Origin of the sequence: Klebsiella sp. D5A (assembly GCF_001620885.1) — a bacterium.
Classification (GTDB): domain Bacteria; phylum Pseudomonadota; class Gammaproteobacteria; order Enterobacterales; family Enterobacteriaceae; genus Klebsiella; species Klebsiella variicola.
The window spans coordinates 1-112779 of the sequence record NZ_LOAR01000015.1 but is presented as its reverse complement, the minus strand read 5'-3'; the positions used below and the strand labels follow the sequence as shown (position 1 = coordinate 112779).

Annotated in this window: 109 protein-coding genes, 2 pseudogenes and 1 other annotated feature; of the genes and pseudogenes, 60 read left to right on the top strand and 51 right to left on the bottom strand. The window is 58.0% G+C overall.

Going from position 1 to position 112779, the window contains the following annotated elements:
* The first annotated feature begins 137 nt into the window (after positions 1 to 137).
* The 8 genes from osmE to chbG all read left to right on the top strand — a co-directional run bounded on the left by osmE (position 138) and on the right by chbG (position 6062).
* Complete coding sequence (osmE, locus tag AS136_RS20730) at positions 138 to 476, top strand: osmotically-inducible lipoprotein OsmE (RefSeq protein ID WP_008807747.1); 339 nt, start codon at positions 138 to 140, stop codon at positions 474 to 476.
* 278 nt (positions 477 to 754) lie between these two features.
* Positions 755 to 1075 carry a PTS N,N'-diacetylchitobiose transporter subunit IIB gene (gene chbB, locus AS136_RS20725; protein WP_002901547.1) on the top strand — a complete coding sequence of 107 codons (321 nt, stop codon included), beginning with the start codon at positions 755 to 757 and terminating at the stop codon, positions 1073 to 1075.
* A 19-nt stretch (positions 1076 to 1094) separates the two neighbouring features.
* A complete protein-coding gene (locus tag AS136_RS28820) occupies positions 1095 to 1211 on the top strand; it encodes a hypothetical protein (protein ID WP_012542074.1) in 117 nt (38 codons plus the stop codon).
* Between the two features lie 11 nt (positions 1212 to 1222).
* Entirely contained in the window at positions 1223 to 2581 is a 1359-nt protein-coding gene (gene chbC, locus AS136_RS20720) for a PTS N,N'-diacetylchitobiose transporter subunit IIC (protein WP_008807749.1), read from the top strand.
* A gap of 53 nt (positions 2582 to 2634) precedes the next feature.
* On the top strand, positions 2635 to 2982 hold the full coding sequence (gene chbA / locus AS136_RS20715) for a PTS N,N'-diacetylchitobiose transporter subunit IIA (protein WP_004140356.1): 348 nt from the start codon (positions 2635 to 2637) through the stop codon (positions 2980 to 2982).
* Between the two features lie 27 nt (positions 2983 to 3009).
* Positions 3010 to 3834 carry a transcriptional regulator ChbR gene (gene chbR / locus AS136_RS20710; protein WP_012968458.1) on the top strand — a complete coding sequence of 275 codons (825 nt, stop codon included), beginning with the start codon at positions 3010 to 3012 and terminating at the stop codon, positions 3832 to 3834.
* 110 nt (positions 3835 to 3944) lie between these two features.
* A complete protein-coding gene (locus tag AS136_RS20705) occupies positions 3945 to 5291 on the top strand; it encodes a 6-phospho-beta-glucosidase (RefSeq protein ID WP_008807751.1) in 1347 nt (448 codons plus the stop codon).
* Between the two features lie 12 nt (positions 5292 to 5303).
* On the top strand, positions 5304 to 6062 hold the full coding sequence (chbG, locus tag AS136_RS20700; RefSeq protein ID WP_012542072.1) for a chitin disaccharide deacetylase: 759 nt from the start codon (positions 5304 to 5306) through the stop codon (positions 6060 to 6062).
* 57 nt (positions 6063 to 6119) lie between these two features.
* Here the strand turns inward: chbG and katE are convergent, their stop codons facing one another.
* The gene (katE, locus tag AS136_RS20695; RefSeq protein ID WP_023322420.1) at positions 6120 to 8378 is read right to left on the bottom strand and encodes a catalase HPII; all 2259 of its coding nucleotides are present in this window, start codon (positions 8376 to 8378) and stop codon (positions 6120 to 6122) included.
* A gap of 205 nt (positions 8379 to 8583) precedes the next feature.
* On the opposite strand from katE, the gene cedA reads away from it, so the two are divergent.
* Positions 8584 to 8823 (top strand): cell division activator CedA, encoded by a 240-nt coding sequence (gene cedA, locus AS136_RS20690; protein ID WP_004151919.1) that lies wholly within the window; start codon positions 8584 to 8586, stop codon positions 8821 to 8823.
* A 57-nt stretch (positions 8824 to 8880) separates the two neighbouring features.
* Here cedA and AS136_RS20685 read toward each other — a convergent pair whose 3' ends face one another.
* The 4 genes from AS136_RS20685 to hxpB all read right to left on the bottom strand — a co-directional run bounded on the left by AS136_RS20685 (position 8881) and on the right by hxpB (position 12669).
* The gene (locus AS136_RS20685) at positions 8881 to 10272 is read right to left on the bottom strand and encodes an L-cystine transporter (RefSeq protein ID WP_008807755.1); all 1392 of its coding nucleotides are present in this window, start codon (positions 10270 to 10272) and stop codon (positions 8881 to 8883) included.
* Between the two features lie 135 nt (positions 10273 to 10407).
* On the bottom strand, positions 10408 to 10998 hold the full coding sequence (locus AS136_RS20680) for a metal-dependent hydrolase (RefSeq protein ID WP_002901611.1): 591 nt from the start codon (positions 10996 to 10998) through the stop codon (positions 10408 to 10410).
* Positions 10999 to 11089: 91 nt separating this feature from the next.
* Positions 11090 to 11851 (bottom strand): 2-dehydro-3-deoxy-D-gluconate 5-dehydrogenase KduD, encoded by a 762-nt coding sequence (kduD, locus tag AS136_RS20675; RefSeq protein WP_023322422.1) that lies wholly within the window; start codon positions 11849 to 11851, stop codon positions 11090 to 11092.
* A 149-nt stretch (positions 11852 to 12000) separates the two neighbouring features.
* Positions 12001 to 12669 (bottom strand): hexitol phosphatase HxpB, encoded by a 669-nt coding sequence (gene hxpB, locus AS136_RS20670; RefSeq protein WP_012968454.1) that lies wholly within the window; start codon positions 12667 to 12669, stop codon positions 12001 to 12003.
* 188 nt (positions 12670 to 12857) lie between these two features.
* Here hxpB and AS136_RS20665 point away from each other — a divergent pair, with 188 nt between their 5' ends.
* Positions 12858 to 13394 (top strand): YniB family protein, encoded by a 537-nt coding sequence (locus tag AS136_RS20665; protein ID WP_008807758.1) that lies wholly within the window; start codon positions 12858 to 12860, stop codon positions 13392 to 13394.
* A gap of 29 nt (positions 13395 to 13423) precedes the next feature.
* On the opposite strand, the gene yciA is transcribed toward AS136_RS20665, so the two are convergent.
* From yciA to AS136_RS20645, 4 genes are all read right to left on the bottom strand, one after another.
* On the bottom strand, positions 13424 to 13822 hold the full coding sequence (gene yciA / locus AS136_RS20660) for an acyl-CoA thioester hydrolase YciA (protein WP_008807759.1): 399 nt from the start codon (positions 13820 to 13822) through the stop codon (positions 13424 to 13426).
* A gap of 107 nt (positions 13823 to 13929) precedes the next feature.
* Complete coding sequence (locus AS136_RS20655; protein WP_008807761.1) at positions 13930 to 14469, bottom strand: septation protein A; 540 nt, start codon at positions 14467 to 14469, stop codon at positions 13930 to 13932.
* A gap of 54 nt (positions 14470 to 14523) precedes the next feature.
* The gene (locus AS136_RS20650; RefSeq protein WP_008807762.1) at positions 14524 to 15267 is read right to left on the bottom strand and encodes a YciC family protein; all 744 of its coding nucleotides are present in this window, start codon (positions 15265 to 15267) and stop codon (positions 14524 to 14526) included.
* Positions 15268 to 15292: 25 nt separating this feature from the next.
* Positions 15293 to 15706: a YkgJ family cysteine cluster protein gene (locus AS136_RS20645; protein WP_008807763.1), complete on the bottom strand. Its 414-nt coding sequence runs from the start codon at positions 15704 to 15706 to the stop codon at positions 15293 to 15295.
* 268 nt (positions 15707 to 15974) lie between these two features.
* Between AS136_RS20645 and ompW the strand changes: the two genes are divergently transcribed.
* Positions 15975 to 16613, top strand: coding sequence for an outer membrane protein OmpW (gene ompW, locus AS136_RS20640; RefSeq protein ID WP_012542066.1), 639 nt, complete (start codon positions 15975 to 15977; stop codon positions 16611 to 16613).
* A gap of 84 nt (positions 16614 to 16697) precedes the next feature.
* Here ompW and ybiX read toward each other — a convergent pair whose 3' ends face one another.
* The 3 genes from ybiX to AS136_RS20625 form a co-directional block, all read right to left on the bottom strand.
* Entirely contained in the window at positions 16698 to 17375 is a 678-nt protein-coding gene (ybiX, locus tag AS136_RS20635) for a PKHD-type hydroxylase YbiX (protein WP_008807765.1), read from the bottom strand.
* Between the two features lie 48 nt (positions 17376 to 17423).
* Positions 17424 to 19709, bottom strand: a complete 2286-nt coding sequence (locus AS136_RS20630; protein ID WP_063266950.1) for a catecholate siderophore receptor Fiu — start codon at positions 19707 to 19709, stop codon at positions 17424 to 17426.
* 701 nt (positions 19710 to 20410) lie between these two features.
* Positions 20411 to 21358: a quinone oxidoreductase family protein gene (locus AS136_RS20625; RefSeq protein ID WP_023322424.1), complete on the bottom strand. Its 948-nt coding sequence runs from the start codon at positions 21356 to 21358 to the stop codon at positions 20411 to 20413.
* A 74-nt stretch (positions 21359 to 21432) separates the two neighbouring features.
* Here AS136_RS20625 and AS136_RS20620 point away from each other — a divergent pair, with 74 nt between their 5' ends.
* Positions 21433 to 21891 carry a MarR family winged helix-turn-helix transcriptional regulator gene (locus tag AS136_RS20620; protein WP_008807769.1) on the top strand — a complete coding sequence of 153 codons (459 nt, stop codon included), beginning with the start codon at positions 21433 to 21435 and terminating at the stop codon, positions 21889 to 21891.
* A gap of 43 nt (positions 21892 to 21934) precedes the next feature.
* Here the strand turns inward: AS136_RS20620 and AS136_RS20615 are convergent, their stop codons facing one another.
* Complete coding sequence (locus tag AS136_RS20615) at positions 21935 to 22843, bottom strand: LysR family transcriptional regulator (RefSeq protein WP_012542062.1); 909 nt, start codon at positions 22841 to 22843, stop codon at positions 21935 to 21937.
* A 128-nt stretch (positions 22844 to 22971) separates the two neighbouring features.
* On the opposite strand from AS136_RS20615, the gene AS136_RS20610 reads away from it, so the two are divergent.
* From AS136_RS20610 to AS136_RS20600, 3 genes and pseudogenes are all read left to right on the top strand, one after another.
* Positions 22972 to 24282, top strand: coding sequence for an MFS transporter (locus AS136_RS20610; protein ID WP_063266949.1), 1311 nt, complete (start codon positions 22972 to 22974; stop codon positions 24280 to 24282).
* Positions 24283 to 24296: 14 nt separating this feature from the next.
* Positions 24297 to 25385, top strand: coding sequence for a tartrate dehydrogenase (locus tag AS136_RS20605; protein ID WP_008807772.1), 1089 nt, complete (start codon positions 24297 to 24299; stop codon positions 25383 to 25385).
* Positions 25386 to 25387: 2 nt separating this feature from the next.
* Positions 25388 to 26647, top strand: a pseudogene (locus tag AS136_RS20600) (glycerate kinase type-2 family protein).
* Between the two features lie 218 nt (positions 26648 to 26865).
* Here the strand turns inward: AS136_RS20600 and trpA are convergent.
* The 5 genes from trpA to AS136_RS20575 are packed head-to-tail and all read right to left on the bottom strand — an operon-like array spanning position 26866 to position 33397.
* The gene (gene trpA / locus AS136_RS20595) at positions 26866 to 27675 is read right to left on the bottom strand and encodes a tryptophan synthase subunit alpha (protein WP_002901728.1); all 810 of its coding nucleotides are present in this window, start codon (positions 27673 to 27675) and stop codon (positions 26866 to 26868) included.
* Positions 27675 to 28868 (bottom strand): tryptophan synthase subunit beta, encoded by a 1194-nt coding sequence (gene trpB / locus AS136_RS20590; protein ID WP_023322428.1) that lies wholly within the window; start codon positions 28866 to 28868, stop codon positions 27675 to 27677. The genes trpA and trpB overlap by 1 nt, the downstream gene beginning before the upstream one ends.
* A 9-nt stretch (positions 28869 to 28877) precedes the next feature.
* Complete coding sequence (gene trpCF / locus AS136_RS20585; RefSeq protein ID WP_008807775.1) at positions 28878 to 30236, bottom strand: bifunctional indole-3-glycerol-phosphate synthase TrpC/phosphoribosylanthranilate isomerase TrpF; 1359 nt, start codon at positions 30234 to 30236, stop codon at positions 28878 to 28880.
* Positions 30237 to 30239: 3 nt separating this feature from the next.
* Positions 30240 to 31835 carry a bifunctional anthranilate synthase glutamate amidotransferase component TrpG/anthranilate phosphoribosyltransferase TrpD gene (gene trpD / locus AS136_RS20580; protein WP_004148109.1) on the bottom strand — a complete coding sequence of 532 codons (1596 nt, stop codon included), beginning with the start codon at positions 31833 to 31835 and terminating at the stop codon, positions 30240 to 30242.
* Entirely contained in the window at positions 31835 to 33397 is a 1563-nt protein-coding gene (locus AS136_RS20575) for an anthranilate synthase component 1 (protein ID WP_012542057.1), read from the bottom strand. The genes trpD and AS136_RS20575 overlap by 1 nt, the downstream gene beginning before the upstream one ends.
* 34 nt (positions 33398 to 33431) lie before the next feature.
* Positions 33432 to 33527: a sequence feature (Trp leader region), on the bottom strand.
* Between the two features lie 159 nt (positions 33528 to 33686).
* On the opposite strand from AS136_RS20575, the gene rnm reads away from it, so the two are divergent.
* A complete protein-coding gene (gene rnm, locus AS136_RS20570; RefSeq protein ID WP_012542055.1) occupies positions 33687 to 34550 on the top strand; it encodes an RNase RNM in 864 nt (287 codons plus the stop codon).
* A gap of 16 nt (positions 34551 to 34566) precedes the next feature.
* Positions 34567 to 35187, top strand: a complete 621-nt coding sequence (locus tag AS136_RS20565) for an L-threonylcarbamoyladenylate synthase (RefSeq protein ID WP_008807778.1) — start codon at positions 34567 to 34569, stop codon at positions 35185 to 35187.
* A gap of 21 nt (positions 35188 to 35208) precedes the next feature.
* Here the strand turns inward: AS136_RS20565 and AS136_RS20560 are convergent, their stop codons facing one another.
* Positions 35209 to 36117: a DMT family transporter gene (locus AS136_RS20560; RefSeq protein ID WP_063266948.1), complete on the bottom strand. Its 909-nt coding sequence runs from the start codon at positions 36115 to 36117 to the stop codon at positions 35209 to 35211.
* A gap of 111 nt (positions 36118 to 36228) precedes the next feature.
* Here AS136_RS20560 and gcvA point away from each other — a divergent pair, with 111 nt between their 5' ends.
* Positions 36229 to 37128, top strand: coding sequence for a transcriptional regulator GcvA (gene gcvA, locus AS136_RS20555; protein WP_032691360.1), 900 nt, complete (start codon positions 36229 to 36231; stop codon positions 37126 to 37128).
* A 280-nt stretch (positions 37129 to 37408) separates the two neighbouring features.
* Complete coding sequence (gene rluB / locus AS136_RS20550) at positions 37409 to 38311, top strand: 23S rRNA pseudouridine(2605) synthase RluB (protein ID WP_008807781.1); 903 nt, start codon at positions 37409 to 37411, stop codon at positions 38309 to 38311.
* Positions 38312 to 38371: 60 nt separating this feature from the next.
* On the opposite strand, the gene cobO is transcribed toward rluB, so the two are convergent.
* Positions 38372 to 38962, bottom strand: coding sequence for a cob(I)yrinic acid a,c-diamide adenosyltransferase (gene cobO / locus AS136_RS20545; protein WP_002901749.1), 591 nt, complete (start codon positions 38960 to 38962; stop codon positions 38372 to 38374).
* The gene (locus AS136_RS20540; protein ID WP_008807782.1) at positions 38959 to 39720 is read right to left on the bottom strand and encodes a YciK family oxidoreductase; all 762 of its coding nucleotides are present in this window, start codon (positions 39718 to 39720) and stop codon (positions 38959 to 38961) included. Before AS136_RS20540 ends, cobO begins: the two co-directional genes overlap by 4 nt.
* A gap of 255 nt (positions 39721 to 39975) precedes the next feature.
* On the opposite strand from AS136_RS20540, the gene sohB reads away from it, so the two are divergent.
* A complete protein-coding gene (gene sohB, locus AS136_RS20530; protein WP_008807783.1) occupies positions 39976 to 41022 on the top strand; it encodes a protease SohB in 1047 nt (348 codons plus the stop codon).
* Positions 41023 to 41069: 47 nt separating this feature from the next.
* Here sohB and AS136_RS20525 read toward each other — a convergent pair whose 3' ends face one another.
* Positions 41070 to 41321 (bottom strand): YciN family protein, encoded by a 252-nt coding sequence (locus AS136_RS20525; protein ID WP_002901761.1) that lies wholly within the window; start codon positions 41319 to 41321, stop codon positions 41070 to 41072.
* Positions 41322 to 41727: 406 nt separating this feature from the next.
* On the opposite strand from AS136_RS20525, the gene topA reads away from it, so the two are divergent.
* The 4 genes from topA to acnA all read left to right on the top strand — a co-directional run bounded on the left by topA (position 41728) and on the right by acnA (position 49117).
* Positions 41728 to 44325, top strand: a complete 2598-nt coding sequence (gene topA, locus AS136_RS20520) for a type I DNA topoisomerase (RefSeq protein ID WP_008807785.1) — start codon at positions 41728 to 41730, stop codon at positions 44323 to 44325.
* 341 nt (positions 44326 to 44666) lie between these two features.
* A complete protein-coding gene (gene cysB / locus AS136_RS20515; RefSeq protein ID WP_008807786.1) occupies positions 44667 to 45641 on the top strand; it encodes an HTH-type transcriptional regulator CysB in 975 nt (324 codons plus the stop codon).
* A 245-nt stretch (positions 45642 to 45886) separates the two neighbouring features.
* Positions 45887 to 46054 (top strand): YmiA family putative membrane protein, encoded by a 168-nt coding sequence (locus AS136_RS27200; protein WP_002901776.1) that lies wholly within the window; start codon positions 45887 to 45889, stop codon positions 46052 to 46054.
* A gap of 390 nt (positions 46055 to 46444) precedes the next feature.
* The gene (acnA, locus tag AS136_RS20510; RefSeq protein ID WP_023322430.1) at positions 46445 to 49117 is read left to right on the top strand and encodes an aconitate hydratase AcnA; all 2673 of its coding nucleotides are present in this window, start codon (positions 46445 to 46447) and stop codon (positions 49115 to 49117) included.
* Between the two features lie 46 nt (positions 49118 to 49163).
* Here acnA and ribA read toward each other — a convergent pair whose 3' ends face one another.
* On the bottom strand, positions 49164 to 49766 hold the full coding sequence (gene ribA, locus AS136_RS20505) for a GTP cyclohydrolase II (protein WP_008807788.1): 603 nt from the start codon (positions 49764 to 49766) through the stop codon (positions 49164 to 49166).
* Between the two features lie 163 nt (positions 49767 to 49929).
* On the opposite strand from ribA, the gene pgpB reads away from it, so the two are divergent.
* The 5 genes from pgpB (at position 49930) to yciH (ending at position 53573) form a co-directional block, all read left to right on the top strand.
* Positions 49930 to 50697 carry a phosphatidylglycerophosphatase B gene (gene pgpB, locus AS136_RS20500; RefSeq protein ID WP_008807789.1) on the top strand — a complete coding sequence of 256 codons (768 nt, stop codon included), beginning with the start codon at positions 49930 to 49932 and terminating at the stop codon, positions 50695 to 50697.
* 136 nt (positions 50698 to 50833) lie between these two features.
* Positions 50834 to 51142 (top strand): LapA family protein, encoded by a 309-nt coding sequence (locus tag AS136_RS20495; protein ID WP_012542047.1) that lies wholly within the window; start codon positions 50834 to 50836, stop codon positions 51140 to 51142.
* A gap of 6 nt (positions 51143 to 51148) precedes the next feature.
* Positions 51149 to 52318 carry a lipopolysaccharide assembly protein LapB gene (gene lapB / locus AS136_RS20490; protein ID WP_023322431.1) on the top strand — a complete coding sequence of 390 codons (1170 nt, stop codon included), beginning with the start codon at positions 51149 to 51151 and terminating at the stop codon, positions 52316 to 52318.
* 191 nt (positions 52319 to 52509) lie between these two features.
* Positions 52510 to 53247 (top strand): orotidine-5'-phosphate decarboxylase, encoded by a 738-nt coding sequence (pyrF, locus tag AS136_RS20485; RefSeq protein ID WP_023322432.1) that lies wholly within the window; start codon positions 52510 to 52512, stop codon positions 53245 to 53247.
* Positions 53247 to 53573, top strand: a complete 327-nt coding sequence (gene yciH / locus AS136_RS20480; RefSeq protein WP_008807792.1) for a stress response translation initiation inhibitor YciH — start codon at positions 53247 to 53249, stop codon at positions 53571 to 53573. The genes pyrF and yciH overlap by 1 nt, the downstream gene beginning before the upstream one ends.
* A gap of 129 nt (positions 53574 to 53702) precedes the next feature.
* Here yciH and osmB read toward each other — a convergent pair whose 3' ends face one another.
* The 7 genes from osmB to AS136_RS20445 all read right to left on the bottom strand — a co-directional run bounded on the left by osmB (position 53703) and on the right by AS136_RS20445 (position 60248).
* Positions 53703 to 53921, bottom strand: coding sequence for an osmotically-inducible lipoprotein OsmB (gene osmB, locus AS136_RS20475; protein WP_002901783.1), 219 nt, complete (start codon positions 53919 to 53921; stop codon positions 53703 to 53705).
* A gap of 273 nt (positions 53922 to 54194) precedes the next feature.
* Positions 54195 to 54944, bottom strand: coding sequence for a DNA-binding transcriptional regulator YciT (yciT, locus tag AS136_RS20470; RefSeq protein ID WP_008807793.1), 750 nt, complete (start codon positions 54942 to 54944; stop codon positions 54195 to 54197).
* 71 nt (positions 54945 to 55015) lie between these two features.
* Positions 55016 to 55195, bottom strand: coding sequence for a protein YciZ/DeoL (yciZ, locus tag AS136_RS20465; protein ID WP_012542045.1), 180 nt, complete (start codon positions 55193 to 55195; stop codon positions 55016 to 55018).
* Between the two features lie 158 nt (positions 55196 to 55353).
* The gene (locus AS136_RS20460; protein WP_023322433.1) at positions 55354 to 57288 is read right to left on the bottom strand and encodes an exoribonuclease II; all 1935 of its coding nucleotides are present in this window, start codon (positions 57286 to 57288) and stop codon (positions 55354 to 55356) included.
* Positions 57289 to 57369: 81 nt separating this feature from the next.
* Positions 57370 to 58527, bottom strand: a complete 1158-nt coding sequence (locus tag AS136_RS20455) for a carboxymuconolactone decarboxylase family protein (RefSeq protein WP_023322434.1) — start codon at positions 58525 to 58527, stop codon at positions 57370 to 57372.
* Between the two features lie 190 nt (positions 58528 to 58717).
* Entirely contained in the window at positions 58718 to 59506 is a 789-nt protein-coding gene (gene fabI / locus AS136_RS20450) for an enoyl-ACP reductase FabI (protein ID WP_008807797.1), read from the bottom strand.
* 199 nt (positions 59507 to 59705) lie between these two features.
* Entirely contained in the window at positions 59706 to 60248 is a 543-nt protein-coding gene (locus tag AS136_RS20445) for a HutD/Ves family protein (protein WP_008807798.1), read from the bottom strand.
* A gap of 210 nt (positions 60249 to 60458) precedes the next feature.
* Here AS136_RS20445 and AS136_RS20440 point away from each other — a divergent pair, with 210 nt between their 5' ends.
* Genes AS136_RS20440 through AS136_RS20420 form a run of 5 tightly spaced genes read left to right on the top strand, consistent with a single transcriptional unit; the run spans position 60459 to position 65068 of the window.
* A complete protein-coding gene (locus AS136_RS20440) occupies positions 60459 to 61304 on the top strand; it encodes a transporter substrate-binding domain-containing protein (RefSeq protein WP_023322435.1) in 846 nt (281 codons plus the stop codon).
* 11 nt (positions 61305 to 61315) lie between these two features.
* Positions 61316 to 62035, top strand: a complete 720-nt coding sequence (locus AS136_RS20435) for an ABC transporter permease (protein ID WP_008807800.1) — start codon at positions 61316 to 61318, stop codon at positions 62033 to 62035.
* A gap of 9 nt (positions 62036 to 62044) precedes the next feature.
* Positions 62045 to 62776 carry an ABC transporter permease gene (locus tag AS136_RS20430; protein WP_012968438.1) on the top strand — a complete coding sequence of 244 codons (732 nt, stop codon included), beginning with the start codon at positions 62045 to 62047 and terminating at the stop codon, positions 62774 to 62776.
* Between the two features lies 1 nt (position 62777).
* The gene (locus tag AS136_RS20425; protein ID WP_008807802.1) at positions 62778 to 63572 is read left to right on the top strand and encodes an ABC transporter ATP-binding protein; all 795 of its coding nucleotides are present in this window, start codon (positions 62778 to 62780) and stop codon (positions 63570 to 63572) included.
* The gene (locus AS136_RS20420) at positions 63569 to 65068 is read left to right on the top strand and encodes an HAL/PAL/TAL family ammonia-lyase (protein WP_022065867.1); all 1500 of its coding nucleotides are present in this window, start codon (positions 63569 to 63571) and stop codon (positions 65066 to 65068) included. The genes AS136_RS20425 and AS136_RS20420 overlap by 4 nt, the downstream gene beginning before the upstream one ends.
* A 28-nt stretch (positions 65069 to 65096) precedes the next feature.
* Here the strand turns inward: AS136_RS20420 and sapF are convergent, their stop codons facing one another.
* The 6 genes from sapF to AS136_RS20390 form a co-directional block, all read right to left on the bottom strand.
* Positions 65097 to 65906, bottom strand: a complete 810-nt coding sequence (gene sapF, locus AS136_RS20415) for a putrescine export ABC transporter ATP-binding protein SapF (RefSeq protein ID WP_004140269.1) — start codon at positions 65904 to 65906, stop codon at positions 65097 to 65099.
* 1 nt (position 65907) lies between these two features.
* The gene (gene sapD / locus AS136_RS20410) at positions 65908 to 66900 is read right to left on the bottom strand and encodes a putrescine export ABC transporter ATP-binding protein SapD (RefSeq protein WP_008807804.1); all 993 of its coding nucleotides are present in this window, start codon (positions 66898 to 66900) and stop codon (positions 65908 to 65910) included.
* Positions 66900 to 67790 (bottom strand): putrescine export ABC transporter permease SapC, encoded by an 891-nt coding sequence (gene sapC / locus AS136_RS20405; RefSeq protein ID WP_008807805.1) that lies wholly within the window; start codon positions 67788 to 67790, stop codon positions 66900 to 66902. The genes sapD and sapC overlap by 1 nt, the downstream gene beginning before the upstream one ends.
* Positions 67777 to 68742: a putrescine export ABC transporter permease SapB gene (gene sapB / locus AS136_RS20400; protein ID WP_008805241.1), complete on the bottom strand. Its 966-nt coding sequence runs from the start codon at positions 68740 to 68742 to the stop codon at positions 67777 to 67779. Before sapB ends, sapC begins: the two co-directional genes overlap by 14 nt.
* Complete coding sequence (gene sapA / locus AS136_RS20395) at positions 68739 to 70382, bottom strand: ABC transporter substrate-binding protein SapA (RefSeq protein ID WP_063266947.1); 1644 nt, start codon at positions 70380 to 70382, stop codon at positions 68739 to 68741. Before sapA ends, sapB begins: the two co-directional genes overlap by 4 nt.
* Positions 70383 to 70715: 333 nt before the next feature.
* Positions 70716 to 71624, bottom strand: coding sequence for an SDR family oxidoreductase (locus tag AS136_RS20390; protein ID WP_162823376.1), 909 nt, complete (start codon positions 71622 to 71624; stop codon positions 70716 to 70718).
* Positions 71625 to 71731: 107 nt separating this feature from the next.
* Here AS136_RS20390 and AS136_RS20385 point away from each other — a divergent pair, with 107 nt between their 5' ends.
* Positions 71732 to 72574: a helix-turn-helix transcriptional regulator gene (locus AS136_RS20385; protein WP_063266945.1), complete on the top strand. Its 843-nt coding sequence runs from the start codon at positions 71732 to 71734 to the stop codon at positions 72572 to 72574.
* Here AS136_RS20385 and AS136_RS20380 read toward each other — a convergent pair.
* Positions 72529 to 74862 carry a helix-turn-helix domain-containing protein gene (locus AS136_RS20380; RefSeq protein ID WP_063266944.1) on the bottom strand — a complete coding sequence of 778 codons (2334 nt, stop codon included), beginning with the start codon at positions 74860 to 74862 and terminating at the stop codon, positions 72529 to 72531. The two genes, AS136_RS20385 and AS136_RS20380, sit on opposite strands and share 46 nt — an antisense overlap.
* Positions 74863 to 75033: 171 nt before the next feature.
* Here AS136_RS20380 and AS136_RS20375 point away from each other — a divergent pair, with 171 nt between their 5' ends.
* Both AS136_RS20375 and AS136_RS20370 read left to right on the top strand, forming a co-directional pair.
* Complete coding sequence (locus AS136_RS20375; RefSeq protein WP_008805236.1) at positions 75034 to 76203, top strand: M20 aminoacylase family protein; 1170 nt, start codon at positions 75034 to 75036, stop codon at positions 76201 to 76203.
* A 25-nt stretch (positions 76204 to 76228) separates the two neighbouring features.
* Positions 76229 to 77620: an MFS transporter gene (locus AS136_RS20370; protein ID WP_008805235.1), complete on the top strand. Its 1392-nt coding sequence runs from the start codon at positions 76229 to 76231 to the stop codon at positions 77618 to 77620.
* Here AS136_RS20370 and pspF read toward each other — a convergent pair.
* Positions 77611 to 78600 carry a phage shock protein operon transcriptional activator gene (pspF, locus tag AS136_RS20365; protein ID WP_162494435.1) on the bottom strand — a complete coding sequence of 330 codons (990 nt, stop codon included), beginning with the start codon at positions 78598 to 78600 and terminating at the stop codon, positions 77611 to 77613. The genes AS136_RS20370 and pspF overlap by 10 nt on opposite strands.
* Positions 78601 to 78752: 152 nt before the next feature.
* Between pspF and pspA the strand changes: the two genes are divergently transcribed.
* The 8 genes from pspA to AS136_RS20325 all read left to right on the top strand — a co-directional run bounded on the left by pspA (position 78753) and on the right by AS136_RS20325 (position 85787).
* Positions 78753 to 79421, top strand: coding sequence for a phage shock protein PspA (gene pspA / locus AS136_RS20360; RefSeq protein ID WP_004203910.1), 669 nt, complete (start codon positions 78753 to 78755; stop codon positions 79419 to 79421).
* A gap of 55 nt (positions 79422 to 79476) precedes the next feature.
* Complete coding sequence (gene pspB, locus AS136_RS20355; RefSeq protein ID WP_002901911.1) at positions 79477 to 79701, top strand: envelope stress response membrane protein PspB; 225 nt, start codon at positions 79477 to 79479, stop codon at positions 79699 to 79701.
* Positions 79701 to 80060 (top strand): envelope stress response membrane protein PspC, encoded by a 360-nt coding sequence (gene pspC, locus AS136_RS20350; RefSeq protein WP_004203911.1) that lies wholly within the window; start codon positions 79701 to 79703, stop codon positions 80058 to 80060. Before pspB ends, pspC begins: the two co-directional genes overlap by 1 nt.
* Positions 80061 to 80088: 28 nt before the next feature.
* The gene (gene pspD / locus AS136_RS20345; RefSeq protein ID WP_002901915.1) at positions 80089 to 80307 is read left to right on the top strand and encodes a phage shock protein PspD; all 219 of its coding nucleotides are present in this window, start codon (positions 80089 to 80091) and stop codon (positions 80305 to 80307) included.
* 102 nt (positions 80308 to 80409) lie between these two features.
* Positions 80410 to 81807, top strand: a complete 1398-nt coding sequence (locus tag AS136_RS20340; RefSeq protein ID WP_063266943.1) for a YcjX family GTP-binding protein — start codon at positions 80410 to 80412, stop codon at positions 81805 to 81807.
* Complete coding sequence (locus AS136_RS20335) at positions 81804 to 82865, top strand: YcjF family protein (protein WP_008805232.1); 1062 nt, start codon at positions 81804 to 81806, stop codon at positions 82863 to 82865. Before AS136_RS20340 ends, AS136_RS20335 begins: the two co-directional genes overlap by 4 nt.
* Before the next feature lie 227 nt (positions 82866 to 83092).
* Positions 83093 to 84634 (top strand): transcriptional regulator TyrR, encoded by a 1542-nt coding sequence (tyrR, locus tag AS136_RS20330; protein ID WP_012542019.1) that lies wholly within the window; start codon positions 83093 to 83095, stop codon positions 84632 to 84634.
* A 100-nt stretch (positions 84635 to 84734) separates the two neighbouring features.
* Positions 84735 to 85787, top strand: a complete 1053-nt coding sequence (locus AS136_RS20325; protein ID WP_008805230.1) for an AbrB family transcriptional regulator — start codon at positions 84735 to 84737, stop codon at positions 85785 to 85787.
* A 71-nt stretch (positions 85788 to 85858) separates the two neighbouring features.
* Here the strand turns inward: AS136_RS20325 and tpx are convergent, their stop codons facing one another.
* Complete coding sequence (gene tpx / locus AS136_RS20320) at positions 85859 to 86365, bottom strand: thiol peroxidase (protein WP_008805229.1); 507 nt, start codon at positions 86363 to 86365, stop codon at positions 85859 to 85861.
* A gap of 102 nt (positions 86366 to 86467) precedes the next feature.
* Here tpx and ycjG point away from each other — a divergent pair, with 102 nt between their 5' ends.
* Positions 86468 to 87433, top strand: a complete 966-nt coding sequence (gene ycjG, locus AS136_RS20315) for an L-Ala-D/L-Glu epimerase (protein WP_016160847.1) — start codon at positions 86468 to 86470, stop codon at positions 87431 to 87433.
* On the opposite strand, the gene mpaA is transcribed toward ycjG, so the two are convergent.
* The gene (gene mpaA, locus AS136_RS20310) at positions 87430 to 88137 is read right to left on the bottom strand and encodes a murein tripeptide amidase MpaA (protein WP_008805227.1); all 708 of its coding nucleotides are present in this window, start codon (positions 88135 to 88137) and stop codon (positions 87430 to 87432) included. The genes ycjG and mpaA overlap by 4 nt on opposite strands.
* Before the next feature lie 72 nt (positions 88138 to 88209).
* Here mpaA and AS136_RS28815 point away from each other — a divergent pair, with 72 nt between their 5' ends.
* Positions 88210 to 88326, top strand: coding sequence for a hypothetical protein (locus AS136_RS28815; RefSeq protein ID WP_012542015.1), 117 nt, complete (start codon positions 88210 to 88212; stop codon positions 88324 to 88326).
* Positions 88323 to 89939 carry a peptide ABC transporter substrate-binding protein gene (locus AS136_RS20305; RefSeq protein ID WP_008805226.1) on the top strand — a complete coding sequence of 539 codons (1617 nt, stop codon included), beginning with the start codon at positions 88323 to 88325 and terminating at the stop codon, positions 89937 to 89939. Before AS136_RS28815 ends, AS136_RS20305 begins: the two co-directional genes overlap by 4 nt.
* Positions 89940 to 89976: 37 nt before the next feature.
* Here AS136_RS20305 and AS136_RS20300 read toward each other — a convergent pair whose 3' ends face one another.
* From AS136_RS20300 to AS136_RS20285, 4 genes are read right to left on the bottom strand one after another with little or no spacing between them, the layout of a single operon-like run.
* The gene (locus AS136_RS20300) at positions 89977 to 91383 is read right to left on the bottom strand and encodes an MmgE/PrpD family protein (protein ID WP_063266942.1); all 1407 of its coding nucleotides are present in this window, start codon (positions 91381 to 91383) and stop codon (positions 89977 to 89979) included.
* 6 nt (positions 91384 to 91389) lie between these two features.
* On the bottom strand, positions 91390 to 92064 hold the full coding sequence (locus AS136_RS20295; RefSeq protein WP_012542012.1) for an amino acid ABC transporter permease: 675 nt from the start codon (positions 92062 to 92064) through the stop codon (positions 91390 to 91392).
* Positions 92064 to 92855: an amino acid ABC transporter ATP-binding protein gene (locus AS136_RS20290; protein WP_063266941.1), complete on the bottom strand. Its 792-nt coding sequence runs from the start codon at positions 92853 to 92855 to the stop codon at positions 92064 to 92066. The genes AS136_RS20295 and AS136_RS20290 overlap by 1 nt, the downstream gene beginning before the upstream one ends.
* Before the next feature lie 5 nt (positions 92856 to 92860).
* Positions 92861 to 93649 (bottom strand): substrate-binding periplasmic protein, encoded by a 789-nt coding sequence (locus tag AS136_RS20285; RefSeq protein ID WP_016160850.1) that lies wholly within the window; start codon positions 93647 to 93649, stop codon positions 92861 to 92863.
* Positions 93650 to 93744: 95 nt separating this feature from the next.
* On the opposite strand from AS136_RS20285, the gene AS136_RS20280 reads away from it, so the two are divergent.
* Complete coding sequence (locus AS136_RS20280) at positions 93745 to 94632, top strand: LysR family transcriptional regulator (RefSeq protein WP_016160851.1); 888 nt, start codon at positions 93745 to 93747, stop codon at positions 94630 to 94632.
* Between the two features lie 171 nt (positions 94633 to 94803).
* Positions 94804 to 95748 (top strand): LysR family transcriptional regulator, encoded by a 945-nt coding sequence (locus AS136_RS20275; RefSeq protein WP_032730156.1) that lies wholly within the window; start codon positions 94804 to 94806, stop codon positions 95746 to 95748.
* On the opposite strand, the gene AS136_RS20270 is transcribed toward AS136_RS20275, so the two are convergent.
* Positions 95745 to 96812, bottom strand: coding sequence for an ABC transporter substrate-binding protein (locus tag AS136_RS20270; protein ID WP_023297462.1), 1068 nt, complete (start codon positions 96810 to 96812; stop codon positions 95745 to 95747). The genes AS136_RS20275 and AS136_RS20270 overlap by 4 nt on opposite strands.
* A 222-nt stretch (positions 96813 to 97034) precedes the next feature.
* On the opposite strand from AS136_RS20270, the gene AS136_RS20265 reads away from it, so the two are divergent.
* From AS136_RS20265 to AS136_RS20255, 3 genes are read left to right on the top strand one after another with little or no spacing between them, the layout of a single operon-like run.
* On the top strand, positions 97035 to 98603 hold the full coding sequence (locus AS136_RS20265) for an ABC transporter permease (protein ID WP_063266940.1): 1569 nt from the start codon (positions 97035 to 97037) through the stop codon (positions 98601 to 98603).
* Positions 98600 to 99343, top strand: coding sequence for an ABC transporter ATP-binding protein (locus tag AS136_RS20260; RefSeq protein WP_008805217.1), 744 nt, complete (start codon positions 98600 to 98602; stop codon positions 99341 to 99343). Before AS136_RS20265 ends, AS136_RS20260 begins: the two co-directional genes overlap by 4 nt.
* A gap of 23 nt (positions 99344 to 99366) precedes the next feature.
* Entirely contained in the window at positions 99367 to 101154 is a 1788-nt protein-coding gene (locus AS136_RS20255; protein ID WP_063266939.1) for an aryl-sulfate sulfotransferase, read from the top strand.
* Positions 101155 to 101306: 152 nt separating this feature from the next.
* On the opposite strand, the gene AS136_RS20250 is transcribed toward AS136_RS20255, so the two are convergent.
* A complete protein-coding gene (locus AS136_RS20250; RefSeq protein ID WP_012968423.1) occupies positions 101307 to 101693 on the bottom strand; it encodes a VOC family protein in 387 nt (128 codons plus the stop codon).
* 331 nt (positions 101694 to 102024) lie between these two features.
* Positions 102025 to 102909, bottom strand: coding sequence for a LysR family transcriptional regulator (locus AS136_RS20245; RefSeq protein WP_008805214.1), 885 nt, complete (start codon positions 102907 to 102909; stop codon positions 102025 to 102027).
* 172 nt (positions 102910 to 103081) lie between these two features.
* On the opposite strand from AS136_RS20245, the gene AS136_RS20240 reads away from it, so the two are divergent.
* From AS136_RS20240 to AS136_RS20230, 3 genes are all read left to right on the top strand, one after another.
* Entirely contained in the window at positions 103082 to 104218 is a 1137-nt protein-coding gene (locus AS136_RS20240) for an alpha/beta hydrolase (RefSeq protein ID WP_032739698.1), read from the top strand.
* Positions 104219 to 104283: 65 nt separating this feature from the next.
* Positions 104284 to 105486 (top strand): MFS transporter, encoded by a 1203-nt coding sequence (locus AS136_RS20235; RefSeq protein ID WP_023297466.1) that lies wholly within the window; start codon positions 104284 to 104286, stop codon positions 105484 to 105486.
* Between the two features lie 78 nt (positions 105487 to 105564).
* Positions 105565 to 106434 (top strand): aldo/keto reductase, encoded by an 870-nt coding sequence (locus AS136_RS20230; RefSeq protein ID WP_063266938.1) that lies wholly within the window; start codon positions 105565 to 105567, stop codon positions 106432 to 106434.
* A gap of 24 nt (positions 106435 to 106458) precedes the next feature.
* Here AS136_RS20230 and AS136_RS27195 read toward each other — a convergent pair whose 3' ends face one another.
* A complete protein-coding gene (locus AS136_RS27195; RefSeq protein WP_072025776.1) occupies positions 106459 to 106596 on the bottom strand; it encodes a glycosyl hydrolase family 2 in 138 nt (45 codons plus the stop codon).
* 50 nt (positions 106597 to 106646) lie between these two features.
* On the opposite strand from AS136_RS27195, the pseudogene AS136_RS20225 reads away from it, so the two are divergent.
* Positions 106647 to 106910, top strand: a pseudogene (locus tag AS136_RS20225) (ATP-binding protein); the annotation flags it as partial.
* Between the two features lie 70 nt (positions 106911 to 106980).
* Here AS136_RS20225 and ymcF read toward each other — a convergent pair.
* Positions 106981 to 107169: a cold shock small protein YmcF gene (gene ymcF, locus AS136_RS27190; RefSeq protein ID WP_072025777.1), complete on the bottom strand. Its 189-nt coding sequence runs from the start codon at positions 107167 to 107169 to the stop codon at positions 106981 to 106983.
* A 302-nt stretch (positions 107170 to 107471) separates the two neighbouring features.
* Complete coding sequence (locus AS136_RS20220) at positions 107472 to 108386, bottom strand: LysR family transcriptional regulator (RefSeq protein WP_032732863.1); 915 nt, start codon at positions 108384 to 108386, stop codon at positions 107472 to 107474.
* Positions 108387 to 108494: 108 nt separating this feature from the next.
* Here AS136_RS20220 and AS136_RS20215 point away from each other — a divergent pair, with 108 nt between their 5' ends.
* Together AS136_RS20215 and AS136_RS20210 are read left to right on the top strand one after the other, a co-directional pair.
* The gene (locus tag AS136_RS20215) at positions 108495 to 109256 is read left to right on the top strand and encodes an SDR family NAD(P)-dependent oxidoreductase (protein WP_044650265.1); all 762 of its coding nucleotides are present in this window, start codon (positions 108495 to 108497) and stop codon (positions 109254 to 109256) included.
* Between the two features lie 216 nt (positions 109257 to 109472).
* Entirely contained in the window at positions 109473 to 111005 is a 1533-nt protein-coding gene (locus AS136_RS20210; protein WP_063266937.1) for an HD domain-containing protein, read from the top strand.
* Positions 111006 to 111203: 198 nt separating this feature from the next.
* Here AS136_RS20210 and AS136_RS20205 read toward each other — a convergent pair whose 3' ends face one another.
* On the bottom strand, positions 111204 to 111770 hold the full coding sequence (locus AS136_RS20205) for a DJ-1/PfpI family protein (protein WP_008805196.1): 567 nt from the start codon (positions 111768 to 111770) through the stop codon (positions 111204 to 111206).
* Positions 111771 to 112400: 630 nt separating this feature from the next.
* Here AS136_RS20205 and tssB point away from each other — a divergent pair.
* On the top strand, positions 112401 to 112779 hold a 379-nt coding region (gene tssB, locus AS136_RS20200), incomplete at its 3' end, for a type VI secretion system contractile sheath small subunit (RefSeq protein ID WP_057193402.1).

Genomic DNA, 112779 nt, shown 5'->3' with positions numbered 1-112779 from the left:
GTGAAACCGCCGGTCGGCAGCGGCGCGTCAATCCTGTTTACGCAATAACACAATCAGACATGATTTCGCTGTTCGGCTTGAAAAATAACACTATTTATTCCAGGCTTATCGTTACACAGTAGAAAAGAGGAACCAAAATGAACAAAAGCTTAGCAGGAATACTGGGCGTCACCGTCGCGTTAACCTTACTGGCGGGCTGTACCGCTTACGATCGTACCAAAGACCAGTTTACCCAGCCGGTGGTGAAAGATGTGAAGAAAGGGATGTCGCGTCAGCAGGTGATGCAGATCGCTGGGAAACCTTCAACGGAAGTGACCATGGTTCATGCCCGCGGCACCTGCCAGACCTACATCCTCGGTCAACGGGATGGTAAAGTAGAGACCTACTTTGTGGCCCTCGACGACACCGGCCATGTGATTAACTCCGGCTACCAGACCTGCGCCGAGTATGATACTGACCCGCGCAACGCCAAGTAAGCTTCCTACTGTTTACTGAGCCCTACGTAAGCCCGACCACTGGTCGGGCTTTTTTGTGAGTACTGATGCTTATTTAATTGCGCGAATTATTTGGGTGAAAATGTGAGGGTAGTCAAAACCAGAGGTCAATGAGAGACAATTCTGTTCAACAGCGAATTATCCTGGCGGCTCAGCTTGCCGTATACTCAACCCATAAACAGAATTAACCGGATGTTACCAGTCTTACCGGCTCTCAGCGGTTGCTGAAGGCCCTGGTCTCACACATTGAGGAAGCGTTCATGGAAAAGAAACACATTTATCTCTTCTGCTCGGCAGGCATGTCTACATCACTGCTGGTCTCCAAAATGCGCGCGCAGGCAGAAAAATACGAAGTCCCGGTCATTATTGAAGCCTATCCCGAAACCCTGGCAGGTGAAAAGGGACCGGAAGCCGACGTGGTATTATTAGGACCACAAATTGCGTATATGTTACCGGAAATTCAGCGCCTGCTGCCGAATAAACCGGTAGAAGTCATCGATTCTCTTCTGTATGGCAAGGTGGATGGTTTAGGTGTATTGAAAGCCGCCGTCGCGGCCATTAAGAAAGCTGCAGCACAATAATTTTAACTTTTAAAACTCGATGTATTTTGACGCCTGGCGGCACCCTGTTGCCGGACGTCAAAAAATAAAGAGTTTATTTTCCCGTCAAAGAGTAATTTCATACATCATCGCCGTAATAGTTTATTGCGGCTTTTAAGGGTATTGACTATGAGTAAAGTGATCGACTCGCTTGAAAAGGTACTCCTTCCTTTTGCAGTGAAAATAGGAAAGCAGCCGCATATTAATGCGATTAAAAACGGATTTATTAAGTTAATGCCGTTGACCCTCGCCGGGGCCATGTTTGTATTAATTAACAACGTTTTTCTGAGCTTCGGCGAAGGCTCTTTCTTTTATTCTATGGGCATTCGACTGGATGCCTCCACCATTGAAACCTTAAACGGCTTTAAGGCTATCGGCGGGAACGTCTATAACGGTACCCTCGGCATTATGTCGCTGATGGCGCCGTTCTTTATCGGCTCCGCGCTGGCGGAAGAGCGCAAAGTCGACCCGATGGCCGCGGGCCTGCTGGCGGTGGCGGCCTTCATGACCGTGACCCCGTATAGCGTGGGCGAAGCCTATGCGGTGGGCGCCAACTGGCTGGGCGGGCAGAACATCATCTCCGGGATGATTATCGGTCTGGTTGTCGCGGAACTGTTTACCTTCGTGATCCGTCGTAACTGGGTGATCAGACTGCCGGACAGCGTGCCAGGGTCAGTATCGCGCTCTTTCTCCGCGCTGATCCCGGGCTTCTTGATCCTCTCTATCTTCGGCATTATCTCGTGGGCCCTGTCGAGCTACGGCAGCAACTTCCACCAGATCATCATGGACTCGATCTCCACGCCGCTGGCGGCGATGGGCAGCGTGGTCGGCTGGGCATACGTTATCTTTAACTCCCTGCTGTGGTTCTTCGGTGTGCACGGTTCCCTGGCGCTGACGGCGCTGGATAACGGCATCATGACCCCGTGGGCGCTGGAAAACATCGCGCTGTACAACCAGTACGGCTCGGTTGATGCGGCTATCGAAGCAGGCAAACAGTTCCACTTCTGGGCCAAGCCGATGCTCGACTCCTACATCCTGCTGGGTGGCTCCGGGGCAACGTTGGGTCTGATTATCGCCATCTTTATCGCTTCCCGTCGCGCTGACCATCGTCAGGTGGCGAAGCTGGCACTGCCGTCAGGCATCTTCCAGATTAACGAACCGATTCTGTTTGGTCTGCCGATCATTATGAACCCGGTGATGTTCATCCCCTTCGTGCTGGTCCAGCCGATTCTGGCGGCCATTACGCTGGCGGCCTACAGCCTGGGGATTATCCCACCGGTGACCAACCTGGCGCCGTGGACCATGCCGACCGGTCTGGGAGCGTTCTTTAACAGTAACGGCAGCGTGGCCGCCCTGCTGGTGGCCCTGTTCAACCTTGGCGTCGCGACTCTGGTCTACCTGCCGTTTGTGGTGCTGTCGAATAAAGCGCAGACCGTCATCGAGCAGGAAGAGAGCGAAGAAGACATCGCTAACGCACTGAAATTCTGATACCGCGCGGTACGGGCAGTGCCCCGTACCGCCTGATAAATGAGGGAAATATTATGTTTGATCTGGACAACATCGACGCGGTAGAAACCCCGGAAAATGACCTCGAAGAGGTGGTGATGGGGTTGATTATCAACTCCGGACAGGCCCGCAGCCTGGCCTATGGCGCGCTGAAGCAGGCGAAGCAGGGCGATTTTGCCGCGGCGAAAGCGATGATGGAGCAGTCGCGCCAGGCGCTGAGCGAGGCGCATCGCGTGCAGACCCAGCTTATCGAAAGCGACGAGGGCGAAGGCAAAATGAAGGTCAGCCTGGTGCTGGTGCATGCTCAGGACCATCTGATGACCTCGATGCTGGCCCGTGAGCTGGTCGCCGAATTGATTGAGCTGCACGAGAAGGTACAATAGGCCATCGCGACGATGAGGCAGCCCAGGATGATGACCACCGAGATCAGTACCGCCAGAGAACAACAGCTGTTCAACGGGAAGAACTTTCATGTGGTCATCTATAACAAAACGGAAAGCGTGAGCGGGCTTCACCAGCATGATTACTACGAATTTACCGTGGTATTAACCGGGCGCTATTACCAGGAGATCAATGGCAAACGGGTGCTGCTGGAGCGCGGGGATTTCGTCTTTATCCCGATGGGTTCGCACCACCAGAGCTTTTACGAATTTGGGGCGACGCGCATCCTTAACGTCGGCATCAGCAGACGCTTCTTTGAGAAACATTATCTGCCGCTGCTGCCGTTTGGCCTGGTGGCCTCGCAGGTTTACGCCGTGCAGAGCGCTTTTCTCGGCTACGTTGAGTCGGTCATCGCCTCACTCAATTTTCGCGAAACGGAATTTGACGAATTTATCGAGCTGGTTTCCTTTTATGTCATTAACCGTTTACGCCACTATCGCGAAGAGCCGGTTGCCGATGTTATTCCGCAATGGCTAAAAAATACCGTTGAGGCCATGCACGATAAGCTGAAATTCGGGGAGGGCGCGCTTGAGAATATGGTTCGTCTCTCGGGAAAAACGCAGGAATATTTAACCCGGGCGACCCAGCGCTATTATGGTAAAACGCCGATGCAGATAATTAATGATATCCGTATTAACTTTGCCAAAAAACAGCTGGAAATTACCAACTATTCGGTGACGGATATTGCGTATGAATCCGGCTACAGTAGCCCGAGCCTGTTTATTAAAACCTTTAAAAAACTGACGTCGTTTACGCCGAGCAGTTATCGCAAACATTTGACCAGTATTAATTAAACCCGCGCGGTTTTAGCCGCCCGGTTTATACCGAAAATCATTCAAGTTAACTGTCCGCATTGTTGCGGAGAGCGGCCTGCGTCCAGGCGTAGCGCCCAAGGGAGAAAAAGATGAGCCAGAAATTAAAAGTAGTCACTATTGGCGGCGGCAGCAGCTATACCCCGGAATTACTGGAAGGCTTTCTGAAACGTTACCATGAACTGCCGGTCACTGAACTGTGGCTGGTGGACGTGGAAGAGGGCCAGGAGAAGCTCGATATTATCCATGCGCTGTGCGAGCGGATGGTGGAAAAAGCCGGCGTGCCGATGAAGGTCTATAAAACGCTGGATCGCCGTGCGGCGCTGCAGGGCGCGGATTTTGTCACCACCCAGCTGCGCGTGGGCCAGCTGAAGGCGCGTGAAAAAGATGAGCGTATTCCGCTGAGCCACGGCTACCTGGGCCAGGAGACCAACGGGGCGGGTGGGCTGTTTAAAGGGCTGCGCACCATCCCGGTGATTTTCGATATCGTAAAAGATGTGCAGGAGATTTGCCCGGACGCGTGGATCATCAACTTCACCAACCCGGCGGGCATGGTCACCGAGGCGGTCTATCGCCACACCAGTTTCAAACGCTTTATCGGCGTGTGCAACATTCCTATCGGCATGAAGATGTTCATCACCGACGTGCTGCAGCTCAGCCCGAGCGATGAGCTGAATATCGACCTGTTCGGTCTGAATCATCTGGTGTTCGTCCGCGACGTGCTGGTTAACGGCGTCTCGCGCTTCGATGAACTGCTGGACGGCGTGGCCTCTGGCCGCCTGACCGCGAACTCTGTGAAAAATATTTTCGACCTGCCGTTTAGCGAGGGGCTGATCCGCTCCCTGCGCCTGATCCCATGCTCCTATCTGCTCTACTACTTTAAGCCAAAAGAGATGCTGGCGATTGAGATGGGCGAGTACTATAAGGGCGGCGCGCGCGCCCAGGTGGTGCAGAAGGTGGAGAAACAGCTGTTCGAGCTGTATAAAAATCCGGATCTCAAGGTCAAGCCGAAGGAGCTGGAGCAGCGCGGCGGCGCCTATTACTCCGATGCCGCTTGCGAAGTGATCAACGCTATCTATAACGACAAGCAGACTGAGCACTATGTGAATATCCCGCATCATGGCCACGTGGATAATATCCCGGCGGACTGGGCGGTCGAGATGAGCTGCACCTTAGGTCGCGACGGCGCGAAGCCGACGCCGCGCATCACCCATTTCGATGAGAAGGTACTGGGGCTTATCTACACCATCAAGGGGTTCGAAGTGGCGGCCAGCCAGGCGGCGATCAGCGGCGAGCTGAATGATGTGCTGCTGGCGCTGAACTTAAGCCCGCTGATCCATTCCGATCGTGACGCCGAGCAGCTGGCGCGGGAGATGATTCTGGCGCATGAAAAATGGCTGCCGAACTTTGCGGCGACTATCGAAAAACTGAAATCTTAACAGGAGCGGCCAATGGAACGCGTATTGATCGTCAATGCCGACGACTTCGGCCTCAGTAAAGGGCAGAACTACGGCATTATCGAGGCCTGCCGCAACGGCGTGGTGACATCGACCACGGCGCTGGTCAACGGCGCGGCCATTGACCACGCCGCCCAGCTAAGCCGCAGTACCCCGGAGCTGGCGGTCGGCATGCACTTTGTGCTGACGCTGGGCGAGCCGCTGTCGGCCATGCCGGGATTAACCCGCGAAGGCCGGCTGGGCAAATGGATCTGGCAGCAGGCAGAAGAAGGTCGCCTGCCGCTGGAGGAGATCGCCCACGAGCTGGCGTGTCAGTACCGTCGTTTTGTCGATCTCTTCGGTCATGAGCCGACGCATCTCGACAGCCACCACCATGTGCATATGATCGCCCCGATCTATCCCATCGTGGCGGCCTTTGCCCGCGAGAAGGGTATCGCGTTACGTATTGACCGCCAGGTGGCGGCGCAGAGTGGGCTCGATCAACAGGCGGCGCGCAGCAGCGCAGGCTTCAGCAGCGAGTTTTACGGCGAAGCTGTCTCTGAGGAACTGTTTCTGCAGACGCTGGATGCCTCAATCGCCCGCGGGGAGCGTTCCCTGGAGGTGATGTGTCATCCGGCTTTTGTCGATCAGACCATTATGGGCAGCGCCTACTGCTACCCGCGGCTGGGTGAGCTTGATGTGCTGACGTCTGCCGCGCTGAAAGCGGCGGTAGCCGACCGGGGTTATCGTCTGGGAACCTACCGCGACGTGTAAGCCCGATGGGGGAAAGGGAAAGTGAATCAAGCCCGGCACCGTGTGCCGGGCTTTTTACTACGCCGGAATAGCGGCGATTTTTGGACTTCTCGACCACACGCGATGCGCCGTCATCAGGGCGAGCAGTGTGTCCGCCGCTGGCGTGTCGAGAGCATCGGTGACGATGACCCCCTCTTCACCCTGGGCTGGGACCTGCAGAACGGACGTCAGCTGCCGCGCATCCCCTGCCAGCAGAATCGGCTTCAGATGCTTATAGGCTTCCAGCAGGTAATAGCGCGCGTCGCCGCTCTGGCTCAGGGCGCTGAGGTCGCCGCCAGGCACCACTACCGCATCCACCGTCAGCGATGGGGAACCGGCGAAGGTGCCGGCGATCGGCAGGGGAGAGCCATCGTCGGCGATGACTTCGCCCATCCGCGAGTAGAGCAGCTTGCTGTGCACGCCCTGGGCCTGCAGCGCCTGCAGGAGATGGACCAGATCCTGCGCCGAGGTGCGTTCGTTGAGCAGGACGGCCACTACACGGCCTTTCACATCCCCTTCGGCGTCGGCGTAGAGGCTGAGGCTGGGATCTTTCTCCACGCCGTTGACCGGGGAAGGCAGGGTAATGTTACGCTGATCGTCGCTCAGTTCGATACCTAAGTTCGCCCCGACCGCTTCCGCCAGCTTAGTATCAATGTGGGCCAGATGATCGACCACCCGCTCGCGGATCCAGGTGCGGACCACTTTGCTGAGTTCAAAGCTGAAACCATCGATAATATGCTGCTGCTCAATCGGCGTCTGGCTCAGCCAGAACAGACGCGGCTGGGCGTAATATTCGCCGAACGAAGGGCTGCGCTGGCGGATTTTTTCGCCGTCGACGCGCTCGGCGAGGGACTCAAAGCCGCCGCGTTTGGCCGCTGGCGGCGTCTCGCGCGGCCAGTTGTCGTTAATGGAGTTGGGCTCATAGTTGGCCGGATTGGTGTCAATGTCCATCCGGTGCATCCCGTCGCGCTGGAAATTGTGATACGGGCAGGTTGGACGGTTGATGGGGATTTCATGGAAGTTCGGCCCACCCAGGCGGCTAATTTGCGTGTCGGTGTAAGAGAAGAGGCGCCCCTGCAGCAGCGGATCGTTGCTGAAATCAATGCCCGGTACGATATGCCCGGGATGAAAGGCCGCCTGTTCGTTTTCGGCAAAGAAGTTGTCCGGATTGCGGTTGAGGACCATCTTGCCAACCCGTAAGACCGGCACCAGCGCCTCGGGGATCAGCTTGGTGGGATCGAGCAGATCGAAGTCAAAATCAAACTCGTTCTCCTCGGGGATGAGCTGCAGGCCAAGCTCAAATTCCGGGTAGTCCCCGGCTTCGATGGCCTCCCACAGGTCGCGGCGATGAAAATCGGGGTCGCGACCGGTCAGCTTCTGCGCTTCATCCCACACCAGCGACGCCTTGCCGGCCACCGGTTTCCAGTGGAAGCGAACGAAGGTGGCTTTGCCCTCGGCGTTGATCAGACGGAAAGTGTGGATCCCAAAGCCTTCCATGGTGCGATAGCTGCGCGGGATGCCGCGATCCGACATCGCCCACATCACATTGTGCAGCGTTTCCGGTTGCAGGGAGACATAGTCCCAGAAAGTATCGTGGGCGCTCTGTCCCTGCGGGATGGCCCAGTGGGGTTCAGGCTTCACGGCGTGGACAAAATCGGGGAACTTCATCGCGTCCTGGATGAAGAAGACCGGTGTGTTGTTGCCGACCAGGTCAAAAATCCCTTCGTCAGTGTAAAACTTGGTAGCGAAGCCGCGAATATCGCGGACGGTGTCCGCCGACCCCGCGCCGCCCTGCACGGTGGAGAAGCGCACAAAGACCGGGGTGATCTTATCGGCTGCCGAGAGAAAATCGGCTTTGGTCAACGCTGTCAGGCTTTTGTAGGGCTGGAAGTAACCGTGGGCGGCAGAGCCGCGGGCATGAACGATACGCTCCGGAATTCGCTCATGGTCAAAGTGGGTAATCTTCTCCCGCAGAATGAAATCTTCCAGCAGCGTTGGGCCGCGGGCGCCGGCGCGTAGCGAATTCTGATCGTCGGCAATACGTACGCCCTGGTTGGTGGTCAGCGGATAGTCTTCTCCGCCTTTACGCTGCGGCTCCAGGGCGTCAAGTTTGCTGCTGTGGGTTTCCGGTGCTTTCAGGCTGCCGGGGGCGGTCGGTTCGGCGCCTGGGGCGGTGGGTTTCGGCGTGGGGCGCCACTCCTGGTCATCCGGCGCCAGCGAGTCGAGCCCCGGTTTCGCTTCCTCGCTGTCGTGGACCGGTGCCTGCTGGTGGTGAGGGTTTGGGTGCTTATCAGACATTACTCGTCTCCTGCTTTCATTGCTAAAAGTGGTCGTTGATAAACCAAAACCCTTCTAACTATAGAACATTACGCTGCCTGCGCTCGGCGCAGGGGCAGGGAGTTATCCTAAAATGCGCATCGGCGGCAGGGGGGCGACGAACGGGCCCACAATCGGCTATGATAGAGGTTTCTGTTTCCCGCTCTGTTTAGTGAATCCATTTGTTATGAAACCATTGCGCCAACAAAATCGCCCTGTCATTAGCTACGTGCCGCGCGTGGAGCCTGCGCCTCCGGAACATGCCGTGAAAATGGACCATTTTCGCGATGTCTGGATTTTGCGCGGGAAGTATGTTGCCTTTCTGCTGATGGGGGAGCATTTTCGCCGCTCGCCAGCGTTCAGCGTGCCGGAGTCGGCCCAGCGCTGGGCTAACCAGGTGCGTCAGGAAGGTGAGATTGAAGCCTGAGTCTGCTGCAGAAATAAAAAAACCGCTGATAATCAGCGGTTTTTTTGTGCTTACCGTTTAGCGATGCGCCAGCTCGGCCTCTTCTTCGCTATCGAAAATCGACTTGTCGGTCTGGCGCAGCCACTGGCTGGTCAGGGTCCCGGCGGTCATTGAGCCGTTAACGTTCAGCGCGGTACGCCCCATGTCGATCAGCGGTTCGACGGAGATCAGCAGCGCTACCAGGGTCACCGGCAGGCCCATCGCCGGCAGAACGATTAGCGCGGCGAAGGTGGCCCCGCCGCCCACCCCGGCGACGCCCGCCGAGCTGACGGTGACGATGCCCACGAGGGTGGCAATCCACATCGGATCCAGCGGGTTAATGCCCACGGTCGGCGCGACCATGACTGCCAGCATGGCCGGGTAGATACCGGCGCAGCCGTTCTGGCCGATGGTGGCGCCAAAGGAGGCGGAGAAGCTGGCAATTGACTCCGGTACGCCCAGGCGTCGGGTCTGCGCTTCCACGTTCAGCGGAATCGACGCGGCGCTGGAGCGGCTGGTGAAGGCGAAGGTGATCACCGGCCAGACTTTACGGAAGTACTTCAGCGGGCTGATGCCGTTAATCGCCAGCAGCAGGCCGTGGACGACAAACATAATGCCCAGCGCAATGTACGAAGCTACCACGAAGCCGCCAAGTTTGATGATGTCCTGCAGATTCGACCCGGCAACCACTTTGGTCATCAGGGCCAGTACGCCGTAAGGGGTCAGCTGCATCACCAGACGAACCAGCTTCATCACCCAGCCCTGCAGGGTATCGATGGCCGTCAGCACGCGCTGGCCTTTTTCCACATCCTCTTTCAGCAGCTTAAGCGCTGCCACGCCGAGGAATGCCGAGAAAATGACGATACTGATGATGGAGGTCGGGTTAGCCCCGGTCAGGTCAGCAAACGGGTTCTTCGGCACAAAGGAAAGGATCAGCTGCGGTACGCTGAGATCGGCCACTTTTCCCACATAGTTGCTCTGGATGGCGTTCAGACGGGCTGTTTCTGCGCTGCCCTGAACCAGACCCTCGGCGGTGAGGCCGAACATATTGGTCACCAGCACGCCAACCAGCGCAGCGATAAGCGTGGTGAACAGCAGAGTGCCGATGCTCAGGAAGCTGATTTTTCCCAGCTGAGAGGCATTATGCAGCCTGGCCACCGCGCTCAGGATCGAGGCGAAGACCAGCGGCATCACAATCATTTGCAGCAGCTGGACATAGCCATTACCGACGATATTGAACCACTGGATGGAATCCTTCAGCACCTGGCTGTCCGAACCATAGATCAGCTGCAGCGCCAGACCAAAGACCACACCAATGGCCAGACCAACCAGCACTTTCCTGGCCAGGCTCCACTGTTTATGGCGAGTTTGCCCCAGCGCAAACAGTAATACGGCGAACACGACTACGTTCGCTATTAATGGAAAGTTCATCCCCGTTCTCCTGATATTTTTATAACCTGGGCTGGTGGATAACCAGCTCTTATGACGGCAAGGTTAGCAGAAGGCGTTATCAAGGACTTATATTCAAATGGAATGGGTTATAACCAAATGGCGTTTTCCGACGGTTTATCGGCCACTCTGGTGACTAATAAAGCGATTGAAGGTGATTTGCAGGGAATTGATCACTCCGGAAGACCAGCGTATTGCGCTGTTGTCCGCCAGCGTCTGCGGCATCCAGACGGCATAGACGAACAGCGCCATGCATAAAGCGCGCTCCAGTTGGTTACCCTTGCGCGGCGCGAGGATCGGCAGCCGGAAGCGCCAGCGGCAGGGCCACAGCAACGGCACCCCGGCGGGGGTGAGCATATCGGCGAGGATGTGGCTGAGATAGCCCAGCACCAGGCCCTGGAGGGCGTCCGCCGGGACAATCCAGCTGTCAGGCACTTTCAGATAGAACAGCGTCAGCGCGCCAAAGACGGCCAGCAGGCTGTGGGTAAAGCCGCGGTGGCCAAAGGCCCGCGCCACGGGCTTTGAGATCCAGCTCAGCCGCTGGCCGAGAAACGACTTAGGGTGATCGATATCCGGCAGCAGGCAGGTCAATACCGCAGAGGGCACAATATGCCACCAGTCGCCCTGCGCCAGCACCGGCGTTAACTCTGCGTTTTTGGCAAATACTGCGCAGGCGATTGAAAAGAAGAGATGGCCTTCCGCCGTCATGATAACACACCCTAAACTGTCGATTCATACAGTATAGGGTTTTTATACAGTGTACGGAAGAGGTGACGGTGTAACTCTTTGTCACAAATTCTCAGCGTGCCAGCCATCCTCCATCGACGGCCAGCGTATAGCCGTTAATATAGTCGGCGGCGGCCGAGGCGAGAAACACCACCGGCCCCTGCAGGTCTTTGGGTTCTCCCCAGCGACCGGCGGGAATGCGCTCGAGGATCGCCTGGTTACGTTCTTCATCTTCGCGCAGCGCCTGGGTGTTATTGGTGGCCATATATCCTGGCGCAATGGCGTTGACGTTGATGCGTTGGCCGGCCCATTCGTTGGCCAGCAGACGGGTCAAACCCAGCACGCCGCTTTTCGAGGCGGTGTAGGAGGGGACGCAGATCCCACCCTGAAACGAGAGCATCGAGGCGATGTTAATGATTTTTCCGCCATCGCCCTGGCGAATGAACTGCCTGGCGACCGCCTGGCTGAGAAAGAAAACCGCTTTGAGATTCAGATCGATCACCGCGTCCCAGTCGCTTTCCGTGAAGGTCAGGGCATCATGGCGGCGGATAATCCCGGCGTTATTGACCAGAATATCGACCCGACCCATCGCCGCGACCGCCAGGTCGACCAGCACGCTCATCTCATCCTGAAGGCTGAGATCCGCCTGAATGGCATGAAAGCGGCGACCCATCGCCTGAACCTGTGCTGCCGTGTCATGGGGAATTTTACGGTTGATGCCGACGATATCGCACCCGGCCTGCGCCAGGCCCAGCGTCATTCCCTGTCCCAGTCCGGTATCGCAACCGGTCACGATGGCGACCTTACCCGTCAGGTCTAAGGCGTTCAGTACCATATTCACCTCTGTCAGCTGATCTTCAGGCGTACGATGACGCCACCTGTGACCAGCATAGAGGCAGGAAAACAAAATTACAATAAAAATGAAACGTTGTTTTGAATTTATTGCCGGCGGCGTGACAGCGATCGCGTCACCCGCCAGCGGCCTTACCCGAGCAGGGCTTCCGCAGTCAGGGCCTGCAGTGACGGGAGCTTGACGTCCGCCAGCACAAAGCGCGGGTCGCGGCTGTTCTCCGCTTCCGGTACCACGATAGCGCGCATGCGCGCGGCTTTGCTGGCGATCATGCCGTTGACCGAATCCTCCAGCGCGACGCAGCGCTGCGGGTCGACTCCCAGGGCTGCGGCGCAGTTGAGGTATACCTGCGGGTGCGGTTTGCTCCAGGGCAGATGTTCCGCGGAGGCGAGCGCATCAAACTGGTCGCGCAGTTCGAACATGTTGAGCACTTTCTCCAGCATCACCAGCGGCGAGGCCGAGGCCAGGCCCACCTTCAAGCCCTGCGCTTTACACAGGGCCACCGCCTCGCGTACGCCCGGTAGCAGCGGGCGTGAGGCTTCCACCAGCTCGATGGCCCGGCGGATAATGCGCGCGGTGGCTTCTGCGCGATCGACGCCGTGCCACGGCTGCTGGGCATACCACAGATCCACCACAAGGTCGATTCGCAGACCAAGCAGGTCGGGCAGTTCATCGCGGCGGCGGGTATCCACCCCCAGGCTTTCCATGACCTCGACCTCCGCCTGATCCCAGAGCGGCTCAGAGTCAATCAGCAACCCGTCCATATCAAAAATCGCGGCCTCAATGCGGCGCTTCGCTGACATATGTCCTTCTCCTGTTGCGTAATCAGATAAACGAATCGGCATTCATGGTATATCATACCGCGCGTTATTGGGCGAAATTCGCCGCGGAAGATAGACTTATACCCGACTCATTCGGGTAAGCGAGGAGCGCCTGCACCACGCAACAGGCGGCAGGCGAATCACCAACGCGTCTTTAACAAGGGGAACTCATGACGTACCAACAAGCTGGACGCATAGCGGTTATCAAACGCATTTTGGGATGGGTTATCTTTATTCCCGCCGTGCTGTCGACGCTGATTTCTGTGCTCAAATTTATGTATGAGCACAGTGAAAAGAAACCCGGCATTGACGCGGTAATGATGGATTTTGCGCATGTCATGATTGAGATGATGCGCTTTAACACGCCATTCCTGAACTTTTTCTGGTACAACTCGCCGCTGCCGGATTTCCACCACAGCCTGAACATCGGCTTCTGGATCATCTTCATTCTGGTTTTTGTCGGCATGGCGCTGCAGGCCTCCGGCGCGCGGATGGCGAGGCAGGCGAAATTTCTTCGCGAGGGGATTGAGGATCAGCTGATCCTCGAGCAGGCCAAAGGCGCAGAAGGGTTATCCCGTGAGCAGCTCGCTGAGCGGATCGTGGTACCGCGCCATACCATCCTGGTGCAATATTTCCCGCTGTATGTGCTGCCGGTGATCGTGATTATTATCGGCTACTTCTTCTTCTCGCTGCTGGGCTTTCTGTAAGCCAGGTGCCCGGTTAGCCGGGCGCCATATTATTCTGCCGGCAGAGCCCGCGGTTTACCCTGATTATCGACGGCAACGTAGATAAACAGCGCTTCCGTCGCCTTATAGCGCTGGCCAATCGGTTCAGAAGAGACTTTTTTCACCCACACTTCGATGTTAATCGTCACCGAGGTGTTACCGCGCTTCACGCAGCGGGCGTAGCAGCACACCACGTCGCCGACGGCCACCGGGCGTAAAAAGGTCATCCCATCCACGCGCACGGTCACCACGCGACCCTGAGCGATCTCTTTGGCCATGATGGCGCCACCGATATCCATCTGCGACATCAGCCAGCCGCCAAAAATATCCCCGTTGGCATTGGTATCCGCCGGCATCGCCAGGGTGCGTAAAACCATTTCGCCCTTCGGGGCAAGATCTGTAGTTGTCATGCTCTACTCTGTTGTGGTCAAAGACGATCAGCGGGATGCTACTATGAAAACGGGGCGGAGAGAATAGGGGAAAGCGCCCGCAGAGGCGGGCGCAAGCTGCCGGGGAGTTAGTGGTGGTCGTCCTGCGGCATATGGCGGTAGATGTAGATCCCGCTCAGCAGGGTAAAGACCAGCGTGAGGGCGGTTAAGCCAAAGACCTTGAAGTTCACCCAGATATTCTGCGGCAGCCAGAAGGCGATATAGATATTGGCCAGCCCGCAAAGGATAAAGAACACCGCCCAGGCCAGGTTAAGCCGCGACCAGACCTGCTGCGGCAGGGCCAGCTCTTTGCCCAGCATGCGCTGAATCAACGGCTTTTTCATCACCCACTGGCTGAACAGCAGCGCGCCGGCGAACAGGGCATAGATCACCGTCACCTTCCATTTAATAAACTCATCATTGTGGAAGAAGAGAGTTAACCCGCCGAAGACGGCCACCAGCACAAAGGTGATCAGCGCCATTTTTTCGACTTTACGGTAGCGTACCCAGCTGTAGATCAGCACGATAGCGGTCGCGACGATCAGCGCGGTGGTGGCGGCGTAGATATCGTAAAGCTTATAGAAGGCAAAGAAGACCACCAGCGGTAAAAAATCCAGAAACTGCTTCATACATCGATCCCGTCTTTCAGGACGGACCGGGGAAGACCCCGATCCTGGTTAAGATTAGTTGCGGATAAGCATATACACGCGGAATAAATAGATCAGCAACAGGGCGGATATCAGGTTGCTGATGGTATTGATGACCACCGCGCCGACGTTTGGCGTCAGGACAGCAAAGCTGGAAGCGAACAGTAACAGCAGGGTTTTTGCCACCAGCCAGCCAATGATAGCCGGCGCCACCAGCCGCAGATTGGCCCACGCCAGACGCATGCTGCTGCGCATGGCGCTGAGGATACCCATTTTGTCCTGCACCAGCATGATCGGCGCAAAGGCCAGCACGATGGCCAGCAGCACGCCGGGCACCAGGACCAGCATCATCCCCATCTGCACCAGGAAGGTAGTGAAGAGGATCAACAGCAGCAGCTTCGGCAGCACCGGGGCTGAGGCGCCGATGGCACGCAGGGCGCTAACGCGATGACCGGCGGAGACCAGCTGGATCAGCAGCAGAACGCCGCCGGCGAGGATCGCATTGCCCACCAGACCCGAGAAGGTTGATGCCGCCGAGGCGCGCAGCAGAACCTGCTGCTGCTCCGGCGTCATGTTCTGCACCAGCTCAAACAGCCCGGCGCTACCGGCGAGGTTATCGCCTTCGCTGAGTATCGACAGCTGCTCGTCACTGGGTGAAAAGGCATGGCCAAGTACTACCGTAATAAACGCGCACAACAGCGCAATCAGCAAAATGGTAATGAACTGATTACGAAAAAAATTCCCGGTGTCACGGTAGACGGACTTCGCCGTGATAGACATGCATTCTCCTTGAGTGTCGCAGGTGTTAACTAGCCGGCGATTGTACCGCAAATCGTTCCCTCGTAGCACTCTCTGCACCATTCAGGGCAGGTATATCTTTGTAAAGAGGCCGCAATGGCGGTAGGCCATAGCGCGCCCGCGCCCGGTTGCAGGCGTCATTTTCCTCACCATTCTCACCGGACATGGCGAATTCGCGGCACGGTGAGGGACGGTTTTCATAAATAGTGCAGTGGACGGCGTCACCGATGTCGCCTGACAGCGCCGCGCAGCGGCTCTGGCGCTGGTTGGTGCCGCTCATGCAGCGCAGGAAAGGGGTCAGCGGCTCGGTCAGCGCGGAAGGCACCAGGCCACCCGCGTCGTCGGCTTCCGCCCAGTAGAAAGAGACACGAAAATACGCACAACAGGCACCGCACGTCATGCACGGGTTGATTTCACTCATAATTACACCTGAAAAAAACGCATCAACACAGATTGTCGGCAGTTAACTTATCCAGCCGCTTTTGCGGCGGCAAGAGGGGGAGAAATATTTTTTTCACGGAAAGTGAAAATTGATGTGAGAAGGATTCAGGGTATTGCGATCGGTAGCAAAAATTAATCTGGATCAATAAATGTTAAATCTAAGGTTTTAGTGTGATCTAAAACAGATCAAACGTAACTCGTTATAGGTATATTTGGCCGCGCTGAAAAACCATAATGAGGAAGTGGATATGAAGAAGTTAGCAGCGGCGGCATTAATTCTTAGCACGCTTTCCACCGGCAGCGTCTGGGCGCATGAAGCGGGTGAATTTTTCATTCGTGCCGGGACCGCCACCGTCCGACCGACGGAGGGCTCTGACAATGTGTTAGGCAGCCTTGGCAGTTTCAACGTCAGTAACAACACCCAACTGGGTTTAACCTTTACCTATATGGCCACCGATAACATCGGCGTGGAGCTGCTGGCGGCAACGCCGTTCCGCCATAAGGTCGGCACCGGGCCAACCGGGACTATCGCCACCGTCCATCAGTTGCCACCCACCCTGATGGCGCAGTGGTACTTTGGCGATGCGCAAAGCAAGGTGCGCCCGTACGTGGGGGCGGGTATTAACTACACCACCTTCTTTAATGAAGACTTTAACGATACCGGCAAGGCGGCCGGGCTTTCCGATCTGAGCCTGAAGGACTCCTGGGGCGCGGCGGGGCAGGTCGGCCTCGATTATCTGATTAACCGTGACTGGCTGCTGAATATGTCGGTGTGGTACATGGATATCGATACCGATGTGAAATTCAAAGCCGGCGGCGTGGACCAGAAAGTCAGCACCCGTCTGGATCCGTGGGTGTTTATGTTCTCCGCGGGTTATCGATTTTAAATCCTGCTGAAAACTGGCCAACGGATGGCCAGTTCATTGTCACGTCACACCTGTCTGCCGCAAGCCTTCGCCATCGATAGCGGATCACACTTCCGTCCACTGGCGCAGTAGGTTGTGATACATGTTGAGCAGGGAGAGGACCTCTTCTCCGTCGCCAAAGCGGGCCTTCAGAGACTGGATGGTGCGGTCCAGGTCGTAAAGCATCGCGCGCTGCTTATCGTCGCGGACCATCGACTGGATCCACAGGAAAGAGGCCTGACGTACGCCGCGGGTAACCGGGGTGACGCAGTGCAGGCTGCTGGCGGGATAGAGCACCAGATGCCCGGCCGGGAGCTTCACCCGGTGCTGGCCATAGGTGTCTTCAATCACCAGTTCACCGCCCTCATAGCTCTCCGGCTCGCAAAGAAACAGCGTCGCTGACAGGTCAGTGCGCATCCAGCCCGCCTCGCCGTTCTGGCGAACGGCGCCATCGACATGAAAACCGTAGGTCTCCCCTGGCCCATAGCGGTTAAACAACGGTGCGGAAATCGTCCGCGGCAGCGCGGCGGAAAAAAACTGCGGGTGGCCGCGCAGCGCGTCGAGCACGGCGGCTTGCAGGCGGGCATACAGCGGCGTACGGGTATCGATCTGCTGGTTCTGTTTGACGGCCGCCCCCTGGCTGCCCACCGTAACCCGTCCGTCGACCCACTCGGCCTGCGCCAGCTGCCGGGTAAATTCCGCCACCTGGTCTGCCGATAGCACGTCAGGAATGTGATACATCATCGCGGTGTTCTCTCTAAAAGGTGGGGCGCAACGGCCCCACGCACAGACTCAGAAGTGGACGTTCGCCGTCAGCATAAAGGTACGGGGTTCGCCCGGATGATAGCGATAGCCGCTCTTGTTGATGGAGGCCACGTAATCGGTATCAAACAGGTTGTACATATTGAGCTGCAGATCGAGGTTGCTGTTGACCCGATAGCCCAGTTTGGCGTCGGCGACCCAGTAGCCCTCGGTGTGATCCGGGGTACCGACCGCGCCATCGCTGCCCCGGCGCAGGCTTCCGACATAGCGCACACCGCCGCCGACGGACAGATCGCTGGTGGCCTGATACTGCGTCCACAGCGTAAAGGCATGTTTCGGGGTGTAGGCCAGGGCGGAAGATCCATCCTGCGCTACGTTCTGTCCCTCCGTCACTGTCGCATGCTGCTGCGTGTAGCCGGCGATGATCGTCCAGTCCGGGGTCAGGTTTCCGGTTGCGGAGAGTTCATACCCCTCCACGCGCTTTTTGCCGTACTGCGACCAGGTTCCGTCATCGTTGGCGGCCACTTCGTTTTCAATATCGGTACGGAATAACGCCGCGCTGAGCAGCAGACGGTTGTCGAAGATTTGCCACTTGGTGCCCAGCTCGCTGGATTTCGCCTTCTGTGGCTTAAAGTCGGTTCGGTTGGCGCTGTTGCCGCTACCGCTGGCGGCCAGGGCGAAACTGCTGCCCCCCGGCGGCTGCTGTGAGATGGCGTAGTTGACGTAGACATTGCCCTGCTCGGTTAAGCGGTACAGTGCCCCGGCTTTCCAGTTAACCAGATTGCCGGATTTGGCGGTATCCACGGTGGTGACCGGGCTGCCCGTCGACTGGCCGGGCGGGCAGGCGATAGCCCCGCGTCCGCTGCCGCCGCAGGCGGTGGCGCTGTCATATTTAGTATGATAATTGTCGAGACGTAGCCCGCCGTTGACCTCAATCCGTTCGGTCAGCGTCAGCGTATCGAAGGCATAAATCCCGAAGGTATCAGTCTGGCCGTTGGCATTCGCTCCGTTTCTGTCCAGCCCGCCAATCGACAGGTTGCTCACCGGATGGTAGAGATTCACCGCCGGCGCGGTCATGGCGTTAACGCCATAGTTGGTCTGGTTTTCCCGGGTAAACTCCACGCCGGCGCTGACGTCATGGCCTATCGAGCCGGTATTGAAGGTCGAGGTGATATTGGTCTGGTTGGTCAGAATGCGGTTGCTGACATCTTTGGTATTAACCAGACGCGACCAGCTCCAGGTGTTGACGTCATTGATATCGGGGGCGGTGATATTGCTCGCGCCGCCCATCACCGCGGTCAAAAGATACTCCTGTTTCACCCGCGACCAACGGGTGGTATTGCGCACGGTGGTATTGTCCGTCAGATCGTGTTCGAAGCGTAGGGTGCCGCTGTCGGTGGTGGATTTATCATAATCGGAGTCGGTGCCATAGAAATTGTTGGTATCCACCTTCCCGGCGGAATTGAGCGCGGCATATTTCGGCGAAGGTGCCGAATAGCCCGGCAGGCCGACGGTGGGGATCCCGCCATCCGGGGTGTTGTTCTGCCGGACATGCAGATAGTTCAGATACAGACGAGTTGGGGTATCGAGTCCGAAGGCCAGCGATGGCGCGATGCCATAGCGTTCGTTTTCAATGCGGTCCCGACCGGCGTCATGAGTTTTTTCCCCCATCAGGTTCAGACGGAACGCGGCGTTGTCGCTAAACGCCTGGTTCAGGTCGAGCGTTCCCCGACGCGACCAGGCGCTGCCGATGCTGGCCGAACCGTCGATCCCGGAGTCAAGGCGCGGCTGCTTGCTGATCATATTGATCGATCCGGAGGGCGCGCTGCGGCCATAGTCCGTGCCGGCGGGTCCTTTGATGACTTCCACCTGCTGGGTATTGAAGGTATCGCGCGTCACGCTGCCGATGTCGCGGATGCCGTCCACATAGATGCTGTTAGAGGTATCCACGCCGCGCATGTAGATGGCATCCCCGGTGGTTGAACTGCCATTCTCGCCGGCATAAAACGCCCCGACGCCGGGGACGTTTTTGAGGGCGTCAGTCAGGTTGGTGACGCCCTGATCTTTAATCACCTGTTCCGGGATCACGGTGATGGTGCGGGTGGTATCGACCAGCGGTTTATTGAACTTGGGATCGGCGGAGGCGCCGGGAGAGTAGAGTGAGGGCGGAGTGGCTTCCACCACCAGCGTCTCTTCACTATTTTTGACTGATTTTTCCGCTGCGATGCCCGTTGCCGGTGAGGCCCCCAGACACAGACCCGTAAACAATGCCAATGAGTTGAAACTGCCAAACGGCAGAGAAGCGTTTTTTTCCATGATAAATGCAGGCTTATTTTTTGTTATGAGCACATACCACACCGCGCAAAAGCGACGTTTTTCGTCGTCTGGCTTGCGCTGACCCGGTGTGATTCTATAAATGATAAAAAGAATAGTTATCATTCGCCTTAATATTTACATAGAAATGTTGACGTTTAAACATATTTCTTCATCGCGATTTACATAGTTCATAAATTTTGAACGAAAAGGGCGGGGATGAAGCAAAAGAGCGGCTGGAAGAGGCCGGTGACAGGCCGCGCCGCGAGGTGACAGGCGCCAGGGCTAACCCGGCGCTTCGTGGTTTTTGGCATAAAAGATGCCCTCCTTCTGCGCGAGGAGAACGCCGTTCTGGAAATTGGTGTAATGAAAAATAGCGGCCCACCGATCCCTCTGCAGGCACTGTTCCGCGACCGCGTTATTGGGGGGACGACCAGCGAGCGTTCTCCCGCCGCGTGACGGAGAACAATGCCGCGCCGTATGTCGTCTGGAGCAAGCGCCGGGCCACTGCTGGCTGCGGCAACTGGTGCGTGAGGTGTGTCGCCAGTAAAAAAAAGCCCGCACAAGTGCGGGCAAAAATACTGGAAGCAATGTGAGCAATGTCGTACTGAATACCTGAGTTGTTTACTCAACTATTCAGTAATGAGAAAGATAATATTTCTCATTTAAGATATCAACCCCATCTTTTGTGCGGAAGCGATTTTTTATCCGAGGGTGAAAACCGTGCGCTTCTGGCTGTCGTCCTGCGGCCAGGCCGCCGCGATCTCCTGCAGCGGCCGCGGGGTGGTGGCGATGGTGAATTTACCCGGCACCGCCGCCTGCAGCATTTCACCTGTCGCCGCCAGCAGCTGCGGCATCGACAGGCTACCGATACCGCTGCCCATCAGCACGAGCGGTGCGGAACGCAGAACTGCGCCATTTAACGCGATATCGGCGCCAGCCAGGGACCCCACCTGCACATAGCGCACCGGTCTGCCGGCTGGGGTATATTTCGCCAGGGCCGGCAATAACACTTCCGCGCTGTGTCCCCACAGGTAATCGATGACCACGTCAATCTGCGCGGCGCTGGTCGCTGAAAATTGCCCGCTCAAGGTTTTATCATCAGCGGTTAACTGAATACACTCATCGGCGTCCAGCGCCGCCAGCGTCTGCGCATTCCGTCCGGTTGCAATGATTTTTTTCGCCCCCAGATAGCGGGCAATCTGCACCGCCAGCTGACCGGCGCTGCCGGTGGCGCCGTTAATCAGCACCGTTTCACCGGCCTGGAGCTGGGCGCGAGTCACCAGAGACGCCCACGCGGACATGCCGGGATTGGCCATCGCCGCGGCGCTAACATCATCGATCGCATCCGGCACCGGCAGGCAACTCTGCAGGGCAACCGGCGCCTGCTGCGCCATACTGCCGAAGGGGGCGGTGGGGAAGGCGAAATAGACGCGCTGGCCCTGAGGTGTGGTGCCGACGCCATCGATACCGGGCACAAAGGGCAGATTGCCGTCGAAGCTGTAATGGCGTCCGGATGCGCGGGCCTTAACCACATGGCTCAGCGCGGCGGCGCGGACGTCAATGATCGTCTGGCCGGGCGCGGGCTGCGGGTCGATGAAATCGGCCCAAACCGGGCCTTCTGCGAGGTCAAAAACCACGGCTGCTTTCATAAATTATCTCCTGTCGGGAATTATGTGTAAAATACACATATTGTTTTGCAGCACTATACGCGGAAAATTAATATATGCAAGATGCACATAATGACTACGACATTACCGACTTTCACGGTGCGCTACTGGATATCATCAGCGTGATGAACCAGCCGCTGCGCGACGAGCAGATCCTCCAGGCGGCCGGCGTCCAGCTGGAACAGATGCTGTTTCCGCTGCTGGTGGCGGTAGGGCGCCATGGCCCGGTAGGGGTGGTTGAGCTGGCGGATCATTTAGGGCGCGATTACACCACCGTCAGCCGCCAGGTGAAAAAACTGGAAGCCCAGGGACTCGCCTGTAAGCAACCTAACCGTCATGACCGACGGATCAGTGAAGTGACGCTTAGCGCCAGCGGACAACAGATGATCGACAGTATTGCGGTAGCGCGGCGGCGGTTAATGAATCAGGTGCTGGCGCAGTGGCCGGAAGATGAAGTGCAGGCGCTGTTTCGCTTAACGCGCAAATACGCCGACAGTTTGCAGCAACCGAGCTAAATTCTCGCGTGCTGCCGCCCTGGCGCAACAATCATCTTGTTCGTCACAAATCACGGGTCAGCTCGTCGATGTTGTCGGAAAGTATCTCCAGCAGGGATCGTACATAGATATTGTTATTTCCCTGATGCCACATCGCGCTGAGGGGAAGGCCTTCGATATGTTTTTTGGGCGTGAGCGCAAGGTATTTCACGCCGTCCGCATTCATGTCTTTATAGGACGCAGGCACCAGAGCAATGCCGAGTCCTGCGGCAACAAAACTCAGGATAGTCTGCTTCTCTTCAGCATACTGCGCGATAACAGGCATGCTGCCACCTTCCTTGAAAATATTCATTGTCAGGTCATGGCTGTGACGCCGGGTGCGTCTTTCCGGCAAGATAACAGGCTCGTGCCGAAAGTCATCGATACTGACTTCATCATAACTGACCAGCCGGTGGTTAGTGGGCACGGCGAGCACGCAAGTTTCATTGGCGATAAATCGCGTTGTCAGCATGGCATCAATGTGTTCCGGCGGCCGCACAAAAACCACATCCAGCCACCCTGAAATGAGTCGGGGGATAAGTTTGTGAGATTTATCTTCTGTAAGATGAATATCTGCTTCAGGAAAACGCCTGACGAAAAGATTAAGCAATTCAGGAAGTAATCCTTTGGCTGCGCTGTCGATAGCCCCGATCCGCAACGTTCTTTTCTGCAACAGGCTATTTTTCCGGAATCGCTGCCGTAGCGCATCGAAATCAGCAATGACCGTTTTGGCCTCATTTAAAAAGGCGGCGCCTTCAGGTGTTAGCGACACGTTGCGGGTCGATCGATTCAGTAGCCTGATCCCCAAATCATCTTCCAGCAGTTTGATGAAGCGACTCAGTGACGCAGGCATCATTTCGAGTTTACGGGCAGCCCGGCCAAAGTGAAGCTCATCACCTAATACCACAAAGCAACGTAGCTGATTTATATCCATTTTTTCACCAAAACCTGATTATACAAATTATTTATATAAAGCTGTGCCGATGATAAAGCGGTTCAAAACTTCATACTGGGATTATTACAAAACGATAACAACCCTACATCACTATGGAGCATCCCGTCATGAATAACGACCTCGAAAAGAAGGTGATGCGCAAAGTTACCCTGCGCATTATTCCTTTCATCATGCTGCTGTACTTCATTGCCTTCCTTGACCGCGTCAATATTGGCTTTGCCGCCCTGACCATGAACCAGGACCTGGGGTTTTCACCCACCGTTTTTGGTCTGGGCGCTGGCATTTTCTTCCTGGGTTATTTTCTGTTTGAGGTACCGTCAAACTTAATTCTTCATAAAGTGGGCGCCCGCATCTGGATCGCCCGCGTCATGATCACCTGGGGGTTCGTCTCTGGCTGCATGGCTTTTGTGCAGGGCACGACGAGCTTCTACATTCTGCGTTTTCTGCTCGGCGTGGCGGAAGCCGGTTTCTTCCCGGGTATCATTCTCTATCTCAGCTACTGGTTTCCTGCCGCCAGGCGTGCGCAGGTCACTGCCATCTTTATGGCCGCAGCTCCCCTGTCGACAGCACTGGGATCGCCGGTTTCGGCCGCTTTGCTCGAGATGCATGGCTTCCTCGGCTACGCCGGCTGGCAGTGGATGTTTGTACTGGAAGCTTTCCCGGCGCTGGTGCTCGGTGTTGTGGTTTTGTTCTTCCTGACGGATCGTCCGGCCAAGGCCAAATGGCTGACTGATCAAGAGCGTGCCTGGCTGGAAAACGCCATGCAAGACGAGGAGCGGGCACGGGCGGCAAAACAGAGCCATTCCAGTGCATGGCGAGGGCTAGCGGATATACGCGTCCTGGCGCTGGCGCTGGTCTATTTCGGTACCTCAGCCGGGCTGTATACGCTTGGCATCTGGTCCCCGCAAATCATTCGCAGTTTCGGTGCTTCCTCGCTGGAGATTGGTTTCCTGAACGCTTTTCCGGCGGTGATCGGCGTCATCGCCATGATCCTCTGGGCGCGTCATTCCGATCGAACCAAAGAGCGCAGCTGGCACGTCATTGGCGCCTGCCTGCTGGCGGCGGCCGGACTGATATACGCCGGTAACGTCAACACATTGTTTACCGTGATGCTTGCCTTAACGCTGGTCACTGTGGGGATTAGCGCATCAAAACCCCCTCTGTGGAGCATGCCAACCCTGTTCCTCAGCGGCCCGGCTGCGGCCGCTGGCATTGCCGCTATCAACTCCATCGGCAACCTCGGCGGTTTCGTCGGCCCGATGATGATTGGCGTGATCCGCGAGCAAACCGGTAGCTACAGCTGGGGCCTGTATTTTGTCGCCGGATTGCTGGCGCTCTCGGCCCTCGTGGTCGTGATTCTTTCTGCCAGAGCGAACAAATCGCCGACGGCAGAGCTTCCACATCCTCATACTCATTAACTGGAGAAGTAACGATGCGTCACTACAAAATTGCTGCCATCCCTGCGGACGGTATCGGACCGGAAGTCATTTCGGCAGGTATTGAAGTCTTGCACGCGCTGACGCGCCACGATCCGCAACTGAAATTTGATATAGAGACCTTTGACTGGGGGTCAGACTATTACAAAAAACATGGCGTGATGATGCCGGAAGAAGGACTGAACATGCTGAAAGCATTCGATGCCATTTACTTCGGCGCGGTGGGGGCACCGGATGTCCCTGACCACATCACACTCTGGGGCCTGCGGCTGCCTATTTGCCAGGGCTTTGACCAGTACGCCAATGTGCGACCCACCAAAATTCTGCCGGGCGTCACTTCACCGCTGCGCAACCGCGGGCCGGGCGATCTTGACTGGGTCATCGTGCGTGAAAACTCTGAAGGTGAATATTCTGGTAACGGCGGCCGTGCGCACCGTGGTTTACCTGAAGAAGTCGGTACCGAAGTGGCAATCTTTACCCGTGTTGGGGTAACGCGCATTATGCGCTATGCCTTCAGACTGGCGCAGTCTCGGCCACGTAAACTGCTGACCGTGGTAACCAAATCCAACGCCCAGCGCCATGGCATGGTGATGTGGGATGAGATTGCCGCTGAAGTGGCGCAGGAATTCCCGGATGTGCAGTGGGACAAAATGTTGGTCGATGCCATGACGCACCGTATGACGTTGCATCCCCAGACCCTGGATACCATCGTTGCCACCAATCTGCACGCCGATATCCTTTCCGATCTGGCTGGCGCGCTGGCGGGTAGCCTGGGCGTAGCGCCGACCGCGAATATTGATCCTGAACGCCGCTTCCCTTCCATGTTCGAACCGATCCATGGTTCCGCATTCGATATCACCGGCAAAGGGATTGCGAACCCCATTGCCACTTTCTGGACCGCGGTACAGATGCTTGAACATCTGGGCGAACGCCATGCCGCTGCGCTGATTATGGAAAGCATTGAGTATGTGTGTGAAAAAGGCATTCTGACGCCAGATGTCGGTGGCTCAGCCAATACCGCGGAGGTGACACGCGCCGTGGTGCACTACATTGACGCTAAAGCTGACATTGCCGAGACCGCATAACCATGAATAACGAACAGGCTGCCGAGATCCTGCAGGATATCTTTCAACATGCGGTCAACAGTGCCCGCGCCGGGCCGGTGACTCTGGCTAACCTGCCGGAAAAACCTCGCGGCCGTTGTGTGGTGATCGGTGCGGGTAAAGCGTCCGCGGCAATGGCGGCTGCCGTAGATGCAGCCTGGCCGGATGTGGCGGTGTCGAGCGTGGTGGTGACGCGTTACGGTTACGCGGTTCCTGCGGGCCGCATCCGCATTATTGAGGCGGCTCATCCCGTATCAGATGCCATGAGCGAGGTTGCCGCAATGCTGATTGTGGAGACGCTGCGCGGTTTAACTGCCGATGATCTGGTGCTGGCATTGATTTCAGGGGGAGGGTCGGCGCTGATGGCGCTGCCCGCCCCGGGGTTAACGCTGGCAGATAAGCAGACCATCACCCGGGCCCTGCTCCATAGCGGGGCCAGCATCAAAGAGATGAATCTGGTACGTCGTCATCTCTCAGCGGTGAAAGGCTGAAAGCTGGCGACCATGGCGCAACCGGCGCGCATCGTATCACTGATTATTAGCGATGTGCCTGGCGATGATCCGACGGACGTAGCGTCTGGCCCCACCGTTGCCGATAACAGCGCACCACGTGATGCGCTCCGGGTACTGCAGCGGTATGGCATTGCGATCCCGAAGCCCGTTAGCGAACGGCTAAACCAGCCGGCCGGCCCGATGGAAAACGCCGCGACAGGCGAGGTCAGGCTTATCGCCACGCCGGCGATGGCGTTAGCGGCGGCGGGGCTGGCCGCACGACAACATGGGCTCACCCCCCTTATTTTGGGGGATGCGATAGAAGGTGAAAGCAGGGAAGTGGCGGTGGTCATGGCCGGTATGGCGAAATCGGCGAAGCAGTATGGTCACCCGATTTCAGGGCCTGCTGTACTGTTGTCAGGTGGCGAAACCACGGTGACAGTAAACAACACTCCGCCTGGAAAAGGGGGCCGCAATACCGAGTTTTTACTCAGTCTGGCCTGTGCGCTCCAGGGGGAACACGGTATCTGGGCCATGGCGGGAGATAGCGATGGTATTGATGGCACAGAAGATGCCGCAGGTGCGATCGTCTTCCCGGATACGCTTGCGCGCGGCAAGCTGAGCGGTCTTAATGCAGTGCAATATCTGGATGGCCATGATAGTTACTGCTATTTTCACGCGCTTAATGATTTGCTGATCACCGGCCCGACGTTAACCAACGTCAATGATATTCGGGCAATATTGATTGCCTGACTGTATCGCTCTCCTGTGCCAGGGAGAGCGATATTTTTCCCTTTCAACATAGTTCAAATCTTCGGCATCCGCCCGCCATCCATTTCCACGTTAAAGCGCATCGCCTGGCGCCAAGGTGTCGATCATCGTTCCGTCTGATGTGTTGGCGTGCAAGATGACATGGAGGGGAAGGTAACGCGAGGAAATCGCCGCCTGGCGCAATACCAGGCGGCTAACGGTCAGGCGGTTTTGGTCGCCGCCTTCAGGCTCTGGACGAAGGCTTTCAGTTCGTCGAGCATGGTCTGCGGCTCATCGAGGTGGCGTTCGATGATTTTGACGATGGCGGAACCGGAGATAGCCCCGGCGGCCCCGGCGTCAATGGCGGCGCTCACCTGCTCCGGCGCGGAGATACCAAAGCCCTGCAGCGGCGGCGCGGCGTGATATTCCGCCAGCTTCTCCACCAGGTGGTGCAGCGGCAGTGCGGCGCGATTTTCCGCACCCGTCACTCCGGCGCGCGACAGCAGATAGGTGTAGCCGCGGCCATAAGAAGCAATCTGGCGCAGTAAATCGTCATCCGCATTGGGCGGGCAGATGAAAATCGGCGCGATGTTATGGCGCATCGCCGCCTGGCGGAACGGGGCGGACTCTTCCACCGGCACGTCGGCCACCAGCACCGAGTCGACGCCAACGCGGGCGCACTGGGCATAGAACGCATCGATGCCCGGGCTGAAGACGAGGTTGGCGTACATCAGCAGGCCGATTGGGATGGTCGGATGCTTCTGGCGGATCGCCGCCAGCATCTCAAAGCACTGCGCCGGGGTCACTCCCGCGGCGAAGGCGCGCAGGGCCGCGCCCTGGATGGTCGGGCCGTCCGCCAGCGGGTCGGAGAAAGGGATCCCCAGCTCAAGGGCATCGGCGCCGCCTTCGATCAGCGCATCGATAATTTTGAGCGACTGCTCCGGTCCCGGATCGCCAAGGGTGACAAAGGGAACGAAGGCGCCTTCCTGGCGATTTTTCAGTTGGGCAAACAGCGTCTCATAGCGTTCCATCAGATTTCCCCTCGCGCTTTCAGGATGTCATGTACGGTGAAAATGTCTTTGTCGCCGCGACCGGAGAGGTTAACCACCAGCAGCTGCTCTTTTTCCGGGTTCTCGCGCATCATCTTCAGCGCGTGGGCCAGGGCGTGAGAGGACTCCAGCGCCGGGATAATCCCTTCGTGGCGGGAGAGCGCTTTAAACGCGTCCAGCGCTTCGTTGTCGGTGATCGACACATAGTCAGCGCGACCGGTGCTGTTCAGAAACGCGTGCTGCGGCCCAACGGACGGGAAGTCCAGCCCGGCGGAAATGGAGTAAGACTCTTCGATCTGGCCGTCGGCGGTTTGCATCATCGGCGACTTCATACCGAAGTAGATCCCCACGCGGCCATGCTTCAGCGGCGCGCCGTGCTCGCCGCTTTCGATACCGTGCCCGGCCGGTTCCACGCCGATCAGGCCGACGTTGGTTTCATCAATAAAGTCGGCAAACATGCCGATGGCGTTTGACCCACCGCCAACGCAGGCGATCACCGCGTCCGGCAGACGTCCTTCTTTTTCGAGGATCTGCGCTTTGGTCTCTTCGCCAATCATGCGCTGGAATTCACGTACAATGGTCGGGAACGGATGCGGACCGGCGGCGGTGCCCAGCATATAGTGCGCCTTCTCGTAGCTACCAGACCAGTCGCGCAGCGCCTCATTACAGGCATCTTTCAGCGTGGCGGAGCCGCTGTGCACCGGGATCACCTCGGCACCCATCAGGCGCATACGGAAGACGTTCGGCGACTGGCGCTCGACGTCCTTGGCGCCCATGTAGATACGGCATTTCAGGCCGAGCAGGGCGCTGGCCAGCGCTGAGGCGACCCCGTGCTGACCGGCGCCGGTCTCGGCGATAATTTCGGTTTTGCCCATCCGTTTGGCCAGCAGGGCCTGGCCCAGCACCTGGTTGGTTTTGTGCGCGCCGCCGTGCAGCAGATCTTCGCGTTTCAGGTACAGGGTGGTGCGAGTACCTTCGGTCAGATTCCGGCATTTGGTCAGGGCCGTCGGACGTCCGGCGTAGTTTTTCAGCAGGCCAGTGAATTCCGCCTGAAAGGCCGGGTCCTTCTGCGCGCTGACAAAGGCTTCTTCCAGCTGGCGCAGGGCGGGCATCAGGATCTGCGGCACATACATGCCGCCGAATTCGCCGAAGTAGGGGTTCAGTAAAGTGCTCATTATTGCTCCTTAATATGCGCGCAGCGTCTGGAATACGGAGGCCAGTTTGCTGGCGTCTTTAATCCCGGGTTGCGACTCTACGCCTGAATTGAAATCGAGTCCGGCACAGCCGCTTTTGGCCGCTTCCACACAGTTATCGGCACCCAGGCCACCCGCCAGCATGACGTTGCGCAGATCCTGGCCCTGCAGCAGGCTCCAGTCAAAGCGCTGGCCGCTGCCGCCCTGGCCGTTGTCGAACAGGTACTTGTCGACATGGCGGAGCGTACGGGCCGGGAGGGTTTCACCAACGCTCAGCGCTTTCCAGATACGGACGTTGTCCGCGAGGGCGTCGCGCAGCGCGTCGATATAGGCCTGGTCCTCATCACCGTGCAGCTGCACGGCGGCCAGCCCCAGAGCCTGCGCGCGGGCGACCACCTCGTCCAGCGGCGCATTGCGAAACACGCCGACGTACTGCAGCGGCGCTGCGGCGATCACCGCTTTGGCCTGGGCGTCATTCACCGCCCGCGGCGAAGTCGGGACGAAAATCAGGCCACCGTAGATGGCGCCGGACTCCCAGGCCACCTGGGCATCCTGCGGGCGCGTCAGGCCGCACACTTTATTCTCGCCGAGCAGCACGCGTTTAACCGCCGCTTCCAGATCCGCCTGCTCCATCAGGGCGGAGCCGATCAGGAAGCCGTTGGCGAAGTGGCTCAGCTCGCGCACTTCAGCATAGGTATGGATGCCGGATTCGCTGATCACCGTGACATCCGGGCCGAGACGCGCCGCCAGCTGACGGGTGCGGTTAAGGTCAATCGACATATCGCGCAGGTCGCGGTTGTTAATGCCCACCACCTTCGCCTTCAGGGCGATGGCGCGCTCCAGCTCCTCTTCGTTGCTGACTTCGGTCAGCACGCCCATATTCAGGCTGTGCGCCACCGCGGAGAGCTGGCGGTACTGCTCATCGTCGAGCACCGAGAGCATCAGCAGGCAGGCATCGGCCTGATAGTAGCGCGCCAGGTAGATCTGGTAAGGGTCGATGGTGAAGTCCTTACACAGGATCGGCTGCGGCGCGACCTTGCTGACGATCGGCAGAAAATCGAAACTGCCCTGGAAATATTTCTCATCACACAGCACTGAGATCGCCGAGGCGTAGTGTTTGTAGATGCTGGCGATCGCCGCCGGATCGAAATCTTCGCGAATCAACCCCTTCGACGGCGAGGCCTTTTTGCACTCGAGAATAAACGCGGTGCGGGTGCCGGCCAGCGCGTCATAGAAATTGCGCTGCGTCGGGACCACTTCATTCTGAAAACTGGCTAACGGTTGTTGTTGTTTGCGGGCTTCTACCCAAATCGCTTTGTCGGCAACGATTTTTGCTAAAACGGTCTGCATTCTTTACCCTCTTGCCGCTAAGGCGGTCACTCTGTCATAGGCCGCGCCGCTGTGCAGCACATCCAGTACCTGCTGAGCGTTAGCTTTCAGATCTTCATGCCCGTGTAAACGCATCAACATGGCGACGTTGGCGGCGACGGCGGCTTCGTGAGCGGCTTCACCTTTACCTTGTAGCAAGCGCGTCAGAATGTCACGATTTTCTTCCGGCGTGCCGCCCGCCAGCTGCGCCTGATGGTAAGGCGTCAGGCCGAAGTCGTCAGCGGTCAGCTGATAGCTTTTGATTTCCCCGTTATGCAGTTCGGCGACCACCGTGGGCGCATGCAGCGAGACTTCATCCATCCCGCCGCTGTGCACCACCGCCGCGCGCTGATAGCCCAGCACGCGCAGGGTCTCGGCGATCGGCAACACCAGTTCCGGGCTGTAGACGCCAATCAGCGCCAGCGGCGGATGCGCCGGGTTGATCAGCGGCCCCAGCACGTTAAACAGGGTGCGGGTCTTCAGCTGCTGACGGACCGGCATCGCGTGGCGGAAACCGGTGTGGTATTTCGGCGCGAACAGGAAGCAAACCCCCAGCTCATCGAGCGCCGCGCGGGATTTATCGGCGTTCATATCGAGATTGATGCCGAAGGCCGCCAGCAGGTCAGAAGAGCCTGATTTACTGGAGACGCTGCGGTTACCGTGTTTCGCCACTTTCAATCCACAGGCCGCAGCGACAAAGGCGCTGGCGGTGGAGATATTGATGCTGTTGCTGCCGTCGCCACCGGTGCCGACGATGTCGGCAAACAGGTAGTCCGGGCGCGGGAACGGCGCGGCGTTTTCCAGCAGCGCGGTGGCGGCGCCGGCAATTTCCTGCGGTTGCTCGCCGCGCACTTTCATACTGACCAGCGCAGCGGCCAGTTGCTCAGGCTTCACTTCACCGCGCACGACGGCGGAGAACAGCTGGTGGCTTTCCTGCTGGCTCAGGGTTTCCGCCTGGTACAGCTTCTCAAGGATCGGCTGGAGGGTGTTAGTGTGCTCCAGCTTTTGCAGCGCCCAGGCCAGGGTCTGCTCCAGCAGCCGTGCGCCCTGAGTGGTAAGGATCGATTCCGGATGGAACTGGAAGCCGCACACCCGGTCCGCATCGTGACGCACCGCCATCACCATACCGTTGAAATTGGCGTTAATCGTCAGCCCGGCGGGAATATTGCTGCCAACCAGCGAGTGGTAACGCGCCACCGGCAGTGGGTTAGCCAGACCGGCAAACATGGCCTGGCCGTCGTGCTCAATGCTGGATGCTTTGCCATGGAGGATCTCGCCCGCCTGGCCGACATAGCCGCCGTAGGCTTCGACAATAGCCTGATGACCGAGGCAGATGCCGATGATCGGCAGCTTGCCACGCATACGGGTCAGCAGTTCCGGCATGCAGCCAGCTTCGCTCGGCGTACCCGGGCCCGGGGAGAGCATCAGCACCGGGTTGTCCATGGTGCCCAGACGCTCAATCAGCGCCTGCGCCGGGACGGAGTTACGGTAAATCACCACGTTATGACCATTGGCCCGCAGCTGGTCTGCCAGGTTATAGGTGAAAGAATCGATATTATCGAGCAGCAGAATGTCAGCCATCAGAAAATCTCCTTCGCGTGATGGGCCTGGGCAATGGCGCGCAGCACCGCGCGGGCTTTATTTCGGGTCTCATCCGCTTCCGACTGGGGAACCGAGTCGAGCACAATGCCGGCTCCGGCCTGGACGGTAGCGATACCCTCCTGCACGTAGGCGGAACGGATGACGATGCAGGTGTCGAGGTCGCCGTGGGCGGTGAAATAGCCCACCGCGCCGCCGTAGCTGCCGCGGCGTTTACCTTCGGCGGCGGCAATCAGCTGCATGGCGCGGACCTTCGGTGCGCCGCTGAGGGTGCCCATGTTCATGCAGGCGCGGTAGGCGTGCAGCACATCGAGGTCCTGACGCAGTTCGCCGACCACGCGGGAGACCAGATGCATCACGAAGGAGTAACGATCAACCTTCGTTAAATCGGCGACATAGCGGCTGCCCGGGGTACAGATGCGGGCCAGGTCATTACGCGCCAGATCCACCAGCATCAGGTGTTCGGAAAGCTCTTTATGGTCGGTGCGCATTTCCAGTTCGATGCGGCTGTCAAGATCGCGATCCAGCGAACCGTCGGCGCGGCGGCCGCGTGGCCGGGTGCCGGCGATAGGGTAGATCTCAATCTGACGGCTGACGGCGTCATATTTCAGCGAACTCTCCGGCGAGGCGCCGAATAGGGTGAAATCGTTATCCTGCATAAAGAACATGTACGGGCTGGGGTTGCTCTTCTTCAGCACATCATAAGCGGCCAGCGGCGACGGGCAGGGCAGCGAGAAGCGACGGGAAGGAACCACCTGGAAGATTTCCCCGGCGCGGATCGCGCGCTGCATTTTGCGCACCACCGCACCGTACTCTTCATCGCTCTGGTCAACGTCGCACTGCATTTCGGCCACAGTGGTAACCGGCAGCGGCGCCGGCGGCTCGTTCAGTTGCTGACGCAGCTGGCTCAGGCGCTGCTCCAGGCGCTGTTTTTCACTCTCCAGCGGGGTGAACAGGCTGGCCTGAATGCGGGTATGCTTGGTCTGATGGTCGATGACCAGCAGAGTTTCAGCCAGATAGAAGCAGTAGTCCGGGCAGGCGGTGTCGCTCTGCAGCGGTGGAAGATCTTCAAAGCCGGCGACCAGGTCATAGGCGAACAGGCCGCCGAAGAACATCGCTTCACGCTCGTTGGCCGGGACGGTCACCAGCTCCTGCAGGAGACGGAAGGCGTCAAACACCGACAGTGAGCAGAGGCGGGCGTCTTCATCGAGCAGGGTGCTGACCGCGGGGAAGGTCAGGATGCGGCCGTTGGGCTGGCGCTGATTGGCGATCCCGGAGGGCAGCGCGCCGTCCAGCAGTTCCAGCAGCGCGGCGCCGTTAGCGGAAAGTGCCTGAATAGTGACAGTGTCACCAAGAGCGGTGATGCGCAGCGCGCTGTCGACCAGCAGCAGGCTTTTTAAGTCATCTTTGCTGTCGATATCAGCGGATTCCAGCAGCAGCGTGGCCGGACGGGCGCCACACAGTTGGTGGAATAACGCCGTCGGGTTCTCCCGGTAGATGGCGTCGCTGGTGAGAAGCTCGAGTGCCGGTTTGGATGTTTGCATTATTGTTCTCGCCTGTTCGTATTATTTTTTGTCCAATAAAAAGCCCGCTCATTGGCGGGCCGGGTATCTGTATGCTGAATGCAAAACGCGATCACGCCGCCCGTTATCAGGAGGTGCGCCACCAGCTGTGCAGAGTGATAAAGTGCATTTTCATCGTGATACCCCTTCATGTGAACTTGCGTACTAGTTAACTAGTTCAATGGAATAAAGTCAACCCTTGTTTGCAGATTTTCTCTGCCTGTCGGTATGATAATGCGCTTATTTACGTTGATGTCCAGCAGGAGTCCTTTTGAGCGACAGCCAATACGCAGTGATTTACGATCTGCACAGCCATACCACCGCCTCTGACGGGCGGTTGACTCCGCAGGAACTGGTCCATCGCGCCCATGAGATGCGCGTAGGCACCCTGGCGATCACCGACCATGACAGCGTGGCGGCGATCCCGGCCGCCCGGGAAGAGATCGCCCGTGCCGGATTACCCTTAACGCTGGTAAACGGCGTCGAGATTTCGACGCTTTGGGAGAATCACGAAATACATATCGTGGGTCTGAATATTGATATTGCGCACCCGACGATGACCGCGCTGCTGGAGGAGCAGAAAGCGCGACGCCAGCTGCGGGGCCAGATGATTGCCGAGCGTCTGGAGAAGGCGCGCATCCCTGGCGCCTGGGAAGGGGCGCTGCGGCTGGCGGACGGTGGCGCCGTCACCCGCGGCCATTTTGCCCGTTTTCTGGTGGAGGCCGGCCATGCGAAAAACATGGCGGAGGTCTTCAAAAAATACCTTGCCCGCGGGAAAACCGGTTACGTGCCGCCGCAGTGGTGTACAATAAAACAAGCGATTGATGTCATTCATCATTCTGGCGGCAAGGCGGTGATAGCCCATCCCGGGCGCTACGATCTCTCCGCCAAGTGGTTGAAGCGGCTGTTGGCCCACTTTAGCGAGCAGGGCGGTGATGCCATGGAAGTGGCCCAGTGTCAGCAGGCGCCCCATGAACGCGCCCAGCTGGCCACCCTGGCCGTGCAGTTTGGTCTGCTGGCGTCACAGGGCTCCGATTTTCATCAGCCCTGTGCGTGGATCGAGCTTGGCCGTAAGCTCTGGCTTCCTGCCGGCGTGGAAGGCGTCTGGCACAGCTGGGAAGCGGCCGCCAAATAAAAATTGAGAGGGAAGTATGAGCCAGTTTTTTTATATCCATCCGGATAACCCGCAGGCGCGGTTGATTAACCAGGCGGTGGAGATTGTGCGTAAGGGCGGGGTGATCGTTTATCCGACCGACTCCGGCTACGCCCTGGGCTGCAAAATTGAAGACAAGGGCGCGATGGAGCGGATCTGCCGTATCCGTCAGTTGCCGGACGGCCACAACTTTACCCTGATGTGCCGCGATCTGTCCGAGCTGTCAACCTACGCTTTTGTCGACAACGTGGCGTTTCGTCTGATGAAAAACAACACGCCGGGCAACTACACCTTTATCCTCAAGGGGACCAAAGAAGTACCGCGCCGGCTGCTGCAGGAGAAACGTAAAACCATCGGCATGCGCGTCCCGTCTAACCCTATTGCTCAGGCGTTGCTCGAGACTTTAGGCGAACCGATGCTGTCCACGTCGCTGATGCTGCCTGGCAGTGACTTTACCGAGTCCGACCCGGAAGAGATCAAAGATCGTCTGGAGAAAGTGGTGGACCTCATCATTCACGGCGGCTTCCTTGGGCAGCAGCCGACCACGGTTATTGACCTGACGGAAGATACCCCGGTGGTGCTGCGCGAAGGCGTCGGCGACGTGAAGCCTTTCCTCTGATCGTCATCGTCGGGCGGTGGTTCATGCTCCGCCCGGCACCCCGCGTTTCCTTCCTGACCGCACGACAATCAACCACAGCGCCAGACCGATCAGCAGTGCGCCGAGAATCAGCCCTTTTTGTATGGTTTCTCCGAGGCACAAATAGCCCCACAGCGCCGCAAAAGGTGGGATCAAAAAGGTCACGGACAGCGAACGCAGCGGTCCTATATCAGCAATCAGGCGAAAATAGAGAATATACCCTGCTGCTGTACAGACCACGCCCAGCATGACTATCGCTATCCACGGCAGGCTCTGTCGCCAGTCTATGACCGGACCATACCAGCCTGACCAGAGAAAGAAAGGCAACAGAAACAGCGTGGCGCCGACCTGGCTGCCCAACGCAACGCGCTCAGCCTCAAGGCCGCCCCGCTGCTGGATCCAACTGCGGGTCAGGAAGCCGGCCAGACCGTAACAGGCGGTCGCGATCAGGCAGGCCCCGATCCCCGGCAGCAGGAGGGCGGCGCTGAGGCTGGAGGTTGGGCGCGCAATGACTGCCACGCCAATGGCGCCCAGTAACGCGCCGCCGCCTTTGCGCAGGGTTAACGGTTCCGCAAAGCATAACGCGCCGATAAGCATTCCCATCATCGGCGCCGTGGCGTTGAGCGTGGCGGAGTACCCTGCCGGCAGCCACTGTGCGGCAAGGCAGTACATCAGAAAAGGAAGGCCTGAATTAATGACCCCCAGCTTCAGAGTGGATATGAATTTTCCCTGATACCCGCTCCATTTACCCTGCACGCCGAGTAACAGCCCGAGCGCGATAGCGGCGAACAGTACGCGAAGAAAAGCGCTGATCATCGCCCCGAAGGCCGGGGTGGTGATGCGCATAAACAAAAAACTGGCGCCCCAGAGAGCGGCGAGCAGCAGCAGGCGTCCATAGTCGATAACACGCATGATTGACTCCTTGTATTCACGAAGGAAGTCAACTGTAGAACTCACGTGCAGCGTCCGACAAACGCGTTATGCTTACATGATTAAGTTATTCTTAACTGAGATGCCATGTCGATGAAACTTCCACCGCTGAATGCGCTGCGCTGCTTTGAAGCGGCGGCAAGGCTGCTTAGTCTGAAGCAGGCCGCCAGTGAGCTTTGCGTTACGGCAAGCGCCGTCAGCCAGCAAATTGCCCGCCTCGAGGAAGCGCTGAATACCCCGCTTTTTATTCGTACTCCCCGACAGTTACAGTTAACGGAGGTGGGGGAGATCTACCTGCGGGCCGTTCAGCCCGCCTTTCTCCAGATAGCCGCCGCCACCCAGCGCCTGCAGGTGCCCGCGGGGCCAGAAAAGGTGACGCTCAGCTGTACCAGCGGCTTCGCCATTCAGTGGCTGCTGCCGCGGCTGGCTGATTTTGAACGACGTTATCCAAAGATTGAGATCCAGATCGGCACCACCAACCGGCGAGTAGATTTGCTGAGTGAAGGGATCGATTTTGCCGTGCGTCATGGTGTCGGCGGCTGGCCGGAACTGCAGGCTTACCGCCTGCTGGATGACGACCTTATCCCGGTCTGCAGTCCGCAACTGATTGCTCCGCGCCGGTCCCTCGCCGGTGCGGGCGATCTGCTGCAGTATCCGCTGCTGCACGATGAGCATCGTGAAGACTGGGCGCTGTGGTGTGAGGCCGTGGGGCTGGAGCCGGACCGCGCGCGCCGCGGTCCGGTGTTCACTGATTCCAACGGCGTGACGGAGGCGGCGTTCGCTGGTATGGGGATGGCATTACTGCGACGTTCATTCATAGCGTCTGCGCTGACGCAGGGGCGGCTGGTTAATCCTCTGGCGCAGCCCATCGCCTGTCCGCTGGCCTATCATCTGGTTTACCACGAGACCGCGCTGCTGGCGCCTGCCAACCGCTGTTTTCGCGACTGGCTGCTCGGCCAGCGCCCGGCTGTTGTTGAGGAGGGCGCGCAGTGAGGAGGATCACTGTCCGGTAAAGATCTCTATGTGTGAAGGCGCACAGGAGAATGAGGAAAATCTGTTCCATACTCAAGGTGCGATACGGCGAACAGAAGCTTTCCCGACGAAGTTAGTGTAGTATGTTCGGCCACGATTACGGGCTCGCGGTGAATGTTTTGCGCATGCCAGCGAGACTTTACGTAAAAAGTATATACGTAACAATGAGTTGTTCATACAGGCCTCATTGTTTCATAAAGCATACCAGACGCCTGGGAAGGCGACACCTTAAGGAAGCTCAATGAGCGAGAAACTGCAAAAAGTGCTGGCCCGCGCCGGCCACGGCTCCCGCCGTGAAATTGAAGCGAAAATCGAAGCTGGCCGCGTCAGCGTCGACGGAAAAATCGCCACCCTCGGCGATCGTGTGGAAATCGTCCCCGGTTTAAAAATTCGTATCGATGGTCATCTGATCTCGGTGAAAGAGTCTGCTGAGCAGATCTGTCGCGTGCTGGCTTACTATAAGCCGGAAGGCGAGCTGTGCACCCGTAACGATCCGGAAGGGCGCCCGACGGTGTTTGATCGCCTGCCAAAACTGCGCGGCGCGCGCTGGATTGCCGTTGGCCGTCTGGACGTGAACACCTGTGGCCTGCTGCTGTTCACCACCGATGGCGAACTGGCAAACCGCCTGATGCATCCGAGCCGTGAAGTCGAGCGTGAGTACGCCGTTCGCGTTTTCGGCCAGGTGGATGATGATAAGCTGCGTCAGCTGTCTCGTGGCGTGCAGTTAGAAGATGGTCCGGCAGCATTTAAAACCATCAAATTCACCGGCGGTGAAGGGATTAACCAGTGGTACAACGTCACCCTGACCGAAGGGCGTAACCGCGAAGTGCGTCGCCTGTGGGAAGCGGTCGGCGTGCAGGTCAGCCGTCTGATCCGCGTGCGCTATGGCGATATTCTGCTGCCGAAAGGCCTGCCGCGCGGCGGCTATACCGAACTGGACCTGGCGCAGACCAACTACCTGCGCGAGCTGGTGGAGCTGACGCCGGAAACCAGTTCTAAAGTTGCCGTCGAGAAAGACCGTCGCCGGATGAAAGCCAATCAGATCCGTCGGGCGGTGAAGCGTCACAGCCAGACCAGCGCTAACCCGCGCCAGGGTAACAACAGCAACCGTCGTTCCAGTACTCGCAATAAGACCAACGGTTAATGTTGTGCGTTCCGGTGGATTGCCGCCGGAACGCGTCCTGCCTTTCGCCGTATCAGGCCCTCAGTAGTCAATTCCCATCTGCGCTTTAATCCCGGCATCAAACGCATGCTTGACCGGACGCAGTTCGCTGACGGTATCCGCCAGTTCAATAATATCGCGATGGCAGCCGCGGCCGGTAATGATCACCGACTGATGGGCAGGACGCTCACGCAGGGCGCTTAGCACCGACTCCAGCGGCAGGTAATCGTACGCCACCATGTAAGTCAGCTCATCCAGCAGCACCAGATCGAGCTGGTCGTCAGCCAGCATACGGCGGGCATGCTCCCAGACCGCCAGACAGGCGGCGGTGTCGCTGTCGCGATCCTGGGTGTTCCAGGTGAAGCCTGTCGCCATCACCTGAAATTCGACGCCGTGGGGTTCCAGCAGGTTACGCTCACCGTTAGGCCAGGTCCCCTTGATAAACTGGATCACGCCGACTTTTTTGCCGTGGCCGACGGCGCGGGTCGCGGTGCCAAAGGCGGCGGTGGTTTTGCCTTTGCCGTTGCCGGTAAAGACCATCACAATGCCGCGTTCGTCCTGGGCTGCCGCCACCCGGGCGTCAACTTTATCTTTCAGCCGCTGCTGGCGTTCGCGGTAGCGTTCATCACTCATTGGGCAATTCCTGGCTTACGGCCCGGTTGGGCGTCAAAGGTCATTCCCGTCTTGCGGCGACTGTCGTCACCCATCAGCCACAGATAGACGGGCATAATGTCAGCGGGGGTCTTCAGTTTTAGCGGATCTTCCGTCGGGAAGGCGCTGGCGCGCATCCCGGTGCGGGTGCCGCCGGGGTTGATGCAGTTCACCCGCAGATGACGGCTTTGGTACTCGTCGGCCAGCACCTGCATCATCCCTTCGGTGGCGAATTTGGAGACCGCATAGGCGCCCCAGTTGGCGCGGCCCTGACGGCCTACGCTGGACGAGGTGAAGACCAGCGAGCCCGCATCCGAACGGAGTAATAAAGGAAGAAGCGCCTGGGTCAGCATAAAAGTGCCATTGACGTTCACCTGCATCACCTGCTGCCAGACCTCCGGCTTCTGCTCGTCCATGGGGCAGATGTCGCCGAGCAGGCCGGCGTTGTGCAGCACGCCGTCAAGACGGGGATAGTGCATACTTATCTGCTGCGCCAGCTGCTGGCACGCCTGCGGCGTGCAGGTTAGCAGGTCGAGGGTAAACCAGCGGGCGGGAAGGCCGCCCTCGCGTTCAATCTCCTGGGCGACGGCGCGCAGTTTTTCGTCGTTGCGGCCAAGCAGAATCACGCTGGCGCTATAGCGCGCGTAGGTCAGGGCCGCTTCACGACCAATCCCGTCGCTGGCGCCGGTGACCAGGATGATGCGATCTTTCAGCAAGTGGCGTTGCGGTTGATAATGCACGGCGACTCCTTGGGCGATCGGTTCCCGATCGCGCTTCATCTTTGGTATCTCACTTTTGCGCTGTTATGCCTGAAAGTGCTCGCCATTGCAATCGGCGAAGCGGAAAGTATTCAGAAAATTAATATCTTGCAACGATTTCAGCCTCGCTGAAAAAAAACGGAATCCGCTGCGCACAAGACACAAAGCACAAAGACTTCTCGCCAGGGGCTGATGTACACTGTGCAGCAACGTCAGTGCTTTACACAAGGTGAAAACGTGGAATTACTTGCTCAGTACGGCTTATTTTTAGCCAAGATCGCGACGGTTGTCGTCGCTATCGCGGTGATTGCCGCTATTATCGTCAACCTGGCCCAGCGTAAGAAGCAGCGCGGCGAACTGCGGGTGACCAATCTTAGCGAGCATTACAAAGAGATGAAGGAATCGCTGGCGGTGGCGCTGCTTGACGGCCCGCAGCAGAAACAGTGGCATAAAGCGCAGAAGAAAAAGCAAAAACAAGAGGCGAAGGCCGCGAAAGCGCGGGCGAAGCTGGGTAACGTGGAGCCGGAAGGCAAGCCGCGCGCCTGGGTGCTGGATTTCAAAGGCAGCATGGATGCCCATGAGGTCAACAGCCTGCGGGAAGAGATCACGGCGGTGCTGGCGGCGGCGAAAGCGCGTGACCAGGTGGTGATTCGTCTGGAAAGCCCCGGCGGGGTGGTTCACGGTTATGGGCTTGCAGCCTCTCAGCTGCAGCGGTTGCGCGACAAACAGATCCCGCTGACGGTGGCGGTTGATAAAGTGGCGGCCAGCGGCGGCTATATGATGGCTTGCGTGGCCAACAAAATCGTGTCGGCGCCGTTTGCGATCCTTGGCTCCATTGGCGTGGTGGCGCAGATCCCTAACCTCCATCGCTTCCTGAAGAACAAAGATATTGATATCGAACTGCATACCGCCGGGCAGTACAAACGGACGCTCACTATGCTGGGCGAAAATACCGAAGAAGGGCGGCGCAAGTTCCGTGAGGATCTCAATGAGACGCACCATCTGTTCAAGGATTTCGTCCATCGGATGCGTCCTGGACTTGATATTGAACAGGTAGCTACCGGCGAGCACTGGTACGGGGTGCAGGCGCTGGAAAAAGGGCTGGTGGATGCGGTTGAAACCAGCGATGAGCTGTTGCTGGGGCTCATGGAGAGCCACGAGGTGATCGGGGTGCGTTATCAACAGCGTAAAAAAATGCTCGACCGCTTCACTGGTAGCGCCGCGGAGAGCGCCGATCGACTTCTGCTGCGCTGGTGGCAGCGCGGTCAGAAACCGCTGATGTAAACAACATAACGCGAGGCCAGGGCCTCGCGTTATCGTTTCCACTGGCCTTAATCGACCAGGTGATACTTGTCCGACAGCTCGTGGGCGAGGTACTTAAACATGTTAAATACCGCCGTACTCTTCGGCGTCGGTAAACCCTGCTCGTCAAGATAAAACTCACCGCTAAACACCAGGACATTGTTGCGCTGAACGACGTCGGTGGCTTCGATACCGGCTAACGTATCCTCATGTTCGCGAATAAGTTTGTTGGCTTTTTCGAGCAGCGTCTGGCGATCGATAGGTTGGGTTGTACCTTGCATAACGGACTCCTCTTTTTCTCCGCGCGTAGTTTACGCCGCGCGGCGGCGTGGGGCAAATTTTCCATGGACAAAACAGGGGTAATCGTAACCAGTGGAGAAACAGCCGTTTACTGGCGGGTTTCGCTTTTGCATGCTAATAAAGTTGCGTAACGAATTTTATCAGGTACAGTGTGACGCTTTCGGCGATCTGGCAACAGATTTGCTTGACATTCGGCCAAAAATTCTTCGTGCTATGTCACCTGACGAAAAAAAGTCAGCAAACTCAAACGCCTGGTTTTACGGAGATGAAGCGGGTGTTCAGGGTTGATATTCACCGACGGTGCCGCAACATATGAGGCAGTCGCCAGTGGAGGGTGTATGAATGTGCGATGTATTCCTGGATGAATCAAATTAGGTAAAGGTGAATATGGGTAAAGCTCTCGTTATCGTTGAGTCCCCGGCAAAAGCCAAAACGATCAATAAGTATCTGGGTAATGACTACGTGGTGAAATCCAGCGTCGGTCATATCCGCGATTTGCCGACCAGTGGATCAGCTTCCAAAAAGAGCACCGACTCTACCGCCACCAAAGGGGCTAAAAAGCCTAAAAAGGACGAACGTGGTGCTCTGGTTAACCGCATGGGCGTGGACCCATGGCATGACTGGAATGCGCACTATGAAGTACTTCCGGGTAAAGAAAAGGTAGTTTCAGAACTCAAACAGTTGGCGGAAAAAGCTGACCACATCTATCTCGCAACCGACCTTGACCGCGAAGGGGAAGCCATTGCCTGGCACCTGCGGGAAGTGATCGGCGGCGATGAACAGCGTTACAGCCGCGTGGTGTTCAATGAGATCACCAAAAACGCTATTCGTCAGGCCTTCGAAAAGCCGGGCGAACTGAATATCGATCGGGTTAACGCCCAGCAGGCGCGCCGCTTTATGGACCGCGTGGTGGGCTATATGGTCTCGCCGCTGCTGTGGAAGAAAATTGCCCGTGGTCTTTCTGCCGGGCGCGTGCAGTCCGTTGCGGTCCGCCTGGTGGTGGAACGTGAGCGTGAAATCAAAGCCTTCGTCCCGGAAGAGTACTGGGAAGTTGATGCCAGCACCACCACGCCGGGCGGCGACGCGCTGCCTCTGCAGGTGACTCACAAAGACGATAAGCCGTTCCGTCCAGTCAGCCGTGATGAGACCATGGCGGCGGTATCGCTGCTGGAAAAAGCCAGCTACAGCGTGCTGGAGCGAGAAGACAAGCCGACCAGCAGCAAGCCGGGCGCGCCGTTCATCACCTCCACGCTGCAGCAGGCGGCCAGCACCCGTCTCGGCTTCGGCGTGAAAAAGACCATGATGATGGCTCAACGTCTCTATGAGGCGGGGCACATCACCTATATGCGTACCGACTCCACCAACCTGAGTCAGGACGCGCTGAACATGGTTCGCGGTTATATCAGCGACAACTTTGGCAAAAAATATCTGCCGGAGAGCGCTAACCAGTACGCCAGCAAAGAAAACTCGCAGGAAGCGCACGAAGCGATTCGTCCTTCTGATGTGAGCGTGCTGGCGGAAACGCTGAAAGATATGGAAGCCGATGCGCAGAAGCTCTATCAGCTGATCTGGCGCCAGTTTGTCGCCTGTCAGATGACGCCGGCGCAATACGATTCCACCACGTTGACCGTGGCGGCGGGCGATTTCAAACTGAAAGCGCGCGGTCGTACCTTACGTTTCGACGGCTGGACCAAAGTGATGCCGGCGCTGCGCAAGGGCGATGAAGACCGGACGTTGCCGGTGGTTAAACAGGGCGACCGCCTGAGCCTGGTGGAGCTGACGCCTGCGCAGCACTTTACCAAGCCGCCGGCGCGCTTCAGCGAAGCTTCGCTGGTCAAAGAGCTGGAAAAACGCGGCATCGGCCGTCCTTCCACCTACGCTTCGATCATCTCGACCATTCAGGATCGCGGCTACGTGCGGGTGGAAAACCGTCGTTTCTATGCGGAGAAAATGGGCGAAATCGTCACCGATCGGCTGGAAGAAAACTTCCGCGATCTGATGAACTACGACTTCACCGCGCAGATGGAAGATCGTCTCGACCAGGTAGCCAACCACCAGGCCGAATGGAAAGAGGTGCTGAACCACTTCTTCGGCGATTTTACCACTCAGCTGGAGACCGCAGAGAAAGATCCGGAAGAGGGCGGCATGCAGCCGAACCCGATGGTGCTTACCAGCATCGACTGCCCGACCTGTGGACGTAAAATGGGCATCCGTACCGCCAGCACCGGTGTTTTCCTCGGCTGTTCGGGCTATGCTCTGCCGCCGAAAGAGCGTTGCAAAACCACCATCAACCTGGTGCCGGAAAACGAAGTCCTCAACGTGCTGGAAGGCGATGACGCGGAAACCAACGCGCTGCGTGCCAAACGTCGCTGTCAGAAGTGCGGGACCGCAATGGACAGCTACCTTATCGATCCTAAGCGTAAACTGCACGTCTGTGGTAATAACCCGACCTGTGACGGCTATGAGATTGAAGAGGGCGAGTTCCGCATCAAGGGCTATGACGGTCCGGTAGTGGAGTGCGAGAAGTGCGGTTCTGAAATGCACTTGAAAATGGGGCGTTTCGGCAAGTACATGGCCTGTACCAACGACGAGTGTAAGAACACGCGTAAGATCCTGCGCAACGGCGAAGTGGCTCCGCCGAAGGAAGATCCGGTGCCGCTGCCGGAGCTGCCGTGCGAGAAGTCTGACGCGTACTTTGTGTTGCGCGACGGGGCGGCGGGTGTCTTCCTGGCGGCCAACACCTTCCCGAAATCACGGGAAACGCGTGCGCCGCTGGTGGAAGAGCTGTACCGCTTCCGCGATCGTCTGCCGGAAAAACTGCGCTATCTCGCCGATGCGCCGCAGCAGGATCCGGAAGGTAATAAAACGCTGGTGCGCTTTAGCCGTAAAACGAAACAGCAGTATGTGGCTTCAGAAAAAGAGGGTAAAGCGACCGGCTGGTCAGCCTTCTTTATTGACGGTAAATGGACTGAAGCCAAAAAGTAATCGTGCAGTATCAGGCAGGAAAAGCGCGCTTTTCCTGCACTAACGGCCGGCAGAGGCAGTGGATGCCTCTGCCGCGTCGTTTCCCCTTCTGGATGATCTTTTCTTCCCCTTATAACCACCTATATTATTTTTCGTTAGTATCTATACACTGTTGATATAAATGATATAGTGGTTATAGCTAATCCCTTTTTTATTATTAAAACGTCTTATACATCATCGCTTTCAGGATGCGTTGCGGCGCCACTACGGCCAACTGCCGGGAGGCTGGCCTCACGGTCGACAAGTTGCCTGAACGTAAAGTGTATTAAGCGGCTTCATTTTACGCGCAAACGGATATCAGCATGAAACTACAACAGCTTCGCTACATCGTAGAGGTGGTGAACCATAACCTGAATGTTTCATCCACCGCCGAAGGGCTTTATACCTCCCAGCCGGGCATCAGTAAGCAGGTCCGCATGCTGGAAGATGAGCTGGGCATCCAGATTTTCGCCCGCAGCGGCAAACATTTAACTCAGGTGACACCTGCCGGGCAGGAGATCATCCGTATCGCCCGCGAGGTATTATCGAAAGTCGATGCGATTAAATCTGTCGCCGGGGAGCATACCTGGCCTGATAAAGGGTCGTTATATGTGGCGACGACCCATACTCAGGCGCGCTATGCGTTACCGGGGGTGATCAAGGGCTTTATTGAACGCTACCCGCGCGTGTCGCTGCATATGCATCAGGGCTCGCCAACCCAGATTGCAGAAGCCGTATCGAAAGGCAACGCCGACTTCGCCATTGCCACCGAGGCGCTGCATCTGTATGACGATCTGGTGATGTTGCCATGCTATCACTGGAACCGGTCGATTGTGGTGACGCCTGAGCATCCTCTGGCCGCGAAGGGCTCGGTTTCCATTGAAGAGCTGGCGCAGTACCCGCTGGTGACCTATACCTTTGGCTTTACCGGCCGTTCGGAACTGGATACCGCGTTTAACCGTGCGGGTCTGACGCCGCGCATTGTCTTCACCGCCACTGACGCCGACGTGATCAAAACCTATGTTCGCCTGGGGCTTGGGGTCGGGGTGATAGCCAGCATGGCAGTCGATCCGGTCTCTGACCCGGACCTGGTGAAGCTGGATGCGAACGGCATATTCAGCCACAGCACCACCAAAATTGGTTTCCGCCGTAGCACCTTCTTACGAAGCTACATGTATGATTTTATTCAACGTTTTGCACCCCATCTGACCCGGGATGTCGTGGATACCGCGGTGGCTTTGCGGTCAAATGAAGATATTGAAGCGATGTTTAAAGATATAAAACTTCCGGAAAAATAACCCTTAAAAAAATAATGGCATTCCCTGTGGGGAGTGCCATTGACTATCATGGTCCTAATTTAACATCTTAAACCTCGAACCAATCACAAAATTAATAATTTCTGGCAACACGTTTGTCATTATGCCCGCCGCGATCAAATAACCGGTTAAATATATTCCATCAGGCCTAAATTCACTGGATTAATCTTTTATCCATAATTAAGATTTATCTGTACCTGATGATTTGAGCAATTGGTGGTGACAATATGATAAGTAATATCGATTACATGAAACTGGCGATGTCATACGAGAATGACAAAACCGAAATCGATCCCGTTCTGCGTAGTCGCGTATGGGGCGTAGTGTTGGTAGGGCTGGCGATGTTCTGGAGCATCATCGCGCTTACCATCTGCAACATCTGGATTGTCAGCTAAAGCTGTAGGTCATCGTTGTAGATACATGTCATTTTTATGACAGTGAAAGGAAACTGTAATATAAAATCAGTGACCGGCAATACAGGGAGAATATATTTTGCCGCTGGATTCATCCAATCTGAAATCACTCACAAGAGCTAATCATAGCCAGCTGGCCGATTAGCTCTTTTTTTGTCCTCGTGTACTAATACAATATCGTCTTTATCATCGCTTCTGCACTATTTTGGTGCTATTTCTCCGATTCCAGGATAATTCCCTATTAATCACTGTCGACCTCGGCGCATTTAGCAATTTGGGTTGTTATCAAAGTGTTATGCTCGGTATGTGTTATCTTTAATGGATACCCTGAGGAGAATCAGGGTATGCCATCCCTGAGATAAAGGAGGAGCTATGTCGTCAACCCTACGAGAAGCCAGTAAGGACACGCTGCTGGTCAACGAGAAAACCTGGCATTACTATAGTCTGCCGCTGGCAGAGAAACAGCTGGGCGATCTCAGTCGACTGCCTAAGTCGCTGAAGGTGCTGATGGAGAACCTGCTGCGCTGGCAGGACGGTGACTCGGTGACAGAAGAAGATATTCGTGCCCTGGCCGGCTGGCTGCAACAGGCCCATGCCGACCGGGAGATAGCTTACCGTCCCGCGCGCGTCCTGATGCAGGACTTTACCGGCGTGCCGGCAGTCGTGGATCTGGCCGCCATGCGCGAGGCGGTGAAGCGCCTGGGCGGCGACACCGCGAAAGTGAATCCGCTGTCGCCCGTCGACCTGGTGATCGACCACTCGGTCACCGTCGACCGTTTCGGCGATGACGAGGCCTTCGAAGATAACGTCCGTCTGGAAATGGAGCGTAACCACGAACGTTACGCTTTTCTGCGCTGGGGACAACAGGCCTTCAGCCGCTTCAGCGTAGTGCCGCCGGGCACCGGTATTTGTCACCAGGTCAACCTGGAATACCTCGGTCGGGCCGTCTGGAGCGAAGAGGTGAATGGGAAGTGGATGGCGTGGCCGGATACCCTGGTGGGCACCGACTCTCATACCACCATGATTAACGGTCTCGGCGTACTGGGCTGGGGCGTGGGCGGGATTGAAGCGGAAGCCGCCATGTTGGGTCAGCCGGTGTCGATGCTGATCCCGGATGTCGTGGGCTTTAAGCTCAGCGGCAAACTGCGCGAAGGCATCACCGCCACCGATCTGGTGCTGACGGTCACCCAGATGCTGCGCCAGCACGGTGTCGTCGGCAAGTTTGTTGAATTCTACGGCGATGGCCTGGATACCTTACCCCTGGCCGATCGCGCCACTATCGCCAATATGGCCCCGGAATATGGCGCCACCTGTGGTTTCTTCCCGATCGATGATGTGACGCTTAGCTATATGCGTCTGAGCGGCCGTAGCGAAGAACAGGTCGCCCTGGTGGAAGCCTATGCCAAAGCGCAGGGCATGTGGCGCCAGCCGGGCGATGAGCCGGTCTTTACCAGCACCCTGGCGCTGGACATGGGCAGCGTTGAGGCAAGCCTTGCCGGGCCGAAACGGCCGCAGGATCGCGTGGCGCTCGGCGATGTGCCGAAAGCCTTTGCTGCCAGCGGCGAGCTGGAAGTTAACCATCCTCAGCGTCAGCGCCAGCCGGTGGATTATACGCTGAACGGGCATCACTATTCGCTACCGGACGGCGCCGTGGCCATTGCGGCCATTACTTCCTGTACCAATACCTCCAACCCCAGCGTGCTGATGGCCGCCGGTCTGCTGGCGAAAAAAGCCGTCGAGCGTGGCCTGCAGCCGCAGCCGTGGGTAAAAGCTTCCCTGGCGCCAGGCTCGAAAGTGGTGTCGGATTATCTGGCTCATGCCGGCCTGACGCCTTACCTCGACCAGCTCGGCTTCAATCTGGTGGGATATGGCTGTACCACCTGTATCGGTAACTCCGGTCCGTTGCCGGAACCTATTGAAGAGGCGATCAAAAAGGGCGATCTGACCGTCGGGGCGGTGCTTTCCGGTAACCGTAACTTCGAAGGGCGTATCCATCCGCTGGTGAAAACCAACTGGCTGGCCTCGCCGCCGCTGGTCGTCGCTTACGCCCTGGCGGGGAACATGAATATCGATCTCACCCGCGAGCCGTTGGGGCAGGGCAGCGATGGCGAACCGGTTTATCTGAAAGATATCTGGCCGAGTGGGGAGGAGATTGCCCGTGCGGTGGAACAGGTCTCCACTGAGATGTTCCGCAAAGAGTACGCGGAAGTGTTTTCCGGTACCGAGGAGTGGAAAGCAATCAAGGTGGAGGCGTCAGATACCTATGACTGGCAGGAGGACTCGACTTATATTCGCCTGTCGCCGTTCTTTGACGAGATGGGCGTCGAACCGCTGCCGGTAGAGGATATTCTTGGCGCGCGGATCCTCGCCATGCTGGGCGATTCAGTGACCACTGACCACATTTCGCCGGCGGGGAGCATCAAAGCCGATAGCCCGGCAGGCCGCTATCTTCAGGAGCATGGGGTTGCCCGGCGCGACTTTAACTCCTATGGTTCCCGTCGCGGTAACCATGAGGTGATGATGCGCGGCACCTTCGCCAATATCCGTATTCGTAACGAAATGGTACCGGGAGTGGAAGGCGGTATGACCCGACATCTGCCGGACCGCGAGCCGGTGGCGATCTACGATGCGGCGATGCAGTATAAAGCGGAAGGCATACCGCTGGCGGTGATTGCCGGTAAGGAGTATGGCTCAGGTTCCAGCCGCGACTGGGCGGCGAAGGGGCCGCGCCTGCTGGGCATTCGGGTGGTGATCGCCGAGTCCTTCGAACGTATCCACCGCTCCAACCTGATCGGGATGGGGATTTTGCCGCTGGAGTTCCCGCAGGGCGTCACCCGTAAAACGCTGCAGTTGACCGGGGAAGAGCGGATTGATATCAGCAATCTGCAGTCGCTTCAGCCTGGCGCTACGGTGCCGGTGACCCTGACTCGCCCTGACGGCTCGCAGGAAGTGATCCCTTGTCGGTGCCGTATCGACACCGCGACCGAGCTCACCTACTACCGCAACGACGGCATCCTGCACTACGTTATCCGCAATATGCTGTAAAACAAAGGGCCAGCATCGCTGGCCCTTTCTCTTTTATTCAATCGGTTTATTCCGCCGGCTTGCTGTTCAGCAAATGGCCCATTTTGGCGGCTTTAGTATCCAGGTAGTGAGCATTTTTCGGGTTACGCCCGACGATCAACGGTACCCGCTCCACAATGTTGATCCCGGCTTCGGTAAGAATTTCCACTTTTTTCGGGTTATTGGTTAATAACCGAACCTGCTCAACGTTGAGCAGTTTGAACATATCGGCGCACAGGGTGAAGTCGCGCTCATCGGCGGCGAAGCCCAGCTGATGGTTCGCCTCAACGGTGTCGTAGCCCTGATCCTGCAGCGCGTAGGCGCGGATTTTATTCAATAAACCAATGTTGCGTCCTTCCTGGCGGTGATAGAGCAGGATCCCCCGACCTTCTTCGGCGATATGCGACAGGGCCGCTTCCAGCTGAAAGCCGCAATCACAGCGCAGGCTAAACAGGGCATCGCCCGTCAAACACTCTGAATGGACGCGGGCCAGGACCGGCGACTGCCCCGAGATATCGCCATACACCAGCGCGACATGATCTTGTCCGGTTGCCAGTTCTTCAAAACCCACCATCAGGAAATCGCCCCATGGGGTTGGCAGTTTGGCTTCTGCCACACGTTTAAGCTGCATGTGATTCTCCAGATTCTGTCAGCACCTGAATGTGCTTTCTGTTTGCCGCTATTTTGCCACAAGGCCGGGACGTTCTCCTAATCGCGAACGGTTAGCCGCGTGGAAAGCGCACAAACGAACTACTTTCCGCTATGATGTTCATCTACAAGGAGAAGGAGAGAAAATGCTGTTGATTGCCCGACGAACCGCTCTCGCGGCGGCGCTGCTGCTTGTTATGCCTGTTACGGTCTGGCTGTCTGGTTGGCTGTGGCAGCCAGGACTGCCGGTTGCTATGTTGAAAACCCTCTGGTGGGTGACGGAAACGGTGACGCAGCCGTGGGGAATTATCACGCATGTTGCACTGTGCGGCTGGTTTCTCTGGTGTCTTCGCTACCGGCTGCGCGCGGCACTGATCCTGTTCCTGATTCTTGCCGCCGCCATCCTGGTGGGACAGGGGGTTAAATCCTGGGTCAAAGCGCGGGTTCAGGAGCCGAGACCCTTTGTCATCTGGCTGGAAAACTCAAGACAGGTGCCGGTGACGCAATTCTATGCGTTGAAGCGTAAAGAACGCGCTAAACTGGTGCATGCCCAGCTGGCGCAGGCGCAGGACATTCCGCCGTTTTTACGCAAGCACTGGCAGAAAGAGACAGGCTTTGCTTTCCCGTCGGGTCACACGATGTTCGCCGCCAGCTGGGCGCTGCTGGCCGCCGGGCTGCTGTGGCCGCGTCGGCGTTGGGGCACGGTCGCCGTGCTGCTGGTATGGGCGACGGCGGTGATGGGCAGTCGCCTGGCGCTGGGCATGCACTGGCCGCTGGATCTCATTGTCGCCACGCTGATCTCCTGGCTGTTGGTCACGGTGGCCTGCTGGTTGACGCAGCGCCTGTGCGGGCCGCTCTCGCCGCCGGGAGAAGAGGCGCAGGATATTAAAAAACGGATGCCAGAAGCGGAATAATGTTGATTTTAGCGGCATCCGACCGCATATCCTGTACAGTTGCCATGCTTTTTCATTCCACCGCTGCGGCGAAAATGATACTTTATAGGGCTGAAAGCGGGCTTTTTTTCGCGCAACCCACATAACGGGAAGTCATGTGAAATATTTACTCATTTTCTTACTGGTGCTAGCAATCTTCGTCATTTCAGTGACGCTGGGGGCGCAGAATGACCAACAGGTCACGTTCAACTATTTACTCGCGCAGGGTGAATTCCGCATTTCGACGCTGCTGGCGGTGCTGTTCGCCGCAGGCTTTGCCATTGGCTGGCTGATCTGCGGCTTGTTCTGGCTGCGGGTGCGTGTCTCGCTGGCGCGCGCGGAGCGGAAAATTAAGCGCCTTGAGCACCAGATTGCCCCCGTCAGCCCGGTCGCTGTCGACGCAGGCGTGCCTGCCGTGAAGGAATAACCTCTTATGCTGGAGTTGTTGTTTCTGCTTTTACCCGTTGCCGCCGCCTACGGCTGGTACATGGGGCGCAGAAGTGCACAACAGTCCAAACAGGACGATGCCAACCGCCTGTCACGGGATTACGTGGCGGGGGTTAACTTCCTGCTCAGCAACCAGCAGGATAAAGCCGTCGATCTGTTCCTTGATATGTTGAAAGAGGATACCGGCACCGTTGAGGCCCACCTGACGCTCGGTAACCTGTTCCGCTCGCGCGGCGAGGTTGACCGCGCGATCCGTATCCATCAGAGCCTGATGGAAAGCGCATCGTTAACCTACGATCAGCGCCTGCTGGCCGTCCAGCAGCTGGGGCGCGACTATATGGCCGCCGGGTTGTACGATCGTGCGGAAGATATGTTCAAACAGCTGGTGGATGAGACCGATTTCCGCCTGAGCGCTCTGCAGCAGCTGCTGCAGATCTACCAGGCGACCAGCGACTGGCAGTCAGCGATCGAAGTCGCTGAACGGCTGGTGAAGCTGGGTAAAGAGAAACATCGTGGCGAAATCGCCAATTTCTGGTGTGAGCTGGCCCTGCAGCAGATGGCGGCCAACGATCTGGATAAAGCGATGGCGCTGCTGAAGAAAGGCGCCGCAGCAGACCGCAACAGCGCCCGGGTCTCAATAATGATGGGCCGGGTGTGGATGGAAAAGGGTGATTACGCCAAAGCGGTAGAGAGCCTTGAGCGGGTTATCGATCAGGATAAAGAGCTGGTCGGTGAGACGCTGGAGATGCTGCAGACCTGCTACCAGCAACTGGATAAAGCCGAAGAGTGGGAGGTTTTCCTGCGCCGTTGTGTGGATGAGAACACCGGGGCCACCGCTGAACTGATGCTGGCGCAGATCCTCGAGCAACGGGAAGGGGTCGAAGCCGCGCAAAACTACGTTACCCGGCAGCTGGAACGTCACCCGACCATGCGCGTCTTCCATAAGCTGATGGACTACCATCTCAACGAAGCGGAAGAAGGGCGCGCTAAAGAAAGCCTCGGGGTGCTAAGAAACATGGTCGGCGAGCAGGTGCGCAGCAAACCGCGCTATCGCTGCCAGAAATGCGGCTTTACTGCTCATACGCTCTACTGGCACTGCCCATCCTGCCGCTCGTGGGCCACCATCAAACCCATTCGCGGTCTCGACGGCCAATAAAGTCAAAAAAAATCCCTCCATTAGTTACAACATACTCATCGTTTTTCTCCTCTCCAGACGCGGCCCCGGCAGCGCCATCGTCCGGCCAGCGCTACTACAGCAGTCTGTTATTTTGTTAGCATCACAGGTAGAATGCTGCCCGTTTACCTTTTTTGCGCCGCCCTGGCGCCCATCAACACTAAGGTCTGGTCATGACGTCTACAGCTATCACATCTTCCCGCGCTGTCACATCCTCTCCCGTTGTGGTTGCGCTCGACTATGATAATCGCGATAAAGCGCTGGCATTTGTCGACCGCATCGACCCGCGAGACTGCCGCCTGAAGGTGGGTAAAGAGATGTTCACCCTGTTGGGCCCGCAGTTTGTTCGCGATCTGCACCAGCGCGGGTTTGAGGTGTTCCTTGACCTTAAGTTTCACGATATCCCCAATACCACGGCCCGCGCGGTGGCGGCGGCGGCCGAACTCGGCGTATGGATGGTGAATGTCCATGCCTCCGGCGGCGCGCGGATGATGACCGCCGCGCGTGAAGCGCTGCTGCCGTTTGGTAAAGAGGCTCCGCTGCTGATCGCTGTCACCGTACTCACCAGCATGGAGGCCAGCGACCTGCAGGATCTGGGCATTACCTTATCCCCGGCTGATTACGCGGCGAAGCTGGCAGCGCTGACCCAACGCTGTGGTCTTGACGGGGTCGTGTGCTCAGCTCAGGAGGCGGTGCGCTTCAAACAGGAGCTGGGGCAGGCGTTTAAGCTGGTGACCCCGGGGATCCGTCCGCAGGGGAGCGAGGCCGGGGATCAGCGGCGGATTATGCCCCCCGAGCAGGCCCAGGCGGCGGGGGTGGATTATATGGTTATTGGTCGCCCGGTCACTCAGTCGGCCGATCCTGCCGCAACGCTGCGGGCAATCAACGTCTCGTTGTCAAAGGAGGCATAATGAGCGATTCCAATAGCCGCCTGGTCTACTCCACGGAAACCGGGCGTATCGACGAAGCGAAACCGGCGCCGGTGCGGCCTAAAGGCGATGGTATTGTTCGTATTCAGCGCCAGACCAGCGGTCGCAAGGGCAAAGGCGTGTGCCTGATTAGCGGCATCGATGCTGACGATGCCGCGCTGAACGCCCTGGCTGCAGAGCTGAAAAAGAAATGTGGCTGCGGCGGTGCGGTGAAAGATGGCGTGATCGAGATCCAGGGTGACAAACGGGATTTGCTCAAATCGCTGCTCGAGGCGAAAGGAATGAAGGTTAAGTTAGCCGGTGGCTGAGTGCTATTTCGGCAATAATTAAAGTAATTCTGAAATAACAAGGCCGCGGTGAATGCCGCGGCCTTGAATGATTTAACGTGCGTAAGTCAATTCGTGTGAATTATTCTTTTATTTCGTCAGGTAATTATATTATTTGCCAACCTGGTGACCAATAATACCACCGACCGCCGCGCCACCCAGGGTTCCGAGTGCGCTACCGTCAGTTAACACCGCACCACCGATGGCGCCGGCGCCAGCACCGATAGCGGTGTTACGGTCGCGTTTAGACATGTTAGAACAAGCGCTCAGAGACATTGCTACAGTGACAGCCAGAACGACGGCAGCCATTTTTTTGCTCGTTGAAGTCATCATTTTTTTCTCCTGAATAATCTATTCATGGATACTACGCTCCTTTAAGCATAGCCTGAAATAGCAGCTTTAGGGCAATTCCATGAAGTTAGGGTGCGCAGGTGTCACGAAAATCACGCAGGTGATAGTCACTTCCTGTTATATCGCTAATAATAATTTTACTTTTTTTTAAATGTATCGTCAGGTAAAAAATCTTAATTAGCGGCTCGGAATACTCTCAGAGCGTAATATCGCCCCGAATGGCGCATTGGCATGGCTCGGGGCGGGTAAAGATCAGACGTATGGCACGATATCGACGGTCAGGCCGCTGTGCAGTAACTGGTCGCGGCAGGCGGCCGGCAGGCGATCGTCGGTAATAACGCGGTTAAAGCGCCCGGCGGGACCGAGGGGATAGGGATGAACCGCGCTGAATTTCGAGCTGTCGCTGAGAATAATCGCTTCACAGTGCTTTTCCAGCACGGCGTTAACCACATCCGCACGCATCATATCGCGACCGGTAAAGCCGGTTTCTGCCTGCCAGCCATCGATCCCGATGAAGGCTTTGCTGAAATGCACCTGCTGGATGAACTGGCGGGTCAGCGGGCCCACCATGCTTTCACTGCGTTTCTGGTAAATCCCGCCCAGCAGGATCACCTCTCCCGGCGTCTCTTTCAGCAGATGGGCGATATAGCTGCTGACGGTTATGATGGTGATATCGCCGCGTTCGGCGAGGGTGCGCGCCAGCAGGGCGTTGCTGCTGCCGTTTTCGATGAATACCGTTTCGCCGGCGCTTACCAGCGCCGCCGCCCGGCTGGCCAGTTCACGTTTAATGGCGAAATGGGTCATCATGCGGGTTTCAACATCTTCACTGTCCAGTGGGACTGCATAGCCATGGGTGCGGCGCAAATAGCTCTGCTTTTCCAGCAGATTCAGATCCTGGCGAATGGTGACCTCTGAGACACCGGTCATCTTCGCCAGATCGGCGACGCTCATCCGGCCTTTATCAATGACCACTTGCAAAATACTTTGTTGTCGGGCGTTCATAGCAACATCACTGTTAGGGGGCTATATGGCGAGCAACCGGTATGAGTCACCGGTTGCGGCATGGGCGATAATCAGATTTCCCAGGGAGCCTTGGGCTGGTTTTTTTGCTCAGCGTCGTCCGCCGCCAGTGCCAGCAGCTCCGCTTTGAGGATTTCCAGATTATGGATCGCAGAGTGGTAATCACCGGCAACCAGAATATCCAGCACGGTATCGATACGTTGGGCGAGCAGGTGGGCATTCACATCTGACATGGCATTATCCTGGTAACAAAAACGAATGAAATCAATGATGCTAAAAATGGATGAAAAAGAGAAGCGAAAAAAACGCACAACCTTAATCGGTGCGACGGAAATAGCAGGATGGAGAGGAAAGAAGCAGCGGTTCCCGGAGGAACCGCTGTGAAGAGGCGTCAGACTGCCGGACGCGCAATAATGCTGCGGGTTTCCATGCGGACTTCGGCGATGGTGACATCGATAACGTCAGTCACTTTGTAGACCACGTCGCCCTTGATCTGCACGGTGCCGTTCTCCTGGCTGCACACCAGTTCGTCGCGAACGGCGTGGAGGAAGGGGGCCGGAATAAAGGCGACCGCGCCATTGTCCACCAGGCGCACGCGCATCCCGCCGCGGCTGATGTCGATGATCTCCGCCGCAAAACGGGTATCGGTCCCGGCTTTATCGTTGAGGAAACGGGCATACAGCCAGTCGGCGACGTCGCGCTCTGCCATCCGGTTAAGACGACGGCGCTCCGCCATCTGTACGGTGGCATCATCCTGCGGGCGCGCAATGGTCTCGCCTTTGATGATGGCCTTCAGCAGACGGTGGTTGATCATGTCGCCATATTTACGGATCGGCGAGGTCCAGGTGGCATAGGCCTCAAGGCCGAGGCCAAAGTGCGGGCCTGGCTCGGTGCTGATTTCCGCAAACGACTGGAAGCGGCGGATGCGGCTGTCGAGGAATCCGGTCGGCTGGGCGTCCAGTTCCCGGCGCAGCTTGCAGAACCCTTCCAGCGTCAGCACCTCCGTCGGGTCGACGTGCACGTCGTGGGTTTTCAGCAGCGCCGCCAGCTGTTCGGTATTCGCCGGGTCGAAGCCGGTATGGACGTTATAAACGCCGAAGCCGAGCTTGTCGCGCAGAACGCGGGCGGCACAGATGTTGGCGGCGATCATCGACTCTTCGACAATACGGTTGGCAATGCGACGTGGTTCCGCGACGATATCCAGCACTTCGCCTTTTTCGCCAAGAACGAAACGGTAGTCCGGACGGTCTTTGAACACCAGCGCATGGGTTTGACGCCATTCGCTACGACGCTGGCACACGTCCTTCAACAGTGTAATTTGCTGCGCGATCGCGTCGCTGCCCGGCTGCCAGCTGCCGCGGCCTTCCAGCCAGTCAGAGACATCGTCATAGGCCAGCTTGGCTTTCGACTCGATGGTGGCGGCAAAGAACTCGATGTTGTCTTCGATGGTGCCATCGGCCGCCAGAGTCATCTGGCAGGCCAGCACCGGGCGCACTTCGTTAGCGCGCAGGGAGCACAGGTCGTCTGACAGCTCGCGGGGCAGCATCGGAATATTGAAGCCCGGCAGATAGTTGGTAAAGGCGCGCACTTTTGCGGCCTTATCCAGCTTGCTACCTTCGGCAATCCAGGCGGTCGGGTCAGCAATGGCGACCGTCAGCAGCAGTTTGCCATCAGCAGTGGATTCGGCATACAGCGCATCGTCCATATCTTCGGTGCTGGCGCTGTCGATAGTGACGAAGTCGAGAGCGGTTAAATCGCGGCGCGTCAGCCCTTCATCGAGCATTTCCGCGGCCACGCCGTCCGGCGCTTCTTTTTCAAGGTTATGGCGCGCCAGGGTTACCCACCAGGGGACGAAGTGATCGTCGCTGAAGGTGATGAACTGGGTCAGCTCCGCGTAAAACCCGCGGTCGCCTTTTAACGGATGACGGCGCATCTCGGCGACGGCCCAGTCACCCTGTTTGAAATCATGCTCAACGCCACGGGCGGCGCGGCAGGGAATGGCATCTTTCAGCAGCGGATGGTCAGGAACGATAGCGAGGCGATCGTCTTTCTTCTGGACTTTACCGACGAAACGGGTCAGGAACGGCTCAACCAGGGTTTCTGGTTCGGCGCTTTCGCGATCTTTTTCAGAATGGATCACCGCGACGATACGGTCGCCATGCATCACTTTTTTCATCTGCGGCGGCGGAATGAAGTAGCTCTTCTGAGCGTCCACTTCGAGGAAGCCAAAGCCCTTTTCCGTGCCCTTAACGACCCCTTCCGCGCGCGGCGTCTGGGAATGCAGTTGCTGTTTAAGCTGCGCTAGCAGCGGGTTATCCTGAAACATAATTAGGTATTTTCGTGGCTAAAAGAGCGGCTGACATTTTTACGCGAATATGCCTGCCGCAGCAAGCGCTGTTTCAGCAATTTACGTCTGCTGACGCACATTGCCGAGGGCGATTTTCAGACGATTCATCCATCCGCACAGCCCGCTCCAGGTCAACAGATCGATCGCTTGTTCCGCAGAGAGTCCATATTCCGCGAGGGGCGTTAACTGGGCGGCGCTAAACCGGTCCGGCGAGCGGGTTAACAGCTGCACCGCGGTCACGAGAGACCGGGACTGAGGATGCTGCTGGAGCCAGTGATGGAGGGCCTGGTCGCCCTCCCGCAGATGGCTGGCGAACTCCTCTTCACCCTGCCAGTGGGGGATCCAGGCGTCAAAACAGGTGGGGCTGCCGTTGGTGCGCGCTGCGAGTAAGGCGACCTGCGGGCCAAAGGTATCATCCGTGCTGAGCTGGCGGATCAAGGTCTCCAGAGGCGTGAACAACGGTGGGTCGCAGGCCAGCAGTGGGGCCAGCTCACCCAGACCGGGCAGCGACTGCCAGCCGGCGATGCGCCGCTGGCGCTCATCATCGGCATACTGCAGATCGGGGTCCTCAAGGTCGCTCTGCCACTCTCCTGGTGGCGCGGTGAACAGTTCTGCAGGGGCCTCCTCTTGCTGAGGCATGCCGGGGATCCAGCGCACCGGATAGCCCAGCGCCGCCTGCAGGACGGCAATCGCCCGGGCCTGGAAGCCCACGAAACCGATAATCTGGTTGATCAGGATAATATCCCGGCTGGTTAAACCCACTTCGTCCAGCTGGCTGCGCGAGAGGGCGTTAATGACGGAGGGCGAACTGGCGAGCTGACGAGCATACTGAGTGATCTGCGCCAGGCGACGGTTGCTCTCGCGCGAAGAGTCAGGGCCAGGGAGGGGAGCCAGGCGGGCGGCATAGTGGTTACACAACCGCTGGACACCATAAACCTGGGCGACAGTCAGCGCGGTGCTCAGGCGATCGTAGGCGGTAAAGGTCTGCAGGCGACTCACCGCCACCTGGTCGGGAAACAACCGCTCTGCCAGCTGGCGAGCGGGGTGCAGCCAGCCTGCGTGGATGTGTAGCCAGGCTTCCGGCAGCGTCAGGTCCAGCAAAAAGCGGTCTTCAACATGGGCGGCTTCAGGGACAAGCGGTAGAACATCCACCGGGCAGATTGTTGACTGGGTTTCGTGATACCAGTGGTTTTTGCCATTCACGCGGCGTGGCTCCATGGGCTTTCCTTGTTCGGTATGTGGCGAACCGCCGTTCCGCGGATCGTTTATGCAGAACTATCCTGGCGTAACCCGGAAGCAGGAGAAAATATTGATACGTGCTAACAAATAGCCGATTGGAATAACAGGGGGAGCGTAAGGGATGGGGGGAAGGAAGAACCCTCCTCACCGGGGTGAGGAGGGAAAGAACTTACTTCAGTTCCAGCTCGTTCATGGCGGCGATATTGAACCCGCCGTCAACGTGAACGACTTCACCGGAGATACCCGCGGACAGGTTAGAGCACAGGAAGGCTGCGCTGTTGCCCACATCTTCAATGGTGACGGTGCGACGGATCGGGGTGACCGCTTCGCAGTGCGCCAGCATTTTACGGAAATCTTTAATGCCAGAAGCAGCCAGCGTACGGATCGGACCGGCAGAGATGGCGTTGACGCGAACGCCTTCCGGACCCATGGCGTTAGCCATATAGCGGACGTTAGCTTCCAGAGAGGCTTTGGCCAGACCCATTACGTTGTAGTTCGGGATCGCGCGCTCTGCGCCCAGGTAGGAGAGCGTCAGCAGAGCAGAGCCCGGGTTCAGCATGCTGCGGCAGGCTTTGGCCATCGCCACGAAGCTGTAGGCGCTGATGTCGTGCGCGATTTTAAAGCCGTCGCGGGTGACAACGTCAACGTAGTCGCCGTCTAACTGGTCAGCCGGGGCAAAACCGATAGAGTGGACGAAACCATCGAATTTCGGCCAGACTTTTTCCAGCTCGGTGAACAGCGCGGTGATGCTCTCATCTTCAGCAACGTCGCACGGCAGCACAATGTCAGAACCCAGCGCGGCAGCAAATTCTTCTACGCGACCTTTCAGTTTTTCATTCTGATAGGTGAATGCCAGTTCCGCGCCTTCGCGGTGCATTGCTTGCGCAATACCGTAGGCGATGGACAGTTTGCTGGCGACGCCAGTGATCAAAATGCGCTTACCGGAAAGAAAACCCATAGCTTTAATCCTTATCGTTATTGCTTATTTTTACTTTAACAATCATAACGTTAACATTGTTATTTCAAAATAACTCAAATTTAGCCGGGAATTATATCCCACTGACGACCCCTTGTGTCACGATATTTTTCAGCCGCGCCCGCGGCGTGCGGAGCAAAAGCGTATCGCGATAGCTCCAGTATACTCTCTCTTCTGATGATTATTTGAGCGCGATCTCCGCCAGCAGCAGACACCCGTTGGCACTGAGGGGCTGCAGCTCGCCAGGGGATTCACCGCGCCAGCAGAGACCGCTGCCGGCCGCGCTTCGCTGCCCGGCCAGATCCCACTCGCCCTGAAGAACATAAGCGACTCCCTCAGTAGCAGGGCGTTGCTGGTCGTTTATCACCTTTACTCTCGCCGAGGCACGTCCGCGCTGGGTCATGATATTGAAGTCCAGCCCTGGCTCAACGATCCCGACGCTGGACAGCGCCCATTCGCCGGGGAACGCCCACGGCTGCCAGAGCGTCAGCGGATGGTCGATGTCCTCGCCGCACAGTCGTAGCGGTTGTCCCGCCAGCAGGGTGATCACCCGATCGACGCCGGGGAAGGGGGAAAAAGGACCATCCGCCTGCAGAGTGGCGATGCTGGCTCGCCAGAGAAAGGGGGCGTCTGTGGAAGGAACGGCGATAATTTCCCGGGTGGCACCGGCACCGTTCTTCCACGGCGTGATGGGTAAGGTGGCGATATCAAAAAAAAAGATCATGGTCTGCTCGGCGGAATTCAGAGGGTGGATGGTTTTTGTTACAAGTGTGTCGCAACATGCTTACAAATTATTTACAACAGGGCTCACAAATCCATCATCGAGCGCGTGTGTGGGTTTGTCAATGCTTGTATATACATGAGCAGTCATCTACGAATTATCTTATCGCAGTGACCAGAGCCATCATGACAAAACGCGATCGGGAGAATGAAAATGCAACAGCGTATTACTTTCCGCCAGGCCTGCCTGGTCACCCTGTTTTCGGGGCTACTGCTGTCTGGTGGCTCAACATACGCTAAAGAGTGGAAATCAATCACCATCGCTACGGAAGGCGGCTATGAACCCTGGAACCTGACGCTTCCCGGAGGGAAGTTGAGCGGCTTCGAACCTGAGCTCATGGCGAATTTATGCCAGCGGATGCAGATCGAATGCAAGCTGGTGGTACAGAACTGGGATGGCATGATTGCCGGACTTAACGCCGGAAAATATGACGTGATCATGGACGCTATTGTCGTCACCCCGGAGCGATCGAAGGTCGTGGCGTTTACCCAGGCCTACGCTGCCACGCCGGCCTCTTTCATTGCGGTAAAAGGGTCGCTGCTCCCTCCGTCTCCGACGGTCAAGCTTCATGATGATGAGAAAGAGATTCAGGCGGCGATTGCGCCTCTGCGCGCGGCGTTGAAAGGGAAAACTATCGGCATCGCTTCCGGCACCGTGTACACCCCGTTTATTGATAAGTATTTCAAGGATATCGCTGACATCAGGGAATATAACAACTCAGCGGATGCGATCCTCGACCTGCAGGCTGAGCGCATCGATGCGGTGTTTGATGATATTACCTTTGCCAACACCACCCTGTCGCGACCGGAGAATAACAATCTGGCATTGAGCGGTCCGCTGATGAGCGGGCCGATCTGGGGAGGCGGTGAGGCGATGGGCGTGCGCCTCACCGATACCGATCTCAAAGCGAAACTGGATAGCGCCATTCAGGCGGCGCTGGCCGATGGGACGGTAAAAAAACTGAGCGAGAAATGGTTTAAAAGCGACGTTACCCCCTGAGTGAGGCTCTCATGTTGAATCTTCTGAGTTTTGGTGAAAACGGGTGGGGGACGCTGATCCTCAGTGCCACGCTGACCACGTTGCTGCTGTCGCTCGCCGCGCTGGCCGTCGGTGCCGGGGTAGGCGGCGTCATTGCCGCCGCAAAGCTGTCCCGGCATGCGCCAGCGCGCTGGTTTGGCGCCGCCTGGTCGGTAGTATTCCGCGGTATCCCTGAGTTACTGGTGATCTACCTGTTCTATTTTGGCGGCTCAGGGATGATTTCATGGGTGGGGCGACTGTTTGGCGCTGACGGTTTTATTGAGGTTCCGCCCTTTCTGATTGGCGCCCTGGCGATTGGTTTGATCTCCTCCTCGTATCAGGCGGAAGTCTACCGTGCTGCTCGCCTGGCGCTGATGCCCGGTGAAGTGGAGGCGGCTACCGCTATCGGCATGCCGCGCTGGCGGATCCTGCAGCGCATTCTGTTGCCGCAGATTATCCGTTATTCGCTGCCTGGGTTATCCAACGTGTGGCAAATGAGCCTCAAAGATTCGGCGCTGGTATCGGTGACCGGCATCGTTGAGCTGATGCGCGCCAGCCAGATTGCCGCTGGCTCGACCCGCGATTATTTCCTGTTCTATCTGATCGGCGGCGGCTGTTATCTGATCCTGACGCTGCTCTCTAACCGCGCGTTTACCCGGGCGGAGAGCCATCTCAACCGCGCCTGGCTGCGTCGCAGCGCCGCGCAGGCGTAAGGAGCCCGTATGTTTATCGATTTTGCCTTCCTCGGTGAGACGTTATTGAAGCTCGGCGCGGCGCTGCCGGTGACGCTGGGGCTCTTTATTTGCTCTTTTATCCTCGGCGGCGTACTGGCCCTCGGCGTTTTAGCGCTGCGAATGAGCCACTGGCCGCTGGCTAGCGGTTTCGCCAAAGGCTATATCCTGATCTTTCGCGGTTCGCCATTGCTGATCCAGCTGTTTCTCATTTATTACGGGCTGGGTCAGTTTGGGGTGATCCGTCACAGTTTCCTGTGGCCGCTGCTGCGCGAACCCTTTATCTGCGCCGTTCTGGCGCTGGCGCTCTGTACAGCGGCCTACACCGCGGAAATTCTTCGCGGCGGGTTGCTGGCGATACCGCCGGGTCAGATTGAAGCCGGTCAGGCTTGCGGCATGTCGCGCTGGCTGTTGTTGCGGCGGATCATTGCCCCGGTGATGCTACGTTATGCACTGCCAGCCTACTCCACGGAGGCCATTCTGCTGGTCAAGTCGACGGCGCTGGCAAGCCTGGTGACCGTCTGGGACGTCACCGGGGTGGCGCAACAGATTATTCAGCGTACCTACCGGACGATGGAGGTATTCCTCTGCGCGGCGGCCATCTATTTGCTGCTTAATTTCATCATTGTGCAGCTGTACGCCCTGCTAGAACGGCGATTAACGCCGCATACCCGGCAAAACCCGGCGACCGTGTCGCTCAAGCCGATAACCAAAGGAGAGTAAGATGCTCGATTCACGTCCGGTGACCTTATCGGTCAGCGATATTCATAAGTCCTTTGGCTCCCTGGATGTCCTGAAGGGGATCACCATCCAGGCCCGGCAGGGCGATGTCATTTCGATCCTCGGCGCCAGCGGCTCCGGTAAAAGTACGCTGCTGCGCTGCATTAATCTGCTGGAAACGCCCGATGCCGGGGTGGTCAGCGTCGGTGGCGAGACGATTGAAATGAAGCACCACGCCCGCGGGCATCGGCTGGCGGCGAATCCCCGGCAGATAGAGCGCCTGCGTTCGCGGCTGGGGATGGTCTTTCAAAGTTTTAACCTGTGGTCGCATATGACGGTCCTGCAGAATGTCATTGAGGGGCCGCATTATGTGCTCAAACGGGATAAACGGACCTGCATTGAACAGGCTGAGCAACTGCTGGAGCGGGTGGGGATGTTGAACCGAAAGGATTTCTATCCGGCACAGCTCTCCGGCGGCCAACAGCAGCGCGTGGCAATAGCCCGCGCGCTGGCGATGGAGCCAGACGTCATGCTCTTTGATGAACCCACCTCAGCGCTGGATCCCGAACTGGTCGGCGAGGTGTTAAAGGTCATGCGCAGCCTGGCGGAAGAGGGGCGGACGATGCTGGTGGTCACCCACGAACTGGGATTCGCCCGCCATGTCTCCAACCGGGTGGTATTTATGCACCAGGGGACGATTGACTGCGACGGTGCGCCTGAGGCGCTATTTGGCACTCAGGGTTCCGCGCGCTTTAAGCAATTTATCTCCAGCCATCAACAGCCAGGACAGGTCGTATGAATATGATCCAGTGGGGCGATGCACCGATACGCTGGCAGGAGGTGGCTTGTGTCGCCCGGGGCGAGGCGATCTTGAGCCTCAGCGAAAGCGCCTGGGCGCGTATCGAGCAGGGGCGGGCGATTGTCCAGCATATCGTTAGCGCCGGTCAGGTGGCCTATGGGATCAACACCGGGCTGGGGGCGCTGTGCAACATTACGCTGCCGGAAGCGCAGTTACACCAGCTGTCGCGCAATACGCTGCTCAGTCATGCCTGCGGGGTGGGGCCGCTGCTGGAGGTCGCCCCAACCCGGGCCATTATGTGCGCCGCGGTGGCCAATTTCAGCCACGGTAAATCCGGTATTTCCGCCGGGATAGTGCAGCAACTGCTGATGTTTTTGCAGCATGGCGTCACCCCCCAGGTGCCCTCTCAGGGGTCGGTTGGCTATTTAACGCATATGGCGCACATTGGCCTGGCCCTGATGGGAGTCGGCGATGTGCTATGGCAAGGGCGAACGTGGTCTGCGGCAGAGGTCCTGTCGCAGCTGAATCTGCAGCCCATCGCGCCGGGAGCGAAAGAGGGGCTCAGTCTGGTCAACGGTACGCCGTGCATGACCGGCCTGGCTTGCCTGGCCTTAGACGACGCCGAGCGCTTAATGAACTGGGCCGATGTGACCGGGGCGATGAGCTTTGAAGCGCTGCGCGGCCAGCTTGTGGCGTTTGATGCCGAGATCCTGGCGCTGAAAGCCAGTCCCGGGATCCAGACCAGCGGCCAGCGGCTGCGTGAGCTGCTGGCGGGCAGCCGTCTGCTGGCCGAAAGCGAAGGTCTTCGCACCCAGGATGCGCTGAGTCTCCGCTCGATGCCTCAGGTGCATGGCGCCTGCCGCGATCAGTTTAGCCATGCGCAGACGCAGATAAATATCGAACTTAACGCCTGTACCGATAATCCCCTAATCCTGGGCACCCTTGAGCAGTGGCGGGTGGTGTCCCAGGCGCATCCCCATGGTGAATCGGTGGCAATGGCCTGCGATTTGCTGGCTATTGCCATGGCTGAGCTGGGCGCTATCGCCGAACGACGTCTTGACCGGCTGGTGAATCCTCTGGTGAGCGGCTTGCCAGCGTTTCTGGTCGCCCGACCCGGGGTGAATTCAGGCATGATGATTGCCCAGTACGTCGCCGCGTCGCTGTGCGCGGAAAATAAGCAGCTGGCGCAGCCGGCGGTGCTGGATAATTTTGTTACCTCCGCTTTGCAGGAGGATCATTTAAGCCTGGGTACCAGTGCTGCGCTGAAATTGCAGCGCCTGCTCGGCAACCTCTATCAGATCCTGGGTATCGAATATTTACTCGCGGCCCAGGGGCTCGATTTTCACGAGCCGCAGACGCTGGCGGCGGGTACGCGTCGGGCGCGCGATCTGCTGCGCCAAAGCGTGCCTGGCTGGGAGGAGGATCGCTGGCTGGCGCCAGACATCGCCAGCGCAGTGGCTATCCTCAAGCGGAACGCTGGCCACGCGCCGGCATGACGTCACCAGCGAGGTAAGTGAGACGGGGCTATTTCCCGTCTTTGCGCCAGGCGTCGGCGGTGAGGGCTTCACCGAAGTGGCCGGCGATCAGGCGTCGGGTCAGGTCGTGCAGCGGTGAGGCCAGCACATCGGCAGTGCTGCCGCGCTCGACCACTTCGCCGTTATGCATCACCAGCACTTGATCGCTGATGTGCTTCATCATTCCCAGGTGCTGAGTGACATAGATATAGGAGATGCCCTGTTTCTCCTGCAGCTCCAGCATCAGGTTGATGAGCTGGGAGCGCATCGACATATCCAGCGAGGCCAGCGCCTCATCGCAGACGATGACCTTCGGGCGCAGGATCAGCGCCCTGGCGAGGCCGAGACGCTGCTTCTGCCCGGGCGCCAACATATGGGGGTAATAGCTGACGTGGTCCGGCAGCAGACCGACCATGCGCAACGTGTCGATAATCTGCTTCTGCCGCGCCTCGGCGTCGAGGTCGGTATTCAGCCGCAGTGGAAAATCGAGGATCTGCGAGATGCGCTGGCGCGGGTTCAGTGAGGTCGACGGATCCTGAAAGATCATACGAATCTTCTGGCTGCGGTAGGAGTAGTCCCCGAAAGTCAGCGGATGGTCGTCGATCAGCAGCTCGCCGCTGGTGGGTTCCACCATGCCCGCCAGCATCTTGGCGAGGGTGGATTTCCCGGAGCCGTTCTCGCCGATAATCGCCAGCGTCTGCCGTTCACGCAGGGTAAAACTCAGCGGCTTGACGGCCTCCACCGTCTGGCGGTGAAACCAGCCGGTGCGGTAGCGAAAGGTCTTACTGAGTTGGCGAACTTCCAGCAATGTTTCGACCATTTCACTCTTTCTCCATGTTCAGCGGGAAATGACAGGCGTACAGATGGTTGCGCGCCCCGGTAAGACGCGGCGTTTCGATACACTCGCGCTGGGCGTAAGGGCAGCGCGGCCCCAGACGGCAGCCGATGGGCAGCTGCTCCAGCAGAGGGATCGCCCCTGGCAGGGTGTTGAGGCGGCTTTTATGCGGCATGGCGCTGCCAAAATCCGGGATCGCGCGGATTAACGCCTGGGTATAGGGGTGATGCGGCAGGGTGACCAGCTCTTCGCTGGGCCCGCTCTCCACCGTCTGCCCGCAGTACATGACGTTGATTTTATCCGCCCATTTGCTGAGCATCTGCAGATCGTGGCTGATCAGCAAAATGGTGGTGTTGTTGTTCTGATTGAGCCGCGTCAGCAGGCGGATAATCTGCGCCTGAGTCGTTGGCTCCATGGCGTTGGTCGGTTCATCGGCGATCAGTAGGCGCGGCTGGTTGGCCAGGGCGATGGCAATCATCACCTTCTGGCACTCGCCTTCGGTCAACTGATAGGGGAAGCTGCGCATGGCATCTTTGTGATCTTTAATGCCGACGCGGTGCAACAGCTCGATGGCCCGGCGCTTACGCCAGCCCAGCCGTTGCCACCAGCGGCCCTTATAGGTCCAGCCGGGGATACTCTGAATCAGCTGCTGGCCGATGCGCTCAGAGGGATCAAGACAGGACTGCGGCTCCTGAAAAATCATCGACACGTTATGGCCGATCAGTTTCCGCCGCTCGCGGTTCGACAGTCGCAGCAGGTCGATGTCATCGAAACGCATGCGGTCGGCGGTGACCCGCCAGTTGTCTTTGGTCACCCCGCAGATAGCTTTGGCAATAAGGCTTTTCCCGGAACCGGATTCGCCCACCAGGCCGCGGATCTCGCCTTCAGTCAGGGTCAGACTGACGCGATCGACGGCTTTCACCCAGCCTTCGTTGGTTCTAAATTCGATAGTTAAGTGACGAATATCGAGTAACGGCATTATTGTACCCCGGCAATGATCGCCCGGCGAATACCGTCGCCCAGCAGGTTGACCAGCAGTACGCTGAGCATAATCGCCGCCCCGGGGAGCATCACGGTCCACGGCGCGACATAGATAAGCTCCAGCGCATCGCCCAGCATGGCTCCCCATTCCGGCGAAGGCAGCTGGGCGCCGAGATCAAGAAAGCCCAGCGCGGCAATATCCAGAATGGCCATCGACAGGGCGCGGGTGATCTCGGTCACCAGACCGGAGGCGATATTGGGCAGGATGGCGAACAGCAGAATGTTCAGCGTCGAGGCTCCATCGAGGCGGGCGGCGATGATGTACTCTTTCTCCAGCTCATCGTGGACCAGGCTGTAGACTGAACGTACCATGCGCGGGAGCAGCGCCAGCCAGACGGCGAACATCGCATGGCTGAGGTGCGGCCCGGCAAAGGCGACGACGATAATCGCCAGCAGCAGCGAGGGAATAGAGAGCAGGGTATCGAGAATATGGTTCATCACTGCCGAGCGCAGGCCGTGAGTCGACCCGGCAATCACGCCCAGCACCAGGCCAAACAGCGTCGCGCCGAGGGTGACGACAAAAGCGCCACCGACGGTTGGCGCCGCGCCGCTCAGCAGCCGGCTCAGCACATCGCGGCCCAGGTCATCGGTCCCCAGGAAGAAGGAGACTTCGCCATAGCGCGACCACGACGGCGGCAGCAACTGATAGCCAAGGAACTGCTGATCGATGCCATAGGGGGCGAACCAGCCGCCGAAGACGCAGAGCAGGAGCAGGCCCGCGCAGCCGTACAGGCCGATCATCGCCGTGGTGTCACCATAGAATTTACGCCATACGGTGCGTAGCGCGCCGGGCGGACGCTTTTCCAGATAAACGCTATCGTAGGGCATACCATTCCTTATGTTTCAGCGGGTTAGCCATGGCACCGAGAATATCGGAAATCACGTTGACGATAATAACCAGTGCGCCAATCACCATGACGCCGGCGGAAATCGCCGCATAGTCCTGCTGGCGGATCGCGTTGATCAGCCAGCGTCCCAGTCCGGGCCAGCTGAACACCATCTCGGTGATCATCGCCAGGGTGAGCATGGTGGAAAACTGCAGGCCGAGGCGCGGGATCACCGGCGGCAGGGCGTTGTGCAGTACATGGCGCAGTAAAATTTTGCGTCGCGACACGCCGCGGGTGGCAGCCGCTTTGACATAGTTGGTGTCATACACCTCGCTGGTGCTGATGCGCATCAGGCGGATCACCTCGGTGGTGGGCGCCACCGCCAGGGTCAGCACCGGCAGCACCATATGCCGTGCGGCGCTGACGATCATCTCATGGCGCCATGGCGAGTCCGAGATCCATGCGTCAATCAGCGCAAAACCGGTGACGGTTTTCACCTCATACAGCAGATCGAAGCGGCCAGAGACCGGAAACCAGCCAAGAGTCAGCGAGAAGAAGAGGGTCAGGAGCAGCGCCAGCCAGAACACCGGGATCGAGAAACCGACCAGCGCGACGGCGCTGATCAGGGTATCAGGCCATTTGTTGCGCATTACGCCAGCGATCATGCCCACCGGAATGCCAATCAGCAGGGCAAAGCCGAAGGCGAGGATGCACAGCTCCATGGTCGCCGGGAACACCTCGCGCAGCTGCTCAGAAATCAACTGGCCGTTAATGCTGGAGACGCCAAAATCCCAGTGCAGCACCCCTTGAAACCAGAACAGCCACGCATTCCACAGGGAGGCGCCCTGTAGCGGCGCATGAGGGGTGAAATAACTCAGGCTGAAGCCGATAAAGGTCAGAAAAAAGAGGGTGACCAGCAGCAACAGCAGACGACGCAGGGTAAAAATAATCATGGTTTTTTCACCTCTTCGGTTTTCTCCCGCGATACGCCAGCGAACGAAGCGTTACCGAAGGGGCTCAGCACGAGGCCTTTCATATCATAGCGATAGGCCTGCAAACGCAGCGAGGAGGCCAGCGGCAGGACCGGCAGTTCGCGGGCGAGGATCCGCTGTGCCTCTTTGTAAGCGTCCATCCGCGAGGAGAGCTGTTGCGAAAGCAGCGCTTTTTGCAGCACGTCATCAAATTCCCGGTTACACCAGTGGGCAAAGTTGGTTTGTGAGGCGATCGCCGCGCAGCTCAGCAGCGGCCGGAAAAAACTGTCCGGATCGTTACTGTCCGTTGCCCAGCCGGAGAGCGTCAGGTCATGGTTCATGTCCATCAGCCGCGCCTCCTGGAAGCGCCCCTCCACCGGCATGATGATCACCTTGACGCCAATCTGCGCCATATCCGCCTGGATCAGCTCCGCCGTTTTCAGCGGGCTGGGGTTCCATGCCTGAGAGCTGGTGGGCACCCACAGCTTGAGGGTCAGATTTTCCAGCCCCAGGGCCTTCAGGCGGGCGCGGGCTTCCTGGGGATTGTACTCAGTAATTTTAGCGTCGTTATCGTAGGCCCACGAGGCGCGCGGTAGCATGGATGCCGCCGTCTCTGCGGTGCCGTAGTAGATGGACTGCATCAGGCGCTGGTTGTTAATAGCCAGCGCCAGCGCATGCCGCACCTCAGGGTTGTCCAGCGGCGGCTTGGCGGTGTTGAAGGCCAGCCAGGCAATGTTCATTCCCGGGCGCAGCGTCAGGCGCAGGCGCGGATCGTCGCGCAGGATCGTCAGCTGGCTGGCGGCGGGCCAGGCCAGCACGTCGCATTCCCCGGTGAGCAGTTTCGACAGTCGGCCGGTACCACCGGAGCCGAGGTCCACCACCACCTGCGGCATCAACGGTTTGCCGCGCCAGTAGTCGGGGTGACGCTGCAGACGGATATATTGCCCGGAGCGGTACTCGGACAACTGGAACGGACCGGTACCGACCGGCTGGCGATCCAGCTGCTCCTGGCGGTCGTCTTGCGTTAAGCGGGCGGCATATTCGGCAGAGGTAATTGACGCATAGTGAGTGGCCAGATGCCAGAGGAACGAGGCGTCCGGCCGCTTGAGGCGAAACTCCACGGTCTGATTATCCAGCTTACGCACACTCTCCACGCTGTCAGCAAACTGCAGACTGTCGAAGTAAGGGAAGCTGCTGCCGTTGACGTTGTGCCACGGATGGTCGCGGTTAAAAATACGGCCAAAGGTAAAAATCACATCATCCGCGTTGAAGTCCCGCGTCGGGGTAAACCATGCCGTGCGTTGAAACGGGACATGGCGGCGCAGGTGGAAGCGGTAGGTGGCGCCGTTATCAAGGACTTCCCAGCTCTCCGCCAGCTCGGGGACCAGCCGGTAGGTATAGGGATCGACGTCAAGCAGACGATCGTAGATCTGAGCGGCCAGCGTATCGACAATCAGGCCGCTGCTGACTTTCTGCGGATTAAAGGTATTCACCTGGCCGCTGACGCAATAGACGAAACCGCTGTCGCGGATATCGGCGCGGTCAGGGAGCACAGGGGCGGCAAAGGCCTGCCCACACAGCAGGGAAAAGGCTGCCAGGAGAGATGACAATTTCAGGCGCATATTTTCTGTTTGATTATAGAGTTGAACTCTATCTTATTAAGATTTATAGACATTCACCACCGCCTTCAACAAGCCTGAGGGATAATGCGGTTACCGGGAGCGTATAGTATTCAGTCAATTGATTAAAATAGTAGCGGAACCGAGTCTGTATATTGAAACATGGTAACTTTTTATCGCCGATATCGCCAGTCAGGTCTGTTTGGCCGCGGTTTGCCAGACGATGAAACAGACGCTGACGCCGGGGAGATATATTCAGTATAGCGGGGAGAAAGCAGAGGGACTGACGGGCAGAGGGCGAGCCCGTCAGAAAATTAAACAGAGGGTTTCGCTCGCTTATCGTGACAACGTCACTTTTTGGTAATCCATATTCCGCAGGTCCTCCAGCAGCCCCGGGCCAACCGGCTGCCACTGCAATCGCTCACGGGTCCATGCTGAGCTGGCGCGCAGGTCAAGGGCGGTAAACGGCGCAAACCAGCCGAACCAGGCGTCGACCTGCGACTCATCCAGGTGGGTCAGCGGCAGGTTTAATCCCTGAGCAATTACCGTAGCAATATCGCGTAACACGATCCCCTCTTCGTCCACCGCATGGTAGCGCTCGCCGGCCGCGCCCTGCAGCAGGGCGCTAACGTACAGTCGCGCGACGTCATTGACATGGGCGGCGGACCAGCGGTTGCTTCCCTCGCCGCGCAGGGCCACCACCCCGTTGGCGACCGCGCGTTCGATATAGCTGGTCAGTAGTCCCTGGCGCACGGTGTCATGCACCTGCGGCAGGCGAACCACCCGAACATCCACTCCCGCCTCCAGCAGTTGCTGACCGGCGAGCTCAGAGGCGGTGCGCGGGCTGGGGTGCCCTGAGTTGAAGAACGACTCCCGGGCCGGGACGCCGCTCCCGTCGTCGCCCATCAATGTGCCGGAGGTGATGACCAGCGGCCGCGCGCTGCCTTGCAACGCCCGACCCATGGTCAGGATCGCCTGGCGGTCTTTCTCGCAGTTGGCGGCAAAGCGGCTGAAGTCGTGGTCGAAGGCGGTATGGATCACCGCGTCAGCGCCCTCGACGCCAGCCAGTAGCGAGTACGGGGCGTCCAGCGTGCCGCGGTGCACCTCGACGCCTGCCGCTTTCAGGGTCTGCGCTGCGGTGTCGCTGCGCGCGAGGCCGATAACCTGATGGCCCGACGCCTGCAGGGCCGGAAGAATACGTGAGCCGATAAATCCGCTCGCGCCGGTAAGAAATATACGCATCATGGATCTCCTGAACGGGTTTCAGGCGTATCCTACCTGCGATGTCATACTATAAAAGTAGAGACATTATCGGGGTATAAATTCTAACAGGCAGAACCCACAGGCAGATGATGAACACTTCTGACAACCATGCTTTAGGCGATTTTCTCCGCGCCCGGCGCCAGCGCCTCGATCCGGCGACGTTTGGCTTCCCGCCGGGACGTCGGCGCACGCCGGGGCTGCGCCGCGAAGAGGTCGCGCAGCTCGCCAGTATCAGCCCGACCTGGTATACCTGGCTTGAACAGGGGCGCGGCGGGGCGCCCTCCCGCGAGGTGCTGGAGCGGATCGCCTGCGGTCTGCGGCTGACCACCCCGGAGCGCGAGCATCTGTTTATTCTCGCCTTTGGCCATCCGCCGCAGACGCGTCTGACGGTGACAGATGATATGACGCCGCGGCTGCAACGGGTGCTTGACGCTTTTACCATTCCGGCGATTATCCGCACCGCCAGCTGGGACGTCATCGCCTGGAACGCGGCGGCGGCCAGGGTGCTGACCGACTACAGCCAGCTACCGCTGGCGGAGCGCAACGTACTGCGTCGCCTGTTTACCCGACCTGAAGCCCGCTGCACGCTGGAGGACTGGCAGACGGTGGGGCAGCTTATCGTCAACGCTTTTCGCGCCGACGTCACCCGGATGGGGGCGACGACGGAAACTGACCAGTTGATCGCTGAACTCACGCAGCAGAGCGTTGAGTTCACCCGTTTCTGGCAAAGCCATGACGTCGCCGGCCACGGAGAAGGCTATAAGCGCATTCACCATCCGCAGATGGGCCCGCTCGATCTGGAGTTCACCTCTTTTGCCGTGGAAGGCCGCCCCGATCTGTCGCTGCTGGTTTTCAACCCGGCGACGACGGAGAGCCAGCGCAAAATTCACGGATTGCTTGCGGGGACGGGATCCTCGCCGGGAGCGCGCTGAGGCGTAAATTCGTACAGCGCCAAAGCGTTGCTTTCCAGCGAGTCGACCCGCAGCCAGTGTCCGTCAAGCCGGGCATCTTCCACACTGAGCGCCGGACGAGCCCGATGCATCAACCACTGGTAATCCTCAGCGTCGGGGCCGCTGCGGCTGCGAAAGGCGTCGACCAGCGGGAATAACGCGCCATGATGCTGATCGAACAGGTGCTGTTTGACGCGCCAGCCGCCCTCCAGACCCTGCAGCCGCACGCTGTAGGGCTGGCTGAAGCGCTGGATAAAGGCCGCTTCGCTGGAGAGCCAGGGATTGTAGACCACCGTATTGCGCAGCAGCAGCTGGTAGTGCCCCTGGTGGTGAAGCAACAGCAGGTTTTTATCCTGAAACAGGATCTCGCCGCGTAGCCGTCGCCAGAGCCACAGTACCCAGTAAACCGGGCGAGGCAGCCCGTGCAGATAGTGCAGCGCCAGGCTGGAGGTATCGAGCTTCCCGTTAGCGCGGGCTTCGCCCTGGAGGCCTGAATTTAACCAGAAGCCCGCCAGCCAGACCTGGTCCGCCACCCCCAGCAGATTATCCATCAACAGCGCGCCGCGAAAAAAGCGGCCGTTGGTATCCCGCGTATCGCCGGTCAGGGTATTCCAGGAGAGCAGCCACAGCGGCAGGTTAAGCTGTCGCTGGCGCAGGGCGCTGTGGATCTGCCGCAGCTTGTGCAGCGGATAATGTTCGCTGGAGGCCAGGCGGCTGCTGTCTGCCTGCGCCAGATCCAGCTGTTCGTTGGCATCTGCCTGGCAGGCGAGAAAATCCGCCTCCGCCAGCAGCGGTGAGTGAAACAACGGATCGTTACCGGGATCGCTGGGAGCAAAGCGGTGCCAGATCCCCAGCTGCGGCTGCGGCAGCAGGCGGTGAAGAACCTCGCGCTGCTGGCGCCAGGCCGCCTGGCGGGTCGCTTCGCTGGCCTGCGGCGACCAGTGCCAGACAAAGCGCCAGCTGTTGAGCGTGGCCGGCGGAAAATGGTTGGCGGCGAGCAGCAGAAACCGCTGCAGCAGGTCGCTGCGGGTGGTGACGCCGGTGTGGAGGATCACGTTCCAGCCCATCGCCGCCAGCCAGCTAAAAATCTGCTGCAGGTTATACCAGCAGGCGTAGCCGGCCATCTGCGGATCGTCCCAGCCGGTGCCGAACAGCCGGCTGCTGAGAAAGGGATCGTTGATATCGATGGCATACACCGGCAGGGCGCGGTGCAGCTGCTCCAGTTCCCGGCGCACATCCTCCCGTAGCAGGTCGTCCAGCTCGCGCACGGTCACCACCATCCGGGTATGGCGCAGCACAGCGGCGCGCGCCGGGCGATCGTGCAGGTTGATCTCCTGGGTCTGCGGCGGATTGATCGGCAGCGGGGGACTTTCCCGGTCGCGTGGTTCCGGTTCATTGAGGCGAGCATAGAGCCGGTCGACAGCGACCGGCTGCCAGCGGTCGGCCTGCGGCGGACGCGGTCGGGCAAGCTCCCGGGGATGCTGTTCACGATACTGGCGCGGCGTCACGCCGTGCTGGCGCTTAAACAGATCGCTCATCATACGGGTACTGGCGAACCCCTGTTCGCGGGCGATTTGCTGGGCGGGTTTGCGGGTGGTCAACAACTGATCGGCGGCGTGGCGCAGGCGCAGCGCGGTGAGGTACTGAACAAAACTCACCCCGACTTCTTTGTGAAATAAGCGTGACAGCCAGGCCTCGGAGACAAATTCCGCTGCCGCCACCTCCTGCAACGAGAGGCGGCGCTGATAGTTGGCGTCGATCCGCGCCACCACGCTGGCTATTCGCCGGCTCCAGTTCTCCGCTCCGCGGCGCGGCGTGGAGGCGATGGGCTGGCTGAAGCGCGTGGCCAGCAGGAGCGCTATCTCACTCAGCCAGCGGTTGGCCTCCAGTCGGAAATGGCCGGGATGCTTGACCAGGCCGCTCACCAGCAGCTGGCGCATCAGGCGGCGCAGGCCGTCCTCCGCATCCCGGGTGCGCGGCGTTATCTGATAGTCGACAGCAAAAAAAGCGCTGTCAAGGCGGGTCAGCCAGCTGGCGGAAAGGGTCAGGATCATCACTGCGTTGGTACCGGCGCTGCGCAGACTCCAGCGACGGTTGCGGTTAACGATCGCCAGCTCGTCGGCGGCGAGCGGCTGCGGCACACCTTCCGCCTCCGTCAGATTTACGCTCCCCTCCAGCACCCATAGCAGCGTCAGCAGATCGCCTTCTGTCTGGTTCAACTGACGTACATCGCGCACGGTGACGCTAAAGTCGCCTGAATGCTGCTCCACGTGACACTCCTCCGCAGACAAAAAACAACCCGTTATTTTTTGTCATAACTGATATGTATGAAAAACAGTCATTGATTTCTCGTCAATATAAAACAAAAAAGCGCACCTGAAAGCTGTTTCACCCGCATAAACTCGAAAGTGTCGTGCAAACACAACACAGGAATAACAAAAATGACACATCCGTTGCTTGAAGCCTTGCAGGTCAACGAGGCGCAATTTATTGCCCTGCGTCGCCAGTTCCACCAGCAGCCGGAGATCGGCTTTGAAGAACATCAAACCAGCAATGAGGTCGCTCGACTGCTTGGCGAGTGGGGATACGAGGTTCACCGCGGCCTGGCGGGCACCGGAGTGGTGGGCACGCTGCGCGTCGGCCACGGAAAAAAACGCCTCGGCCTGCGGGCGGATATGGATGCCCTGCCGATGCAGGAGCGGAGCGGGAAGCCGTGGGCAAGCCAGGTTGACGGGCGTTTCCACGGCTGCGGCCATGACGGGCACACCACCACGCTGCTCTACGCGGCTGAATATCTGGCGCGCACCCGCCAGTTTACCGGGACGCTGCAGCTGATTTTCCAGCCCGCGGAAGAGCTGTTGTACGGCGGGCGAGTGATGGTCGAGGACGGTCTGTTTGACCGGTTCCCCTGCGATGCCATCTTCGGCTTGCACAATATGCCGGGTCAGCCGCTGGGCAAGATCGGCCTGCGCGACGGGGCGATGATGGCCTCCTCCGATACGCTGCATATTGAGGTGAAAGGCGTTGGCGGCCACGGCGCGGTACCGGAGCATACCGTGGATGCCACGCTGGTCGCCTGCCATATCACCCTCGCGCTGCAGTCGATCGTCTCGCGGAATATCACCCCGTTCGAACCGGCGGTGGTCACCGTCGGCAGCATCCAGGCCGGACACGCGCCCAATATCATTAACGATCACGTGCTGATGAAGCTCACGGTGCGCACCCTCAATGAGCAGGTGCGCGAGACCGTGCTGCAGCGGATCCATGATATCGCCGTGGCTCAGGCGGAGAGCTTCAACGCCACGGCCACGCTGACGCACGTCAACGGCAGCCCGGTATTGCGTAACGATCCGGCGGCCAACGCGATGGTGCGGGAGGTGGCGACATCGCTGTTTGGCGCAGAGCAGGTGGGCGAGGTGAAGCCGTTTATGGGCAGTGAAGATTTTGCCTTCATGCTGGAACAGCACCCGCATGGCAGCTATTTCACCATCGGCGCTGGCGATGAGCCGGATCGCTGCATGGTCCATAACCCGGGCTATGACTTCAACGACGCGCTGTTGCTGACCGGGGCGGCGCTGTGGTGCGGTCTGGCGGAACACTATTTGCGTTAATCACCGGAAACAGGAGGGCCATGCGATGAGCACTGTCACCGTGAGCGACACCCCCTTTGTCGGCAGCGATCGCCTGCTGGTGGGGATTGTGCTAAGCGTTTTAACCTTCTGGCTGTTTGCCCAGTCGGTGATTAACGTGGTGCCGGCGATGAAAAGCAGTCTTGATATCTCCCTTGAAACCTTAACCCTGGCCGTCAGTCTCAGCGCGCTGTTCAGCGGCTGTTTCGTGGTTGCCAGCGGCGGCCTGGCGGACAAGTTTGGCCGGATGCGGATGACTACCCTCGGGCTGGGGCTGAGTATCGTCGGCAGCGCCATGCTGGTGGTCGCTCAGGGACCGGGGTTGTTCCTGGCCGGCCGGGTGCTGCAGGGGCTGTCGGCGGCCTGCATTATGCCGGCGACGCTGGCGCTGATTAAGACCTGGTATGAAGGGCGTGCGCGGCAGCGGGCGGTCAGCTTCTGGGTCATCGGCTCGTGGGGCGGCAGCGGTCTCTGTTCCTTCGTTGGCGGAGCCATCGCCACCGGGCTCGGCTGGCGCTGGATCTTCGTCTTCTCCATTGCCGTCGCTCTGCTGGCGCTGTTTTTGCTGCGCGGCACGCCGGAGAGCCGCAGCGCCAGCGCCAGCCAGCATAAGCTGGACGTCGGCGGTCTGCTGAGCCTGATTGCCGCGCTGGTGCTGGTGAATTTGTTTATCAGCAAGGGCCATGGCTGGGGATGGAGCAGTCCGCTGTCGTTGACCATGCTGGTCGGGGCGCTGGCGGCGGGGGCGGTATTTATCCGCAACGGCATGCGCAAAGGCGAGGCGGCGCTGATTGATTTTGCGCTGTTTCGTAACCGGGCCTACGGCGCGGCAGTGCTGTCGAACTTTCTGCTCAATGGGGCGATTGGCACCATGATGATCGCCAGCATCTGGCTGCAGCAGGGGCACCACCTGACGCCGCTGGAGAGCGGGATGATGACCCTCGGCTATCTGGTGACCGTCCTGGCGATGATCCGGGTGGGCGAGAAGCTGCTGCAGCGCTATGGCGCCCGGCTGCCGATGATGGCCGGGCCGGTGCTGACCGCCATTGCCATCGGCCTGATATCCTGCACTTTTCTCGATAAGGCGCTGTATATCGGGGTGGTGTTCGCCAGCAACGTGCTGTTTGGCCTCGGGCTGGGCTGCTACGCCACACCCTCAACGGATACGGCGGTGGCCAACGCGCCGGAGAACAAAATCGGCGTCGCCTCGGGGATCTACAAGATGGGCAGCTCGCTGGGCGGGGCGATGGGTATTGCCGTGACGGCGTCACTTTTCGCGCTGTTTTTGCCGCTGGGCATGGCCCATGCCGCCCAGTATGCCCTGTGGTTCAACGCCGTCTTATGCCTGGGGGCGATGGCGGTGAGCGCGCTGCTGCTGCCGCGCGCCTCTCACAGCTGATGTTTTTTCAGCAGCGCGCGGAGCTGGTGATAGGTTAACCCCAGCAGCTCCGCAGCCTGCTTCTGATGATACTTCGCCTGCTGCAGACTCCGCAGCAGCAGGCGTTTTTCCTGCTGGAGCTGAAAATCGCGCAAATCCAGCGGCAGAGCGGGCAGCTCGTCCCCGGACGCGGCCTCCGGCACGGAGGCCGCGGTCTGACGGAAAGGGTTAAGGATAATGGCGTCCAGCTCGTGCTCGCTGTCGCCGTGGCGATAGACCGAGCGCTCGACGACGTTCTTCAGTTCACGAATATTCCCCGGCCAGCGGTAGCCGAGCAGCGTTGCGGTGGCACGTTCGCTGAAGCCGGGAAACAGCGGCAAACCGAGCTCGCGGCACATCTGAATGGCAAACTGGTTGGCGAGCAGCATGATGTCGCTCTGCCGTTCACGTAGCGGCGGAAGCTGTACCACGTCGAAGGCCAGACGGTCGAGCAGGTCGGCGCGAAAATGGCCTTCCTCCACCATCCGCGGCAGGTCAGCGTTGGTGGCGCACACCAGCCGGACGTTGACCTGCAGCGGCTGGCTGCCGCCCACGCGCTCCAGCTCGCCATATTCAATCACTCTTAACAGCTTCTCCTGCACCAGCATCGGCGCCGTCGCCAGCTCATCAAGAAATAACGTCCCGCCGTCGGCGCGCTCGAAGCGCCCAGGATGGCGCTTGCTGGCCCCGGTGAAGGCCCCGGCTTCGTGGCCGAATAGTTCCGAATCGAGCAAATTGTCGTTCAGCGCCGCGCAGTTCAGCGAGATAAACGGTCCCTGCCAGCGGCTGGAGAGGTAGTGGAGACGGTTAGCGATAAGCTCTTTCCCGGTGCCGCGCTCGCCGATGACCAGCACCGGCTTATCCAGCGGGGCCAGCCGGGAAACCTGTTCCAGCACCTCGAGAAAGCTGTTGGCCTCGCCCAGCAGATTATCCTTGTACTGCGCCATGATGAATTTCGCCATTAAGTAGTGTGATTAACCAGGTGACTGTAGCAATGCCCTGCACAATTCGCAACCACTCTGTTTAAAATCAATAAGATAAAAAGTTGGCACGTCATTTGTATTAGCTAAGCCACAGGTGAATGCCTGAAACCAGAACTATGAGGATTGAAATTATGGGTATTTTTTCTCGTTTTGCCGACATCGTGAACGCCAACATCAACTCCCTGCTGGAGAAAGCGGAGGACCCGCAAAAGCTGGTGCGTCTGATGATCCAGGAGATGGAAGACACGCTGGTGGAAGTGCGTTCCACGTCGGCCCGCGCGCTGGCGGAAAAGAAACAGCTGACCCGTCGTATTGAGCAGGCAGTCGCCCAGCAGGCGGAATGGCAGGAAAAAGCCGAGCTGGCGCTGCGTAAAGAGAAAGAGGATCTGGCCCGGGCGGCGCTGATCGAAAAACAGAAGCTGACCGACCTGATTGCTCAGCTGGACCACGAAGTGCAGCTGGTGGATGAAACGCTGGCGCGCATGAAAAAAGAGATTGGCGAGCTGGAGAACAAACTCAGCGAAACCCGCGCCCGTCAGCAGGCGCTGGCGCTGCGCCATCAGGCGGCGAGTTCGTCCCGCGATGTGCGTCGCCAACTGGACAGCGGTAAACTGGATGAGGCGATGGCCCGCTTTGAATCCTTTGAGCGCCGCATTGATCAGATGGAAGCGGAAGCGGAGAGCCACCGCTTTGGCAAGCAGCAGACGCTGGATCAGCAGTTTGCCGAACTGAAAGCGGACGATGAAATCAGCGAGCAGCTGGCGGCGTTGAAAGCCAAAATGAATCAGTCCAACCAGTAAGTATGATTGCGCGGCGCGGCGTTGCGCCGCGGCTCACCCCCTGTAAGGAGTACACATGAGCATGCTTTTTCTCGCCATTCCGCTGACGCTGTTTGTGCTGTTTGTTCTGCCGGTCTGGCTGTGGCTGCACTACAACAATCGCGGCGCCAACGGCAGTCTGACGCAAAATGAGCAGCAACGGCTGCTGCAGTTGACCGATGACGCGAAGCGGATGCGCGAACGTATTCAGGCGCTGGAAGCGATCCTGGATGCCGAACATCCGAACTGGAGAGACAAATAATGGCCGGACTGGATCTGAATAAAAAACTGTGGCGTATCCCGCAGCGTGGGATGGTGAAGGGCGTCTGCGCGGGTATTGCTCAGCATCTTGATGTCCCGGTGAAGCTGGTGCGACTGATTACCGTGTTGGCGATGATTTTCGGCCTCTTTTTCTTTGTCCTGGTGGCCTACATCATTTTGACTTTTGCTCTGGATCCGATGCCGGACAGTGAACTGTACGGTCACAAGGCGCCGAGCAATGGCGATCTGCTGGCCGCCGTGGATGCCGAACTGGCCTCCGGTGAACAGCGCCTGCGTGAAATGGAGCGGTATGTGACCTCCGACACCTTTACGCTGCGCAGCCGCTTTCGCCAGCTGTAAATCCTGTTTTTAACGAGTGAGGCAACGCATGAATAGCAAATGGCAACGCGCCGGGCAGCAGGTGAAGCCCGGTCTGAAAATCGTCGGTAAGCTGGCGCTGCTGACCGCGCTGCGTTACGGCCCGGCGGGCGTTGCCGGCTGGGCGGTCAAATCGGTCGCGCGTCGGCCGCTGAAAATGCTGCTGGCGGTGGCGCTGGAGCCGCTGCTCAGCCGGCTGGCCAACCGCGTCACGCGCGGGATGAAATAATGCCACCGTGGGGAAGGCGCAAAAGGATTAACGTTGTCCTGCTTATCCCCGGCAGATAGCTTATGATGACGAGACATACCTTCAGGGCATAACGGACTGGCGATGAAGCGACTGAAAACTGAATTGAATGCGCTGGTCAACCGCGGGGTTGACCGGCATTTACGTCTGGCGGTGACCGGCCTGAGCCGGAGCGGTAAAACGGCGTTTATCACCGCGCTGGTCAATCAACTATTGAATATCCACACGGGCGCCCGCCTGCCGCTGCTGAGTGCCGCACGCGAAGAGCGGCTGCTCGGCGTCAAGCGCGTGCCGCAGCGGGACTTTGGCATTCCCCGATTCACCTACGACGAAGGGCTGGCCCAGCTGTACGGCCAGCCCCCCATGTGGCCAACCCCGACGCGCGGGGTGAGCGAGATCCGTCTCGCGCTGCGCTACCGTTCGAATGACTCCCTGCTGCGCCATTTTAAAGATACCTCCACGCTGTATCTGGAGATCGTCGACTATCCGGGCGAGTGGCTGCTCGACCTGCCGATGCTGGCACAGGATTATCTGAGCTGGTCACGACAGATGACCGGGCTCCTGCAGGGAGAGCGTGCGGAGTGGTCGGCCCGCTGGCGGCAGCTGTGCGCCGGGCTGGATCCGCTGGCCCCTGCCGATGAGGCCCGTCTGGCAGATATCGCTGCCGCCTGGACGGACTATCTGCACGCCTGTAAGCGCGAAGGGTTGCACTTTATCCAGCCCGGGCGCTTTGTCCTGCCCGGTGAAATGGCGGGCGCGCCGGCGCTGCAGTTTTTCCCGTGGCCCGACGTCGACGCCATCGGCGAAGCCAAGCTGGCGCAGGCCGATAAACACAGCAACGCCGGCATGCTGCGCGAACGCTACAAATACTATTGCGAAAGGGTGGTGAAGGGGTTCTACAAAGAGCACTTCCTGCGCTTCGACCGGCAGATTGTGCTGGTGGACTGTCTGCAGCCGCTCAACAGCGGGCCGCAGGCTTTTAACGATATGCGTCTGGCATTGACCCAGCTGATGCAAAGTTTCCATTACGGGCAGCGCACCTTGTTTCGCCGGTTGTTTTCGCCGGTTATCGACAAGCTGCTGTTTGCCGCCACCAAAGCTGACCACGTCACGGTCGATCAGCACAGCAATATGGTGTCGCTCCTGCAGCAACTGATTCAGGACGCGTGGCAGAACGCCGCCTTTGAGGGGATCAGTATGGATTGCCTGGGGCTGGCGTCCATTCAGGCGACCCAGAGCGGGCTGATTGAGGTGAATGGCGAGAAAATTCCCGCCCTGCGTGGCGATCGGCTGAGCGATGGCCAGCCGTTGACCATCTATCCCGGCGAGGTGCCGGCGCGTCTGCCGGGCCAGGCCTTCTGGCAGCAGCAGGGATTTCAGTTTGAAAACTTTCGTCCGCAGGTCATGGATGTCGATCGGCCTTTGCCGCACATTCGCCTCGACGCGGCGCTGGAATTTTTGATTGGAGATAAACTGCGATGAGCGAACCGTTAAAACCGCGGATTGATTTTGATGGTCCGCTGCAAGCGGAAAAAATTCCGCCGCTGAAAAGCGCCCGCGCCTTCGACACCCTGGAGGCGGACAACTTCGCGCCAGCGCGGCTGGTGACCGGCGAAGAGGAAGAGGGAGCGGCGGAAGCGGTGGTGGAGTCGGTCCTGCGACCCAAACGCAGCCTGTGGCGGCGGATGGTCAGCGCCGGACTGGCGATCTTCGGCGTCAGCGTCGTGGCGCAAGGCGTACAGTGGACGGCCAACGCCTGGCAGACCCAGGACTGGATTGCGCTGGGTGGCTGCGTCGCCGGGGCGCTGATTGTCGGGGCCGGCGTCGGATCGGTGGCCACCGAGTGGCGCCGTCTGTGGCGACTGCGCCAGCGCGCCCACGAACGCGATGAAGCGCGCGATATGCTGCACAGTCACGCGGTCGGTAAAGCGAAAGCCTTTTGTGAAAAGCTGGCGCAGCAGGCGGGTCTGGATCAGTCGCATCCGGCGCTGCAGCGCTGGTATGCCGCGATCCACGAAACGCAAAGCGATCGTGAAGTGGTGAGCCTTTATGCGCAGCTGGTGCAGCCGGTGCTGGATGCCCAGGCGCGGCGGGAAATCAGCCGTTCGGCGGCGGAGTCGACGCTGATGATTGCCGTCAGCCCGCTGGCGCTGGTGGATATGGCGTTTATCGCCTGGCGTAACCTGCGGCTGATCAACCGAATTGCCACGTTGTACGGCATTGAGCTCGGGTATTACAGCCGTCTGCGACTGTTTCGCCTGGTGTTGCTGAATATCGCTTTCGCTGGCGCCAGCGAACTGGTGCGCGAGGTGGGGATGGACTGGATGTCGCAGGATCTGGCGGCCCGGCTGTCGGCGCGCGCCGCACAGGGCATCGGTGCCGGACTGCTGACCGCCCGCCTCGGGATCAAGGCGATGGAGCTGTGCCGCCCGCTACCGTGGATTGCCGATGATAAACCGCGGCTCGGCGATTTTCGTCGCGAGCTGATTGGGCAGCTGAAAGAGACCCTGCAGAAAAGCAAAACCAGTCCGGAGAAGTAACCTCCGCTCAGAGACATTGCCGGGCGGCGGCTTCGCCTTGCCCGGCCTACCGGGCAGGTTGGATCCCGGCTCGCCCAGGCGTTCATTTAACCACTGACCGCCTGACTTTACGGCACAACGCCCATTTTTCCGCCATGCTGTCAATAATTGTTGACAGTTAGCTTCCCGAAAACTCATTCCTGTCCTATTATTCTCCCGTCATTGGCACTTTTAGGGTGAACACTCCCATGCGTCTTGAAGTCTTTTGTGAAGACCGTCTCGGTCTGACTCGTGAATTGCTCGATTTGCTGGTGCTGCGCGGCATTGATCTACGTGGTATCGATATTGACCCTATAGGCCGAATTTACCTCAATTTTGCCGAACTGGAGTTCGCCACGTTCAGCAGCCTGATGGCAGAGATCCGCCGTATCGCCGGCGTGACAGACGTGCGCACCGTGCCGTGGATGCCGTCTGAGCGTGAACACCTGGCGCTCAGCGCGCTGCTGGTGGCGATGCCGGAGCCGGTGCTGTCGCTGGATACCAAAGGCAGGGTGGAACTGGCCAACCCCGCCAGCTGCCTGCTGTTTGGCCAAAGCCAGGCGAAGCTGCGCAACCATCCGGTGGCCCAGTTGATCGCCGATTTTAACGTTCAGCGCTGGCTGGAGAGCAGCCCGCAGGAGACGCATGCGGAGCATGTGGTGGTGAATGGACAGAACTATCTGCTGGAAGTGACCCCGGTCTATCTGGAAGGGGAGCATAACGAACGGGTGCTGACCGGCGCCGTAGCGATGCTGCGCTCAACCGTGCGCATGGGACGCCAGCTGCAGACCATGACCAGCCAGGACACCAGCGCCTTCAGCCAGATCCTCGCGGTGGGGCCGAAAATGCGCCACGTGGTGGAGCAAGCGCGCAAGCTGGCGATGCTCAGCGCGCCGCTGCTGATTGTCGGCGACACAGGTACCGGCAAAGATCTGCTGGCCCATGCCTGCCATCTGGCCAGCCCGCGGGCGGGCAAACCTTATCTGGCGCTCAACTGCGGCTCCATTCCCGAGGACGCGGTCGAGAGCGAGCTGTTTGGCGACGCGCTGCAGGGTAAGAAGGGCTTCTTCGAGCAGGCCAACGGCGGCTCGGTGCTGCTGGATGAAATTGGCGAGATGTCGCCGCGCATGCAGACCAAGCTGCTGCGCTTCCTCAACGACGGCACCTTCCGCCGCGTTGGCGAGGATCATGAAGTGCACGTCGATGTGCGGGTGATCTGCGCGACGCAGAAAAACCTGGTCGAACTGGTGCAGAAAGGGCTGTTCCGCGAAGATCTCTACTATCGCCTCAACGTCCTGACGCTGTATCTGCCGCCGCTGCGCGACTGCCCGCAGGACATTATGCCGCTGACGGAGCTGTTCGTGGCCCGCTTTGCTGATGAGCAGGGCGTCCCGCGGCCGAAGCTCTCCGCCGATCTCAGTACGGTGCTCACCCGCTACAGCTGGCCCGGCAACGTTCGCCAGTTGAAGAATGCTGTCTATCGCGCGCTGACCCAACTGGAGGGATTTGAGCTGCGTCCACAGGACATTCTGCTGCCGGACCATGACGTCGCGTCGCTGCCGGTGGGCGAGGAGGCGATGGAAGGGTCGCTGGACGACATCACCCGGCGCTTTGAGCGCTCGGTGCTGACCCAGCTCTATCGCAGCTACCCCAGCACCCGTAAGCTGGCGAAGCGGCTGGGGGTGTCGCATACCGCCATCGCCAATAAACTGCGTGAATATGGTCTGAGTCAGAAAAAGGGCGACGAATAATCCCGCCAGGCCGGCGACCCACGTCGCCGGCATTCGGCCTGCAAAGCGGGCCAAACCTGTATATACTGGTTTTTTAATCCTTTTTCCGGGGTGGTGCATCTTGGCGTCGCGTCGCGCGATCGGGCACTGGCTGACATTGCTGCTGCTCTCTGTTCTCTTTTCCTCGCTGCTGTTACGCCTTCATTTGCCGGCAGCGCTACTGCTGGGGCCGCTGATCGCCGGTCTCATTTTGAGCCTGCGCGGGGTGAAGCTGAGCATCCCTCGTCCCTGTTATCTGGCGGCGCAGGCCATCGTCGGCTGCATGATCGCCCGGGCGATTAATCCCTCTGTTTTTGGCGTGCTGTTCAACAACTGGGCGCTGGTGCTGGCGATCCTGTTGACCACCCTGGCGATTAGCGGCCTCACCGGCTGGTTGCTGGTTCGCTACAGCGCGCTGCCGGGCGCCACCGGCGCCTGGGGAAGCTCTCCCGGCGGCGCGTCGGCAATGGTGGTGATGGCCCAGGAGTACGGGGCCGATGTGCGGCTGGTGGCGCTGATGCAGTATCTGCGGGTGCTGTTTGTCGTCGGCGCGGCGGCGCTGGTGGTGCGCTATGCGTTGGGCAATGAAGCGCAGGAAATGACTCAGGATATTGTCTGGTTTCCATCGTTGACCCTGAATTTCCCTTTCACGCTGCTGCTGACGGCGCTAGCCTGTTGGCTGGGCATGCGGCTGCGCATCCCCTCCGGGGCCATGCTGTTGCCGATGCTGCTCGGCGCGCTGGTCCAGGGCAGCGGCTGGATGATGCTGGAGCTGCCGGAGTGGCTGCTGGCGATGGCCTATGCGGTGCTGGGCTGGACGGTGGGGCTGCAGTTTAATAAAGCCATTTTTCTGCTGGCGCTGAAGACGCTGCCGCAGATTATCGCCTCTATTCTTGGGCTGATCCTGATGTGCGCCCTGATGGCCCTTGCCCTGACCCACATTCTGCAGATGGACTTTATGACCGCCTATCTGGCCACCAGCCCTGGCGGCCTGGACACGGTGGCGATTATCGCCGCCGGCACCCGGGCGGATATGTCGTTCATTATGGCGCTACAGACGTTGCGGCTGTTTACCATTTTACTGACCGGCCCGGCGATGGCGCGGGCTATCTCCCGCTATGCGCCACGGCAATAAAAAAGCCCCCGCAGAGCGGGGGCTGAGTACATAGATTGTCCGCGGGCGTGATGCGCCCGGGCACGCTGTTATCAGGCTTTCAGGGCGGCCAGCGCGGCGTCGTAGTCCGGCTCTTCGGTGATTTCATTCACCAGCTGGCTGTAGACGACCTGATCATTTTCATCGATAACGACCACGGCGCGAGCGGCCAGGCCAGCCAGCGGACCGGCGGCGATGGCGACACCGTAGTCAGCGAGGAACGACGCACCGCGCAGCGTGGAAAGGGTCACCACGTTGCTCAGGCCTTCCGCGCCGCAGAAGCGGGACTGGGCGAACGGCAGGTCAGCGGAAATGCACAGCACCACAGTGTTGTCCAGTTCAGCGGCCAGCTGGTTGAATTTACGCACTGATGCGGCACACACGCCGGTATCAATGCTCGGGAAAATATTCAGTACTTTACGTTTGCCGGCGTACTGGCTCAGCGCGACGTCAGAGAGATCTTTGGCGACCAGCGTAAACGGCTGCGCTTTAGCGCCTGCCTGCGGAATGGTGCCCTGAACAGAAACGGGGTTGCCCTGGAAATGCACGGTTTGTGACATGGTTATCTTCCTGTTTACATATAGTTAACGTCACGAGTAGTGTATGACATCCGCCAGCTACACGGCAAACCCTATTTAACATTGACCAGAGAGGACAAGGGAATGCGCAACGTGCGAGTGTATGAGGAAGCCTGGCCGCTACATACCCCTTTTGTGATCGCCCGCGGCAGCCGCAGCGAGGCAAAAGTGGTAGTGGTGGAACTGGAGGAGGACGGTGTGAAAGGGGTGGGCGAATGCACGCCTTATCCCCGCTATGGCGAGAGCATCGCTTCGGTCATGGCCCAGGTGATGGCGATCGGCGAGCAGCTGGAAGCGGGCCTCACCCGCGAACAGCTGCAGCGGCTGCTGCCGGCAGGCGCCGCGCGCAATGCCGTTGACTGCGCGCTGTGGGATCTGCAGGCGCGGCGCGAAGGCAAAACCTTGTCCCAGTTGCTGGGCGTGGCGTTGCCCAACCGGGTGATCACCGCCCAAACGGTGGTCATTGGTACGGCGGATCAGATGGCGGCCAGCGCCGCGGCGCTGTGGCAGAAAGGTGCCCAGCTGTTGAAAGTGAAGCTTGACGACCGGCTGATCAGCGAGCGGTTAATCGCTATCCGTCAGGCGGCGCCGGAGGCTACGCTGATTGTCGACGCCAATGAATCCTGGCACAGCGAGGGGCTGGCGGCGCGCTGTCAGCTGCTGGCGGACCTCGGCGTGGCGATGCTCGAGCAGCCGCTCCCGGCTGACGCCGATGCGGCGCTGGAAAACTTCGTTCATCCGTTACCGATTTGCGCCGACGAGAGCTGCCATACCCGGGAGAGCCTGCCGCGGCTGCGCGGGCGCTATGAGATGGTCAATATCAAACTGGATAAAACGGGCGGTCTGACCGAAGCGCTGGCTCTGGCCGGAGAGGCGGAACGGCAGGGGTATGCGCGGATGCTGGGCTGTATGCTCTGCACCTCGCGCGGGATCGCCGCCGCGCTCCCGCTGGCGCCGCTGGCGCGCTTCGCTGACCTCGACGGCCCGACATGGCTGGCGGTGGACGTTGAGCCGGCGCTGCGGTTCAGCACCGGCGTGCTTCATCTTTAAGCCTGCCAGCGCAGCAGATCGGTCATCGCCGGCAGGTAACGCTCCGTTGCCTCGTCGGCGGAGACCGGTGGGAACTCGGCGGTGATGCAGGGGAGCCCGATATCCGCGCACCAGCTGCCAAAGGAGCCCGGCGTGTCGTAGCCCACGCTGCCCACCAGCGGCAGGGAGAAGGCGTCGGCCAGCCAGTGCCCCAGCGGGCTGTGGCCCGGGTCTTCGATACAGGCCAGCGGATCGTGAAAGGAGACCACCCACGCCGGATGGATCTGGTGGATCAACTGACACAGGGCCTGGGTCTCCCGCTCCGAACCTGGCTGCTCGCCGGTCAACAGCACCACGTCGCGTTCCTCTGCCGCGCTGTTCCAGCGATAAACCGTTTCCCCTTGTTTCCAGTTAGCGGCCGGAAAGTTACGGTTGAGGTCAACGCCGCGGGCATTGGCACGCAGCCCGAGCTGACAGCCGTCAGGGTTGACCGTTAGCACCACGTGGTGACGGCGCAGCTCGGGTTTCAGGGTGCGCAGGGCGCAGGAGAGGGTCACAATCGACGAATTTTCATCACCGTGGGTGCCGGCAATAATCAGGCCGCTACGGCTGTCGGCCTGCGGCGCAGGAAACCACAGCAGCGGCGCGCCCAGTTCCGAGCTGCCGTACTGCCGGGTTCCCGGCGGAAAGTCGCCGCGCTGCGGACGAGGACGTGAAATAGACATAGGGCTTCCTGTGTGTCGTTATTATTCAGTGTTGGCGAAAAGCGTGTCGGGATCAAACCCATTCCCTGAGGCGTGAAATCCGACGACACATCAATTTTCTATCATATGTCGTTTGCAATTTCAGGTGATGAAACAAATAATTATCGCTCTGTTGGCGGTATTTTTTTCATTTTAAAGGGGATCTTATGAAGTATCCTGTCGCTTTGACATGCGGCGCGCTGTGGTTAGCCAGCGTATCTTCTTTAGCCTGGGCGGCGGACGTACCGCCGGGCACGGTACTGGCGGAAAAACAGCTGTTAGTACGCCATATCAAAGATGAACCCGCCTCGTTAGATCCCGCCAAAGCGGTGGGCCTGCCGGAAATCCAGGTGATCCGCGATCTGTTTGAAGGTTTAGTCAATCAGGATGCGAAAGGCAACCTGGTTCCAGGCGTGGCGACCCGCTGGCAGAGCAACGATAACCGTGTCTGGACCTTTACCCTGCGCGATGACGCGCGCTGGTCCGACGGCACGCCGGTTACCGCCGCGGATTTCGTCTATAGCTGGCAGCGTCTGGTGGATCCGAAAACCACTTCGCCGTTCGCCTGGTTCGCGGCGCTGGCGGGGATCGCCAACGCGCAGAACATTATCGACGGCAAAGCCGCGCCGGAGACCCTGGGGGTTACCGCCGTCGATGCCCACACTCTGCGGGTGCAGCTGGATAAACCACTGCCGTGGTTCAGCAACCTGACCGCCAGCTTTGCCTTCTACCCGGTACAGAAGGCGAATGTCGACAGCGGCGCGAACTGGACGCGGCCCGGCAGCCTGGTGGGCAACGGCGCCTATGTTCTGAAAGATCGCGTGGTCAATGAAAAGCTGGTGGTGGTGCCGAACACGCACTACTGGGATAACGCCAAAACGGTGATCCAGCAGGTCACCTTTGTGCCGATCAACCAGGAGTCCGCCGCCACCAAGCGCTATCTCGCTGGCGATATCGATATCACCGAATCTTTCCCGAAAAATATGTATCAGAAGCTACTGAAGGATATTCCGGGGCAGGTATATACCCCGCCGCAGCTGGGTACCTACTATTACGCTTTCAATACCCAAAAGGGGCCGACGGCGGACGAGCGGGTGCGACTGGCGCTGAGCATGACCATCGATCGCCGGGTGATGGCGGAGAAAGTACTGGGAACCGGGGAAAAACCGGCCTGGCGTTTCACGCCGGACGTGACGGCGGGCTTCACCCCCCAGCCGTCGCAGTTTGAGAGTATGAGTCAGGCCGAACTTAATGCCCAGGCGAAAGCCCTGCTGGCTGCCGCCGGCTATGGCCCGAATCGTCCGCTGAAGCTGACGCTGCTGTATAACACCTCCGAGAATCACCAGAAGATTGCCATCGCGGTGGCGTCGATGTGGAAGAAAAACCTCGGTGTGGAAGTGAAGTTGCAAAACCAGGAGTGGAAAACCTATATCGACAGCCGTAACACCGGCAATTTCGACGTGATCCGCGCTTCGTGGGTAGGGGACTACAACGAGCCGTCCACCTTCCTGTCGCTGCTGACCTCCACCCACAGCGGAAATATCTCGCGCTTTAACGATCCGGCGTACGACAAAATCCTCGCCCAGGCGGCGGTGGAGAATTCGGCCAAAGCGCGTAACGACGATTACAACGCGGCGGAGAAGATCATTATGGTCAAAGCGCCGATTGCGCCGATCTACCAGTACACTAACGGCCGGCTGATTAAGCCGTGGCTGAAAGGCTACCCGATCACCAACCCGGAAGATGTGGCCTACAGTCGTACCATGTATATCGTGAAGCACTAACCGGTCGTGGTTGCCTGACAATGTCAGGCAACCCTTGCTACGCCGGTAGCGAAAAGCCCATCAGGTCTGCCGAAGAGGAGTAATACCGAGCCGTTTCCTCCTCCATCACGCTCGTAAGCAGTTCGTTAACCTTTATCTTATGTCCGGGCAAATTTCGCCGCGCCTTGGCAATAATTTCCCCATCGCTAAGCGGGCGTTCGGCGCTGCCCAGGGGTTTGTAGCGTTCCTGCACTGCACATTCGCCACGGCTGTTTGTGACCACAACGCGCGCGCCAGGCTGGCGTGCCGGACCGTTCATCCGTTGTGTAAATTCAGGTGTGACAGTGGCCGTGACTTTATCCGCCAGCGCCAGCAAGGCTGGGTTTTGCATATTGTCTTCAGTATACCAGTCGGCACCCGGTGGCAGGCCAGCGGCGATCGCTGCCAGCGTCCACGGCAGGCTGAACTGCGCGTCGGTCACCGTTTGCGGCCGATAGTCCATCATATCATTGACCAGGCGGGGGAAGCTTTGTACCTCAATGGTGCGGAGATCCGCAACAGACCAGCCGGTCTGCTGCATGATGCCCTCCATGCATTCCAGCGCGCAGGCCAGCCAGCGGCAGGCGGGATATCGCTTAAAGCTACCGTAGCCAGCGTACCAGTGACTGCCGAGCTCATCGGTCAACCTGTCTGGCGCGAACTGGTCGGAGCCAATCATCCGCCAGAAACCCTGTTCGCCATCGAGTACATCAAGGCTGCCGCTGAGGCCTTGCTGCGCCATGATCACCGCCTGCACGGCGGCTTGCGCGGCGGGCGCCACGGCATCTTTGAGCGACAACAGCGGCCGTTGTCGCCAGTTATACTGGTGCAGGCTGGGGAGCGGTGTTAACGCGGCGGCCAGGCCCACCGCGTGATGTAATTGCTCAGGGTTTAACCCCAACAACCGACCGGCCACCACGGCTGCGCCGATGGATTGATGCTGCGCCACGCCGTAGACCTGGCTGAAGCGTTCTGCCGAAGGCTGGATGGCGTGGATGAGCCGGTTATTCACCTCGAAACCGGCCGCCAGGGTGGTAATCAGCACGTCCTGAGCTACCGGCTCAGGATTGAGGTCAAGCGCAACCATCGCGGCGGCAACCAGTGTGGCCCCCGGATGGCCGAGCCCTTTGCCGTCGATCTCCACACCGTCATCGTGATCCAGGCCGTTTATCATGGCGGCGTTCGCGAACGCGGCCGCAAATGGGCTGAAACCGGACTCACCGAAGACGCTACAGTGACCGTTTCCGCCAAATAGCCGGGAGGCGCGTATCATCGGTTCGCTGACCCGGTGGCCACTGGCCGCCCAACCGCAGGCGAGGGCATCCAGTAAATGCAGTCGAATTTTGCGCCGAACGGGAGCCGGGATAGCTGGCGCAGATAAGGTACTGGCAAAATTGACCAGCTGGCGTGTTGCGGAAATAGTCATGGTTACTCAACGTTTGAAGTAGCGGCTGCGGATCCGGCGCTCGGCATAGCTTGCCAGCAGTGACAGCGGAAGAATGGTGGCGACGAAAAACAGCGCCACAAAAGTCAGTGTCTCCAGAGGGCGGAAGGTGGCGGTACTCAGCCGTTGCCCTTGATAGAGGATCTCACCCGTTGCGATATAACTCGCCAGCACGGAATTCTTAACCGACATCACGCACTGGCTGACAAACGCCGGTAAAATTCGCAAAAAGGCTACCGGCGCGGTAATGCGAACTAATACTTTCAGCGGTGACATCCCCACCGACAGGCCCGCTTCGACCAGACCATGATCGACCGATTGCATACCAGAACGAAATATTTCAGCGAAAAATACGCTGCCATATAACGAGATGGCGAGGACACAGGTCAGATACGAGGAGAGGGTCAGGCCGAACAAAATGGGCAGACAGTAGTAGGCCCAGACAATCAGCACCAGAGGGGGGATTGAACGCACAATCTCAATCAACCCCTGGGTGGGTAAGCGGATGACCGCCCTGGACGCGCCGCGCAACGGGGCCAGCAGCGCTCCGCCAAGAATGCTTAACGTGACTGAGGCCAGCACAATTTTAAAGGTGGTCAATATCCCTTCCAGCAAAACCGCGTGATATTGCCACAGTATTGAGAAATCCCAGTGATAAGACATTAGCGCAGCTCCTCTGCCGTTACGCCGGACAGCGTCATAAAGCGTCGGATAGGGGCATCGGGCGGCCGTGACCAGATCTCCTGAGGGGATGCTTCTTCCACCAGTTTGCCATTATCCATCAACAGCAGCCGACTACATACCTGCAGGGCAAAACGCATTTCATGGGTAACCACCAGCATGGTGGTGCCGCTGGCCGCCAGTTCGGAAATAACGGACAACACCTCCCCGACAGATTCCGGATCGAGTGCGGAAGTCGGTTCGTCAAACAGGATCACTTGCGGCGCCATGGCCAGGGCGCGGGCGATAGATACCCGCTGCTGCTGACCGCCTGAAAGTTGAACCGGGAAGTCTCCGGCTTTTTCTTGCAGGCCCATACGCGTGAGCAGCGCCATGGCTTTTTCGATGGCTTTTTTACGCGGCACGCCCAGGACCTGTACCGGACCTTCAATAATATTCTGCAATACACTGCGGTGTGGCCACAGATTAAAGTGCTGGAATACCATTGTCATTGAGGCACGCTGGCGCGCTAATGTGCGCTTTGTGACCTGTTTTCTCTGCGCGCCGTGAAAGCCTATTTCTTCCTCACCCAGCCAGATATGCCCACTATCCGGGACTTCAAGCATGTTCAGGCAACGCAGCAGGGTGGATTTACCCGCGCCGCTGCGGCCAATGATGCCAATCACCTCCGAGGGACGAACCGCGAAGGAAACATCATCTATAATTTTATTACCTGAAAATGATTTGCTAAGCGCTTCAATTTTCAGTAACGGTAATAATGATTGTGGGTTCATCAGAGTTATTTCGCTGGGTGAGTATATTTCTGCCATATTTTTTTCAGCGTGCCGTCTTTATCCAGCTGTTCGAGCCGTCCATTCAGCCACGCCTGTAATTCCGGTCGTTCTTTACGCAGGCCCATATTGGTTGCCTGTTCTTTGACCGGCTGTGGAATAATCATCGTGCCCTGATGACGCTTTTGAATATATTGCGCCATCTGGATATCGTTAGTGACGATGGCATCCGCGCGGCCGCTCTCCATCTGGAGCTGCATGTTGTCGCTATCGGGAACGATAATCCACTGGGCTTTGTCCAGTTGAGGCTGCAGCAGCGTGACGGCTGCCGAGCCATCAATCGCGCTGAGCCTGGTCTGCGAAGTGTTGATGGTGTCCCAGCGCTGATATTTCTGCGTCTCTTTTTCCAGAGTCAGGACGCCCATCTGGTGCGAGCCCATAGGGCGGGTAAAGTCGACGGCTTTGGCCCTTTCTGGCGTATTATTAAAACCACCTAAAATATCGAAGCGGTTGGACTGTAAACCCGCGACGGCGGTGCCCCATTGCGTATCAACGTATTCAATCTTGATATCGGTGTTTTTAAATATCGCCTGCACAACATCCGGAACCAGCCCGGTCCACTGGTTGGTCAGCAGATCTTTCTGATACCACGGCGGTGCGTTGACCGCACCGACGCGGATCACATGGTCTGGCAGAATCGTATTGATTTCTTCCCCGGCCTGAGCAGGAGACTGGGCTAAGAACATCCCCGGTATAAGCAACAATATCGACATGAAGCGTGACGTGAAAAATTTCATTTTATGCCCTCTGGTGAATATAATTATGGATTCTATAACCCTGAGTGCATATTTTTTAAATGCATAATCAGCATATCGTTATCAGGAAAATGGCAATGACACCCAAGCAACTCGAGGTCTTTATCAGTATCGTTCAGCTAGGTTCAGTGACAGCAGCAGCGGCGCAGCTGGCCATGTCGCAGCCTTCGGTGAGTAAAAGCCTGGCGCTTATCGAGCAGCAGATGGGGTTCAGCCTGTTTGAGCGCTATCAAGGGAAGATGCAGCCAACCGCGGAAGCCAGAGCGCTGTATAAAGAGGCGCTGCGCGTGCATCAGGACCGGCTTCGTTTTGAGCGTTTTGTTGATCACATCCGCCAGTATCGCGTTGGTCAGTTGCGGGTCTGTGCCACGCCTGCGCTGGCGCTGAATATATTGCCGCTGGCGGTGGCGCGTTTTCGGCAGAGCTTTCCGGATTATGGTGTGGTGGCGGATATGTGTCTCAACAATGAAATTGAGACGGCGGTTGAAGAAGGGCGTTACGATCTCGGTTTTCTGGTGAAACCCGGCTACGAACCAGAGGAGAACCCGTTGGCCATCTGCCGGGGCGAAATGGTGTGTGTGCTGCCCGAGCAGCATCCGCTGGCGCAGCAGACGGAAATCCATTGGCAGGATATCCCGACGCGCGACCTGGTGTATATCACGACCGACGCGCGGCTGGTTGCCATGATTGCCGAAGAGGTGCCGGCGTTCCGCCAGCGCCAGGTGGCGGCGGTAGAAACCAACCGCTACAGCATGGCGATTAATCTTGTCAGACACGGCAACAACAGTATGACTATTGTTGACAGTTTTTCTCTACAGGGCGTCGACACCAGCGGTCTGGCGGTGCGGCCGTTCCGTCATGCATTGCCGGTTTCTGTCGTCGCGGTGACGGATGGACATAGCACCCTGTCTCAGCCGGGCGAAGTGTTTGCGAAAGTGATGACGGAATTAATGGCTGAAACGTGAGATCAGCGTGAGGCTCTGTGGCTGGCCGCTCATGCAGATTCATCACTATTCTGCAACGCGAACTTTCACCCCAGTCACGGTGCGCTAACCCACCGGGAGTGGTGTCTGTGGTTTACCGCCAGGCCGCCTTCCAGTACTTTTGTTGAATAGTAGAGGGAAGGGAGCGGATCGATGCATCTGGATTTTCGCCAGTTACGCAATTTTGTAGCGCTAGTGGAGTACGGCAGTTTTAATCGTGCGGCGGAGGCGGTTTGCCTGTCGCAATCGGCGTTTAGCCGCAGCATTCAGGCGCTGGAGCAGAGTGTCGGTCATCCTTTATTCGACCGCCAGAGCAAGCTACCGACGCTCACGCTGCATGGGCAAAAGCTGCTGCCTTATGCGCGCCGTTTTCAGGAACTCAATATTGAGCTTAGTAGCCAGCTGCGTGAGGCGGACGATGCGCAAAATGGCGAGGTCGCTTTTGGCTGCGGCCCGGCTCCCGGCGCGAGGCTGATTCCGGCGGCCATCGGAGAGTTTCATCGTCTTTTGCCGCAGGCGAGGGTGCGTTTTCACATTGATAACTGGCTTGCTCTGCATCAGGCGCTTACCTCCCAGCACTATCCTTTTGTGGTCGCCGATAGCTGGCAGGCCGAGCTTGACCCGCAGTTACGCGTGCAGCCGCTTAGCCCACAACGCTGTTTCTTTGTCTGCCATGCCGAACATCCGCTGGCAAAACAGGGGACGATCTCGATTCAGGAGATGTTGCGCTACCCTTTTGCCGCCCCCTATTTGCCGCCGGGGGTACGCAAGGTACTGGCGACCCTCAGCCAGCAACAGGACTTTACGCCCGCGATCCAGTGCGACCATATTTACGCGCTGCTTTCCACTCTGGCGCAAACCCACGCGATAAGCTTCGCCAGCGAGGACGGCTTCGCGTTGTGCCAGCACAGCCATCGGCTGGTGAAACTGGAACTTAGCGATCTGCCAGATGAGTGGCGGCTAATGCAGACCCGGTTTGCCATTATCTCCCCGGTTCACGCGATTCAGCCGCCGCTGGTTGAGAGGCTGATTGAGATTATCCTCCATACCGACCGTCAGCATCAGCTTCAACTGCTGGCGCATGAGGAGAGGGATTAACCGGCGTTTTTCGCCTCACCTTTGGCATCGTACGGTGGCCAGCGGTTTTCCAGTTGCTGCGTTTTCAGCGCCTGCTCGACAAACTGGCCGTCCACCCACTGCTTAACGTCAAAAGCGCTGCGGATCAGACGACCCGATTTAGCCTGCTCGACGCTACTGCTGAAGCTGCCGGTCAGGAACGGGTCAATACGCGGTGAGGTGGTAAAGTTCAGATCCTGTGGCTGCAGCGCTTCCAGAAATAACGCCTTGGGGATCTGGCTTTGCTGCGCCATCTCGGCAGACCAGGCGTCTCGATTCGCCGGATCGCTGATTTCAGCGGCATTCTTCACCAGCACATTAACGATCTGCTGAGTCGCCTGCGGCCAGGTCTCGATAAACGTCTGCGTGCCGAGGAACCCCGCCTGAGTGGTGTTCTGGCGGCCTGAATCGCCGCTTTTAACCACCACATCAATTTTGTCGCCGCGTAGCGCCAGCAGGGAGACGCCTCCCCATACCGCATCGACGCGACCGGCCGCCAGCGCCGCTTTACCCGCGTTCCAGTCAAGGTTGATGACCTGCAAACTGCGCTCATTGAGGCCGGCGGTTTGCAGCGCCCGGTCAAAGGCCAGCTGGTCCGCCGTACCGCGATAGACCGCCACCCGTTTGCCTTTCAGGTCGGCCAGCGTTTTAATACCCGAGGCTTTGGTTACCGCGAGCCAGGATTCCGAGCCGCGGCTGCCCAGAAGCAGGCGTGTCGGCAGACCATTGGCCTTACCGATAATCGCCGCCAGATCGCCGAGGTAAACAAAATCAAGCTGTCGGTTGGCTAACGCTTCATTCACCGCCGGGCCTGCCCCCTTGAAAAACTGCCACTGCACTTCCACACCCTGCGGTTTAAACACCTCTTCCAGCTGATGGCGGATAAACGCCATGCCGACCGGCCCCTCAATAAAAGGTTGACTGCCGGCGCTCTGATCCGGCACGCCGATGCGAATGGTTCGTAGCGTCTCGGCCTGGGCGTTTGCCGCCAGACCGATGACCGCGACCAATGCCAGCAAGGTGCGGCTAAAAAATGCTTTCATCATAACGTATTGCTCCCTTGAGTTTTTTCTCACCCTAAAGAGCCGGCGGGCCGTGTGTTAAATGCTTTTATTCGCCAAGCATGGGTGAAAAAAAGCTAAATCAGACGCCGCGTGCCCGCCAGGCTGAAATGCATTCGATGCATCGGGATTATTCGCCTTACGCAATAGCGGGGCAGCGTGAGTCACGTTTTCATAGCGGCATCACTTTCCGATGAGTGGACCGATATGTCGCAGATGATCTTAAGAACCGATGCCCCTGGCAGGCCGGGTTTCCGGCTTAACGGCTGGCCGTGGCTGCTGCCAGCGCTACTGCTGTTGCTGTGGTACATCGCCGCCCGCGAGGGATGGATGCCCGCGCAAATTTTGCCCGCCCCGTCGGTGGTTGCCGATACCGCGTTGTCGCTGCTGAGCGGCGATCTGCTGGCGCAGTGGGGATTTAGTCTCCAGCATCTGGCGCTTGGCCTGCTGCTGGGCGCCATCGCCGGCACGCTGCTCGGGGCGCTGTTTGGCCTGGTGCCAGCGGCCGCGCAGCGGGTGGAACCGCTGTTCTACGCGCTGGCGCAAATTCCGACGCTCGGTTGGATCCCGCTATTGATGGTGCTGTTCGGGATTGATAACGGCCTCAAGCTGGCGGTTATCGTGAAAACCACTGTGGTGCCGATGACCATCAACACTCAGCAGGCGGTAGCCAGCGTGCCGCAGACCCTGAGCGAAGCCGGCAGGGTGATGAACTTCTCCTGCTGGCAGCGGCTGCGCTGGCTGGTGATCCCGGCAAGCCTGCCGGGCTGGTTTACCGGTCTGCGTCTGGCGCTTTCGCAGGCCTGGGTATCGCTTATCGTTGTCGAGCTGTTGGCTTCTTCCGAAGGTATTGGCTACCTGATGGTCTGGGGCCGCCAGCTGTTTCAGCTGGATATTGTCTTTGTCACCATCGCGGTGGTTGGCCTGAGCGGCATGCTGATGGAGTGGGCGGCGAATCGGGCCTGTTCCCGACTGGTGTTCTGGCCGCAACCAGCCGCCGGACGCCTGGCGTGGAAACCGCAGGCCAGCTGGCGGGCGTTACCGCTGCCGATAGTCCTGCTGGCGCTGTGGCAGCTGGCCAGCCAGTGGGGCTGGATTGATAGCGGATTATTCTCTTCGCCGCTGGCGGTGGCGGCACGTTTTGTTCAGGGGATCCTGAGCGGAGAGCTGAGCGCCGCGATGCTGGCCAGTCTGGGGAGAGCGGTTGTCGGCGGCGCGCTGGGGATTGCCGGCGGTTTGCTCTGCGGACTGCTGCTGGCGCTGCGCCCACGCGCCGGACGAATTTTTACCCCCACGCTTAACGTGCTGCGCCATATTGCTCTGTTTGCCTGGCTGCCGCTGCTGACGGCATGGGTGGGTAACGATAACGGCGGCAAAATCGTCTTTATCGCGCTGGCGTCGTTCTTTCCTATGTTCTTCAGCACTCTGCAGGCGGTGCTTCAGCGAAACCCGCAACTCGATGAAGTCGCCAGGGTGCTGCGGCTGGGCGAATTCGCGCGCCTGCGCCGGGTCATTCTTCCCGGTGCCGCGCCGGGGATCTTTGCCGGTCTGCGGCTGGCGCTGATTTACGCCTGGCTTGGCAATATCGGCGCGGAATATTTCATGTCCTCCGGCGTCGGGATCGGCAGCCTGATGATCAATGCCCAGCAGCTGCTGGATATGCCCACTATTCTCTGCGGCATGGTGCTGGTCGGTATCACCGGCGCGGCGCTGGATAAAGCCGGACGTTTACTGGAAATGCGCGCCACCCGCTGGCGTCAACAGGAGCAGTTATGACCTCTTCAACTCTGGTCTCTTTTCGCCACGTGCGTAAATCCTGGCAACAGGTGACGGCGCTACAGAATTTCAACCTGGATATCGCCGCCGGTGAACTGGTCGCGCTGGTGGGCAGCAGCGGCTGCGGTAAATCGACGCTGCTACGGATGCTGGTGGGCCTTGAGTCTGCCACCCAGGGGGATATTTGTATTAACGGCGAGCCGGTCACCGGCGTGGGCAAAGAGCGCGGCATTGTGTTTCAGGAGCCGCGCCTGTTCCCGTGGCTTAACGTGCTCGACAACGTGATGCTCGGCCTGGCGGATGAAAAGCTCACCCGGGCGACGAAGCGCCAGCGGGCACTGGAGATGCTGGCGCGCGTGCAGCTCAGCGAGTTCGCCAGCGCGCTGCCCGCGCAGCTTTCCGGCGGCATGGCCCAGCGGGTGGCTATTGCCCGCGGTCTGGTGGCCCGCCCGCAGATCCTGATGCTCGATGAGCCTTTCGGCGCGCTGGATGCCCTGACGCGTCACACCCTGCAGCAGGAACTTTTACAGATCCACCAAAGCGCGGGAACCACCACGTTACTGGTGACGCACGATGTTGAAGAGGCCGTCGCCCTGGCCGATCGCGTCGTCGTGCTCTCCCCGCGTCCGGGGCGGATACGAGAAATCGTGAACCTGGCGCTGCCTCATCCGCGCCAGCGTGATGATGACTCGTTTACCGCCGCCTGCCGCCACATTCGCAACCTGATTACTTCTGTCTGATTTTATTATTTAAGGAGCAACATATGGGACATCCTTCCGTTTACCCGACCAGCGCCACACTTTATGATCCGCAGCGCGCCTGGAGCGGCTACACCCTTTTCCAGGCCACCGAACACGGCGCGGTACTGGTGGATATGAATGGTCACGTGGTGCGGGAATGGCCTGAACTGCATGGGTTTCCCAACAAAATTCTGCCCGGCGGCGCCATCCTTGGCCACAGCGGCGAGCGCGACCCGCGCTATGGCATGCAGGATATGCTCGATCTGATCCAGGTGGACTGGGAGGGCAACGTGACCTGGAAATTCGACCGCTACGAACAGGTCAGTGACCCCGGCAATCAAACGCGCTGGATGGCGCGCGCTCATCACGACTATCAGCGAGCGGGTAACCCCGTCGGCTACTACGCGCCGGGGCTGGAGCCGCAGGTCGATGGCGGCAATACCCTGATCCTCGCCCACACCAATCTGGTGAATGAAGCGATCTCCGACAAGCTGCTGCTGGACGACACCATTATTGAAGTCGACTGGCAGGGCAATGTGGTCTGGGAGTGGCGCTGCAGCGACCATTTTCATGAGCTGGGCTTCGACGATGCGGCGCGCACCGCGCTGTACAATAACCCGAATATGCGCGCCAGCGGCGGCGGAATGGGCGACTGGATGCATATCAACTCGATGTCGGCGCTGGGGCCGAATAAATGGTATGACGCCGGCGATGCGCGCTTCCATCCCGACAACATTATCTGGGACGCCCGCGAATCCAATATTATCGCCATTATCGATAAGCAGAGCGGCAAAATTGTCTGGCAGCTCGGCCCGGACTACAGCAAACCGGAGCTGAAGCACATCGGCTGGATCATCGGCCAGCATCATGCGCATATGATCCCGCAGGGGCTGCCGGGGGCGGGCAATATCCTGATTTTCGACAACGGCGGTTGGGCCGGATACGGTGCGCCTAACCCGGCATCGGCGGATGGGGTGAAAAACGCCTGGCGCGATTATTCTCGGATCCTTGAGATCAACCCGCTGACCCTCGATATTGAGTGGCGCTACTCGCCTTATGAAGCGGACCTGCCGCAACCGACTGATTCATACCGCTTCTACAGTCCGTATATCAGCAATATGCAGCGCCTGGAAAATGGCAATACGTTGATTAACGAAGGTTCGAACGGCCGTATTTTTGAAGTGACCCGCGATCACGACATTGTCTGGGAATATATTTCGCCGTTCTGGGGCAAGACGCTGAATAATAATATGGTTTACCGCGCCTACCGCATTCCTTACGCGTGGATCCCGCAGCTTGCGCAACCGCAGGAGACGCCGATTGCGGCAGTTGATGTCCGCACTCTGCGTCAGCCGGGCGCGGCGGCGGCGGGCCCGGCGCAGAGCGTGGTGCGCGTGGCGGGCGTACAGCCGTACAGTAAAAGCGCCGATGCGCTGTGCGTCGCAACCGATAACGATACTCTGCGCCGCAGTCCGAAGCTGTTCCGCGTTGCGGAAAGCGCATTCCGGCCGATAAGCGCGGCGAGTGAACTGGAGGGTGAACGACCCGTGCTGCTGTTCGTTGGCGCGGAGCGCTGTGTGCACTGCCGTAAACTCTGGCAGCTACTGGCCCATGAAAAACTCAGCCAGCGGATTGCTCAGTTTGAAACGCGCTATCTGGATGCCGACCTGCATCAGGAACTGGCCAGCGACCTCGGCGTACGCGGCCTGCCGACGCTGCTGTTGATAACATCGGGGCAGCCGATATCGCGCGCACCGACGCAATACTCAGTGGCAAGTCTGCTCAACTGGTTGAACAGTGTCAGTCTGTGATGCTGCCCGGGTAAGAGGATAACTGTGGCGCTGCGGCTTGCAGCGCCAGTTTCTCCCTCTCTCCCTCTCTCCCTCTCTGGCTACAGCAGAAAGCGCACTTTTCTGGCAGTATAGCCGACTGATACCAGGTCCAACCCTCTGAAAGCGAAGCATCAGAAGATCTCATCTGCTGGGTTTTTGTCATGATGCTCAACGTATTCGGCAATCATGCCATCCGGATGCCGAACCAGCATGTTCCAGCCGGTGGGCACGGCCTTCACCGGATTGATAATCGTTGCTCCGGTGGAAGGCAGATGTTTCTCCCAGGCGGTAATGTCGTTGACCAGGAAAGTGGCCTCGGTGGCGCGAAAAGGCGCCAGGCTTTGCTCGGTTCCGCCGATTAAAAGCACTGAACCCACCTGCGCCAGTTTGAGATCGTATTCGGGATAGTCGAAACGCAACCTTGCCTTCTGCGCGATAAGGTTTTCATAAAACGAAACGGTCTCTTCAAAGCGGGTAATCAGCACGCATCGACGGACCAGGATATTGAGGACTTTCATTACGCCTCCTTCGCCATTGACTGAGAGTTAGCGTAGCAGCCCTGAGGTGGAAAGGAATGCTTAAGCGTTTTGGAGGTATTTCAACAACAGGCGTGGGTAGGCGAAGAAAAAGGGTTTGCGTAGCAGGGAAATATGCGTTTTTTTAACTCGTTACGAAGCGGTGCTGTATTATAACTTTATGATCACATAGGTAAGTCGCAAAATTGATACTGATATCAGATCATTTCCGCCTCGCCTAACAATTTGCATGGTTCGGAATTAAGCGAAAGCTCTGAGTTCAGACCCCTCCACCAACCGCTACCGGTGGTCTGCTGCCTGCAGGCAACCTCAGCTACATTCGCAATGTATCAATGACCGCTCTCAGCGCGGGCGACACATTGCGGTGCGGGTAATAGAGAAATGAACCTTCCAGACGCTGGCTATAACGCTGGAGCACCCGGATAAGTGTGCCCTGGGCTAGATCGTCGGTAATCAGCTCTTCCGGGACATAGGCCAGCCCCAGACCGAGCCTCGCCGCTTTGGCCTCCATATAGCTATCGGCGAAAGCCCACTGTCCCTGAGGCGGGTGGGTGATTTTTTTGCCATCCACATTAAGTTCCCAGGCGTAAAGGCTGCCGTCGCCGAACTGATAAGCGATGCAGGGGTGGGCGACTAAATCGGCGGGCGTTTGTGGAAAGCCGTAGCGGCGAAAATGTTCCGGGGTACCGACAACAGCCATCTCCATATCGGGCGAAATGCGTACCGCAATCATACCACTCCCGACTTCCGGGCCCAGACGCACGCCCGCATCGAATCGCTCCGCAATAATATCGACAAACCGGCTTTCGCTGATCAGTTCCAGTCTGATATCGGGATAGCGGTGTTTAAATACTGCCAGCTTCGGCAGCAGGACTTTATCAATGGCATGCTGGCTGGCATTGATGCGTACCGTACCGGAGGGCGTTTGACGATAGTGGGCCAGCGTGGCGAGTCCCATATCTAAGGCGTCGAAACCGGATTCGACATTGTGATAGAGCTGCTCACCCGCCTGAGTGAGCGACAACCGGCGGGTGGTGCGCACCAGAAGCTGAACGCCCAGCCGCTCTTCGAGTTCGCGAACCGCACGGCTTACCCCGGACTGCGCCAGGCCAAGTCGTTGCGCTGCGGCGGTAAAACTGCCTTCCCGCACCACCTGCATAAACAGATAAAGGTCATTATAGTTTTCCCGTTTCGCCATTCTCCTGCCTCGTCATCCACATGCTATTTAGAACAATATGGTATTAATTTTAGCATTTTTTACCTACTAATCAGAACCATTACTGCTGGCTACACTAAGCGCACGACAATAAAGCAAAGCTGCATTGTCTACTGGAGACTTGCATTGATCACGTTTATTTAGGGGAATTTTGATGACGGTTTTCACCAAAAAACTGACAGCCGCGATACCCGCCATGCTGCTTTGCGCCTCATTAACTGGAGTGACAACGATGAGCTATGCTGAGACAATTAACCCGAATGCGCCTGTTTCACTGATTGAAAAATGGGATAAAACGTTTGCTGAGAGTGTGAAAGTGGATCACCGTAAGGTGACCTTCCAGAACCGCTACGGGATAACCTTAGTTGGCGATCTCTACCTGCCGAAGGATCGCGGTGAACGCAAACTGGCAGCTATTGCCGTGAGCGGTCCCTTCGGCGCGGTAAAAGAGCAGTCCAGCGGCCTGTATGCCCAGACGCTGGCCGAACAGGGGTTTGTCACCCTGGCGTTTGACCCATCCTATACGGGCGAAAGCGGTGGCTACCCACGCAACGTGGCCTCACCGGATATCAATACCGAGGATTTCAGTGCCGCGGTGGACTTTCTGGGCCTGCAAAAAGAGGTGGATCGCAACCGTATCGGTTTGCTCGGCATTTGCGGCTGGGGCGGTATGGCCCTAAACGACGCGGCGATGGACACCCGCGTCAAAGCGGTGGCGACCAGCGTCATGTATGACATGAGCCGCGCGATGGGGCATGGGGTAGGCGATGGCAAAGACCGCTACACGACAGCCGACCGCCGAGCGGTACTGCAGTACTTGAACGCGCAGCGCTGGAAGGATGCGGCAAACGGCACTTCCGCCCCCGGTGGGCATGACATATATGTTGATGATAAAGGCAACGTCAGCGCTGCCGATCGTATTTTGCCGGAAACCTTGCCCGCCAACCCCAATCCGGTCCTGAAAGAGTTCTTCGATTATTACCGTATGCCGCGAGGTTTCCATGCGCGTTCGGTTAATTCAACCGGGGCTTGGAATGCGACGATGCCGCTGTCGTTTATGAATATGCCGCTGCTGAGTTACGCCAGCGAAGTGACTATTCCGACGCTTATTGTGACCGGCGAACAAGCCCATTCACGCTATTTTGCCGAAGATGCCTTTAAGGCGATCGGCAGTAAAGAGAAAGCGCTGGTGATTGTCCCTGGCGCAAACCACGTCGATCTCTATGACAACGTCGCGGGCAAAATTCCCTTTGCTACATTCACTCAATTTTTCAAAACCAACCTGCAATAGCTCTCCTGTGCCGGAGACATCCCCAAAGCCGCCTGCAGGCGGCTTTGTTTTGTCGGAGATAAATAATGTCTGGATTACATAACACCCGCGCATACTGGAGCGGCGTCCTGGCGATGACGCTCTGCGTATTTGTGCTCATTGCCTCAGAGTTTATGCCGGTCAGTCTGTTGACACCCATCGCGGGTGATTTACACATTACCGAGGGATTAGCAGGCCAGGGGATCGCGCTTTCTGGCGCGCTGGCGGTATTGACCAGCCTGACGATTTCCCGTCTTACCGGGTCGCTGGACCGTAAATGGCTGTTGCTGGGGCTCACGGCGTTGATGGCGGCCTCAGGATTGATGATTGCCCTGGCGTCCAGTTTCCCGGTTTATATGCTGGGCAGAGCGCTCATCGGGATCGTCATCGGCGGCTTCTGGTCGATGTCGGCGGCAACGGCCATTCGGCTGGTGCCGCAACGCCAGGTCCCCCGCGCACTGGCCATCTTTAACGGCGGTAACGCGCTGGCCACCGTTGTGGCAGCGCCGCTGGGCAGCTACCTGGGGGCCACTGTCGGCTGGCGCGGTGCCTTTTTATGTCTTGTTCCGCTGGCGATGGTAGCCTTCATCTGGCAATGCGTTAGCCTGCCGTCGATGAAAAGCCAGCGCGCACCACAGCGGCAGGGAACCGTGCTGCGTCTGTTCCGCCGCTCGACGGTATCCCTTGGATTGCTGGCCTGCGGGCTGTTCTTTATGGGGCAGTTTACCTTATTTACCTATGTGCGACCGTTTCTGGAGACGGTGACCCGGGTCAGTTCTTCTGGTCTGCCCCTGATATTACTGGCGATTGGCGTCGCTGGTTTTGTCGGCACGCTGCTCATTTCGACCGTTCTGCACGCCCGGTTTTATCCGACGCTGGTGGCTATCCCTTTGATTATGGCTGCGATTGTCGGAGCGCTTTTGCTGGCCGGGCACCATACCGGTGCTGTCACCGTACTGTTAAGCCTGTGGGGCCTGCTGGCGACGGCGGCGCCCACCGGCTGGTGGACATGGATTGCGCGGACGCTGCCCGAAGATGCGGAGGCGGGCGGTGGTCTTATGGTTGCTGTGATCCAGCTATCGATTGCCCTCGGGTCAACGGCAGGCGGCCTGGTGTTTGATAGTCTGGGATGGCACAGCACGTTTGCACTGAGCGGTCTGTTATTGCTGGGCGCGGCAGGGGGGACTTTTCTGCTCTCTGTCAAAATCAGATCATCTCAGCGCACTGCGATTAATGAATTGAATGCATAAGTCAAATCAGGAATGACAGGCTAATCGTGACCGCGTTCTTGTCTTACCATGATGTTTTAACAAGAGGGGAGCTTCATCGTGGAATATTCTGTATTAAGTAACAACCTTAAAATGCCGATGCTGGGTTTTGGCGTTTTTAAGGTGACCGATAAAGCAGAGTGTAAGCAGTCAGTGCTGAACGCCATTCGTACCGGCTACCGCCTTATCGATACCGCTGCCGTCTACGATAATGAAGATGCGGTGGGTGAAGCCGTTCGCGAAGCCATCGCCGAAGGTCTGTGTACCCGTGAGGCGCTTTTTATAACCTCCAAACTGTGGGTCCAGGACATGGCCAACACCGGGATGGCGAAAGCCGGGATTGCCGCGTCCTTAAAAAAATCCGGGCTGGAATATTTCGATCTCTATCTGTTGCATCAGGCGATGGGCGATTATTTCAGCGCCTGGCGCGCGCTGGAGGAGGCTTATGAGGTCGGTACCCTGAAAGCGATTGGCGTCTCCAATTTCTACCCCCATGTGTTAGCTAACTTCTGCGAAACCGTCAGAATTAAGCCGATGGTGAACCAGGTTGAACTGCATCCTTATTTCGCGCAGCCTGCGGCGCTGGAAACCATGAAGCATTATCACGTTCAGCCTGAAGCCTGGGCGCCGTTAGGCGGCGGAAGACATCACCCGTATGAAGATGAAATGCTGCAGGGGATTGCCGATGCCCATCAAAAAACCATTGCACAGGTCATCCTGCGCTGGAACGTGCAGCGTGGCGTCACGGTGATCCCTAAATCCACCCGCCAGGAGCGTATTGAAGAGAACTTTGCCATCTGGGATTTCTCGCTCACCGCGAGCGAAATGGCGCAAATCGGCGCCCTGGATTTAGGTTACGTTGGCGAAGCGGTGAAACACTTTAACCCTGAATTTGTTCGCGGCTGTCTGGGGGTGAAAATCCACGACTGACCGCGGCACCGATTGGCTCCATCTTCATCTCCCCGCCTGCGCCGCGGCGACGGGCTCGGTATGCTGATTAGCGCCCACGCGTTTGCCGCGACGGTTGTCAATGCGGTAGTCGATCGTCACGGGCAGCTGACTGGTGACAGTTGATCCTCTGGCCGGTGACATGTCGGTTGGATGCTTCCGTCGCAGTGGCCTTTAAAGCGGCAGTCACCCGGGAAATTTTCGCTGCCAATGATCGCGTGACGCTGCGCTTTATCGATGCGGGAGAGATCTTTCCTGCCGAACGCCTGGCGCTGGCGCGTAACGATGAGCATTTTGATGTCGATCCGTTAGCGGAAGGCGGCAGAGGCTTGCGGCTTATTCTGCGTGCGGTGGACTATTTTAATGTGGAAACTGGCGCCGGGGAGAACGTGACTACCCTGATAAAAGCGTTGCCTGATACCGGCCTTCGCCATGCCACCGACGATTGCTGCGGGTGAGGGAACAGACGTTGCCCCCGGGTGAAACACCGGGGGAATTTCCCCACCCGCGTTCACCGGCTTCATCATCTTATTGCTGTGCCTGGGCAGCGGAGTGCGCGCCCAGATGATGAGGGCGGATAGCATCAAATGTCATCATCGCCGATTTGCAGAAAATGCATTTCGCACCAAAGGGATTTTTTTCCGTCACATCAAACTGGGACGTTCTGTACTGGGAGCCATGGCAGCATGGGCATCTAAAATGGATATGTTCAATCATAATGTAAACCTTGTATGGGTAATGTTCTGTTGAAAAGACAAAGGTCGTTTTCAGGAAAATTAACGCGGCTGATTTTTGTTAGTGGTAAGCCGGGTATTGCATCAGTCGGAGGGCTTTATTAACGAGCCAACAGGGATCTGACAGAGCCTGTTTACAGAAAAAGCAAAATACTAACGGGACTGCTCAAAGGAAGGTGGTATCAGGGATAACGCCTGGAGATGAGAACGCGTACTTAGATAATAACTTTTCGTCTGGTAAATCGACTTAACGATTAACGCACGAGCCGCAAATAATAGCAAATATTATTTTAGCCTTCCGGATGCCTGCTGCGCCAGGGGAGGCTTTATCAGCGCCGTCACCCAGTCGATAAATACCTGTACCCGGGCAGAGAGCTGCCGATTACTGGGATAGAGCAGGGAGAGCGGGAGCGGCGCAGGGCGAAAATCGGCCAGCACTTCCGTTAACGCGCCCGACGCCAGATCGGCCTCAAGGCGGGGCAAGGGGGCCTGATACAGGCCAAAGCCAAGCCTTGCCGCTTCGGCGCCAACGTCGGCATCGGAGGTCAGCAGCCGACAGGGCAAACTGACCTCGCTCTGGCGGCCATCCTGGGTAAAGCTCAGCGGCAAGGTTCGTTGCGTGCGCGATGAAACAAACCCGATCATCACGTGGCCCGTCAGTCCTTCAATCGTATGCGGGGTACCGTACCGGGCGAGGTAGGCCGGACTGGCGCAGGTGATTTCCTGCAGCCTGGCGAGCGGCCGGCAAATCATCTCGCTGTCGGGGAGATGGCCGCCGCGAATGACGCAGTCGACCCCTTCGCGAACCAGATCGACGTCGCGCTCGCTTTCACCGATCTGCAGCGTAATGGCAGGATAGCGGGCGAGAAACTGTGGCAGCGCGGGCAGCAGCAGGGTTCGCGCCAGATTGCCCGCCACGTCCACGCGGATAATACCGGCAATGCTCCCCCCGGCGCTGCGGTTGGCCTCCTCAAGGGCCGCCAGAATAGCCACGCAGCGCTGATAATACAGCGAGCCCTCCGCCGTCGGTCGTACGTGCCGGGTGGTGCGCTGCAGCAGCCGCGCCCCGAGACTGGCCTCCAGCGCCTTAATGGCCGCGGTCGCCACCGGCCGGGAAAAACCCAGATCCGCGGCGGCGGCGCTGAACGAACCTCGTTCGACGATGCGCACGAACAGGGTCAGGGTATCCAGTTTATCCATGGCATTGTTCCAGCTGGCAAAACAATCCTGTCGCGCCACGCGGTCTTATCGTCGGCATGCAGAAGCCTATAATCGCTCATGTTTTCAGCAGAGAGAAAAGGGGGAAACATGAACAATAGCGCAAAAATTGCCCTGGTGACAGGCGGCAGCCGCGGCCTGGGGCGCGCGACCGTTGAAGCGCTGGCTCAGCGCGGCGTGAATGTGGTATTGACCTATAACGCGCATTTTGCCGAGGCGAACGAGGTGGTTAAACGTGTTGAAGCACTGGGCGCCCGGGCGATTGCGTTGCCCTTCAGCGCCGGCGAAACCGATACCTTTGACGGATTTGTCAGCGCCTTTCAGGAGGCGCTGGCGGAGCTGGGGGCCGATCGGTTTCATTACCTGGTCAATAACGCCGGCAATGCCAGCGGCATGGGTTTTCTTAACGCCACGGAAGCTGAATTCGATGCGCTGTATCGTATCCACGTGAAGGGCGTTTTTTTCCTCAGCCAAAAACTATTGCCGCTGCTGGCCGATGGCGGACGGATAGTGAATGTCTCGTCCGGGCTAACCCGTATCGTGATGGCGAACCGGGCGCCCTATGCGATCATGAAGTCCGCGGTGGAAACCCTGACCCGCTATATGGCGTTTGAGCTGGGCAGTCGCGGAATTACGGTGAACTGCGTGGCGCCCGGCGCCATCGCCACCGATTTCAGCGGCGGGGTGGTGCGGGATAACCCGCAGGTCGCTCAGGCGGTGGCGAACATGACGGCGCTGGGGCGACCGGGGGTGCCAGAGGATATCGGGCCGATGATCGCCTCGCTGTTATCCGATGATCATCGCTGGGTGAATGCCCAGCGCATTGAGGTTTCCGGGGGAATGCGGATCTGAGCGAAGAAAACCGGGGCTGTTTTCATCCGTAGTCAATCGATATGTCAGTGGATGCCGATATAGCGCGACGCTGTGCAGAGATAAGGAAATAAAAATCTGCCGCGTTGCTCGTTAAATATTAGTGATTGACCTTATTGCCTGAATGCGCAAGATTATTGTTGAATAAACAGTCAATATGCTAAATATATTTAATGTACTTATGAAAGGATTTAAGATATGGATTTTGAAAATGAATTGACCAGTAAGATCCTTGATCCCATTCACGGCACTATTCGTTTGACGACACTCGAGATTGCCTTTATCAATCACCCCCTGTTCCAGCGCTTACGCAACATTAAACAGAACTCTTTTTTATATAAGGTCTTTCCCTCTGCGGTGCACAGTCGCTTCGAACACTCTCTTGGTGTGCTTCATTTATCAAGTGAAATACTGAATAACTTACGCCTGAATGCGATACGGTATCAAAAGAAATATAATGACGGACATGTATTTTGTTATATCGATCAGATACCAAAACATAACATCCAGGAGTTGAGACTCGCTGCGCTGATGCATGACATCGGACACGGGCCTATATCGCACCAGTTTGATAGTTTTATGCCCAATAAGCAGGAATTATCCGATGTTCTCCCCAAAGCCTTCCATTCGGTCATCAATGTATTGAGCAAGCCAGATCAGAAAGTTGAACATGAACAGCTTTCACTGTTGTTCAGCCTGATGATTTATCATGATCTGAGAACACAGGGTAAGGTCGATGACGAAATAAATATCGAAAATGTGTTAAAAATCATCGAAAAAAGATACAGTGACCAACAGATCATTGAGGAAATTAATGGAAAGGCAACAGATATCCTGCCGTTAATGACCTCGATCATCTCTTCCTGTCCTATCGATGCCGACCGGATGGATTACTTACTCAGAGATGGCTATTTCTCCGGCGTCAAGTGTGGTATCTACGATTACAATCGCTTGTTTATGTCAATTGTCCCAGTCGAGGAAAAGGGAAAATTGTACCTTGCTTACAAAGAGAGTGGGATTGATTCGATCGCTGAGTTTATTGGGGCGCGCTCCAGCCTTTTCTCGCAGGTGTATTACCATAAAACAAACCGCGCTTTTGCGACGATGTTGAGCACATTATGTGAGATTATGCAAAGCAAGGATCCACAAAATGTCATTATCTCTGACGTTACCGACCGTATCGTTGACCATAGCGATGAAAGCTTCATCGACGCGCTGAAGGAATTTTATTTGGCGTGCAGTGATGATTATTTTTTGAATGAAAAGGTTGGTGAATGGATAGATACCAGCGATACCGAAGCGGTTAATAAAAAAATACTTGATGACATTATTAACCGACACCCATGGTCTAAGGTCTATGAGGCCAAACACTCTGTGTATAAAGCTAACATTGCTGACAAGGAAAATAAGGCGTGGAAGAGTCAACTAACCGGGTTATTGACTTCTGTATTACAGCCTCATTTCAAACCACATGAATTTGCCATTGATATTGTCTCCGACTGCGCCTTTAAAGACCTGGATAAAACCGAAGTTAAGCTTTTGGTGAAAGATCTTGAGAACCGCTACGAAATAAAACCGTTAATTCAATGTGGTGATAAGTTAAATCAGTATCAAATCATCAAATATTGCATCCGGGTATTTGTTGACCGCGATATCAAAGAACGCGTAACTTCTGAAATAATCCATAAAATCAACCAAATAGTGATAAAGCAGATCGCGTTGCTGAATTGATGATATCCGCCATGGCAGCGATAACCCTTTCAGGGTCTGGTTTTTTAACCGGACCCTGAAGATAAGCGGTAAATCGTGGCGCATCCCCGCTGTCGGGATAACATAAAACAGCGCGCTTATCCGATACTAAACGCCGCGCTGAGGCATAGATTCCCGCAGAGTGGCGGGTGGCTCAACAAAAACGCCGGCTCAGTATGGTTATTCCGCCAGCAGGGCGGCGAATTTCGCCAACCACTGCGGGTGGGCCGGCCAGGCAGGGGCGGTAACCAGGTTACCGTCCACATGCGCCTGGTCGATACCAATATCCGCATAGTGCCCACCGCTCAGGCGCACTTCCGGGGCACAGGCGGGATAAGCGCTGCAAGTGCGGCCCTGGAGAATACCAGCGGCGGCCAGCAGCTGTGGGCCATGGCAGACGGCGGCGATAGGTTTACGCGCGGCGTCGAATGCCTGTACCAGTTTAATAACCTCCTCGTTCAGGCGCAGATACTCCGGCGCCCGGCCACCGGGGATCACTAGCGCGTCATAGTCCTCGGCCTTCACCGCGGCAAAATTGGCGTTCAGGGTGAAGCGGTGCCCCGGCTTTTCGCTATAAGTCTGGGCGCCGTCAAAGTCATGAATCGCGGTCATGACATAGTCGCCAGCGGCTTTATCCGGGCAGACGGCATCGACCTGGTGGCCAATCATCTGCAGTGCCTGAAAAGGGACCATCGTTTCGTAATCTTCGGCATAATCGCCGACCAGCATCAGGATCTTCTTGCTCATCATTTTTACTCATTGTGGGAGAAAGGTGTCTTAGATATAGCCTGGCGATCCGCAGAATGCGACCCCCTCAGGATGCCGAAGACGGTAGCGTGTGCATCTTGCTATCGGGGTCATGTTTTTTCTGGTAACGACAACTTTTGCCGACATCGCCGTGTGGTCAGTCACCCGGGAAAATAACCTTTTTCAGCTACTGACGGCTGTCTGTGGTGGAAGATATCGCGGGTTCCGCAGGCCTGTGTGCCAGGGCTGCTGACGGTTCAGCGTGGACGAAAACAGGAGAAGTGGCTTAAATGCGTGCCTGATCTGCTAACGATAATATCAATTATCTCATGACAATATTATTCACGGGAATTGCCGCTATCATATTCATTTAATCTATTTTTTTTATCGCCTTGATGATATGTGATGTGAATATTCATGTGTTCAATGTTAATTGAGGGTGTTGGCTTTGGACTTTATATTTGGCTGTAAGTCATTCATTGTTGTTACTATTAAAATAAACTTGTTTGCCTTGTGAATGCATTAAAGAAATATTCTTGTTAAGTTGATCGATAATCTGTTTTTGCTCTATTATCATCCGGTTTTTATCGTCAACTCTTCAATAATTATTCCTTAAGGAAAGGAACTGCTATGGCTGATACGTTCCAGAATGAAGTCCCCAGGGCGCGCATTAATCTCAAATTATCTCTTCATACCGGCGGCGCGCAGAAGAAGGTCGAACTGCCGCTGAAGCTGCTTACCATTGGCGATTTTAGTCATGGTAAGGAAAACCGGCCTTTATCGGAAAGAGAAAAAATAAACGTCAATAAAAATAACTTTAACAGCGTACTTTCGGAATTTAGCCCGGAAGTTAACCTCTCGGTGCCGAATACGCTGGCCGGTAATGGTGAAGAGGAGAATGTCAGACTGCGTTTTACCGACATCAAAGATTTTGAACCGGAGCAGGTTGCCCGGCAAATACCGCAACTCCGCGCCATGCTGGCGATGCGTAATTTATTACGCGATCTCA

Excerpts from the sequence above, each read along its gene's own strand:
- AS136_RS20420 (WP_022065867.1), top strand. The coding sequence starts at position 63,569 with ATGAATATGATCCAGTGGGGCGATGCACCGATACGCTGGCAGGAGGTG.
- AS136_RS20615 (WP_012542062.1), bottom strand. The coding sequence starts at position 22,843 with ATGGATATAAATCAGCTACGTTGCTTTGTGGTATTAGGTGATGAGCTT.
- ymcF (WP_072025777.1), bottom strand. The coding sequence starts at position 107,169 with ATGATTGAACATATCCATTTTAGATGCCCATGCTGCCATGGCTCCCAG.
- AS136_RS27200 (WP_002901776.1), top strand. The coding sequence starts at position 45,887 with ATGATAAGTAATATCGATTACATGAAACTGGCGATGTCATACGAGAAT.
- AS136_RS20525 (WP_002901761.1), bottom strand. The coding sequence starts at position 41,321 with ATGCAAGGTACAACCCAACCTATCGATCGCCAGACGCTGCTCGAAAAA.
- AS136_RS20285 (WP_016160850.1), bottom strand. The coding sequence starts at position 93,649 with ATGAAATTTTTCACGTCACGCTTCATGTCGATATTGTTGCTTATACCG.
- gcvA (WP_032691360.1), top strand. The coding sequence starts at position 36,229 with ATGAAACTTCCACCGCTGAATGCGCTGCGCTGCTTTGAAGCGGCGGCA.
- yciZ (WP_012542045.1), bottom strand. The coding sequence starts at position 55,195 with ATGTCAGATGTGAATGCCCACCTGCTCGCCCAACGTATCGATACCGTG.
- pgpB (WP_008807789.1), top strand. The coding sequence starts at position 49,930 with ATGCTGTTGATTGCCCGACGAACCGCTCTCGCGGCGGCGCTGCTGCTT.
- AS136_RS20460 (WP_023322433.1), bottom strand. The coding sequence starts at position 57,288 with ATGTTTCAGGATAACCCGCTGCTAGCGCAGCTTAAACAGCAACTGCAT.
- pspF (WP_162494435.1), bottom strand. The coding sequence starts at position 78,600 with ATGGCGAAATTCATCATGGCGCAGTACAAGGATAATCTGCTGGGCGAG.
- pyrF (WP_023322432.1), top strand. The coding sequence starts at position 52,510 with ATGACGTCTACAGCTATCACATCTTCCCGCGCTGTCACATCCTCTCCC.
- pspD (WP_002901915.1), top strand. The coding sequence starts at position 80,089 with ATGAATAGCAAATGGCAACGCGCCGGGCAGCAGGTGAAGCCCGGTCTG.
- AS136_RS20620 (WP_008807769.1), top strand. The coding sequence starts at position 21,433 with ATGCAAGATGCACATAATGACTACGACATTACCGACTTTCACGGTGCG.
- trpA (WP_002901728.1), bottom strand. The coding sequence starts at position 27,675 with ATGGAACGCTATGAGACGCTGTTTGCCCAACTGAAAAATCGCCAGGAA.
- osmB (WP_002901783.1), bottom strand. The coding sequence starts at position 53,921 with ATGACTTCAACGAGCAAAAAAATGGCTGCCGTCGTTCTGGCTGTCACT.
- AS136_RS20610 (WP_063266949.1), top strand. The coding sequence starts at position 22,972 with ATGAATAACGACCTCGAAAAGAAGGTGATGCGCAAAGTTACCCTGCGC.
- trpB (WP_023322428.1), bottom strand. The coding sequence starts at position 28,868 with ATGAGCACTTTACTGAACCCCTACTTCGGCGAATTCGGCGGCATGTAT.
- lapB (WP_023322431.1), top strand. The coding sequence starts at position 51,149 with ATGCTGGAGTTGTTGTTTCTGCTTTTACCCGTTGCCGCCGCCTACGGC.
- AS136_RS20210 (WP_063266937.1), top strand. The coding sequence starts at position 109,473 with ATGGATTTTGAAAATGAATTGACCAGTAAGATCCTTGATCCCATTCAC.
- AS136_RS20255 (WP_063266939.1), top strand. The coding sequence starts at position 99,367 with ATGGGACATCCTTCCGTTTACCCGACCAGCGCCACACTTTATGATCCG.
- pspA (WP_004203910.1), top strand. The coding sequence starts at position 78,753 with ATGGGTATTTTTTCTCGTTTTGCCGACATCGTGAACGCCAACATCAAC.
- AS136_RS20245 (WP_008805214.1), bottom strand. The coding sequence starts at position 102,909 with ATGGCGAAACGGGAAAACTATAATGACCTTTATCTGTTTATGCAGGTG.
- AS136_RS20275 (WP_032730156.1), top strand. The coding sequence starts at position 94,804 with ATGCATCTGGATTTTCGCCAGTTACGCAATTTTGTAGCGCTAGTGGAG.
- cysB (WP_008807786.1), top strand. The coding sequence starts at position 44,667 with ATGAAACTACAACAGCTTCGCTACATCGTAGAGGTGGTGAACCATAAC.
- AS136_RS20560 (WP_063266948.1), bottom strand. The coding sequence starts at position 36,117 with ATGCGTGTTATCGACTATGGACGCCTGCTGCTGCTCGCCGCTCTCTGG.
- AS136_RS20370 (WP_008805235.1), top strand. The coding sequence starts at position 76,229 with ATGAGCACTGTCACCGTGAGCGACACCCCCTTTGTCGGCAGCGATCGC.
- yciA (WP_008807759.1), bottom strand. The coding sequence starts at position 13,822 with ATGACAACTACAGATCTTGCCCCGAAGGGCGAAATGGTTTTACGCACC.
- AS136_RS20235 (WP_023297466.1), top strand. The coding sequence starts at position 104,284 with ATGTCTGGATTACATAACACCCGCGCATACTGGAGCGGCGTCCTGGCG.
- yciH (WP_008807792.1), top strand. The coding sequence starts at position 53,247 with ATGAGCGATTCCAATAGCCGCCTGGTCTACTCCACGGAAACCGGGCGT.
- hxpB (WP_012968454.1), bottom strand. The coding sequence starts at position 12,669 with ATGTCAGCGAAGCGCCGCATTGAGGCCGCGATTTTTGATATGGACGGG.
- AS136_RS20440 (WP_023322435.1), top strand. The coding sequence starts at position 60,459 with ATGCAACAGCGTATTACTTTCCGCCAGGCCTGCCTGGTCACCCTGTTT.
- rluB (WP_008807781.1), top strand. The coding sequence starts at position 37,409 with ATGAGCGAGAAACTGCAAAAAGTGCTGGCCCGCGCCGGCCACGGCTCC.
- chbR (WP_012968458.1), top strand. The coding sequence starts at position 3,010 with ATGATGACCACCGAGATCAGTACCGCCAGAGAACAACAGCTGTTCAAC.
- sapD (WP_008807804.1), bottom strand. The coding sequence starts at position 66,900 with ATGCCGTTACTCGATATTCGTCACTTAACTATCGAATTTAGAACCAAC.
- AS136_RS20565 (WP_008807778.1), top strand. The coding sequence starts at position 34,567 with ATGAGCCAGTTTTTTTATATCCATCCGGATAACCCGCAGGCGCGGTTG.
- pspC (WP_004203911.1), top strand. The coding sequence starts at position 79,701 with ATGGCCGGACTGGATCTGAATAAAAAACTGTGGCGTATCCCGCAGCGT.
- chbC (WP_008807749.1), top strand. The coding sequence starts at position 1,223 with ATGAGTAAAGTGATCGACTCGCTTGAAAAGGTACTCCTTCCTTTTGCA.
- AS136_RS20685 (WP_008807755.1), bottom strand. The coding sequence starts at position 10,272 with ATGAACTTTCCATTAATAGCGAACGTAGTCGTGTTCGCCGTATTACTG.
- AS136_RS20425 (WP_008807802.1), top strand. The coding sequence starts at position 62,778 with ATGCTCGATTCACGTCCGGTGACCTTATCGGTCAGCGATATTCATAAG.
- AS136_RS20625 (WP_023322424.1), bottom strand. The coding sequence starts at position 21,358 with ATGAAAGCAGCCGTGGTTTTTGACCTCGCAGAAGGCCCGGTTTGGGCC.
- tpx (WP_008805229.1), bottom strand. The coding sequence starts at position 86,365 with ATGTCACAAACCGTGCATTTCCAGGGCAACCCCGTTTCTGTTCAGGGC.
- AS136_RS20220 (WP_032732863.1), bottom strand. The coding sequence starts at position 108,386 with ATGGATAAACTGGATACCCTGACCCTGTTCGTGCGCATCGTCGAACGA.
- sapF (WP_004140269.1), bottom strand. The coding sequence starts at position 65,906 with ATGGTCGAAACATTGCTGGAAGTTCGCCAACTCAGTAAGACCTTTCGC.
- fabI (WP_008807797.1), bottom strand. The coding sequence starts at position 59,506 with ATGGGTTTTCTTTCCGGTAAGCGCATTTTGATCACTGGCGTCGCCAGC.
- ybiX (WP_008807765.1), bottom strand. The coding sequence starts at position 17,375 with ATGATGTATCACATTCCTGACGTGCTATCGGCAGACCAGGTGGCGGAA.
- AS136_RS20575 (WP_012542057.1), bottom strand. The coding sequence starts at position 33,397 with ATGCAAACATCCAAACCGGCACTCGAGCTTCTCACCAGCGACGCCATC.
- AS136_RS20435 (WP_008807800.1), top strand. The coding sequence starts at position 61,316 with ATGTTGAATCTTCTGAGTTTTGGTGAAAACGGGTGGGGGACGCTGATC.
- chbB (WP_002901547.1), top strand. The coding sequence starts at position 755 with ATGGAAAAGAAACACATTTATCTCTTCTGCTCGGCAGGCATGTCTACA.
- cedA (WP_004151919.1), top strand. The coding sequence starts at position 8,584 with ATGAAACCATTGCGCCAACAAAATCGCCCTGTCATTAGCTACGTGCCG.
- AS136_RS20215 (WP_044650265.1), top strand. The coding sequence starts at position 108,495 with ATGAACAATAGCGCAAAAATTGCCCTGGTGACAGGCGGCAGCCGCGGC.
- AS136_RS20340 (WP_063266943.1), top strand. The coding sequence starts at position 80,410 with ATGAAGCGACTGAAAACTGAATTGAATGCGCTGGTCAACCGCGGGGTT.
- AS136_RS20705 (WP_008807751.1), top strand. The coding sequence starts at position 3,945 with ATGAGCCAGAAATTAAAAGTAGTCACTATTGGCGGCGGCAGCAGCTAT.
- AS136_RS20605 (WP_008807772.1), top strand. The coding sequence starts at position 24,297 with ATGCGTCACTACAAAATTGCTGCCATCCCTGCGGACGGTATCGGACCG.
- katE (WP_023322420.1), bottom strand. The coding sequence starts at position 8,378 with ATGTCTGATAAGCACCCAAACCCTCACCACCAGCAGGCACCGGTCCAC.
- AS136_RS20680 (WP_002901611.1), bottom strand. The coding sequence starts at position 10,998 with ATGACGGCGGAAGGCCATCTCTTCTTTTCAATCGCCTGCGCAGTATTT.
- osmE (WP_008807747.1), top strand. The coding sequence starts at position 138 with ATGAACAAAAGCTTAGCAGGAATACTGGGCGTCACCGTCGCGTTAACC.
- AS136_RS20650 (WP_008807762.1), bottom strand. The coding sequence starts at position 15,267 with ATGTCTATCACGGCGAAGTCCGTCTACCGTGACACCGGGAATTTTTTT.
- trpCF (WP_008807775.1), bottom strand. The coding sequence starts at position 30,236 with ATGCAGACCGTTTTAGCAAAAATCGTTGCCGACAAAGCGATTTGGGTA.
- sapA (WP_063266947.1), bottom strand. The coding sequence starts at position 70,382 with ATGCGCCTGAAATTGTCATCTCTCCTGGCAGCCTTTTCCCTGCTGTGT.
- trpD (WP_004148109.1), bottom strand. The coding sequence starts at position 31,835 with ATGGCTGACATTCTGCTGCTCGATAATATCGATTCTTTCACCTATAAC.
- AS136_RS20655 (WP_008807761.1), bottom strand. The coding sequence starts at position 14,469 with ATGAAGCAGTTTCTGGATTTTTTACCGCTGGTGGTCTTCTTTGCCTTC.
- AS136_RS20665 (WP_008807758.1), top strand. The coding sequence starts at position 12,858 with ATGACGTACCAACAAGCTGGACGCATAGCGGTTATCAAACGCATTTTG.
- ycjG (WP_016160847.1), top strand. The coding sequence starts at position 86,468 with ATGCGCAACGTGCGAGTGTATGAGGAAGCCTGGCCGCTACATACCCCT.
- acnA (WP_023322430.1), top strand. The coding sequence starts at position 46,445 with ATGTCGTCAACCCTACGAGAAGCCAGTAAGGACACGCTGCTGGTCAAC.
- AS136_RS28820 (WP_012542074.1), top strand. The coding sequence starts at position 1,095 with ATGTATTTTGACGCCTGGCGGCACCCTGTTGCCGGACGTCAAAAAATA.
- AS136_RS20280 (WP_016160851.1), top strand. The coding sequence starts at position 93,745 with ATGACACCCAAGCAACTCGAGGTCTTTATCAGTATCGTTCAGCTAGGT.
- AS136_RS20240 (WP_032739698.1), top strand. The coding sequence starts at position 103,082 with ATGACGGTTTTCACCAAAAAACTGACAGCCGCGATACCCGCCATGCTG.
- AS136_RS20305 (WP_008805226.1), top strand. The coding sequence starts at position 88,323 with ATGAAGTATCCTGTCGCTTTGACATGCGGCGCGCTGTGGTTAGCCAGC.
- AS136_RS20455 (WP_023322434.1), bottom strand. The coding sequence starts at position 58,527 with ATGGAGCCACGCCGCGTGAATGGCAAAAACCACTGGTATCACGAAACC.
- yciT (WP_008807793.1), bottom strand. The coding sequence starts at position 54,944 with ATGAACGCCCGACAACAAAGTATTTTGCAAGTGGTCATTGATAAAGGC.
- kduD (WP_023322422.1), bottom strand. The coding sequence starts at position 11,851 with ATGGTACTGAACGCCTTAGACCTGACGGGTAAGGTCGCCATCGTGACC.
- AS136_RS20445 (WP_008807798.1), bottom strand. The coding sequence starts at position 60,248 with ATGATCTTTTTTTTTGATATCGCCACCTTACCCATCACGCCGTGGAAG.
- cobO (WP_002901749.1), bottom strand. The coding sequence starts at position 38,962 with ATGAGTGATGAACGCTACCGCGAACGCCAGCAGCGGCTGAAAGATAAA.
- AS136_RS20250 (WP_012968423.1), bottom strand. The coding sequence starts at position 101,693 with ATGAAAGTCCTCAATATCCTGGTCCGTCGATGCGTGCTGATTACCCGC.
- AS136_RS20260 (WP_008805217.1), top strand. The coding sequence starts at position 98,600 with ATGACCTCTTCAACTCTGGTCTCTTTTCGCCACGTGCGTAAATCCTGG.
- mpaA (WP_008805227.1), bottom strand. The coding sequence starts at position 88,137 with ATGTCTATTTCACGTCCTCGTCCGCAGCGCGGCGACTTTCCGCCGGGA.
- ribA (WP_008807788.1), bottom strand. The coding sequence starts at position 49,766 with ATGCAGCTTAAACGTGTGGCAGAAGCCAAACTGCCAACCCCATGGGGC.
- AS136_RS20390 (WP_162823376.1), bottom strand. The coding sequence starts at position 71,624 with ATGATGCGTATATTTCTTACCGGCGCGAGCGGATTTATCGGCTCACGT.
- AS136_RS20645 (WP_008807763.1), bottom strand. The coding sequence starts at position 15,706 with ATGAGTGAAATCAACCCGTGCATGACGTGCGGTGCCTGTTGTGCGTAT.
- AS136_RS20205 (WP_008805196.1), bottom strand. The coding sequence starts at position 111,770 with ATGAGCAAGAAGATCCTGATGCTGGTCGGCGATTATGCCGAAGATTAC.
- AS136_RS20300 (WP_063266942.1), bottom strand. The coding sequence starts at position 91,383 with ATGACTATTTCCGCAACACGCCAGCTGGTCAATTTTGCCAGTACCTTA.
- AS136_RS20295 (WP_012542012.1), bottom strand. The coding sequence starts at position 92,064 with ATGTCTTATCACTGGGATTTCTCAATACTGTGGCAATATCACGCGGTT.
- chbA (WP_004140356.1), top strand. The coding sequence starts at position 2,635 with ATGTTTGATCTGGACAACATCGACGCGGTAGAAACCCCGGAAAATGAC.
- AS136_RS20375 (WP_008805236.1), top strand. The coding sequence starts at position 75,034 with ATGACACATCCGTTGCTTGAAGCCTTGCAGGTCAACGAGGCGCAATTT.
- AS136_RS20290 (WP_063266941.1), bottom strand. The coding sequence starts at position 92,855 with ATGAACCCACAATCATTATTACCGTTACTGAAAATTGAAGCGCTTAGC.
- AS136_RS27195 (WP_072025776.1), bottom strand. The coding sequence starts at position 106,596 with ATGTCACCGGCCAGAGGATCAACTGTCACCAGTCAGCTGCCCGTGACG.
- AS136_RS20265 (WP_063266940.1), top strand. The coding sequence starts at position 97,035 with ATGTCGCAGATGATCTTAAGAACCGATGCCCCTGGCAGGCCGGGTTTC.
- AS136_RS20270 (WP_023297462.1), bottom strand. The coding sequence starts at position 96,812 with ATGATGAAAGCATTTTTTAGCCGCACCTTGCTGGCATTGGTCGCGGTC.
- AS136_RS20335 (WP_008805232.1), top strand. The coding sequence starts at position 81,804 with ATGAGCGAACCGTTAAAACCGCGGATTGATTTTGATGGTCCGCTGCAA.
- ompW (WP_012542066.1), top strand. The coding sequence starts at position 15,975 with ATGAAGAAGTTAGCAGCGGCGGCATTAATTCTTAGCACGCTTTCCACC.
- chbG (WP_012542072.1), top strand. The coding sequence starts at position 5,304 with ATGGAACGCGTATTGATCGTCAATGCCGACGACTTCGGCCTCAGTAAA.
- AS136_RS20630 (WP_063266950.1), bottom strand. The coding sequence starts at position 19,709 with ATGGAAAAAAACGCTTCTCTGCCGTTTGGCAGTTTCAACTCATTGGCA.
- AS136_RS20430 (WP_012968438.1), top strand. The coding sequence starts at position 62,045 with ATGTTTATCGATTTTGCCTTCCTCGGTGAGACGTTATTGAAGCTCGGC.
- AS136_RS20385 (WP_063266945.1), top strand. The coding sequence starts at position 71,732 with ATGAACACTTCTGACAACCATGCTTTAGGCGATTTTCTCCGCGCCCGG.
- topA (WP_008807785.1), top strand. The coding sequence starts at position 41,728 with ATGGGTAAAGCTCTCGTTATCGTTGAGTCCCCGGCAAAAGCCAAAACG.
- tyrR (WP_012542019.1), top strand. The coding sequence starts at position 83,093 with ATGCGTCTTGAAGTCTTTTGTGAAGACCGTCTCGGTCTGACTCGTGAA.
- sapC (WP_008807805.1), bottom strand. The coding sequence starts at position 67,790 with ATGCCCTACGATAGCGTTTATCTGGAAAAGCGTCCGCCCGGCGCGCTA.
- pspB (WP_002901911.1), top strand. The coding sequence starts at position 79,477 with ATGAGCATGCTTTTTCTCGCCATTCCGCTGACGCTGTTTGTGCTGTTT.
- sapB (WP_008805241.1), bottom strand. The coding sequence starts at position 68,742 with ATGATTATTTTTACCCTGCGTCGTCTGCTGTTGCTGCTGGTCACCCTC.